The sequence below is a fragment of the Desulfomicrobium norvegicum genome (assembly GCF_900114595.1).
GTDB classification, from domain to species: domain Bacteria; phylum Desulfobacterota; class Desulfovibrionia; order Desulfovibrionales; family Desulfomicrobiaceae; genus Desulfomicrobium; species Desulfomicrobium macestii.
In genome coordinates this window covers 230,687-340,440 of the sequence record NZ_FOTO01000004.1, presented here as the reverse complement: position 1 = coordinate 340,440, position 109,754 = coordinate 230,687, and the positions used below count along the sequence as shown (strand labels likewise).

Annotated in this window: 103 protein-coding genes, 3 tRNA genes and 2 pseudogenes (1 of these 108 cut by a window edge); 56 read left to right on the top strand and 52 right to left on the bottom strand. The window is 60.2% G+C overall.

Features of this window, described 5'->3' with window-relative positions; genetic code table 11:
• Positions 1-663, bottom strand: a 663-nt coding sequence (locus tag BMZ24_RS09040; protein ID WP_143077864.1) for a filamentous hemagglutinin N-terminal domain-containing protein, incomplete at its 3' end; no start/stop codon positions are given.
• Between the two features lie 693 nt (positions 664-1,356).
• Entirely contained in the window at positions 1,357-1,722 is a 366-nt protein-coding gene (locus tag BMZ24_RS09035; protein ID WP_092191421.1) for a CGGC domain-containing protein, read from the bottom strand.
• A 333-nt stretch (positions 1,723-2,055) separates the two neighbouring features.
• Here BMZ24_RS09035 and BMZ24_RS09030 point away from each other — a divergent pair, with 333 nt between their 5' ends.
• Positions 2,056-2,571, top strand: a complete 516-nt coding sequence (locus tag BMZ24_RS09030; RefSeq protein ID WP_092191419.1) for a universal stress protein — start codon at positions 2,056-2,058, stop codon at positions 2,569-2,571.
• A 267-nt stretch (positions 2,572-2,838) separates the two neighbouring features.
• Here the strand turns inward: BMZ24_RS09030 and BMZ24_RS09025 are convergent, their stop codons facing one another.
• From BMZ24_RS09025 to BMZ24_RS08985, 9 genes are all read right to left on the bottom strand, one after another.
• Entirely contained in the window at positions 2,839-3,303 is a 465-nt protein-coding gene (locus BMZ24_RS09025) for a carboxypeptidase-like regulatory domain-containing protein (RefSeq protein ID WP_092191417.1), read from the bottom strand.
• Between the two features lie 207 nt (positions 3,304-3,510).
• Complete coding sequence (locus BMZ24_RS09020) at positions 3,511-4,338, bottom strand: protoheme IX farnesyltransferase (RefSeq protein WP_092191415.1); 828 nt, start codon at positions 4,336-4,338, stop codon at positions 3,511-3,513.
• Positions 4,331-5,530, bottom strand: a complete 1,200-nt coding sequence (coxB, locus tag BMZ24_RS09015) for a cytochrome c oxidase subunit II (RefSeq protein WP_092191413.1) — start codon at positions 5,528-5,530, stop codon at positions 4,331-4,333. The genes BMZ24_RS09020 and coxB overlap by 8 nt, the downstream gene beginning before the upstream one ends.
• Entirely contained in the window at positions 5,527-5,823 is a 297-nt protein-coding gene (locus BMZ24_RS09010; protein WP_092191411.1) for a cytochrome C oxidase subunit IV family protein, read from the bottom strand. Before BMZ24_RS09010 ends, coxB begins: the two co-directional genes overlap by 4 nt.
• Position 5,824: 1 nt before the next feature.
• Positions 5,825-6,424, bottom strand: coding sequence for a cytochrome c oxidase subunit 3 family protein (locus BMZ24_RS09005; protein WP_092191409.1), 600 nt, complete (start codon positions 6,422-6,424; stop codon positions 5,825-5,827).
• Positions 6,417-8,036 carry a cytochrome c oxidase subunit I gene (gene ctaD / locus BMZ24_RS09000; RefSeq protein ID WP_092191407.1) on the bottom strand — a complete coding sequence of 540 codons (1,620 nt, stop codon included), beginning with the start codon at positions 8,034-8,036 and terminating at the stop codon, positions 6,417-6,419. The genes BMZ24_RS09005 and ctaD overlap by 8 nt, the downstream gene beginning before the upstream one ends.
• A 23-nt stretch (positions 8,037-8,059) precedes the next feature.
• Positions 8,060-9,127, bottom strand: a complete 1,068-nt coding sequence (locus tag BMZ24_RS08995) for an SCO family protein (protein WP_092191405.1) — start codon at positions 9,125-9,127, stop codon at positions 8,060-8,062.
• Positions 9,128-9,269: 142 nt separating this feature from the next.
• Positions 9,270-9,572 carry a c-type cytochrome gene (locus BMZ24_RS08990; protein ID WP_092191403.1) on the bottom strand — a complete coding sequence of 101 codons (303 nt, stop codon included), beginning with the start codon at positions 9,570-9,572 and terminating at the stop codon, positions 9,270-9,272.
• A 25-nt stretch (positions 9,573-9,597) separates the two neighbouring features.
• On the bottom strand, positions 9,598-9,930 hold the full coding sequence (locus BMZ24_RS08985; protein WP_143077863.1) for a hypothetical protein: 333 nt from the start codon (positions 9,928-9,930) through the stop codon (positions 9,598-9,600).
• Between the two features lie 332 nt (positions 9,931-10,262).
• Here BMZ24_RS08985 and BMZ24_RS08980 point away from each other — a divergent pair, with 332 nt between their 5' ends.
• Together BMZ24_RS08980 and BMZ24_RS08975 are read left to right on the top strand one after the other, a co-directional pair.
• Complete coding sequence (locus tag BMZ24_RS08980; RefSeq protein ID WP_161949095.1) at positions 10,263-11,699, top strand: sigma-54-dependent transcriptional regulator; 1,437 nt, start codon at positions 10,263-10,265, stop codon at positions 11,697-11,699.
• Positions 11,700-11,821: 122 nt separating this feature from the next.
• Entirely contained in the window at positions 11,822-12,832 is a 1,011-nt protein-coding gene (locus BMZ24_RS08975; RefSeq protein ID WP_092191397.1) for a hypothetical protein, read from the top strand.
• Between the two features lie 181 nt (positions 12,833-13,013).
• Here the strand turns inward: BMZ24_RS08975 and murA are convergent, their stop codons facing one another.
• From murA to BMZ24_RS08955, 4 genes are all read right to left on the bottom strand, one after another.
• The gene (murA, locus tag BMZ24_RS08970; protein WP_092191395.1) at positions 13,014-14,264 is read right to left on the bottom strand and encodes a UDP-N-acetylglucosamine 1-carboxyvinyltransferase; all 1,251 of its coding nucleotides are present in this window, start codon (positions 14,262-14,264) and stop codon (positions 13,014-13,016) included.
• Between the two features lie 33 nt (positions 14,265-14,297).
• Positions 14,298-14,882: a VOC family protein gene (locus tag BMZ24_RS08965; RefSeq protein WP_092191393.1), complete on the bottom strand. Its 585-nt coding sequence runs from the start codon at positions 14,880-14,882 to the stop codon at positions 14,298-14,300.
• Positions 14,883-14,941: 59 nt separating this feature from the next.
• Positions 14,942-15,017, bottom strand: a tRNA-His gene (locus BMZ24_RS08960).
• Between the two features lie 51 nt (positions 15,018-15,068).
• Positions 15,069-15,144 (bottom strand) — tRNA-His (locus BMZ24_RS08955).
• A 135-nt stretch (positions 15,145-15,279) separates the two neighbouring features.
• Here BMZ24_RS08955 and htpG point away from each other — a divergent pair.
• The 3 genes from htpG to BMZ24_RS08940 all read left to right on the top strand — a co-directional run bounded on the left by htpG (position 15,280) and on the right by BMZ24_RS08940 (position 18,249).
• On the top strand, positions 15,280-17,172 hold the full coding sequence (htpG, locus tag BMZ24_RS08950; protein ID WP_092191391.1) for a molecular chaperone HtpG: 1,893 nt from the start codon (positions 15,280-15,282) through the stop codon (positions 17,170-17,172).
• A gap of 338 nt (positions 17,173-17,510) precedes the next feature.
• A complete protein-coding gene (locus BMZ24_RS20480) occupies positions 17,511-17,894 on the top strand; it encodes a type II toxin-antitoxin system RelE/ParE family toxin (protein WP_092191389.1) in 384 nt (127 codons plus the stop codon).
• Positions 17,800-18,249, top strand: coding sequence for an XRE family transcriptional regulator (locus BMZ24_RS08940; protein WP_244150316.1), 450 nt, complete (start codon positions 17,800-17,802; stop codon positions 18,247-18,249). The genes BMZ24_RS20480 and BMZ24_RS08940 overlap by 95 nt, the downstream gene beginning before the upstream one ends.
• 338 nt (positions 18,250-18,587) lie before the next feature.
• On the opposite strand, the gene BMZ24_RS08935 is transcribed toward BMZ24_RS08940, so the two are convergent.
• Complete coding sequence (locus BMZ24_RS08935; RefSeq protein WP_092191385.1) at positions 18,588-20,357, bottom strand: ABC transporter ATP-binding protein; 1,770 nt, start codon at positions 20,355-20,357, stop codon at positions 18,588-18,590.
• A gap of 241 nt (positions 20,358-20,598) precedes the next feature.
• On the opposite strand from BMZ24_RS08935, the gene BMZ24_RS08930 reads away from it, so the two are divergent.
• The 9 genes from BMZ24_RS08930 to BMZ24_RS08895 all read left to right on the top strand — a co-directional run bounded on the left by BMZ24_RS08930 (position 20,599) and on the right by BMZ24_RS08895 (position 31,099).
• Positions 20,599-22,554 carry a TonB-dependent receptor plug domain-containing protein gene (locus BMZ24_RS08930; protein WP_092191383.1) on the top strand — a complete coding sequence of 652 codons (1,956 nt, stop codon included), beginning with the start codon at positions 20,599-20,601 and terminating at the stop codon, positions 22,552-22,554.
• On the top strand, positions 22,554-23,888 hold the full coding sequence (locus BMZ24_RS08925) for an ATP-binding cassette domain-containing protein (RefSeq protein ID WP_092191381.1): 1,335 nt from the start codon (positions 22,554-22,556) through the stop codon (positions 23,886-23,888). Before BMZ24_RS08930 ends, BMZ24_RS08925 begins: the two co-directional genes overlap by 1 nt.
• Positions 23,882-24,562 carry an energy-coupling factor transporter transmembrane component T family protein gene (locus BMZ24_RS19800; protein ID WP_092191378.1) on the top strand — a complete coding sequence of 227 codons (681 nt, stop codon included), beginning with the start codon at positions 23,882-23,884 and terminating at the stop codon, positions 24,560-24,562. The genes BMZ24_RS08925 and BMZ24_RS19800 overlap by 7 nt, the downstream gene beginning before the upstream one ends.
• On the top strand, positions 24,555-25,124 hold the full coding sequence (locus BMZ24_RS08915) for an ECF transporter S component (RefSeq protein WP_161949094.1): 570 nt from the start codon (positions 24,555-24,557) through the stop codon (positions 25,122-25,124). The genes BMZ24_RS19800 and BMZ24_RS08915 overlap by 8 nt, the downstream gene beginning before the upstream one ends.
• 5 nt (positions 25,125-25,129) lie before the next feature.
• Entirely contained in the window at positions 25,130-25,852 is a 723-nt protein-coding gene (locus BMZ24_RS08910) for a hypothetical protein (protein ID WP_244150323.1), read from the top strand.
• A gap of 210 nt (positions 25,853-26,062) precedes the next feature.
• Positions 26,063-26,200 (top strand): hypothetical protein, encoded by a 138-nt coding sequence (locus BMZ24_RS19685; protein WP_153304609.1) that lies wholly within the window; start codon positions 26,063-26,065, stop codon positions 26,198-26,200.
• Positions 26,197-28,161 carry a PP2C family protein-serine/threonine phosphatase gene (locus BMZ24_RS08905; protein ID WP_092191372.1) on the top strand — a complete coding sequence of 655 codons (1,965 nt, stop codon included), beginning with the start codon at positions 26,197-26,199 and terminating at the stop codon, positions 28,159-28,161. Before BMZ24_RS19685 ends, BMZ24_RS08905 begins: the two co-directional genes overlap by 4 nt.
• 408 nt (positions 28,162-28,569) lie before the next feature.
• Positions 28,570-29,613, top strand: coding sequence for a PDDEXK nuclease domain-containing protein (locus tag BMZ24_RS08900; protein ID WP_092191370.1), 1,044 nt, complete (start codon positions 28,570-28,572; stop codon positions 29,611-29,613).
• Positions 29,614-29,896: 283 nt separating this feature from the next.
• Positions 29,897-31,099 carry an OmpP1/FadL family transporter gene (locus BMZ24_RS08895; protein ID WP_092191368.1) on the top strand — a complete coding sequence of 401 codons (1,203 nt, stop codon included), beginning with the start codon at positions 29,897-29,899 and terminating at the stop codon, positions 31,097-31,099.
• Between the two features lie 149 nt (positions 31,100-31,248).
• On the opposite strand, the gene BMZ24_RS08890 is transcribed toward BMZ24_RS08895, so the two are convergent.
• From BMZ24_RS08890 to BMZ24_RS08840, 11 genes are all read right to left on the bottom strand, one after another.
• Complete coding sequence (locus BMZ24_RS08890) at positions 31,249-31,845, bottom strand: histidine phosphatase family protein (protein WP_161949093.1); 597 nt, start codon at positions 31,843-31,845, stop codon at positions 31,249-31,251.
• Positions 31,842-32,954 carry a DVU_1551 family NTP transferase gene (locus tag BMZ24_RS08885; protein WP_244150315.1) on the bottom strand — a complete coding sequence of 371 codons (1,113 nt, stop codon included), beginning with the start codon at positions 32,952-32,954 and terminating at the stop codon, positions 31,842-31,844. Before BMZ24_RS08885 ends, BMZ24_RS08890 begins: the two co-directional genes overlap by 4 nt.
• Complete coding sequence (locus tag BMZ24_RS08880; RefSeq protein WP_092191363.1) at positions 32,951-33,976, bottom strand: XdhC family aldehyde oxidoreductase maturation factor; 1,026 nt, start codon at positions 33,974-33,976, stop codon at positions 32,951-32,953. Before BMZ24_RS08880 ends, BMZ24_RS08885 begins: the two co-directional genes overlap by 4 nt.
• Complete coding sequence (locus tag BMZ24_RS08875; protein ID WP_092191361.1) at positions 33,973-35,280, bottom strand: DVU_1553 family AMP-dependent CoA ligase; 1,308 nt, start codon at positions 35,278-35,280, stop codon at positions 33,973-33,975. The genes BMZ24_RS08880 and BMZ24_RS08875 overlap by 4 nt, the downstream gene beginning before the upstream one ends.
• Entirely contained in the window at positions 35,277-36,632 is a 1,356-nt protein-coding gene (trsS, locus tag BMZ24_RS08870) for a radical SAM (seleno)protein TrsS (RefSeq protein ID WP_092191359.1), read from the bottom strand. The genes BMZ24_RS08875 and trsS overlap by 4 nt, the downstream gene beginning before the upstream one ends.
• Positions 36,625-37,071, bottom strand: coding sequence for a DVU_1555 family C-GCAxxG-C-C protein (locus BMZ24_RS08865; RefSeq protein WP_092191357.1), 447 nt, complete (start codon positions 37,069-37,071; stop codon positions 36,625-36,627). The genes trsS and BMZ24_RS08865 overlap by 8 nt, the downstream gene beginning before the upstream one ends.
• 73 nt (positions 37,072-37,144) lie before the next feature.
• On the bottom strand, positions 37,145-37,849 hold the full coding sequence (gene trsM / locus BMZ24_RS08860; RefSeq protein ID WP_161949092.1) for a DVU_1556 family methyltransferase: 705 nt from the start codon (positions 37,847-37,849) through the stop codon (positions 37,145-37,147).
• Complete coding sequence (locus BMZ24_RS08855) at positions 37,836-38,048, bottom strand: DVU_1557 family redox protein (RefSeq protein WP_092191465.1); 213 nt, start codon at positions 38,046-38,048, stop codon at positions 37,836-37,838. Before BMZ24_RS08855 ends, trsM begins: the two co-directional genes overlap by 14 nt.
• A complete protein-coding gene (locus BMZ24_RS08850; protein WP_092191353.1) occupies positions 38,045-40,321 on the bottom strand; it encodes a pyridine nucleotide-disulfide oxidoreductase/dicluster-binding protein in 2,277 nt (758 codons plus the stop codon). Before BMZ24_RS08850 ends, BMZ24_RS08855 begins: the two co-directional genes overlap by 4 nt.
• A gap of 68 nt (positions 40,322-40,389) precedes the next feature.
• On the bottom strand, positions 40,390-43,107 hold the full coding sequence (locus BMZ24_RS08845; protein WP_092191351.1) for a molybdopterin-dependent aldehyde oxidoreductase: 2,718 nt from the start codon (positions 43,105-43,107) through the stop codon (positions 40,390-40,392).
• A gap of 54 nt (positions 43,108-43,161) precedes the next feature.
• Positions 43,162-44,184, bottom strand: coding sequence for a molybdopterin-binding protein (locus BMZ24_RS08840; RefSeq protein ID WP_092191349.1), 1,023 nt, complete (start codon positions 44,182-44,184; stop codon positions 43,162-43,164).
• Between the two features lie 528 nt (positions 44,185-44,712).
• Between BMZ24_RS08840 and BMZ24_RS08835 the strand changes: the two genes are divergently transcribed.
• Positions 44,713-45,117, top strand: a complete 405-nt coding sequence (locus BMZ24_RS08835; protein WP_092191347.1) for a NifB/NifX family molybdenum-iron cluster-binding protein — start codon at positions 44,713-44,715, stop codon at positions 45,115-45,117.
• 96 nt (positions 45,118-45,213) lie between these two features.
• Here the strand turns inward: BMZ24_RS08835 and BMZ24_RS08830 are convergent.
• The 3 genes and pseudogenes from BMZ24_RS08830 to BMZ24_RS08820 all read right to left on the bottom strand — a co-directional run.
• Positions 45,214-45,468 (bottom strand): annotated as a pseudogene (locus BMZ24_RS08830) (hypothetical protein); the annotation flags it as partial.
• A gap of 290 nt (positions 45,469-45,758) precedes the next feature.
• Positions 45,759-46,913, bottom strand: coding sequence for a Fic family protein (locus BMZ24_RS08825; protein WP_244150314.1), 1,155 nt, complete (start codon positions 46,911-46,913; stop codon positions 45,759-45,761).
• A gap of 152 nt (positions 46,914-47,065) precedes the next feature.
• Positions 47,066-47,386, bottom strand: a complete 321-nt coding sequence (locus BMZ24_RS08820) for a putative quinol monooxygenase (protein WP_092191345.1) — start codon at positions 47,384-47,386, stop codon at positions 47,066-47,068.
• A 405-nt stretch (positions 47,387-47,791) separates the two neighbouring features.
• On the opposite strand from BMZ24_RS08820, the gene modB reads away from it, so the two are divergent.
• The 7 genes from modB to BMZ24_RS08785 all read left to right on the top strand — a co-directional run bounded on the left by modB (position 47,792) and on the right by BMZ24_RS08785 (position 53,311).
• Positions 47,792-48,463 carry a molybdate ABC transporter permease subunit gene (modB, locus tag BMZ24_RS08815; RefSeq protein ID WP_192623993.1) on the top strand — a complete coding sequence of 224 codons (672 nt, stop codon included), beginning with the start codon at positions 47,792-47,794 and terminating at the stop codon, positions 48,461-48,463.
• A gap of 47 nt (positions 48,464-48,510) precedes the next feature.
• Positions 48,511-49,293 carry an ABC transporter ATP-binding protein gene (locus tag BMZ24_RS08810; protein ID WP_092191461.1) on the top strand — a complete coding sequence of 261 codons (783 nt, stop codon included), beginning with the start codon at positions 48,511-48,513 and terminating at the stop codon, positions 49,291-49,293.
• Between the two features lie 124 nt (positions 49,294-49,417).
• Positions 49,418-50,113, top strand: a complete 696-nt coding sequence (locus BMZ24_RS08805) for an ATP-binding cassette domain-containing protein (RefSeq protein WP_092191342.1) — start codon at positions 49,418-49,420, stop codon at positions 50,111-50,113.
• An 8-nt stretch (positions 50,114-50,121) separates the two neighbouring features.
• Positions 50,122-50,835, top strand: a complete 714-nt coding sequence (modA, locus tag BMZ24_RS08800) for a molybdate ABC transporter substrate-binding protein (protein ID WP_092191341.1) — start codon at positions 50,122-50,124, stop codon at positions 50,833-50,835.
• 3 nt (positions 50,836-50,838) lie between these two features.
• Complete coding sequence (locus tag BMZ24_RS08795; RefSeq protein ID WP_092191339.1) at positions 50,839-51,501, top strand: molybdate ABC transporter permease subunit; 663 nt, start codon at positions 50,839-50,841, stop codon at positions 51,499-51,501.
• Between the two features lie 19 nt (positions 51,502-51,520).
• Complete coding sequence (locus tag BMZ24_RS08790) at positions 51,521-52,243, top strand: Rossmann-like domain-containing protein (RefSeq protein ID WP_341864726.1); 723 nt, start codon at positions 51,521-51,523, stop codon at positions 52,241-52,243.
• Positions 52,244-52,360: 117 nt separating this feature from the next.
• Positions 52,361-53,311, top strand: coding sequence for a transporter (locus BMZ24_RS08785; RefSeq protein WP_092191335.1), 951 nt, complete (start codon positions 52,361-52,363; stop codon positions 53,309-53,311).
• Between the two features lie 59 nt (positions 53,312-53,370).
• Here BMZ24_RS08785 and BMZ24_RS08780 read toward each other — a convergent pair whose 3' ends face one another.
• Positions 53,371-54,507, bottom strand: coding sequence for a TOBE domain-containing protein (locus tag BMZ24_RS08780; protein ID WP_092191333.1), 1,137 nt, complete (start codon positions 54,505-54,507; stop codon positions 53,371-53,373).
• Positions 54,508-54,678: 171 nt separating this feature from the next.
• On the opposite strand from BMZ24_RS08780, the gene modA (BMZ24_RS08775) reads away from it, so the two are divergent.
• Positions 54,679-55,428: a molybdate ABC transporter substrate-binding protein gene (gene modA / locus BMZ24_RS08775; RefSeq protein ID WP_092191331.1), complete on the top strand. Its 750-nt coding sequence runs from the start codon at positions 54,679-54,681 to the stop codon at positions 55,426-55,428.
• A gap of 159 nt (positions 55,429-55,587) precedes the next feature.
• Complete coding sequence (locus BMZ24_RS08770) at positions 55,588-56,739, top strand: iron-containing alcohol dehydrogenase (RefSeq protein WP_092191329.1); 1,152 nt, start codon at positions 55,588-55,590, stop codon at positions 56,737-56,739.
• A gap of 130 nt (positions 56,740-56,869) precedes the next feature.
• On the opposite strand, the gene BMZ24_RS08765 is transcribed toward BMZ24_RS08770, so the two are convergent.
• The 3 genes from BMZ24_RS08765 to hpsG form a co-directional block, all read right to left on the bottom strand.
• Positions 56,870-58,258: a sigma-54 interaction domain-containing protein gene (locus tag BMZ24_RS08765; RefSeq protein WP_092191327.1), complete on the bottom strand. Its 1,389-nt coding sequence runs from the start codon at positions 58,256-58,258 to the stop codon at positions 56,870-56,872.
• 163 nt (positions 58,259-58,421) lie between these two features.
• Positions 58,422-59,366 carry a (2S)-3-sulfopropanediol dehydratase activating enzyme gene (gene hpsH / locus BMZ24_RS08760; RefSeq protein WP_092191325.1) on the bottom strand — a complete coding sequence of 315 codons (945 nt, stop codon included), beginning with the start codon at positions 59,364-59,366 and terminating at the stop codon, positions 58,422-58,424.
• 101 nt (positions 59,367-59,467) lie between these two features.
• Positions 59,468-61,960: a (2S)-3-sulfopropanediol dehydratase gene (gene hpsG / locus BMZ24_RS08755; protein ID WP_092191323.1), complete on the bottom strand. Its 2,493-nt coding sequence runs from the start codon at positions 61,958-61,960 to the stop codon at positions 59,468-59,470.
• Between the two features lie 694 nt (positions 61,961-62,654).
• On the opposite strand from hpsG, the pseudogene BMZ24_RS08750 reads away from it, so the two are divergent.
• The 7 genes and pseudogenes from BMZ24_RS08750 (at position 62,655) to BMZ24_RS08720 (ending at position 71,428) form a co-directional block, all read left to right on the top strand.
• Positions 62,655-63,629: pseudogene (locus BMZ24_RS08750) on the top strand (TRAP transporter substrate-binding protein).
• A 151-nt stretch (positions 63,630-63,780) separates the two neighbouring features.
• A complete protein-coding gene (locus BMZ24_RS08745; protein ID WP_092191321.1) occupies positions 63,781-65,679 on the top strand; it encodes a TRAP transporter large permease in 1,899 nt (632 codons plus the stop codon).
• Positions 65,680-65,770: 91 nt separating this feature from the next.
• Complete coding sequence (locus BMZ24_RS08740) at positions 65,771-66,610, top strand: amidohydrolase family protein (protein ID WP_092191319.1); 840 nt, start codon at positions 65,771-65,773, stop codon at positions 66,608-66,610.
• A 323-nt stretch (positions 66,611-66,933) separates the two neighbouring features.
• Positions 66,934-68,508 (top strand): methyl-accepting chemotaxis protein, encoded by a 1,575-nt coding sequence (locus BMZ24_RS08735; protein ID WP_092191317.1) that lies wholly within the window; start codon positions 66,934-66,936, stop codon positions 68,506-68,508.
• 95 nt (positions 68,509-68,603) lie between these two features.
• Positions 68,604-69,320 (top strand): substrate-binding periplasmic protein, encoded by a 717-nt coding sequence (locus BMZ24_RS08730; protein ID WP_092191315.1) that lies wholly within the window; start codon positions 68,604-68,606, stop codon positions 69,318-69,320.
• A gap of 234 nt (positions 69,321-69,554) precedes the next feature.
• Entirely contained in the window at positions 69,555-70,301 is a 747-nt protein-coding gene (locus BMZ24_RS08725) for a sulfite exporter TauE/SafE family protein (protein WP_244150312.1), read from the top strand.
• A 107-nt stretch (positions 70,302-70,408) separates the two neighbouring features.
• The gene (locus tag BMZ24_RS08720) at positions 70,409-71,428 is read left to right on the top strand and encodes a nucleoside phosphorylase (protein WP_092191457.1); all 1,020 of its coding nucleotides are present in this window, start codon (positions 70,409-70,411) and stop codon (positions 71,426-71,428) included.
• A gap of 258 nt (positions 71,429-71,686) precedes the next feature.
• Here the strand turns inward: BMZ24_RS08720 and BMZ24_RS08715 are convergent, their stop codons facing one another.
• The 6 genes from BMZ24_RS08715 to BMZ24_RS08695 form a co-directional block, all read right to left on the bottom strand.
• Positions 71,687-72,061 carry an iron-sulfur cluster assembly scaffold protein gene (locus tag BMZ24_RS08715; protein ID WP_092191313.1) on the bottom strand — a complete coding sequence of 125 codons (375 nt, stop codon included), beginning with the start codon at positions 72,059-72,061 and terminating at the stop codon, positions 71,687-71,689.
• Positions 72,058-72,210, bottom strand: a complete 153-nt coding sequence (locus BMZ24_RS19680) for a hypothetical protein (RefSeq protein WP_153304608.1) — start codon at positions 72,208-72,210, stop codon at positions 72,058-72,060. Before BMZ24_RS19680 ends, BMZ24_RS08715 begins: the two co-directional genes overlap by 4 nt.
• 66 nt (positions 72,211-72,276) lie before the next feature.
• Positions 72,277-72,888, bottom strand: coding sequence for a response regulator transcription factor (locus tag BMZ24_RS08710; protein WP_092191311.1), 612 nt, complete (start codon positions 72,886-72,888; stop codon positions 72,277-72,279).
• Complete coding sequence (locus tag BMZ24_RS08705; RefSeq protein ID WP_143077861.1) at positions 72,873-74,126, bottom strand: PAS domain-containing sensor histidine kinase; 1,254 nt, start codon at positions 74,124-74,126, stop codon at positions 72,873-72,875. Before BMZ24_RS08705 ends, BMZ24_RS08710 begins: the two co-directional genes overlap by 16 nt.
• A 5-nt stretch (positions 74,127-74,131) precedes the next feature.
• Positions 74,132-74,554 (bottom strand): nucleoside diphosphate kinase regulator, encoded by a 423-nt coding sequence (rnk, locus tag BMZ24_RS08700; protein ID WP_092191306.1) that lies wholly within the window; start codon positions 74,552-74,554, stop codon positions 74,132-74,134.
• A gap of 16 nt (positions 74,555-74,570) precedes the next feature.
• Entirely contained in the window at positions 74,571-75,089 is a 519-nt protein-coding gene (locus BMZ24_RS08695; RefSeq protein WP_092191304.1) for a hypothetical protein, read from the bottom strand.
• 116 nt (positions 75,090-75,205) lie between these two features.
• Between BMZ24_RS08695 and BMZ24_RS08690 the strand changes: the two genes are divergently transcribed.
• The gene (locus BMZ24_RS08690) at positions 75,206-76,279 is read left to right on the top strand and encodes a lipid II:glycine glycyltransferase FemX (RefSeq protein ID WP_092191302.1); all 1,074 of its coding nucleotides are present in this window, start codon (positions 75,206-75,208) and stop codon (positions 76,277-76,279) included.
• Between the two features lie 187 nt (positions 76,280-76,466).
• Here BMZ24_RS08690 and BMZ24_RS08685 read toward each other — a convergent pair whose 3' ends face one another.
• Both BMZ24_RS08685 and BMZ24_RS08675 read right to left on the bottom strand, forming a co-directional pair.
• A complete protein-coding gene (locus tag BMZ24_RS08685) occupies positions 76,467-76,802 on the bottom strand; it encodes a helix-turn-helix domain-containing protein (protein WP_092191300.1) in 336 nt (111 codons plus the stop codon).
• Positions 76,803-77,093: 291 nt separating this feature from the next.
• Positions 77,094-77,579 carry a FlxA-like family protein gene (locus BMZ24_RS08675; RefSeq protein ID WP_092191298.1) on the bottom strand — a complete coding sequence of 162 codons (486 nt, stop codon included), beginning with the start codon at positions 77,577-77,579 and terminating at the stop codon, positions 77,094-77,096.
• Between the two features lie 308 nt (positions 77,580-77,887).
• Here BMZ24_RS08675 and BMZ24_RS08670 point away from each other — a divergent pair, with 308 nt between their 5' ends.
• Complete coding sequence (locus BMZ24_RS08670) at positions 77,888-79,966, top strand: methyl-accepting chemotaxis protein (RefSeq protein WP_092191296.1); 2,079 nt, start codon at positions 77,888-77,890, stop codon at positions 79,964-79,966.
• A 196-nt stretch (positions 79,967-80,162) separates the two neighbouring features.
• On the opposite strand, the gene BMZ24_RS08665 is transcribed toward BMZ24_RS08670, so the two are convergent.
• Together BMZ24_RS08665 and BMZ24_RS08660 are read right to left on the bottom strand one after the other, a co-directional pair.
• Positions 80,163-80,921 (bottom strand): slipin family protein, encoded by a 759-nt coding sequence (locus BMZ24_RS08665; RefSeq protein ID WP_092191294.1) that lies wholly within the window; start codon positions 80,919-80,921, stop codon positions 80,163-80,165.
• Between the two features lie 13 nt (positions 80,922-80,934).
• Positions 80,935-82,392 (bottom strand): NfeD family protein, encoded by a 1,458-nt coding sequence (locus BMZ24_RS08660; protein WP_092191292.1) that lies wholly within the window; start codon positions 82,390-82,392, stop codon positions 80,935-80,937.
• A gap of 146 nt (positions 82,393-82,538) precedes the next feature.
• Here BMZ24_RS08660 and BMZ24_RS08655 point away from each other — a divergent pair, with 146 nt between their 5' ends.
• On the top strand, positions 82,539-83,201 hold the full coding sequence (locus BMZ24_RS08655) for a class I SAM-dependent methyltransferase (RefSeq protein ID WP_092191290.1): 663 nt from the start codon (positions 82,539-82,541) through the stop codon (positions 83,199-83,201).
• Positions 83,202-83,362: 161 nt separating this feature from the next.
• Here BMZ24_RS08655 and BMZ24_RS08650 read toward each other — a convergent pair.
• Positions 83,363-83,448: transfer RNA gene (locus BMZ24_RS08650), tRNA-Leu, on the bottom strand.
• 139 nt (positions 83,449-83,587) lie between these two features.
• Between BMZ24_RS08650 and BMZ24_RS08645 the strand changes: the two genes are divergently transcribed.
• Positions 83,588-83,797, top strand: coding sequence for a hypothetical protein (locus tag BMZ24_RS08645; RefSeq protein ID WP_092191288.1), 210 nt, complete (start codon positions 83,588-83,590; stop codon positions 83,795-83,797).
• Here the strand turns inward: BMZ24_RS08645 and rsmG are convergent.
• Positions 83,768-84,412 carry a 16S rRNA (guanine(527)-N(7))-methyltransferase RsmG gene (gene rsmG, locus BMZ24_RS08640; protein ID WP_092191286.1) on the bottom strand — a complete coding sequence of 215 codons (645 nt, stop codon included), beginning with the start codon at positions 84,410-84,412 and terminating at the stop codon, positions 83,768-83,770. The two genes, BMZ24_RS08645 and rsmG, sit on opposite strands and share 30 nt — an antisense overlap.
• A 161-nt stretch (positions 84,413-84,573) precedes the next feature.
• Between rsmG and BMZ24_RS08635 the strand changes: the two genes are divergently transcribed.
• From BMZ24_RS08635 to htpX, 7 genes are all read left to right on the top strand, one after another.
• Positions 84,574-85,497: an ACP S-malonyltransferase gene (locus BMZ24_RS08635; protein ID WP_092191284.1), complete on the top strand. Its 924-nt coding sequence runs from the start codon at positions 84,574-84,576 to the stop codon at positions 85,495-85,497.
• Between the two features lie 12 nt (positions 85,498-85,509).
• The gene (gene argS, locus BMZ24_RS08630) at positions 85,510-87,165 is read left to right on the top strand and encodes an arginine--tRNA ligase (RefSeq protein ID WP_092191282.1); all 1,656 of its coding nucleotides are present in this window, start codon (positions 85,510-85,512) and stop codon (positions 87,163-87,165) included.
• Positions 87,166-87,186: 21 nt separating this feature from the next.
• A complete protein-coding gene (locus BMZ24_RS08625) occupies positions 87,187-87,891 on the top strand; it encodes an SPOR domain-containing protein (protein ID WP_092191280.1) in 705 nt (234 codons plus the stop codon).
• A gap of 54 nt (positions 87,892-87,945) precedes the next feature.
• Positions 87,946-88,821, top strand: a complete 876-nt coding sequence (speB, locus tag BMZ24_RS08620) for an agmatinase (protein ID WP_092191278.1) — start codon at positions 87,946-87,948, stop codon at positions 88,819-88,821.
• Between the two features lie 2 nt (positions 88,822-88,823).
• Positions 88,824-89,993 carry a class I SAM-dependent RNA methyltransferase gene (locus tag BMZ24_RS08615; RefSeq protein ID WP_092191276.1) on the top strand — a complete coding sequence of 390 codons (1,170 nt, stop codon included), beginning with the start codon at positions 88,824-88,826 and terminating at the stop codon, positions 89,991-89,993.
• A 91-nt stretch (positions 89,994-90,084) separates the two neighbouring features.
• On the top strand, positions 90,085-91,839 hold the full coding sequence (locus BMZ24_RS08610; RefSeq protein ID WP_092191274.1) for a long-chain-fatty-acid--CoA ligase: 1,755 nt from the start codon (positions 90,085-90,087) through the stop codon (positions 91,837-91,839).
• Between the two features lie 264 nt (positions 91,840-92,103).
• Positions 92,104-92,946, top strand: coding sequence for a zinc metalloprotease HtpX (gene htpX / locus BMZ24_RS08605; protein WP_092191272.1), 843 nt, complete (start codon positions 92,104-92,106; stop codon positions 92,944-92,946).
• A 77-nt stretch (positions 92,947-93,023) separates the two neighbouring features.
• On the opposite strand, the gene BMZ24_RS20420 is transcribed toward htpX, so the two are convergent.
• Both BMZ24_RS20420 and BMZ24_RS20415 read right to left on the bottom strand, forming a co-directional pair.
• Complete coding sequence (locus BMZ24_RS20420) at positions 93,024-93,251, bottom strand: DUF3047 domain-containing protein (protein ID WP_341864725.1); 228 nt, start codon at positions 93,249-93,251, stop codon at positions 93,024-93,026.
• 35 nt (positions 93,252-93,286) lie between these two features.
• Positions 93,287-93,637 carry a DUF3047 domain-containing protein gene (locus BMZ24_RS20415; protein WP_208599819.1) on the bottom strand — a complete coding sequence of 117 codons (351 nt, stop codon included), beginning with the start codon at positions 93,635-93,637 and terminating at the stop codon, positions 93,287-93,289.
• Positions 93,638-93,731: 94 nt separating this feature from the next.
• Between BMZ24_RS20415 and BMZ24_RS08595 the strand changes: the two genes are divergently transcribed.
• The gene (locus tag BMZ24_RS08595) at positions 93,732-95,273 is read left to right on the top strand and encodes a flagellar hook protein FlgE (protein ID WP_092191270.1); all 1,542 of its coding nucleotides are present in this window, start codon (positions 93,732-93,734) and stop codon (positions 95,271-95,273) included.
• Here the strand turns inward: BMZ24_RS08595 and BMZ24_RS08590 are convergent, their stop codons facing one another.
• Positions 95,274-96,089 (bottom strand): histidine racemase CntK family protein, encoded by an 816-nt coding sequence (locus BMZ24_RS08590; RefSeq protein ID WP_244150311.1) that lies wholly within the window; start codon positions 96,087-96,089, stop codon positions 95,274-95,276.
• Positions 96,090-96,246: 157 nt separating this feature from the next.
• On the opposite strand from BMZ24_RS08590, the gene BMZ24_RS08585 reads away from it, so the two are divergent.
• From BMZ24_RS08585 to BMZ24_RS08575, 3 genes are read left to right on the top strand one after another with little or no spacing between them, the layout of a single operon-like run.
• Positions 96,247-97,038, top strand: a complete 792-nt coding sequence (locus BMZ24_RS08585) for an undecaprenyl-diphosphate phosphatase (RefSeq protein WP_092191266.1) — start codon at positions 96,247-96,249, stop codon at positions 97,036-97,038.
• 5 nt (positions 97,039-97,043) lie between these two features.
• The gene (locus BMZ24_RS08580; protein ID WP_143077860.1) at positions 97,044-97,664 is read left to right on the top strand and encodes a class IV adenylate cyclase; all 621 of its coding nucleotides are present in this window, start codon (positions 97,044-97,046) and stop codon (positions 97,662-97,664) included.
• Complete coding sequence (locus tag BMZ24_RS08575; RefSeq protein ID WP_092191261.1) at positions 97,654-98,865, top strand: aminopeptidase; 1,212 nt, start codon at positions 97,654-97,656, stop codon at positions 98,863-98,865. Before BMZ24_RS08580 ends, BMZ24_RS08575 begins: the two co-directional genes overlap by 11 nt.
• Before the next feature lie 21 nt (positions 98,866-98,886).
• On the opposite strand, the gene BMZ24_RS08570 is transcribed toward BMZ24_RS08575, so the two are convergent.
• Positions 98,887-99,237 (bottom strand): Hpt domain-containing protein, encoded by a 351-nt coding sequence (locus tag BMZ24_RS08570; protein ID WP_161949091.1) that lies wholly within the window; start codon positions 99,235-99,237, stop codon positions 98,887-98,889.
• Positions 99,238-99,409: 172 nt separating this feature from the next.
• On the opposite strand from BMZ24_RS08570, the gene BMZ24_RS08565 reads away from it, so the two are divergent.
• The 9 genes from BMZ24_RS08565 (at position 99,410) to BMZ24_RS08525 (ending at position 108,764) form a co-directional block, all read left to right on the top strand.
• The gene (locus tag BMZ24_RS08565; protein WP_092191257.1) at positions 99,410-99,940 is read left to right on the top strand and encodes a metal-dependent transcriptional regulator; all 531 of its coding nucleotides are present in this window, start codon (positions 99,410-99,412) and stop codon (positions 99,938-99,940) included.
• A gap of 188 nt (positions 99,941-100,128) precedes the next feature.
• Complete coding sequence (locus tag BMZ24_RS08560; RefSeq protein ID WP_092191255.1) at positions 100,129-100,380, top strand: FeoA family protein; 252 nt, start codon at positions 100,129-100,131, stop codon at positions 100,378-100,380.
• Positions 100,373-102,541 carry a ferrous iron transport protein B gene (feoB, locus tag BMZ24_RS08555; protein ID WP_092191253.1) on the top strand — a complete coding sequence of 723 codons (2,169 nt, stop codon included), beginning with the start codon at positions 100,373-100,375 and terminating at the stop codon, positions 102,539-102,541. Before BMZ24_RS08560 ends, feoB begins: the two co-directional genes overlap by 8 nt.
• Positions 102,541-102,795: a FeoA family protein gene (locus BMZ24_RS08550; RefSeq protein ID WP_092191251.1), complete on the top strand. Its 255-nt coding sequence runs from the start codon at positions 102,541-102,543 to the stop codon at positions 102,793-102,795. Before feoB ends, BMZ24_RS08550 begins: the two co-directional genes overlap by 1 nt.
• Complete coding sequence (locus tag BMZ24_RS08545) at positions 102,792-103,493, top strand: TIGR04283 family arsenosugar biosynthesis glycosyltransferase (RefSeq protein ID WP_092191249.1); 702 nt, start codon at positions 102,792-102,794, stop codon at positions 103,491-103,493. Before BMZ24_RS08550 ends, BMZ24_RS08545 begins: the two co-directional genes overlap by 4 nt.
• A gap of 3 nt (positions 103,494-103,496) precedes the next feature.
• Positions 103,497-104,159 (top strand): TIGR04282 family arsenosugar biosynthesis glycosyltransferase, encoded by a 663-nt coding sequence (locus BMZ24_RS08540; RefSeq protein ID WP_092191247.1) that lies wholly within the window; start codon positions 103,497-103,499, stop codon positions 104,157-104,159.
• Positions 104,147-105,103 (top strand): phosphotransferase family protein, encoded by a 957-nt coding sequence (locus BMZ24_RS08535; RefSeq protein WP_092191245.1) that lies wholly within the window; start codon positions 104,147-104,149, stop codon positions 105,101-105,103. The genes BMZ24_RS08540 and BMZ24_RS08535 overlap by 13 nt, the downstream gene beginning before the upstream one ends.
• A gap of 125 nt (positions 105,104-105,228) precedes the next feature.
• A complete protein-coding gene (locus BMZ24_RS08530) occupies positions 105,229-105,570 on the top strand; it encodes a translation initiation factor (RefSeq protein ID WP_092191243.1) in 342 nt (113 codons plus the stop codon).
• A complete protein-coding gene (locus BMZ24_RS08525; RefSeq protein WP_092191241.1) occupies positions 105,570-108,764 on the top strand; it encodes a PAS domain S-box protein in 3,195 nt (1,064 codons plus the stop codon). Before BMZ24_RS08530 ends, BMZ24_RS08525 begins: the two co-directional genes overlap by 1 nt.
• 75 nt (positions 108,765-108,839) lie before the next feature.
• On the opposite strand, the gene greA is transcribed toward BMZ24_RS08525, so the two are convergent.
• Both greA and ilvN read right to left on the bottom strand, forming a co-directional pair.
• Complete coding sequence (gene greA / locus BMZ24_RS08520; protein ID WP_092191239.1) at positions 108,840-109,328, bottom strand: transcription elongation factor GreA; 489 nt, start codon at positions 109,326-109,328, stop codon at positions 108,840-108,842.
• Between the two features lie 203 nt (positions 109,329-109,531).
• A protein-coding gene (gene ilvN, locus BMZ24_RS08515; RefSeq protein WP_092191237.1) for an acetolactate synthase small subunit crosses the window boundary here: on the bottom strand, positions 109,532-109,754 show its 3' portion. 68 nt of this gene lie beyond the right edge of the window; the window shows 223 of its 291 coding nt (coding positions 69-291); its start codon lies off the right edge, out of view; it ends in the stop codon at positions 109,532-109,534.

Here is a 109,754-nt window from a genome sequence, read left to right as displayed (position 1 = left end):
GCCGTATCCGGTGCTGATGCCCAGCTTCACGGCGTGCACGTCGGCGTTGATCCTGGCCGTGCGGCTGATGATGTCGAATGCGTCGAGATTGGAGACATTGAGGCCCAGGCCGTCGACAAGCACATCGCCCTGACGCACATCCAGGGCCCTCAGACCTCCGTACTCGTCAAACCGGGGCTTGCCCGTGGTCAACGTGGCCCGGGGCGTGTTTATGAACCCGCCGCCGTTGACCGTTATGCCGTTCGGATTGGCCAGGATGTAGTCGGCCGGATAACCGAATATTTCAGTGTAGCCCTCAAGGCGGGATCGGCTGCTGCCCGTGACCTCGTTCAGGATGACCCGGGCTTCGGGGCCCTTGCCGAGCTTCGGGTTGTTGGCCACCACCCCGCCCAGTTGCGTGCGCCCGGCCTTCTTGCTGTTGTTCAGGATTACGCCGGGCCCGCCCACGTTGAACTGGTCGAACTTGTTGTGGGAGAGGCCTCCAGAGTTCGGTCTTGCGATGTCGACCAGGGGCACACCGTTGGGCGCGGCGCTTACGGCCGGCTGATTGGCGGCCGGGGCCTTGGGATCGACCACGATGCCATCCGCAGCAGCCGCCACGGGATTGAATACCAGCAGAAATGCCAGCGTCAGACATATAAACCGTTGCAGCGCATGCTTCATGAACCGTCCCCGTATCTGGCTCTCAGAAATTGGAACTCAGCGACCAATTTCTGGCTACATTTTTTTAAAGTTGGCGTATTTTATGGAAGCCGGCATGTTCACATAAGACAATCGAAATAATTTTTCATAATACTATCAATAAGATGAATACAATGCGATTATTTCATAATAAATATTTTCACAAATAATTATCTGTAATTATACAAACCTGAAACTATATACATATCCATATGTAGATAGTTGCTATTTTAACCAATAATGAAATAGAAAATAATTCAACATTACATTGACCAAAATCATTAATGAATAAAGATGCGACCGGCACAGATCATTTTCCTTTTTGATCATCAGCAGCAAAATTTTTCCGTAAAAAAAGCCTCCGCTCACAAGTTGAACGGAGGCGCATTCATTTCGACAAAGAGACTGTCGATGCGGGTTATTTACTTCAAGCAAAGGTTGAAAAATGCGTGTGGACAAAAAAAGTATGTCCGCCACGCTGAAGCGGGGTCATACGCGAATTGCCTTCAAGGCTGCCCGGTCAGGTCGCGAAGCCATCCGGTGAGATATAAATTGACCGTTTATAAGGATGAGCGGCGCGACATATCCGTAACCACCTGTATTCAAGATCAATACAGATCAGTGATCCGGAAGGGCCAAGGGCGCACCATGCGCCTCATCGGCTCTTTTGCGATATCAGGCGAAGATGTCCTTGGGAACGTAGGGATGTGTTCCTTCGATGACACGGATGCCTGCCTTGGCCGTGATTTTCTTGATGATCTCTTCCTTGTGCGGACACTGCTCGGCTATGCAGGGCGCGATGTGGATCACCGTGGGCTTTTCGTTCATGGGCGCGTTCCAGAGCTTGACCTGCATGAGCCTGGTCACGATGGCCGGTGCCGGGCAGCCGCCGCAGCCAACCATGCCAACGATCTCGGCGTCGGTGTCCTCGTAGATTTCAAAGATACCCTGTCTTCTGTTGAAAGCCACCAGGCAACGTGAACAGCCAATGCAAACATCGTCCATGGTGTTCTTGCACCCCACGATCAGAATCTTCTCCACGATAGACCTCCAAGAATGAAATATCGGTTGATTGTAAAACGTTCCTTTTTTAGGCCCATCGCGTGCCAATGGCAAGCGCACTTGAAGCAATTTGCGCCATGTTCGGCATATCCGAAAAAAAATCGTCACACTTGAAACTTTTGAATTCCCAACAAACGCCCTACCCGTTTCTAAAGCGCTACCCAAGTTGTCATAAACTCATTGCGACTCTTCAACCATCCGCGCTTGCTGGAATTTTTCAATCCGCATGAAAATTTTCTTGACGCTCCCTTGTGAACCATGGCACAAATTGGTTGATTAACCAATTCAATCTTTCCTCGGGAGGAACTTCATATGAAATTGCCTGGTTTCAAAACTTTTCTGGTTCCGGTGAACAACAGCGAAGCCGGCCGTCGTGCCAAACGCTATGCCATCGCGCTGGCCAAACAGTGCGGGGCGAAAGTTGTCCTTTTCCACGCCCACGGCCTGATCAGCGGACGCATCAGCCCCGATGGACGCGAGCAAATCATCCGCAGGAATCTGGAAGAAATGGGCAAGATTTTCGCCATCTTCGTGGATGGTTGCAGAGAAGCCGGGGTCGAGTTTGAAATCGTGGTCGAACAGGGCGCGACAGCCGACGCCATCATCAAGGCTGCAAGCGAGCACGACTGCGACATGATCATCATGGGCACCAAGGGCAATGCCTCGGCGCGCAAGATTCTCGGATCCCTGACGGACACGGTCAGCAAGCAAAGCTCCGTGCCAGTGGTCGTGGTCGGCGAGGAATGCGAATGCTCCAACTCCTGCGGCAGTTCGTGCCTGCACAAATGGCGTTTCGCCCCCGCCGCCAATCTGCAGCACGCCTGCTGATTACCGGACTCAAACGCGAGAGAAGCCACGCAGGGAAAACCTGCGTGGCTTTTCTCGTTTCAGACCTGCCAGGGACGGCGCATCGATCATGACCGGAGTACTCATGTCCGAACCGAGCGACACGAACGGGATTCTTGAGGTCTTGCGCTGCCGCGAAATCAAATATCCCGGGCAGCGCAACATGCCCAAAGCTAAAATCAAATCCACCTGATTCCCGTCCCGGCCGCGAATGTCAAAAAACACATCACCTGTTGCCGGGACACAGCTTCATTTCTTCAAAAGATTCACGTGCCGGCCAGTGGCTCCAACCTGATTGTCAACCGAGATGGTCCCCTTGAAAGTGCCCGGAACCTTCATCGAATAGGTGGCAGGCACGTAGCCTTTTTTCCACAGAATAACGGAATAGGTGCCTGCGGGAATCTTCGCGGAAAAAACACCGGCATTGTTGGTCGTGACTTCAGCCACGATTCCTTTGGCATTGGAAACAACGTCGGTGCTTCCTTGAGCCTTGAGGGAAAGATTTGTTCCAATCAGAACGGTTGCAAGTGAAAGCGGGACTTCCTTGCCTTTGATCCATTGAGTAACAGTACCCACGGCTTCAAGCGCACCTGGGTTTGATGAAGAGGTCGCAACGACAGTGGTATTCACGTCAAAGGGACTCGCCAGGGCCACAGAGAACACGCCTACAAAACAAAAAATCTGTAACAATGCACACAACTTTTTCATGATCATACCCCGTCTTTTCAAAATTAAGGAAAAATCGCCGTCAGGCCATATTTATACAAGATCCAACATGCTGCCGCATGCGTGCGGGCATGAAGACAGGAATAAAAAGATCCTCCTTGGCTGAAAAATGCGATCAATGAAGACGTCACTGCGAGAAGTCGCCATCCTCTTGAAGATCGTACAGCTGAACAAGTCCACGTCCTGCATGCGTTATCACGTGGTCAGCCGTTCCGCCACAATCATGAGCACCACCCCCGCCAGAAAACCATCCGATGCCAAGCGCAGCACCCGGGCCCGAGCGAAAATCGCCAGAAGGGCGTAGGCAGGACAGACCGTGGCCAGTGCATAGGCCTGACCAGGACCTGTCGCGAGGCCAAAAAGCGGAGCCATGCCGCCGATCATGGCCAGGGCCAGAGCCCATATTCTGGGGATGGCCTGACGGGAGAAACCGGAAAAACTGTTGGCCGGGACCGGAAATCCGGCGGCCGCGTAGTCATCGGCATTGGCTTCGGCCAGCATCCAGAAATGAGGCATCTGCCAAACGAAATAAAAAACGAAGAAATAGGCCGGTTCGATAGAGGACAGGCCGCCCCCCCCGGCCACCCAGCCGATCCAGAAAGGCAGCGCGCCGCAGGCCGCACCGGGGATCATGGCCCAGCCCGTGACGGGCTTCATCAGGGTGTAGAGGCCATTGTACAGGCCAAGAACCACCAGCAGGACAGGTAGGGCACGCCAGGAAAGAAGCGACCAAAGCAGCGTGGCCGACAGCGCAAGCAGTAATGCAAATATCAGGCAACCCTGCACTACGCTCATTCTTCCGCTTGCCAGCGGACGGTTCCTGGTCCGTTCCATGCGTGCATCGCGGCCTCGCTCCTGGATCTGATTCAGAACCGAAACCGCCGCGCTCAGGGCGAACGTCCCGGCAAAAAGCGCCCCGCCGCCGGACAGCGCGCCGGCGGCCATGACATATCCGGCCAGGGCCGACAGCCCGACAGCCAGGGAGATGCCGGGCCGTGTCAGCGAGGGAATGTCCCTAATCATTGTTCTCGCTCAAGGCGTGCATGTAGTCGACCATGGCCTGCAGCTCGTCTTCGGTCAGGTGTTCGTAGGACGGCATGATGGGATCGTACCCGACGACAATGAATTTCTCCGGATCAATGATGGCTTCGATCAGATACTCATCATCGGCCGCCGTCCGCGAACCGTCTGCCAATTCGACCTCGCGCCCGACGATGTTCTTGAGCGTCGGCCCGGCTATCTCCGAACCGTCCGTGGAATGGCAGCTGAGGCACCCTTCGGCCTCCATCAGCTGTCTTCCTCGATCAAGATCGCGCTTCGCTCCGCCCGTCAGATATTTAATGATGGCATCCAGATCCTGGTCCGGCATCTCCTCCTTGTAGGAAGGCATTCCCTCGAAGCCCTCCACCAGCTCCGCGTCCGGCTCGATGATGGCGCGGCGCAGGTAGGCCTCGTCCACGAAGGCCTCCCGCGTGCCGTTTGCGTCGATGACCCGCCGCTGCGCCCCGTAGATGTTCAGAAGCGTCGGCCCCATTTCCTCCGACCCGTCCAGGGAGTGGCAGGCAGTGCAGCCGTACGACTCCAGAAGCCCGATGGCGGCCTCGTCCCCTGCGGCCGTACTTTCGTACCAGGTCCTGAAATCGTCAGGGTCCATGACCTCGACGGTGGAAAGCATATTGGCGTGCCTGAGACCGCAGTATTCGGCGCACAGGATGTCGTAGCTGCCCCCGCGCTGGGCCTGGAACCAGGCATGGGTCTGCATGCCGGGTACGGTGTCCATCTTGATGCGAAAAGCGGGCACGAAGAAGCTGTGGATGACGTCCACGGAGGTCATGTCCAGGCGCACGGCCCGGTCCAGGGGCACATAGAGGGTGCTGGCGCGCTTGCCGTTCTCGTACTCGAACACCCAGGACCACATGCGCGCCGTGACCTGCACGCGCATGGCGTCGGCGGGAACGGAACGCAGCGCCTTGAAACTGGCCCAGCCGTAGTAGAACATGCCCATGACCAGAATGCTCGGGATGACCGTCCAGATGACCTCCGCCAGGAGGTTGCCGCGAATGTCCGCCGCCTTGGGATGACGGGTGTGGTGGTAGCGGATGACGAACCAGACCATGAGCGCCGTGATGGCAATCAATATGACGGTCGATACTCCGAAAATAAGCAGGAAGACCTGATCGACCTGGGCCGCGACCTTGGTGATGGGCGGGATCATGAGCCTGCCTCCGGCCGCATCGCCACGTCGAAGAAGGTGAAGCCGATGAAGATGGCCAGAATGACGAAGACCAGCAGCAAGAAGGCCCCGAGCGTGCGGTTCTCGTATTTGAGATGCATGAAGAAAAAGATCACCAGGAGGGCTTTCGTCGAGGCCACGGTCATGGCCGCCAGCACGTTCAGATATCCGAAATCGAAGCTCGCGACGCCCACCGTGACCCCGGTCAGGGCCATGAGGGCCAGCCAGATCCTGGTCAGCAGGGCAAAGGGCAGAATGTGTTTTTGTGTAGTCATGTCAGCTGATCAGGTAAAAAAGTGGAAAAAGGAAAATCCAGACCAGGTCGACCAGATGCCAGTACAGGCCGCCGTTCTCAAGCAGCCCGAAATTGTCGGCCGTGACCCTGCCCTGCCATATGCGCAGCATACAGAAGCCGAGGATAGCGGCACCGATGACCACATGCAGGCCATGGGCTCCGGTCATGAGGTAGTAAAGGCCGAAGAAGATGTTCGCCCCGCCGGAACCGGCCGCCATCTCCGGCGAGCCGGGATAGATGCCATGTCCGATCTTGGCCGACCATTCGAAGAACTTGTTGACCATGAAGACCCCGGCCAGGGCGATGGTCGCGCTCAGGAGCCACAGGCAGAGCGCCTTCCTGCCCTGCTGCAGGGCGGAAATGGCCAGAGCCACGGTCAGGCTGGAGGTGATGAGCACGACCGTGTTGAGGGTGCCGAACACGCGGCTCAGTTGCAGCCCGCCTTCATGAAACTCCACCGGATAACGGTGCAGGTAGACCGAATAGAGCAGAAAGAAGCCGCCGAAGAGCAGGATCTCGGTGAACAGGAACAGCCACATCCCGAACTTGTCGCCGGCGTAATCCTTGTGTGCCTCACTCATCGCGATTCACCCCCTCGTAGGAATAGGGGCCGCGCGGCACGTCCGGCGGATCAAGGAAGGTCAGGTGCGGCGGCGGGCTCGGCAGGGTCCATTCCAGGGTCGCCGCCCCCCAGGGATTGTTGCCCACGGTGCGCGGCCCGTAAAAACACTTGGAAAGACTGTAAAACAGGACGATGAGCCCCGCGACAAGCACCCAGGATCCGATGGTCGAGACCATCTGTCCGGTCTGGTACATGGGCAGATAGTCGTAATAACGACGCGGCATGCCCTGCAGGCCGATCACGAACATTGGAAAATAGAGCATGTTGAATCCGCCGATGAGCAGGTACCAGCTCACGTTGGCCATGCGGCGATCGTACATGCGCCCGAAGAACTTCGGAAACCAGAAGAGCATGGCCGCGAAGAGCCCGAATCCCGTGCCTCCGAAGATGACATAATGAAAATGGGCAACCACGAAATAGGTATCGTGGACATGGATGTCCGTGCCCGCCGAACCAAGCACCAGCCCGGTCAATCCTCCGGCCGAGAAGAGGAAGATGAAGCCGAGCGCGAACATGAGCGGCGGCTCCAGATAGATGGAGCCCTTGTACAGGGTGGCCACCCAGTTGAAGACCTTGATGGCCGAGGGGATGGCCACCACGAAGGTCAGGAAGGAAAAGACCATGACCGCTGTGTCGCTCATGCCGCTGGTGAACATGTGATGCGCCCAGACCAGCGAACCGGCGAAGGCGATGGCCAGACTCGATATGGCGATGGCCTTGTACCCGAAGATGGACTTGCGCGCGAAGGCGGGAATGATCTCGGAGACCACGCCCATGGCCGGAACGATCATGATGTACACGGCCGGATGCGAATAGATCCAGAACAGATGCTGATACAGGAGCGGGTCCCCGCCCTTGGAGGGATCGAAGAGCCCGATGCCGAGCCACCTCTCGATGAAGACCAGGGCCACGGTGATGCCCAGCACCGGCGTGGCCAGCAGCTGAATCCAGGCCGTGGCGTAGAGCGACCAGGTGAAAAGCGGGAGCTTGCCCCAACTCATCTGGGGAGCGCGCAGACGGTGGATGGTGGTGATGAAGTTGAGCCCGGTCAGGATGGACGAAAAGCCGAGAATGAAGACCGCGACCACGGCCAGGGAGACGTTGGTCGTGGTCCGCTCGCTGAAGGGCACGTAAAAGGTCCAGCCCGTGTCCGGAGGGCCGCCGCCGGTGAAGAGGCTGGTCACGGCCAGACAGGCTCCGGTCAGGTACAGCCACCACGAAAAGATGTTCAGGCGCGGAAAGGACACGTCCTCGGCCCCGATCTGCAAAGGGAGCAGAATGTTGCCGAAAGCGGCCGGAATGCCGGGGATGACGAAGAGAAAGATCATGACCACGCCGTGCAGGGTGAACATGGCGTTGTAGGTCTGGGCGTCCATGATGTCCCGCCCCGGCGCGATGAGTTCCAGGCGCATGAGCACGCCAAGCACCACTCCGACCGCGAACATGGTCAGTATGCACCACAGATAGAGCATGCCTATGCGCTTGTGATCCGTGGAGAAGATCCAGGACAGGATGCCGCTTCGGCCCGGATAGGGGTCCAGAAAGGGCACGGTTTCACCGGGAGAATGCATGCGTGAAAACCTCTTTTACGTGCTTAATTTCGGGGAGTGCGCTTCTTGCGGCCTGCAAGCATGAGCGAGACGAGCAATACGACCAGGATCAAAAGGATGCCCGTGCCTGTTATCTTCATGAAATTGAACGCGTAGCGCTTGCCTTCGGGGTCATAGGAAAAGCAGTAGGCCAGCACGCGCTTGACGGACAGGCCGATCTGCTCCCTGCCCGCCTCGGTGGCGGCCATGGTCAGATCGAAGGCCAGGGGCTTCGTGCCGTAGAGATAGCGCACGATCTTGCCCTTGGGCGAGACGGCCATGATGACCACCGGATGCAGAAAATCCTTGCCCTCGCGCCTGAAGCCGAACCCCAGGGAATCCATGAGCATGCGGATGTCGGTCTCTTTGCCGGTCAGAAACCGCCAGCCGTTTTCCGGATACTTGAAGTCCATGGCCGCCATGTAGTTGCGCTTCTGGCGGGTGGCCAGTTCCGGCGTGTCCGTGTCGTCGAAGCTGACGCTGACCACCTGAAAATCGACGCCGGGCTCAAGCTTCACGTCCGGCAGTACCGCCGTCAGGGAACTCTGGATGATGGCGCAGACATTGGGGCAGGAAAAATAGATGGGCACGACGATGGTCGGCTTGTCCACGATCTCGCCCATGGTCACGGCCTTGCCGTCTTCGTCGAAGAATCGGGTCTCGGCGGCAATGAATTCTCCGAGCTTCTCCGTCACGCCGATCGAGGCTTCGGCCACGGGTGCGGGATGGACGTGCTCGGGTTCGGGTGCGGACGCGGGAGTAACGTTCCCGACCGGAGGGGCCATGGTCCCGTGCCCGGAATGATCGGCAGGCATTGCCTCGGGCTGCGCGTGGCCCGAATGCGTGGACTGCGCGGGACCATCGTCCGTGGCGGGGTCCTGGGCCAAAGGCTCCATTGGCATGGGCGCGGCATCACCGTGACCGGCATGCAGCGCCTCTTGGGCCTGCTCCGTCGTGGAGCGGTCATGGGCTGTGACTGCGGCCGCTGCATCATGCGCCTGGTGCAGGGCGCTCTGCGAAATCGCCTGCGTCGGCCAGACCAACAAAAGAAAAAGAAGAAGAGCTGATCGCATCCGGGCCTCATGAGAGAGCCCTCCCAGACAGGAAGGGCTCGTTGGTTTCTGGGTTCAGGATTGCTTGAATGCTCGCCGTAAAAAGGCACCGGCCACCGTTTCGCGAGAAAAGGACTTAAGGCCGGTTGATCCGGTCCAACCCTTAAAAAGTGCCGATATGTGTGGCCAGCACCTCGATATCCTCATCGGTGAGGGATTTGACCACGCGTTCCATCATGCCTTTCTTCTTTCCACCATAGGTCTGCTCTTTGTAGCCGATCAGGGCCGCCTTCACTTCCTCGGCCGGCAACCCCTTGAGGGCGCGACTCATGGCCGCATTAGACCCATCGGCCCCATGACAGCTCTTGCACATCTTCGCATAGCGTTCGGCACCCAAATCACCGGAAGCCACGGCCACCGAAGCGAAAAGAAGACCGGCCAAAAGACATCCCAATACGTATTTCATAGCATCCTCCAGGTTTTCAAAAGTTTCAGTTCGAAGAACAGAGCGTTGACCGCTTCCGTTCATCGGCCAGGAAAAGAGCGACCTTGTCGGTCTCGACGTCGTTCAGCAGATCGCTCTTGTATTCAACCATGCGCAGCACCGTTTCCTTCCACCATTCTGGATCGTTCACGGTGACTTCGCAATTTTTCTCCATACCATGACAGCCCAGACAGCGCTGGGTGATCAAAGTCTGGTCATCGGCGGCCTGAACAAGGCAAACAGCAAAGAGCACCGCCGCTACGCAAAAAAAAGCCGCAAGCATCCTGTATGGTCTGCGTTCCTTGCCTGCCGGGATCACTCTCCTCGCATCACTATCCACATGGCGCTCCTGCGTGGGGTTTGTGTTGAAAAAACATGCGTTCCACCTGCAACCTTCCAATGTCGTTTCGCATGTTGACATAAAAAAGCCCCGACAACAATCCGCCCTGACCTTTTCGCTTCCAGTAAATTCCAGCCGGAATGCACGTCAGGCGGCACCTGCATGGACAATTCCTCCGGGAGCGAAATTATTTTTTAATCCCTAAACATGGAAAAGGCCAGCCCGCTCGTTGTTTTCATGTTCACGGGCATGAAGATTCACGGCGCACAAGAATCTTGCTTTTCCAGACATATTCCGACAAAAGCGGATTGAACTTTTGTCTGGAGCTACAAATGGCCAACATTCTCATAATCGACGACGATCAGGATTTTTCCCGTTCCTTTCAGCGGATCATTGAACGCATTGGCCATCCTTGCCAGATCGCTCACACCATCAAGGATGCTTTCGACCAGCTGCAAAGCATGGACTGCGATCTCATCTTTCTCGACGTCAATCTGCCCGACGGCAACGGGCTTGCACACATCAAGCAGTTTCAGTCCTTTTCTTCCCTGCCCGAGGTTGTCATTCTGACCGGAGACGGCGATTCCGACGGCGCGACCCTGGCCATCGCCAACGGAGCCTGGGATTACGTAGGCAAACCCATCTCCCTGAACAACATCATGCTCATCCTGCAGCGCACCATTGCCTACAGGGCCTCCAAGGAGCAGAACCGTGGTCCGCGCAAGGTCAAGCGCAGCGCCATCATCGGCGAAAGCCCGGCCATCATGAACTGCCTTGAAGTCATGGGCAAGGCGGCGGGAAGCAAGGCCAACGTCATCATCACCGGCGAAACGGGCACGGGCAAGGAACTTTTCGCCAGAGGCATCCACGAAAACGGGGCAACGCCAGGCAAGCTGGTGGTCATCGACTGCACGAACCTGTCCACACATCTGGCCGAAAGCACTCTTTTCGGCCACACCAAGGGGTCCTTCACCAGCGCTCACGAGGCCCGGGACGGCCTCTTCAAACTGGCCAACAACGGTACGGTTTTTCTGGATGAGATCGGCGAACTGAGCCTTGAATTGCAAAAATCCCTGCTGCGCGTGCTGCAGGAGCACAAATTCCGTCCCATCGGATCAGAGAAGGAAGTCAGCAGCAATTTCCGGGTCATCGCAGCCACCAACCGCAACCTGCGGCTCATGGTCGAGCAGGGGCTTTTCCGCAGCGATCTCTACTACCGCCTGAATGGCCACCAGATCGAAATCCCACCGCTGCGCTCCCGCAGGGAAGACATCCTCCTGCTGGCCGAATACTACACGGAAAAAAACTGCCGCGAAAGCGGCATCACACCCAAGACGCTCACGCCGGAATTTCTCAACGCCCTGCATGCCTATCACTGGCCGGGCAATGTACGCGAATTCGTCAACACCATGGCCGTGGCCATCGACAACTGCCAGGACGAGCCATCCCTTTACAGCCACCACCTGCCGGTGGACGTGCGCATCAGCATCGCCAGGAACTCCTTTCGCCACAATCCGGACAAGGAGCAGCCCACCCTGCTCGAACCCGGCCGCATCCACGGCGCCATACCCCTGCCCTTTTCACCGGGCGACGAACTGCCGCCACTGCGCGAAGTGCGAGAAATTGTGGTCGGCCAGCTCGAAAACACCTACATGCGCCAGCTGCTCGAACTCTGCGCCAATGATGTGCCGACGGCCTGCGAGTGCTCCGGCCTGTCCCGGGCCCGACTGTACGAACTGCTCAAGAAGCATTCCATACGTTTGAAATGACTGCAGCCTGACACCGCCAAAACGGCTCAAGAAGTGCGTTTGCCCCCGACGTAAGCATTTCCGGCTTGACGCGACGCACACCTTGGATACACAAACACCCATCATCCAACAGGGAGTTTGTCATGATCCGCTTCTCTCGCTATTCTCTGCTGACCTTTCTTTTCCTGGCCGCGTCCTTCCTCTCGGCAGAGGTCTGGATGCAGGCCGTCCGCCATACATCGTTCTGCACCACCTCCGCTTGCGACGTCGTCGGAGAATATGTCCGCTTCGGCGAAGGCAACCTCATCAAGATGGGAGCGGCCTTTTTCTGGTTTCTGTGGGGGCTGGTCTTCTTTGGCGGCCGCTACGACAAGAAATGGATCTGGGGTCTGGCCAGTCTGCTGCTCTTCGGAGCCCTGGCCTTTGACGGAGCCATCCTTGGCTTTCAGTTCATGGGCCTCAAAGAAAAATGCCTGCTCTGCGTCATCGTGGGCGTGACCCTTTTTGTGGGACTCTGTCTTTTTGCGTGGGTGCGCAGGTCGCTCCTGACGGTCTTTCTGGGCGTGGCCGTGTGGTGCGGCGGCTTCACCGCCAACGCGGTGCTGGACCTGAACGTCGTTCCACCCGCCATCGTGGACACGGCCTTCAGCACCTGGGAGACGGCTCCGGACAACGCGCCGCAGCACGTCCTCTTTTTCAGCCTGCACTGCGACCACTGCTCGAAAATCCTGGCCAACCTGTCCATCAACGCCCACACCCTGCCCGGCAAATGGCATCTGGCCAGCACCGACAACAAGGAAGACGACCTGTACCGTCTGGCCACTGTGCAAAACGCCGACGCAAGCAAGGAAAACCTGTTCCTTGAAGTGTTGCGCGTGGAAAGCCTGGACACCATCGACCCAGTGCCGGTGTCCGAAGACCTGCGCCAGACGGTGCGCACGGCCCGGGCCTATTTCAAGATGAAGGGCTACACGGGCATCCCGGTCCTGGTGGTCATGGAGCGGCCGGGTTGGGAGATGGTCCTGCGCGGGGAAGGAAACATCACCGAGTACCTGCGTGTGCGAGGTTTTCTGAAGCGCGAATTGCAGTTCCCGAACCATGCGCCCAGGCCCGCAGAAAACGCGACGGCCGGGAAAATCCCCGGGCAGGAGTGAAGGCAAGGAAATGATGGCGGGCCGTACAGGCCCCGCTTCAGTCACGAGAATTCATACGCTGCGGACCGCCTGTACCTCTCTCCCGACAGGCAGGGCTCCGGCAACAGCCCCAAAAAAAACCTCGCTGAGACTTTCAGCGAGGTTTTTTCATTCCGGCCTTCGGCGGCCTTGCGGCCACACCCTATTCCTTTTCGCGCCTGATCCTGGCGCCGACGGAAGCCAGCTTCACTTCCATCTGTTCGTAGCCCCGGTCGAGGTGATAGATGCGGCGCACGTCGGTGCGTCCCGTTGCCGCCAGGCCGGCCAGGACCAGGCAGGCGCTGGCGCGCAGGTCCGAGGCCATGACCGTGGCGCCTTTCAGTGAATCCACCCCGCGCACCATGGCGCTCTGTCCCGAGAGGGTGATGTGCGCGCCAAGGCGGGCCAGCTCCTGCACGTGCATGAAGCGGTTCTCGAAGATGCCTTCGGTGATCACGCCCGCGCCACGGCTGACGCACATGAGCGCCATGATCTGAGCCTGCATGTCCGTGGGGAAGCCGGGATAGGGCCTGGTCGAAAGATCGACGCAATTCAGGGGGCCGTCGACGCTGGCCGTCAGCAGATCGCGGTCGCCCTCGATGATCATGCCCATTTCGCGCAATTTCGAGATGACGGCGTCAAGCGCATCCACCGGGCAGTCCCGCAGGGTCAGGTCGCCCTTTGTCATCCCGGCGGCCACCAGATAGGTGCCGGCCTCGATGCGATCGGGCATGACGGGATAGGAGCAGCCGTGCAGGGACTCGACGCCTTCGATATGCACGACGCTGGTGCCGTGGCCGGTGATGCGCGCCCCGCAGGTGTTCAGAAATTCCGCCAGATCCTGAATCTCCGGTTCGCGAGCCGCGTTCTCGAGCACGGTCTCGCCTTCAGCCAGCACAGCGGCCATGATCAGGTGCTCTGTGCCGCCCACGGTAGGGAAATCAAGGTGGATATGGGCCCCCTTGAGGCGGTCGCAGGTGCCGATGATGTCGCCGCTCTCGAGTTCAAAGACGGCACCCATCTGCTCCAACCCCTTGAGGTGCAGATCCACGGGCCGCGCACCGATGGCGCAGCCGCCGGGCATGGCCACCCGCGCCCGGCCGAGCCTCGCCAGAAGCGGGCCAAGGCACAGCACGGAGGCGCGCATGGTGCGCACCAGGTCATAGGGAGCTTCGGGCTTCAAGTCGCACGAATGCAGCAGCACGTCGCCGTCATTGAATTCGGCGCGGCAGCCGAGCAGTTCGAGCAGTTTCAGCGTGGTGGCGATATCGCGCAGATTCGGGACATTGGTGAGACGCACCTCGCCTTCGACCAGAATCGAAGCGAGCAGAATGGGCAGGGCCGCGTTCTTGGAACCACTGATGCGGACCTCGCCCTTGAGCGGGACGCCACCTTCTATGACAAGCTTATCCATATTTTCCTCAAATACCCCGGTATGTCCCGGGATTTATGTTTTCTTGGTGAATGCGGCGCGCACGGCTTCGGCTTCGCCGGGATAGATACCGCGATCCGAATCCGAAGGAACGGCGTCGCGCCATCTTTCCGGACGCGGCTTACTGCCTTCCAGTGCGGCCGGAGTCGGATGGGAGTCGATCATGATCGGATGGGAGTGAACGTCGTATTCGGGCACGGCATAACTGAATTCAATGGGGATGTTGTTGGGATCAAAGGAGTACAGGGAAATAATGAACCCGTGATCGATGAATTCCGAAGCCCAGAAATCATTGGCTTCCAGCAGGTCCTTGAGACGCCCCAGCTCTTCAAGGCTCTCCACTCCAAAGGACAGGTGGTCGAAAGCCGCGGGCCCGCGCACCGGGGCGCCATGATCTTTTTCGGCAATGGGCTCCACTTTGGGCCATTCGAAAAAGGCGATCATGTCCTTGTCTGTGATTTCGAAAAAATAATGCCTGTACCCGGGATGCCCAAGCCCAACGACAAGACGCATGCCGAGCAGATCCCGCCAGAAGTGTACCGTTCGGTCCATGTCCGCCGTGACCATGGCCAGGTGGTTGATGCCCGTGAATGCAGCCATGCGACCTCCCCAAAAAAAAAGCAGAACCAGTTCTTATCCGGTTCTGCTTGGGTGTCAAATGGGGTGAGTGACGCGGCTTGAACGCGCGACATCCTGGGCCACAACCAGGTGCTCTGCCTACTGAGCTACACCCACCACAAAAAGCGAGAAAAAAAAGGGACAGACGAACTGTCCCGTATTGTCTAATGGGGTGAGTGACGCGGCTTGAACGCGCGACATCCTGGGCCACAACCAGGTGCTCTGCCTACTGAGCTACACCCACCATCCGACAGGGGAAACTCTCTACCCAAGCCCCCTGACCCGGTCAAGTAAAAATCTTGTTTCTTCGCAACCCTTGACAATGAGAGCAGGCCTTTTATTTGGTGCAAACAAAATTTCCAAACCAGAAGGAGCATTTATGTCTCAGGCACAACAGTTCGAGTTTAAGACAGAAATCAAGCAATTACTCGATATCATTACTCATTCCATCTACACAAGCCGGGAAATATTTCTGCGAGAGCTGGTCTCCAACGCCTCGGATGCCCTCGACAAGCTGCGCTTCGAGCAGGCCCGCTCGGCCGAGATCGCAAACCCCGATCTTGAACTGCAGATCTCCATCACCGCGGACGAGGAAAACCACACCCTCACCATCGCGGACACCGGCGTCGGCATGACCATGGATGAACTGGTCCGCAATATCGGCACCATCGCCCATTCCGGGTCCGCCGAATTCATCCGCCAGGCCATGGCCGACCAGGCCAACTCCTCCAATATCATCGGCCGCTTCGGCGTGGGCTTCTATTCGGTCTTCATGGTCGCCGACAAGGTCACCATCCGCACCCGTTCCTTCGACCCGGCTGCCAAGGCCGTGGAATGGTCCTCCGACGGGCTCGGCACCTACACCGTAGCCGAACTGGAAGAGGATCTGCCGCGCGGCACGACCCTGACCCTTCAGCTCAAGGAAGACGGCAAGGAGTTCGCGGAAAAGAACCGCATCACGTCCATCATCAAGAAGCACTCCAATTTCATATCCTTCCCCATCCTGGTCCAGGGCGAGAAGGCCAACACCGTGCAGGCACTGTGGCGCGAAAACAAGTTCTCCATCACCCCCGAACAGTACACGGAGTTCTACAAGTTCCTGACCTACGACCAGGAGGAACCCCTGGACACCCTGCACATGAGCGTGGACGCCCCGGTGCAGTTCTCGGCCCTGGCCTTCGTGCCCCCGCGCAGCCAGGACACCTTCGGCTTCGATCGCGAGAACTACGGACTGGACCTTTACGTGCGCCGCGTGCTGATCCAGAGCAAGAACAAGGACCTCATCCCGGAATATCTCGGCTTCATGCGCGGCGTGGTCGACACCGAGGACCTGCCGCTGAACATCTCGCGCGAGACCCTGCAGGAAAACCTGCTCATCCGCAAAATCGCCACCACCCTGACCAAGCAGATCCTTTCGCACCTGAAAAAACTCGGGCAGGACAAGGACCGCTACGTCAAGTTCTGGAACGAGCACGCCAAACGCTTCAAGCTCGGATATGCAGACTTCGCCAACCAGGAGGCCTTCGGCGAACTGCTCCGCTTCAACTCCTCGCGCCATGAGGACAAGGACGGGCTCATTTCCCTGGAAGAATACATCGAGGCGGCCAAGGAAGGTCAGAAGGAAATCTACTACATCTCCGGCCCCAGCCGCGAAGCCATCGAACAGAATCCGCACCTGGAGATCTTCCGCGCCAAGGGCCTGGAAGTACTCTACCTGTACGAGCCCGTGGACGAGTTCGTCATGGACAGCCTGCGCAAATTCAAGGAGTTCGAGCTCAAGGCGACCGAAAACGCCGACATCACGAATATCGAAAAATACGCCGACAGCGCCGAGAAAAAGGACAAGCCCGAGGAACTCTCCAAAGAGGAATCCCAGGACATGGACCGCTTCCTCAAACGCGTGCAGGAAATCCTGGGCGACCGCATCACCGAGGCCCGCATCTCCAAGCGCCTGAGCCAGAGCCCTTCCTGCCTGGTCAGTCCGGACGGCTCCACATCCCAGATGCACAAGATCATGCAGCTGGTGACCAAGGACACCTCCATTCCCAAGAAGGTCTTCGAGATCAACCAGGATCACAAACTGGTGCGCAACCTGCTCTCGGTCTTCGCCAAGGACGAGAAGGACGAATTCGTGGCCACCGTGATCGAACAGCTCTACGAATCCGCCCTGCTCATGGACGGCTACCTGGCCGACCCGCACAAGATGGTCAACCGTCTGAACAAACTGATGGAAGACTCCAGCGCCTGGTACAAGGAGCGCGAAGAAAAATAGGAATGCCTCCGGCGGGCAGGGGACGCGTCCCCTGCACCCCATTCATGAATACGCTTCCTTGACCAGGCTTCATGCGCTTTGCCGATACCGGAAGCACTTGAGGCCACGACTCGCTTGAAAAAGAAATCCCCGGAAAGCCATCTTTTCCGGGGATTTCTTTTTCCTTTGTTCATCTTCCACCCATTTATCCCATCAAGATATACTCTTCCAACCCAATGTGCGGCCATCGTGGGGCTGCTACCAACAAATACCAGCCACGGTTCCGTCCGACCGTGCTGTTATGCGCAGACGTTTTCTTCAAATGAACAGAAATTATTCCATTGACGGAATACACACCCATGATTAAAGAAACACCAACACATTGGGAAGTCGAATTCACCGACGAGTTTGAGGCTTGGTGGCACACGTTGACCGAGGAAGCACAGATCTCGCTTGATGCATCCGTGAGGCTTCTTGAATTTCCCGGACCTTCCCTGGGTTTTCCCCATTCATCGGGAGTGTTCCGATCAAGGCACGGACATATGCGCGAATTGCGGACACAGAGCGGAGGCAGACCCTTGCGAACACTTTACGCATTCGACCCACGCAGGACCGCCATACTTCTCATCGGAGGCGACAAGACCGGAAATGACCGCTGGTATGATGAATTCGTCTCGCGGGCCGATTCCCTTTACGACGAACATCTTCGCCAAATCACGAAGGAGGGATTGCGCGATGACTAGAAAATTCTCGGCACTCAGGGACGAATTGTCGCCGGACGCCCGAAAAAAATCAGCGGCCTTGACGCGCAAGATGCTCAGGGAAATGCCATTGCATGAACTGCGACATGTGCGTGGGCTCTCGCAGCAAGAACTTGCACGGCTGCTGAACGTTCAGCAACCCGCCATCGCCAAGCAGGAACGCCGAACGGACATGTATCTTTCCACACTGCGCAATCACATCGAAGCGATGGGAGGAGAACTGGAAATTCTGGCCAGATTCCCGGATGGCGACGTGCGCATCACCAACTTTTCTTCCATTGGAGAAGCAGATTCCCAAAACGAGGAGTCCCCTTCAGGCCCGCCCAAGCATCTTTGACTCGGTCCAGGAAAGCGAATTTTCCGTTGCATGGCGCACCGACCATCTGACTGAGCCAGGCATCGCGGCTCCAACCATTGCTGTCTCCTCTCCCAATCACGCCAACCTGACATCCCCCGCACCTTCGCAAGGCGCGCCTGGATGGCTCGGGAGGCGGGCCGACTGTCTGACTGAGCCTGGCATCGTTTGTTGAACCATTGCCGGCCAGCCTGCCCGAGACTACCGCGCCGCACGCAATGGTTCAACTCTACGAGGCCCGCGAAGGAGTTTTGGCCCGCCTCCCGAGCCATCCAGGCGCGCCGCTCTAACGCCGACCTTCTGCCTTCTCATGCCCTGTGCTACTCCCCGCTCTGCACCTGCCACAACCCCGCATAAACGCCGCCCGCCGCCACCAGTTCCCCGTGCGTTCCACGCTCGACGATGATTCCGTCCACGACCACGACGATCTCGTCGCAGTGCCGCACCGTGGACAAACGGTGCGCGATGGCCAGGGTGATACGTTCGGCGCGCAGGTTTTTGAGATTGTTCTGAATGACCTCCTCCGTGCGCGTGTCCACGCTGGAGGTGGCTTCGTCCAGAATCAGAAACTCCGGATCGCGCAGGATGGCCCGCGCCAGGGAGATGCGCTGCCGCTGTCCGCCGGAAAGCTTCATGCCCCGGTCCCCGACCATGGTTTCGTATCCTTGCGGCAATGCGGCGATGAATTCACCGGCTCCGGCCATGTCCGCCGCCCGCACAACATCGTCATCCGAGGCCAGCGGCGACCCGAGACGGATATTCTCGGACACCGTGCCGTGAAACAGATAGGCCTCCTGCGAAACATAGCCGATACGCCCCCGCCATGAGTCCAGAGTCACGGAAGACAGCTCGCGACCGTTGGCCAGAATTTGCCCATCCAACGGATCGTAGTAGCGCAGCATGAGCTTGGCGAGGGAGCTCTTGCCCGCCCCGGTGGGACCGACCACGCCCAGCACCCGGCCGCGCTCAAGACACAGATTTATTCCGCACAGAACCTTCTCGCGCTCCGGATAGGCAAAGCAGACATCGCGAACCTCGACCCGGCGAAGTTCCCCGTCAAGAGGGTGGGCCTTGGCCTGATCGCGCACCGTGGGCGTCGTGTCGAAAATTTCGTTGATGCGCAGGGCCGAAGCTTCGGACTGCTGGATCTGATTGATGAGCATGCCGAAGACGAAAAGGGGCAGGATGAGGCGCATGGCCAGGAGCACGAAAGTCGTGAAATCGCCCACGCTGGGGCCGATGCCCGCGAATGTCATCCACCCGCCTCCGCCGATCAGGAGCGCGTATCCAATCCCCGCCACCCCGTAGAGCAGGGGCACGAATCGCGCCCGCTCGCGGGCGGCGCGGATGGCAGCGTCGCGATATTCCTCGGATCGAAGACGGATGCGGCCGGTCTGGTGGTCCTGCGCGGAATATGCCTGGATGACGTTCATGCCCTGGAGGTTGTTTTCCAGGATGGCGTTGATGTCGCCGACGGCCTTTCTCGCCTTGCGGTACTGCGGGGCGACGCGGGTGGCGAAGAAGCGCACGGCCCAGATGGCGATGGGCATGGGCGCAAGGAGCAGCAGCGCAAGGTGGTAGTCCATCCAGAAGAGGATGCCGTAGATTCCGGTGAAGGTTATAAGCAGACGCACGATGCTCGTGGACGTGTCGGAGAAGAAGCGCTCCAGATTGTCCACATCCCCGGCCAGCACGGCCATGATGTCGCCGGTCTGGCGGGATTCGAAGTAGGACACGTCCAGCTTCTGCACATGGGTGTAGAGATCCACGCGCAGGTCGTGGCGAATCCGCTGCGCCGCCGAGTCCAGGGTGTAGTCGCTGACGCTCTGAAACACGGCCAGCCCGGCAAAAGTACCCAGCACCAGAAGGCCTGCCCAAGCAAAATCGGCGCCAGCCAGGACCTGCCCTTCACGCAGAGCCCCGGCCACGGTATCCACCACGCGCCCGACCACGATCATGGGCAGAAGGTCGAAAAATCGTGCCCCCGCATTGGCGGCAAGCCCGAGGCCTATGCGCCGCGCATGCGGGCGGGCAAAACGCACCAGCCGCCACAGAGAACGACCCAAAGCACTGTTGTCTTTATCTTTCATGCGAAATCCTTATTTGCTTGCAGCATTAAACACGAGTGTGCCTCCCATACGTCGTCACGAATTCCCTGTCCAACAATCCAGAGTCGCCTTGCATGGCGAGGCATGGGCCAACAAACTTATTATGCCTCATCTGACATATTCGACATTATTGACTAAAATTTTTTCAAACTATACCGAATCAGACATAATTACATGCTGTTGATGCCAACCTACCACCAACCCTTTACTTCCGAGGATTACCATGCCCCGATTCCAACTGGCCCTCCTGCTGTTCCTCGCCCTGGTCGCAGCCCAACCCGCCCTTGCCCAAGAGCCTGAATATGCTCTGGGCGAAATTGTCGTGACTTCCGACAAACCGGGCGTGGACGACGTGACCAACATCACCGAGGTCACGGCCAAGGACATTGAAACCCGTGGCGCGACGACCCTGAACGAGGCCATCCAGATGCTCCCCGGCGTGTACATCCGCACGGCCGCCGATGGAACTCCGCGCATCGACATCAGAGGCTTCCGAACCAGGCACATCAAGCTTCTGATCAACGGCGTGCCCTTCCAGTCCACCTATGACGGCCAGTTCGATCCTGCATCCATCCCTGCCGAGAACATTTCCCGCATCATCCTGACCAAGGGCGCGAGTTCGGTGTTGTACGGTTCCGGCGGCACGGCAGCCGTCATCAACATCATCACCAAGGGCGGCAACCAGGGCATGCACGGCTCCGTGGGCCTTCGTGCCGGGCAGGAAGATTCCTACCTAGGCAAGGCATCCCTCTCCGGCGGCAACGAAAAGGGATTTTTCTTCGGCAGCGTGAGCCGGCTCAATTCCAACGGCTACCTGATTTCCGACGATTTCGACAAAAACGAGGCCCAGGACTCCGACCGCCGCGAGAACAGCGACCGTGAGCGCAACAGCTTCTTCTTCAACGGCGCCTACAACATCGACGCAAGCACCCAGCTTGGCGCCGTCTTCTCGTACACCGGCGGAAGCTACGGGAAGCCGCCGTCCGTCATCACCGACAGCACCGACCCCTTTGGCAAGACGGCCAAGTACGAGCGCCTGGAAGACTACAGCGACCTGGCTGCCCAGTTCAACCTGCGCCACGAGTTCGATTTTCCGCTGACCATCGCCACGGCCGTCTATGCGAACCAGCGCAACGAACTGACCAAGGGCTACGACGACGATTCTTACAGCACGACCGACCTGAGCGGCTCTTCCAAGAGCGACTCCACCAGCACCATCGCCGGCACGAACATGCGTGCCAGCTACGACTTCGACGCATACGGCGTCCTGACCGCGGCCCTGAGCGGCGAGAACCAGAGCTGGGAAGAAACCGGGTTCACCAAGAAGAAGAAAGGCGAGACCATCATCGATACGGATAAGGACCTGCAGGAATACTCTGCGGCCATGGAATACACCATCACTCCCATCGAACAGGTGACCCTGGTGGCCGGCGGCGGCTACGTGGCCCAGACCGGCCCCGAGTCCGAAACCGCGACGGACTGGACCTACCTCCTCGGCGCCAGCTACCGGCCCTTCGAAGGCACGACCATCTCCGCCAACCACGCCCGCAAGGTGCGCTTCGCCTCCATCCGCAACCTCTTCGACGCCACCTCCGGCAACCCGGACCTGGAACCGGAGGTGGCCCGCCACTTCGAGATCGGCCTGGACCAGGAACTGCCCTTCAAGACCGTGTTCACCGGCTCCGTGTACCGTACGTATGCCGAGAACCTCATCGAGAAGGACGACACGACCGATATCTACGAGAACTATGAGGAATACCTCCTCGAAGGCTTCGAAGTGGGTCTGGAAAACAGGTTCTTCGACTCCTTCTGGGCCCGGGCGAGCTACGGCTACCTGCATTCCGAAGACAAGTCCGACAACTCCGAACGCGACGAACTGCAGTACCGTCCGCGCGACACCGTGGCCCTGGAGGCCCAGTACACCTGCCCCTTCGGCACCGCTCTGAATGCCGGAGTCCGGTACGTGGCCAACCAGTACACCTACAACGACGACGCGACCGAGAAGAAACGCATGGACGACTTCACGGTGGTCGATCTGAAGATCAGCCAGTCCTTCCTGGACAAGGCATTGAGCGTCTATGCAGGGGTGAACAACCTCTTCGACGAGGACTACGAGGAGAGCTACGGCTTCCCCCGTCCCGGACGGACCCTCTACTGCGGCATCGACTACGCCTTCTGATGGCGCTCACGCTGGAAAATGTCGGCGCGGCCGGCCTGACCGGCCCGCTCTACTCCGGGGTCGACCTTGAGGTCGGCCCCGGGGAATGCGTCTGCATCACCGGCCCCACGGGATGCGGAAAATCAACCTTGCTGCGGACCATGGCCGGCCTGCACGAGCCGGGACCTGGCCGGGTCCTGCTAGACGGCCAGCCAGTTTCCCAGGCCCTTCCGGGGCGCATTGGGCTCATCCTTCAGAACCCCGACACACAGCTTCTTTGCGCCGATGTAGGGTCCGAACTGGCCTTTGGGCTGGAGAACCTGCGCGTGCCGCCCGAGAAGATTACCTCGCGCATGCTCGGGGCCATGTCCCGCGTGGGACTCGACCACGACACCCTGCCCCTGGACCGCCCGGTGGGGACCCTGTCCGTCGGTCAAAAATACAAACTCCTCCTGGCGGCCATGCTGACCATGGAGCCCCATATCCTGCTGCTGGACGAGCCCTGCGCCCAGCTCGACCAGGGCGGCATCGACGCCCTGAACTCTATCCTCGAAAATTTCCTGGCCGCAGGCGGGAGCGTGGTTCTGTGTGAACACGACCCCGCTCCATTGCGCGCCATCGGCCGCATCCTGGGCATCGCGAACAGGACTCTGCGGCCCGCCGTCGACACTCCCCCCGTTGCCCTGCCCGCCCCTCCCTCCGTACCCGGAAAAACCGCCGTGGTGACCATGGAGAACGCACGACTTGAACTGGGTGACAAACGCATCTGGGAACGGCTCGATTTCACGCTGCACCAAGGCGAAATCGCCATCATCAAGGGTGGTAACGGCTCGGGTAAGACCTCGCTGCTGCGCTGCCTGACGGGCTTTGAGCCCCTGAGCGACGGCAGCGCCTCCGTCTTCGGCCTGACGCCGACTCCGAAAGGACTGCGCGGCAGGGTCGGACTGCTGATCCAGAACCCCGCCCGCCAACTCACGGCGGATACGGTCCTGGACGAGGTCTCCTTTCCCCTGACGTACCGCGGCCTGCCCAAGGCGCGTTGCCGTGAACTGGCCATGGACATCCTTGAAAAACTGGATCTGGTCGCACTGGCCGAGCGCCCGCCATTCCTGCTCAGCCACGGCGAGCAACATCTCGTGGCCCTGGCCTCGGTCCTGGCCGTGGAGCCGGAACTGCTCCTGCTGGACGACCCCTTCGTGGGTCTGGACCCGGCCTCGACCACCCGCGTCTGGAGCATATTGCACCAGGCGTGCCTTGACGGCAGGTCCGTCATCTGCACCCTGCACCGCAGTCCCGCCGTGCATGGTGCGCACAGCGTCCACGAACTTCGGGCCATGGGGCTCATCCCATGCTGAACGGGTCATCACGACACACCACGCGAGTCAGGCAGACCCGGCTGATCCTTCGCATCACTGCGGCGATGGCACTCGCCATGGGCGCCCTGTTCTGGCACGGCCCCTGGAGCCTGACGGCCCTGACCCTGGGCACGGCGGCCCTGGCCGTAGCCACGGGAGCCCATCGCCATCCCTGGAGACGCCTCGTCCTTGTCTTCATTTGGCAGGTCGTGCTGGTCATGGCCCTCTATTTGCTTCGATACGGCGTGCAGAGCCTGCCGGACGGGGCCCTGGTCGCCTGTCGGCTCGTGCTGCTCGTCTTGCCGGGAGTGCTGCTCATGAAGACCACGCATCACGGGGAGATGGCCAGACTCCTGGTCCGCTTTCTGCCCGCCAAGGTAGGTTTCGTGCTCTCCACCTGTGTATTCTTCTTCCCAACGCTGTGGGGCGTCTCGGTGCAAACATATGAAAGTCAGGTGTTGCGCGGGGCCCGCATCCTTCCTCGCGAGCTCGTCAACCCCGCCAACTGGGGCACGCTGGTGCGCGTCATCTGCCTGCCCGCCATCGTCTCCAGCCTGGTCCTTGCCAAGGACGTGGCCCTGGCCGCCCACTGCCGCTGGTACGGCCTGCACCCGGACCGCACAGTGTGGCCCGGCCCCAATCCATCAAATACAACCGGAGAGCCCCGTGCGTAACCACATGTTCGGCTTCACCCTGCAGGAATCCCTTTTCCTGGGTTTCTGCTCCCTGCTGATTCTGTCCACCAAGCTCATGTTGCGCCTGCACCTCAAGGTGCCTGGCCACTCCATGTTTTTTCTGATCCTTTTTCTGATGCTCGCCGCCCTGTGCGTGCGCAAGCGCTGGAGCGCCACCCTGGCTGCGGGAATGGCCGGGTTGCTAGGCATGTTCACGGGCAGCGGCAAGCTCGGCCCCCTGGGCATCGTCAGCTACATGCTGCCCGCCCTGGTCATCGATTTCTGCGTGCCGTTCCTGGAAAGCCATCGCAAGAACCTCGCCTTCTTCGCCGTCGCGGGCCTGCTGGCGGGCGCGGCCCGCGCCCCGATCTCACTCTTTTCGGAGTGGATGGTCGGCATGGACGTGCAGGTGCTGTTCATGAGCACCGCCATCAAGACCGGCGGCGGAATGATTTTTGGAGCACTGGGCGCGCTGCCCGTTCCGGCCCTTTTGACCAAACTTGAAGCCCGTGGACTTCTTTCCGCAAATCCCAAACCCGAAAATTCAGGAGCGAACCCGTGAAACTCATGATCTGCATGGACGACACCGACAATCTGGAAAGCAAGGGCACAGGGTGGCTGGTCGAGGCCGCGTGTCGCGAGATGACCGCCATGGGCTGGGGCTCATATTCCATGATCTCCCGCCATCAGCTCTTCGTGCACCCGGACATCCCCTACACCTCGCACAACAGTTCCATGGTCTTTACGGCCAAGACCGACGTCGCGCCGGAAAAATACGCAGAATTCCTGAGCGCCTACCTTGAAACGCACAGCGCGCCAGGCTCAGATCCGGGACTGTGCATCGTCCCCGAACCCGAGACTGAAACCTGCAAGGCCCTGATCTCATTCGGTCTGCGCGCCAAGAAGGAGGTACTGACCAAAAGCCAGGCGTATACCCTGGCCGAAAAGCTCGGCATACACCTGTCCGAGCACGGCGGCACCGGCGGCGGCATCATCGGTGCCCTGGCTGGAATCGGCCTGCGCTTGCAGGGCAACGACGGTCGCTTCCGGGGCTGGTATCATCTGGGGCAAGCCGGATCGGTCATGACGGCGGGAGAACTCAGGAGCTACGAGTCCATCGAGGACATCCGCACCCCGGACAACGCGCCCATCGAGGACGCAAGACGCATTCGCATCTCGGACCAGCTCAAGACCATCTGCATGAACGGCAGATCGACGCTTCTTGTCCATCCGGCGGACAGCGACGGAATTCACGCGGTCCTGGCCAAGGAAGAGCTCAAGCGTTTCTAAAAAGCCCTTCCTCCTGCGCCAGGCCGTGATCTGCATGACAAACGCCGTACCGGACAACCGGGACGGCGTTTTCACTTTCCAGGCGCTACGTCCGGCCTGCTGCGTCATCATGACGGCAGTCTCGTCGCCGCGTCCGGGGCACTTCCCCCCTGACCGGGGTTGGTATACACTGACCAACACCCCAGCGCATCGCCTTTCCGTGGAGGACCCATGGGCATTCGAAACAAACTGCTCGTACTGCTGCTCTTCATTTCCCTCGCGCCGTTGCTCGTGGTCGGCTTCCAATTCCGGGACAACCTGGCCGCCCTCGGCGACGGACTCGTGGACCGGAGTTTCAACGCCTCATGAACACCGCCCGAACGACCCTGAAACGGATCGTCGAGGACCATGCCCGCATCCTGCGGCGTGAACAGCAGCTCCTGGAATCCAACGCGCAGTTTCTCGCCTCCAGGATCGAAGGCATCCTGTACGGACACGAGCACGCCGCGACCGAACCCCGCTTTCTGCCGTCAGCGGCGCAGGTCTTCACCGCCCGGGACGACTATTATTTTCTCCACAGAAGCGGACGGCAGAATCTGGAGGTCGACTTTGATTCCATGGAGATCGAAAACGATCGGCGGAGCATCCCCGATCCCTCGGCCTCATCCCTGCACGACCTGCTCCTTCCCGTCCTGAAAAATCTGAAGTTCAGGTACAGCGATCTCGTCCTCTGGATCGACATCGAGCTTTCCGACGCGACACGGATCACCTACCCGAAATCCACCTCGCGCATGTTCCTTCGCGAACCGCTATACCGCGACGCCGACACGCAACACGTCCGGGAGCTTGCGTGGTCGGACCCACAGATCGACCCGCGCACCCGTCTGCTCGTCTTCAACATCACCTCCGCCATCAAGGACGAAACCGGTACGGTCCAGGGCCACGTGACCCTTGCCGTTCCGGTGAGCGCACTTCTCCACAAGAACCCGCATCTTGGCATCTTTTCGGACAACGCGGCCACGTTTCTGGCCAGCCCGGAAACCGCCCCCGGCTCGCTGGAAAGGCAGCTGCGGATCGTCGCCCGGGAGCAGTCCCAGGAAACCCAGCGCGGTCATTGGGGCCGGCCGGGCACGGACACATGGCTCCTTTCCGACGATGTACAGTCCTACGCCGCCATGCTGCAGGACCTGACGGCGACGACCTCGGGTATCGCCGACATGCGTTCCAAGGGAGAGGACACGCTGTGGGCCTATGCACCCATCGAACCAGGCGGAGCGGCCCTCATGGTTCTCGTGCCCAAGGCCGATGTCGTCAGGGAAACCCTGACCGCACGGGAGTTCATCCTCGCCCAAATCCGCAGCCACATCCGGAGCATGGGCGTCATCGTCCTGATCGTGGGCGGGGTTGTCTGCGCCGTGGCCTTCATCCTGTCCAAGCTCTTCACGCGCAACATCTCCATGCTCGCCACCGCTGTGGCCAGGATCGCCCGTGGCGACTTCGCGGCGCGAGCCGACGTGCGGGGCAAGGACGAAATAGGACAGCTCGGAAAGGCCTTCAACCGCATGGTCCCTGAACTCGAAGACCGGATTCACATCAAGAACGCCCTGGAAGTGGCGCAGCAGATCCAGCAGAACCTCCTGCCAACGGAAAGTCCACGGTTCGGCGGGCACGACATCGCCGCCGTCAGCGAGTACTGCCACGAGACCGGAGGCGATTACTACGGCTTCATCCCCAGACAAGGCGCGGATGGGAAGAGTCTCGTCATCGCCGTCGGCGATGTCAGCGGACACGGCATCCCGGCCGCCCTGATGATGGCTTCGGCCAGGGCCTACATCCGGAGCCAGGCAGCCTGCGGCAAGGGTCTGGACGATATCGTCGGGCGCGTGAACGAGCTTGTGGCCGAGGACACGGACCGCACGGGGCGGTTCATGACCCTGTTCCTGCTGGAACTGACTGAAAGCGGGGCCATCCGCTGGGTCCGGGCGGGGCACGATCCGGCCCTGGTCTATTCCCCGGTCGAAGACAGATTCGAGGAGCTCCGTGGGGAAGGCCTGCCCCTCGGCGTCATCAGGCAAACCGACTTCGAGCTGCACGAGCGCCCCGGCCTGCCCGAGGGCCGGATCATCTTCATCGGCACGGACGGCATCTGGGAGACGATGTCACCGGACGGGGAGATGTTCGGCAAGCAGCGCCTCAAGGACACCATCCGCACCCACCATGATCTCCCGGCCGCCGGGATCATCCGGGAGATCATCGAAACCGTGAACGCCTTTCGGGGAACAAAGAAAAAGGCCGACGACATGACCCTCGCCGTGATCAGGACAGGCTGAGGCGAGGGTCTTTGTCGCATTACGGACCCGTGATTGTATTTATGGAGACGACTTTAACTGCAATCGAAAGAGCGTTGCGCTTAGACACAGGCACTCTCCGGGCAGATTCCGAACCGACAAACGATAAGGCTTTTGTCCTTCTGAAGCTGCTCCCCGCTTGTAGTAACCCGCATCGCAGCCTCGCCCTTCCATGATCTGATCATGATCAGAACTACCTAGATTCCTTCCCTGATTTTCATAAAATTCCCGATGTATCTCCCCGCTTTCCGGTCTATGTCACTATGCGCCCCCCGTTTCCGCCAGGAAAAGGAAACGGTCTGTTGACCGCGAGGCAAGCCAAAACCGGCAACGCCGTCACGGCTCTTCACCCGGACCGGGAACATTCAAGATCCTCAGGAGAGAAAAGGGATGAAATCATTCGAGAGACACACGCCGGATTCCTTCGGCACGCCTGAAGACTATGTCCACCTCCTTGCGGAGGTCAAAACACGTATCCGGAACGCCCAATACGAAGCCCTCAAGGCGGTCAACAGAGAACTGGTCTACCTTTACTGGGATATTGGGCGCATGATCGTGGATCGGCAGACAGATGCGCGGCATGGTTCCGCCATTGCGGAACGATTGGCAGGGGACCTGCGCTCGGAATTTCCGGGCATCTCCGGATTCTCAAGACGAAACATATTTTACATGCGTGAATTTTATATTCTTTATCACAACGATGACCGAGTGCAACCATTGGTTGCACAAATAGGCTGGTCCCATAATCTGGCCATCCTCCAGCGCTGCAAGGACGCACTTGAAAGAGAATTCTATATCCGCATGACCCGCAAATTCGGCTGGTCGAAAAACGTGCTCATTCACCACATCGACAACCATAGCTACGAGAAATCACTTCTCGGGCAGCACAATTTCGAACAGGCACTGACGCCGGAACTCCGCAACCAGGCCAAGCTGGCCGTGAGGGACGGCTATACATTCGATTTCTTGGAACTCGGCGAAAAGCACAGCGAACGAGAACTGGAAAAACGGCTCATCGGACGTATTGAAGACTTCCTGCGCTCCATGGGCGGCATGTTCGCCTACATGGGCAGTCAGTTCCGGCTTGAGGTCGGGGGCGATGAATTTTTCATCGATCTGCTGCTCTTTCACCGACGGCTCAAGGCGCTGGTGGCCATCGAACTCAAGATCGGAAAATTCATACCCGAATTCGTCGGAAAGATGCAATTCTATCTTGCGGCGCTTGACAACCATGTCCGCCACGAGGACGAAAATCCATCCATAGGCATTATTCTCTGCAGGGATAAAAACCGGACCGTGGTCGAATACGCCCTGCGCGATTCACGAAAACCCATTGGCGTGGCAACCTACGAAACGACCAGAAGCGTGCCCAGCGCGCTGAAAGGGCACCTTCCGTCACCGGAAGAGATTGGCGTGCTGCTCGACGACGTATGATAAATCCCTTTCGCACGCGAACGTCTTCGCAAGCGATCGGCCGATGTTCTCGTTGTCTCATCACGAGAAGTGATACCACGACAATTCCCTTGCGGGAGACACTCAACGACTGAACTCACCGCTACTGCTGGATTCCCTCCCGTCATTGCCGCAATCAATTAGCCGCAACTGAGCGATCACTTTGCCCTTTCTCCTTGAGATGACAGAAAAAAATCCGTATGCGCCGGAGCTTGTCGCGCGCCCGGACGGGTGCGCATGAACCTGTGCTGAACGAGGAGGAGCGATGGGGAGAATTGTTGCCGCTGTCATGTTGGCGCTGTTGCTGACGGGACAGCAGGTGTCGGCGGCCGGCTTTGCCGTTTACGAGTGGAGCGCACGGGGCAATGCCCTCGGCGGCACGACCATGGCCAGAAAGGCCGATGCCTCGGTGGTGGCGTCCAACCCCGCCGCCATGACCGGGCTGAACGGCACGCAGGTCATGACCGGATTGGTGGCCGTGGCCCCCATGGCCACCGTGTCCATTGACGGACGGCAGAGCGCCGACGGCAAGGACAATGTCTGGCTGTTGCCCCATGCCTACGCGGTGCACCAGCTCGGCGAGCGCTACTGGCTGGGGATCGGCGTCTACAACCGCTTCGGGCTCGGCACGGAATTCGACGAGGACTGGGCCGGAAGCAGCAGCGTCTATTATGCGGGCATCAAGAGCGTTTCCGTTACGCCAGTGCTCGGCATGAAGCTTACGGACACCTGGTCCATCGGCCTTGGCGTCGAGGCCAATTATTTCGATTTCGAGCAGAAGAAGACAGTGGCCGGAGCCTACGACCTGAAGGTCCGGGGCGACGACGTCGGACTGGGTGTCAGCGTTTCCACCCTGTATGCACCGACGGACTGGCTGTCCTTCGGGCTCATGTACCGCAGCGCCATCGACGTGCATCCGCGCGGCGAGGCCGAAAGCAACATGCCCGGAGCCATGGGCGACATGCTCAACGGTGACGCCGACGGCGAAATCACCCTGCCGGACTCCTGGTCCCTCGGCATGTGCCTGACCCCCGTCGACAGGCTGAGCATCGAAGTGGACGTGACCCGCACTGGCTGGTCCTCATACGAGGAACTGGACATCCGTATCAATGGCGTCAACCCCTCCGGCCCCGTCTTCAAGGACTGGAAGGATACCTGGAGACTGGCGATCGGGGCCGAATACGCCCTGACTCCGGCCTGGGATCTGCGAGCCGGCTACGTCTACGACGAAACGCCCGTCCGCACCGAACGCGCCGACTACATGGTCCCGGCCAACGACCGTCAGCTCTTCTCCGCCGGCCTTGGCTGGCACGGAGACGCCTGGAGCGTGGATCTTGGCTATACCTATCTGCTGATCATCGACCGCAAGGGCGCGGAAATCCATGTCAGCGGCGGGAACGTCGAAACCGCCGACTTCGAGGACGGCGACGCCCATCTGATCGGCATGAGCGTGGCCTACCGCTTCTGACCTTCCGAGTCCGGCTTCGCAACACAAAGGACCGCCGCGATAATCACGCGGCGGTCCTTTTTATTTCCTTACCGACCGGATGCATGTCCCGGTTCCATGATCTCCGGAACCGGATCTCCGGAACCGGATTTCCGGAGCAGCCCGTCCGTTCACTCCGCCCAATGGTTCATCGTCGCCACGCGGAACTCACCGTCGTCCTCCCGCAGAATATTGACACAGGCATAGTGCTGCTCCAGGCGGAACAGGTTTTCGAGCGGCATGCCCAGGATGCGGCACAGGAGCACACGGTTGACTCCTCCGTGAGCCACCATGGCCAGAGGTTCATCCAGATCGACGGCGGCCGTCTCGAAGGCCGGCCAGGCTCGGCGCTGCACGTCGGCGAAGCTCTCCCCGTCCGGCGGACGGAATCCTGCCAGGTTTCGGCCCCGCGCCTCGTAGCGGCCCGGGAAACGCTCGCGCACCTCGTCCACGGTCAGGCCCTCCCAGGCGCCAAGCGCGATCTCGCGCAGGTCCGGGACGATTTCGGGCGCAATCCCCAGAACCGCGCCGATGATGCCCGCGCTCTCCACGCAGCGCGAAATCGGGCTGCACAGCAGCCGCCCCACGCCCCTGCCGGTAAGAAATAGCGCCACCCTTTCAATCTGCTCCCGCCCCCTGTCCGTCAGAGGCAGATCCGTCTGCCCCACAAAGCGACGCGGCGAGGACTGGGTGATCTCGCCGTGGCGGATGAGATAGATTTCGCTCACGCCGCTTCCCCCACAAGAATCTCCTCGATACCCCGACCGCAGGCCGCCTCGACCAGGGCCACCAGGGCCAGGGCGTTGTCCATGCGGCCTCGGATGGCCGCGCAGGCCTCCTCGTCGCAGCGGTACAGGGCCAGCTTCTCGCCGAAACGATCCCGCACGGCCACACGCCTGTCGCAGCGCACCAGCTTGTCGGCCAGACAGACCACCTCCTTCTCCGTCAGCACGCCCGAAGCCGGGGGCGGGACGTCGCGATGGGCGGCCACTATGGAGGACAGGCCGGACAGCCCGAAACGCGCCAGCAGCTCGCCGCCGGCGGCCTCATGCCCGGGACAGCCCTTGGCCACGTCATGCAGCAGCGCGGCGTTGTGGATCAGGTCCGGATCAAGATTCCCTCCATGCCGGTTCAGCTCTCCGCCCAGGCGCAAGGCCACGGCGGCCACTGCCAGACCGTGTGCGAGGCCCCGCTCGGGCATGGACTGCGCGGCCAGGGCCAGGGCCTCGCCGCGATCGCCGATATGGAGACGGGCGGCGCGCCTCTCAAGAAGCGCAAAATCCGTCATGGTGTCGGCATCAAGAAGGATGCCTCTGTCCCAGACCGGAACATCAAGGGCACGGTACCCTTCCAGCAGCGTCTTCAGACCGCCCCGGCCGTCATGTTCCAGGATGGCGGGGATCAGGGCGGCGGGAATGAGGGGCGGATGTCCGCGTTCTCCCTCGAAGACGGGAAAGGCGATGCGGCCGTCATACTCGTCGAGCAGGGCCGTGACCGTGGAAGGACGGACCAGCGGGATGTCCACGGGCAGGAGAAAGAAGGCGTCGTGCCCGGACATGGCGGACACGGCCGTGCGCACGGAGGAAAACATGCCCTTCTCGTACCCCTCGTTGTAAATCGTGGGTACGCCAAGCCGCCCGGCCTCGGCCCGCACCTCGGGGGCGCGATGCCCGGTGACTACCAGGACCCGCTCGACGCCTGCGTCGCGAAACATGCGCACGCAGCGCTCCAGCACCGCCATGCCGCCGAGGTCCATGAGGGGTTTGAAATCGCCCATGCGCGAGGAAAACCCGGCCGCAAGGATGACGGCCCCGAAGCGTGTGCCTCCTTCCGTCACGCCGGGACCCCGGCCCGCACCCGGATCATCTCGCCGACGATGCTGACGGCGATTTCCTCGGGCGTGTCCGCGCCGATGGTCAGACCGATAGGACAAAAGACGCGGTCCAGGTCTGCCTGGGTATAGCCGGACTCCAGAAGCGAACGGTACACCGCGTCGCGCTTGCTGCGACTGCCGATCATGCCGATGTACCCGGCCCCGGTTTTGAGCGCCTGGGCCAGGACGTCGCGGTCGTGCAGATGCCCACGCGTGACGATGACCACATAGTCGTCAGCGCCAAGATCGGCGAGGCAGGCATCGAAATTTTCCAGCACGCGCACCTCGCGCGCCTCTGGATAACGCCCGGGATCGGCAAATTCGGAGCGATCGTCCATGACCACCACCTCGAATCCGGCAAAAGCCGCGACCTTGGCCGTGGCCAGGGCCACATGCCCCGCGCCGACCAGGTGCAGCACCGTCGGCGTGACGACGGGCTCCGCAAAGACGCTAACGCCGCTTTCTTCGAGACCAAAGGACTGACGCGTCTTGGCGGCCTTGCGCGCCAGCTCTCCGGCGAGGGTTTCAGGCAGTGCGGCTCCCGCCAGTCCGTCGCGCGCCGTCCAGACGGCCAGCACGGGATCCTGCTTCGGCTGCATGACGGTGACCAGCACCGGCCTCTCCCCTTCTCGCTGCAAACGCACGATGTTTTCGAAAAATGGCAGATGCTCCGCGGAAACCCGCTGCAGCAGCACCTTGACCGCTCCACCGCAGACCATGCCCGCATCGGCGGCTTTGACGGAATTCAGGTCAAAGGACAGAAAGTGATGCGTCTTTGTCCCTTGCAGAAGTTTTGCGGCCTTGGCCTGGCAGGCTCCCTCGACGGGGCCACCGCCCACCGAGCCATGGATGGACCCGTCGGACAGCACCAGCATGCGCGCCCCGGAAGTGCGTGGGGCAGAGCCGGAACTCTCGACGATGCCGCAGAAAACAGCGTCTTCCCCCTTCAGAAGAACTTCCACAACAGACTGAAATATATCATTCATGAACAACTCCCACGGTTATCAAGGATGGTGCGTTTCAAGGTGTGCGACGGAGAAAAGGACTCCACCCGCAGCGCGGGCCCGGCCTCGAAGGTCAGGCTTTGCATGGCCATGTTCAGGGCAGGCACCGATTTCAAGGCCCGATGAATCTCCCGCTCCAGGCGCTCATGCCCCGGCCTGGCCAGAAATTCAACGCTGATTGCATCCCTTCCGGCCGAACGTGTCAAGGAGGCGCGATAATCGAGCAGGCCATCCAGCGCAAAGAGGGCATCATCGAGGTCCTGGCTGGCCACGGAGTAGCCTCCCGCGATCGGACAGGCCTTGCGCCGACCCCGGATGTCGCACAAGCGGGCTGAGACCCCGCCGCACAGGCAGGGCGACGTGTCGAGGCTGGCCAGGTCTCCGGTGCGGTAACGCAGCAACGGCATGGCCTGACGGTTCAGGGTGGTGACGACCACCTCCCCCACCTCGCCTTCGGGCACGGGTGCTCCTGTGCGCAGGTCGACGATCTCGATCAGGAGGTCTGACTCGCGCATGTGACAGCCGCCGTGCGCCTGACATTCCACGCCGCCGCCAAGTCCCGTCTCGGTGGTGCCGTAGTGCAGAAAGGTCTCGCTGCCGCAGGCTTCCTCGATTCGGGCGCGCAGGGATTGCGGGGCGTAATCCGAGCACAGGAGCATGTTGCGCACCAGGCCGTGCGGAAGTTCATAGGCCAGAGCCAGGAGGTGCTGGGGCAGGCCGACGATGCTGGTAAAATTCTCGTCCCGGATGCGCAGGGCCAAAGCCCTCCAGTCTGTCGGCGGCCACACGCCCTCGCAGTGCACGCCCCCTTTTGCCAGGGCACGGATGAGCAGATCACCGGTGCTGTCCGGCAGGGAAAAAGGGAGCAGGGCGAGCACTTTGTCGTGGGATGAAATGAGCGAAAACATGCCTTGCTGAAAAAAATCGACAGTCGAATCCAGGTCCTCGCGCGTGAAATGCAGCCTTTTGGGCGCGCCGGTGCTGCCGGAGGTCTGCAAAGTGATAATACGTGCCACCTCGCTCTGGGAGACGCAGAGCAGCTCTCGGCCGTGGGCCGCCAAGTCCGCGCCGTTCAGAAAGGGAAGACGCGCAAGATCGACGCTGGAGCGCAGACAATCCGGGTCCAGACCCGCCAGTCGCTCACGGTACCAGGAGCTCTTTTGCCGTGCGTGGGCCACGGTGCTTCTGAGCGCTTCCATGCGCGCGGTCTCGATCCGCTCCCGGTCCGGAGGCCAGGCAAGGCCGAGGCGCCTGGCCGACAAGGCGTCCACGCTGCTTGGCTTCATACGGTACCGCGATACAGGCTGCGGCCATCCCTGGACGTCAGATTGAAGGCACAAAAGGGGATGAGCCGCCCGTCGGGCTGGGCCACGTGAATGCAGCAGCCCTGCAAGCGGTCCAGATTGAGGGTCCAGGCGTCCTGAAAGGCCATGCCCGAAATGGTGAAGGAATGCGTCCGGGCGCGGGCCAGAAAACGATCCAGGTCGTCGCCGGGCGAGGTGTCCGGGGACGTGCGGGAACAATCTGAAGACTGAGCCTCCGGGACCACCGGAGCGGACCATTGACGGGCCGTGACGCCAATGGACTTCAGCGCTCCGGCCTCGGCGGGCCTTGGGGTGCAGTCGCAAGTCCCGCTGCCCATACGCAAGAGCACTCCGTCCTCGCGCGTCATGAACTTGCCCGAGAAGGAACACAGGGCGTGCTCGCAGCCCGGAGGCAAAAAATCCCCCGCCTTGATCTCGCCGCCGCTCTGCTCGCACAGGCCGGTCATGACCTCGGGCAAGGTGACGTGCTCCGGCGAAAAATCAGCGGGAAAGCGACCGAAATAACTCATGGGCTGAAAATGCACTCCGCGCACGTGCGGCTGACGCTCAAGCCCGAACCGAACGATATCCCACAACTGGTCGACGTTCACGCCGCGCGCCACGGTCGGCACGAGCACGATGCCGAGCCCCGCTCCGGCCGCGTGGTCCATGGCCCTTTTCTTTGTCTCCAGCAGATCCCGGCCGCGCAAGGTGCGAAAGACCTCGTCGCGCACGCCGTCAAACTGCAAGAAAATCGACGACAGCCCGGCTTCGGCGAGCTTTCCGGCCAAGGCCGGATCTTCGGCCAGACGCAGCCCGTTGGTATTGAGCTGCACAAACCCGAACCCGGCACGCTTGGCCAGACGCACGATGTCCGGCAGATCATCGCGCACGGTCGGCTCCCCGCCGGAAAGTTGCAGGTTGCAGCCGCCGGTGCGGGCCATGGTCTGCTCGAACATGCGCCGCAGGATGTCATGATCCGGATCTTTTTCTGCCCCGCCGCTGTCGGCGAAGCATACCGGACAGTGCAGGTTGCAGCGCGAGGTGATCTCGACCAATGCCGTGCAGGTGCGCTGGGCATGGCGCGCGCACAGGCCGCAGTCATAGGGGCAGCCATTGCCGACCGATTCGCGCACACCACCGCCAAAAGGAATCTTGGGCCGCACCCAGCTTGAAAATGCCGGATCCCCACGCCAGACGACTGTCGTATACTCTCCATGCTCGGGACATCTCTTGACCATGCGCACGACATCCCCGGTCTGCACCAACTCCCCGGTCACCCTGCCCAGACATTCCGGGCACACGCTCCGGATCGAACCCAACACCTTACTCATGAATATCGCTCGAAGGATCAAATCCGTTTTCAACCAGGATGGTCATGGCCCTGCCGAAACACTCGGAAACAAGACCGCCGCATATGGACGCATCCGGCTTGCCGTCGGGCACGATGGCCGAGCAGGCCATGCCTCCGAAGCGTTCCGTGGCGTATTCCTCGAACCAATCCGCGAGTTCGGTCAGCATGAGGGGCAATCTGTCGTGCACTTGTTCATCGGCCGTACCCTTTCCCGCATAATAGGCAATGAGACAGGCTGCTCCGGTCAAGGCTCCACACGCGCCCCGAGCGGACGAAAAACCCACGCACAGTCCAGACATGGCCCGGATGAGACCCGGATTTTCAGCACCTTGCATCTCCAGAGCCATCTGCACGACGATCTGCGCGCAGCAAAAACCCTGGGTGTGCAGGCGCAGGATGTCGAGATCGTATTCGTTCATGTCGGCCTCGGTATTTGTTTAAATAAAACAAAGTGCTCTATAGGTCCCATAGGTCTTATAGGTCCTATAGGACTTATGTAACTTCCCTGGCATGCCCAATCAGCAGAAACAAACCCGGCTTCGATGCCCGCGAGGCGTCGCAAGCCATCTGCGCCAGCACCGGGTCGCCGGTCACGGCCTGCCAGAAGCCGTGCAGGGAGCCGTGCCGGAACACGAAATCGGCAGCGGTCTTCTTGAGCAATTCCGTGTGCTCCTCGATCACGTCGATCTCAAATCCGGCTCCGGCAACCTGCTCCATCACCGTCTGCAGATCCGTGGCCTGCGCGAAACAGCAGCGCACGGGCCAATCTCCGGTGCGGCACCCGCGCGCGTAAATGTCGGCCAGTGCGAGCGTTCCTCCCGGCCTGAGGACCCGGCGAAATTCCGCCAGCACGCGCTCCTTGTCGGTCAGGTTCCAGACGCATTCACACAGAACGAGGTCCAGGCATGCGTCCGGCAACGGCAGATCGGCCAAATCAGCCTGTGCGACGCGCGCATCCACGTCTCCGGCTTCGCGCAGCAAAGCCGCATTCAAGTCCAAACCCACGGCCCTGGCCCCATGTTCCCTGAGCAGCGCCAGGGTCGCCCCGCAACCGCATCCGGCGTCCAGAGCCAGCGCGCCGTGCAGCGGGCCTGCCAGCGCGAGCATGAGCCTGGTCAGCCTCTCGCCGCCCGGACGCAGCACTGGGCCGAGAAACTTGCGCACCGGAGGCGAGGCATAAAGTTCATTTGTCCTCAAGCAACTGCTCCACTTCGAAGATCCGCCCCATGGCCAGCTCTTCGTAGATGTACACCGCTCCGCACCTGGCACAGACCGGCAACTCCACATGAAAGGAGTTGCCCAGATACGTGAGTTCCACGCGGCCAAGCTCCAGGGCCTGGCCGCAGGGCTCGCAGACCCAGTTCATGTCCTTGGGCTCGAACGTAAGACTGCTCATATCCGCCCTCCCGCGATGCGCATGCGATGAGACCAGGCCCGCAGGACCTCGAAACCATCCTTTACGTGCCTGAATTCCACCCAGTAGGTGACCTCACCCAGTTCGGCCGCGACAATCCTGCGGCCGTCTTCGCCATGGACCAGACATTTCCCGCCGTTTCGGACCTTGTGCAGGACCTGACGCAGGTCGTCTTCGAGAATGCGCCGGGTCTCCAAGAGTTCGGCCACTTCCGTGGAATAAACCAGGGACACGTCCTCAAAGGGCTGACGCGGCATGCCCTCGCGGCCGTGCCGACCCTGGAGAGCGTCCTTGAGCCTGCGCCGGTTCACGCGCCGGACCGAGATGCCGGCGGGCGGTTCGGTAGCACCGTGGGCCAGATCAGGAAAAAGTAGGTCAAGGATGTGCAGGACGGGCTTGCCGGTCTTGGCCAGCTGATCGCGGCACATGGCGCAGTAGGTCAGAAAAGAGGCCTCGGACTGGGCCACCCGCGCCTGGGCGACCTTGCGGGCCAGGGCAGGGTTGGCGTTGTCCATCAGGCCGCCAAAGCCGCAACATTCCGTCAGCTCGCCGGACATGGCCAACGGCGCCAGGGGCTGCCCGAGCTTCTCCAGCACGGCGTGCACGGCCCCGCGCGTGGCGGCGTCGTGCCGCGATGTGCAGGGATCGGACAGGGCCAGAGGCTCACGGGGCTCGCCGGGTATCAGGGCTTCGCCCGCCAGCAGGGTCCAGACCGATTCGGCCCCGAATACCGGCAGGTGTTCGCGAAACATCTTGAGACAGGTCGAACAGGCCGTGACGACCCTGGGGCTGCCCATGGCTTTCCAGGCTTCTTTCAGCTTGCCCAGCATGCCCGCGAACTCGTCCTCGCGCCCTGCCCAGTGGGCGGGAGCGCCGCAGCAGTCGAGCCAGATGCCCGTGCGCGGCTCCATCTCCAGCAGGCGGTCGTAAAGGCGCAGGGTCTGGTCTGGACGGATGCCGGAGAGCTGGCAACCCGGAAAGAAGAGCATTGCGCTGTCCGGTGCTCCGGGCGCATGCCTGATAAAGGCGGCCTGTTCGCTCGCTGCCGAGCGCATCTCCTCCAGGGCGAACCAGTGGGCCGACGGCGGCATGCGGTTGTCGCGCACCATCAGTCGCCTTGCGTCCAGGCACATGTCGGCCATGGAAAAGTCGTTGGGACACAGCGTTTCGCACTGCCCACACAGGGAGCAGGAATTGATGAACGTGTTGGCCTGATGCACGCCCCCGCCCTTCACGATGGCCGAATTGTTGAAGACACGGCGTGCGTAACTCTTGGGATACCCTCCGTACTCGGACAGATACACGCAGTGCCGCACGCACTCCAGGCACTGGCAGTCGATGCAGCGCGCCGCTTCGAGCAAGCCCTCCTCTGTGGTGAATGCGACGCCGTCGGCCGGGACAACCCTCTGGACAGGGGCAATGTCCGTGGTCCGGGTAAAAAGCGATGTCTGGCCCCTGCGCAGAAAAACGCGGCTTGAGGTCAGGGAGGCGTTCTGCAGGTAGCGGTCGATGGAAACGGCTGCTTCGCGGCCATGGGAAACAGCGCTGATGAACCGGTGCGACCGCCCTTCCAGCGCGCCCGTGAACCAGCCCGGACGCTCCAGCGCAAAGGTGTCGGGATCAGGAGAACCGAGCAAGGCCAGGAGTTCCGGAGCAAGTGCGTCATCCTGACCCACATACACCGCGTCGGCGGGATGCGCTTCGACCAGGGGCAAATCCATGACGGGGACGGACACGTAGGTCACATGCAGGGAGGCGAGCCTGGACAGCTCCTCGTCGAGCACCCGCGTCGGCAGGTCGGCCTCGGGAAGATCGCGAAGCCACCCGCCGGGAGCCTCGCCGACATGGTACACGGTCACGGGGTAACCTTTCTTGCCCAGATCAAAGGCCACGGCCAGGCCGCTCGGCCCTGCCCCGAACACCGCCACCTTCCTGGGACGGGCGGGAAGACGCAGAAGCTTGCCTTTGGGCCGGGTCTCCCGGATGCACAGGCGCTCAAGCCCTCCAAGGGCCACGGCTCCTCCAAGATCCCCCCGCACGCAGAACTCCTCGCAGGGCGCCTCGCACAATCGGGCCGTAATCGCCGCAAGAGGCATGCTCTTTTCGAGCACGGTCCTCGCAGCGCCAAGATCGCCCTTGGCCATTGCCTGGGCGAAAGCTCTGGCATCAACTCCCAGGGGACACCCGGCCTTGCATTTGGGGGGCTCCTCCTGGATGCATTTCGCTTCCCATTTCCTGAGTTCCTTCTGGTCCATGACCACTCCTTAGAAATAAAAAAAGCCCTCCGGGCGCAAAAGCGCCCGGAGGGAGGTTGACCAGGTCATTATTTCTTCATTGCAGCCAGGATTTTCTCCGGCAGCGCGGGAATCTCGCGCACACGAGCGCCGCAGGCGTTGTACACGGCGTTCAGGACCGCTGCGTGAGGAGCGGTCAGAGGCATTTCACCGACACCGGAGGCGCCGAAGGGGCCGGCGGGACGCGGGGTCTCCACATAGGTGATGTCCATGGAGTCCGGGATGTCCTTGATGTAGGGGATACCGGCGCCGCGCATGGTGGCATGCTTCTTCAGGTCCTCGTAATCCTCGGTCAGCGCCAGGCCGATGCCCTGGGCCACGCCGCCGTAGATCTGGCCGTCGACCAGGGAGTAGTTGTTGACCTTGCCGATGTCGCCGACAATGGCCATCTTTTCGACCGTGGTCTTGCCGGTGGCGACTTCAACAGCGACCTCGGACAGGAACAGGCCGTACATGTAACAGCAGAAGGGGCTGCCCTGGCCGTTGGCGTCGCAATCCTTGGCAGGAGCGGTCCATTTGCCGTTATACTTTGTGGGCAGCTTTTCGGCGACCATCTCATCGTAGGTGCGGAATCCGCCGGAAGGCTTCTTCATGGCCTTGAGCAGCTGTTCGCAGGCGTTGATGATGGCCTGTCCGCCCATGACCTGGGAGCGGCTGCCGCCGGCAGGGCCGGTGTTGGGAGCCACGCGGGTGTCGTTCATGACCAGGCGGATCTTGTCGGGCGTGATGCCCAGCGGCTTCAAGGCTTCGTGAGCCGTACCCAGGGTGCCCATGTCGGCGCCCTGGCCATGATCCTGCCAGCAGTCGTAGATGGTGACGGTGCCGTCGGCCATCAGTTCGGCATCGGCGGCGGCGGAGTCGGCGCCATCAAGGCCTGCGCCGTAAACGCCCAGGGCGATGCCCACGCCGCGCTTGACTTCGGCGGTAGAGGCAGCGGCGGCGCGCTTCTTGGCTTCCTCGTACTTGGGCCGCATGATGTCGAACATCTCGGGCAGGCTGTACACTTCAGGATCCTGACCCGTGGGGGTGGTGGAACCCTTGCGGTAGATGTTCTTGTAGCGCAGCTCGAAAGGATCCATGCCCAGCTTTTCAGCCAGTTCGTCCATCAGGGTCTCGGACGGGAACTCGGATTCGGGAGCGCCGTAACCACGGAACGCAGCGCCCCAGCAGTGGTTGGTGCAGACGGTGCGGCCTTCGCCGCGAATGTTCGCGATATCGTAGCCGGCGCCGATGTACTGGGCTCCGCGCAGGGTCAGCAGGTCACCGAACTCGGAGTACGGGCCATGGTCGACGGTCCAGTCGGTTTCCATGCCCAGAAGCTTGCCGTCCTTGGTGGAGGCCAGACGCACGTTGGTCCAGAACGGGGAGCGCTTGCCGGTGTAGGCCTGCTGCTGACGATAGTCGTATACCAGATTCACGGGACGACCGGTGGCCAGGGCGGCGGCGCCGACAAGGGCTTCCAGGGTCGGGCTGAACTTGTAGCCGAAGGTGCCGCCGGCAGGATTCTGAACCAGGTGCAGCTGATCGGGTTCCAGACCGAGGCCGGGAGCGATCATGTACAGATGCAGGTGCAGGCCGATGGACTTGGAGTGAATGATCAGCTTTCCTTCGTCATCGATGTACGCAAAGCCGCAGTCGGGCTCGATGGGCAGATGGGGCTGGCGGGAGGTGTAGTAGCTGCCTTCCACGACCACGTCGGCCTTGTCGAAGATGGGAGCGGTCTCGGCGCCCTTGGCGATCTTCTGGATGTAGTAGACGTTGGGCGTGCCGGGATGGATCTCGATGGCGTCCTCGGCCATGGCCGCCGGAGCGCTCATGTATTCGGGCAGCTGCTCGATCTCGACCTTGACGGCCTTGGCAGCGGCCTTGGCCTGCTCTTCGGTGTCGGCGCAGACGATGGCGATGGCGTCACCGTACTGGAAGATCTTCTCGTCGCACAGGATCGGACGATCCCAACCGTCACCCTTGTTGGTGGGGAAGGTGATCAGACCGGTGATGCGGTTCTTGCCCTTCACATCCTTGTGGGTAACGACCTTGAACACGCCGGGCATCTTCTCGGCTTCGGTGGTGTCGATGGACAGGATCTTGGCGTGGGACACTTCGGCCTGCACCATGGCGCACTGCAGGGTGCCGGCGGGCATCTTCAGGCCCAGATCAGCGCCGAAATCCAGGGTTCCCGTGACCTTGCTCAAGGCCGAGGGACGGGGGTAACGGGTGCCCCACACACTGCCGTCGGCAGGCATCTTGAATTCGAGGTCGGCCGCGCTCTTTTCGCCGCGCAGCACCTTGGCCGCGTCCATGACGGCGTCCACCAGCGGCTTGTAGCCGGTGCAACGGCAGGCGTTGCGATGCTTCTGAAACCAGTCGCGGACGTCGTCGCGGGTCGGGCTGGGGTTGGTGTCCAGCAAGCCCTTGGCCGAGACGATGAAGCCCGGGGAACAGAATCCGCACTGGGCAGCGCCGTGGAGCATCCAGGCGAGCTGCAGCGGGTGCGGATTGGCCGGGGTGCCGATGCCTTCGATGGTGGTGATCTCGGCGCCATCGTTGACGCGTTTCATCTTGGTCGCACAGGAACGCACTACCTTGCCGTCCATGATGACGCTGCACGCCCCGCACTGGCCTTCGTTGCAGCCGACCTTGGTGCCGGTCAGGCCGATGCTCTTCCTGATCACGTTGACCAGGGTTTCTTCCGCGTCGACCACCAGGTTCCTGGGGATGCCATTGACCACAATTTGCTTCTTAATCATTCCGGTTCCTCCAAATAACAATGTGAATGTTCGAACAGAATCTGCGTGGGGACGCTAGAGTTTGCCGAAGCCGCAGGCCGGGTAGTGGCAACTGGGACAGCTTTCGCACAGGCCTCCGTGACCGAACGCAACAATATCCTTCCGCTCCAAACGCTCCCCGGTCAGCAGACGGGGCACGATCAGATCGAAAATACTGGCTTTGTAGTACATGACGCATCCCGGCAGTCCGACCACGGGCACGTCATCCAGATAGGCGAGCATGAACATGGCGCCGGGATAGGTGGGCGCGCCGTAGGAAACGACCCGGGCACCGCTCGCCCTGATGGCAGCCGGGGTCTGGTCGTCGGGATCGACGCTCATGCCGCCGGTGACGGCGATGAAATCCGCACCCCGCTCCTTGAGGTCCATGATGGCCTCGACTGTCATCTCGACCTGGTCCGAGACGAAAACCTGATCCAGAACGGTTGATCCAAGACCTTCGAATTTCTTCCTGAGCACCGGCCCGAAGCCGTCCTTGATGCGGCCGGTGTAGACCTCGCTGCCCGTGGTCACCACGCCGATGCGCGCGGGCTTCAAGGGGCGGACCTCGATGAGCGGGGCATGCTCGCGACAGACGCCCTCGGCCTCCTGCAGCAACTCTTCCGGCACGGCCAGCGGGATGACCCGCGTGCCGCCGAGCACTCTGCCCGACTTCACGAACTGGCCGGTGTGGATGGTGCCAAAAGTCACGTCGGTGATGGAATTGAGGCGGAAAAGTCCTTCCACGTCGATGGACAGGACACCGTCGTGGGCGGCGGTGAGCGTCGACTTGCCCTCGCTTGGCGAACTGATGGAGATGCCCTGTCCGGCCGCTGCCCGGGCCAGGCGCAGGGCGCATTCATCCTCGTGGACGTATCCGTCTCTGGGATCGAAAACATAAAGATGGGCCTTGCCGATATCGAGCAAGGTGGAAATGTCATGCGGACCGACAATGTGCCCGCGCCGAAAGGCGGGTCCCTTGGCCTCGCCGGGAACGATGCGCGTGATGTCATGACAAAGAACGGTGCCGACAGCTTCTTCAACGGGGATGGATTTCATCGCATGTCCAAAATATATCTCGATTGGCATTTTAATGTTAAAACATGTCATTTTTGACATATTTTAAGGCCTGAGCAACCTTAACCACCTATTATCATATGCAAAACATTCTTTCTGAAGAGACCTCGCCACATCGAAATGTTGGAGGCTGCCAAGCCGAACGAAATCACTATGTCACAAGTGGCATATCGACGCATAAAGGCAAAAACAAGGCCAACGTGCTTAAATTATTACCCTAAAATATAATAAACTGTCGAATTAATTGAAAATATAACTTTTCAACGTAAAAGCTCAGTCACTCTTTGAAGTTGATTCGTGTTCGCACTTGGCCGAATTGTCCCAAATGGAACCACCCAAAAAAGGAAAAATGAGACAAAATGATACACCTGCCATGAAAAACTTCAGCCTGGAATCCCGAACCGCCCTCTCAGGCAAGACTCTCGGTTCCCAAGCGATTCCATCTCGACATATGTCGAAAAAGGCACAATAAATGCTTGGCTCTGCCATCAAAACATCAAAGGAGAACTCATGAATATTGCAGTAAGCGCCGCAGGAGCATCCCTGGCCAGTCCGGTTTTCGAAGAATTCTCGAAAACTCCGTTTCTGCTGATCGTGAATGTAGAGACGATGGAATGCACAAGCATTCCGCATGACAAGTCCGGGAAAAACTCGGAGATCGCCTTGGCCGAAATGATCCTGAAACACCGCTGTGAAGCGTTGATCACCGGCAAGCTCGAAGAGGATGTTTTCAAGATTCTGGCGGACGACCACGTGACCCGATTTTTCGGGCCTGGCCTGTCGGCGGAAGAGGCCCTCATGGCCATGGAGAGGCGGGAACTAAAGCTGATCCGCAACCCTGAGGGGACGGACGAATGCAACGAAAATCATCACGAACTTGAAGAATTGCAGGTGTGCAGCGGCCACCAGCATTGAGAGTGGGCCAGGCGAATCATCGAAACAGGCTCAATGCCTGTTTCGATGGTCCGCCGGAACTTCAATATGCCCGGACGCGTGCGGCCTGATCTTCTTTTCGGAAAAGCTTTGCACGCCTTGGGCAAAAATGACCCGGGCCTGATGATCGATGTGCAAACCTCCCAGCGCGCGGCACATCTGGTGCGTGAGGGCGCATTCCTCATTGTCCATCTGAGAGGTTCCCAGCTGGAAATACGATTCCCAACGGTTCACGTCCTGACCCTTGTCGTTCTTGAGGATGAAGTCATTGTCGCGCGTGTTCTTGATCTTGTGCACGATGCGGTCCAGCATCCAGTCCCAATCCTTCTCTTCCCTGGTGATTCTGTAGACTAACTTGATTGACCGTATAAAAGTTAATTGATTTAAACTTTTTGTGGCTCAGAAAATTAAAATTGGGGGCCAATCCTGGTGTTTGTGCCTCAGATGTGAGGTACAAACGAAAATTGCGACTCACAATCTCGCTTTTGTGAGTCGCCATACGGTGATACCGACTGGAAAAATGAGGAAACAGAGGCCCTGAAGACACCCATTTTTTCCGACTCAAATATGCATGACAAATTCATTTGCGACTCATTTTTTTAACAAAATGAGTCGCAAAATCATTAAACCGACCCTCTTTCTTCCATGCCTTCCGTAATGACGAGCAGCGCCTCGTATCCCAAAACTGCCGGCTTACTCCCTACCTGTTCCTCCAAAATCATGAAGAAATCATTGTCACGCAGAACCTTCAGGATACGTATGGCCGTGGCTTTGGGGATGCCAGACTCGTTGTTGAAGGATGAGGAGGAGAAAATCGGTCGTGAAAAAATGAAGTCCATAGCTTTCTTGGCGTGCTGGGATCTGATGAGTTCCAGGGCACGATCCAAAGACTGCTCATACAGAACCAGAATCGCCTTGGCCTTGCGCAGGTTCTCCTCGGCCTGGGACTGCAAGGCCTCCAGGAAGAACTGGCACCAACCGGTCCAGTCTCCGACCCGAGAGACTGCCAGGAGTCGTTCGTAGTACTCGTCCCGCCGGGCCTCCAGGTAGGCGCTGATGTAAAACATGGGCCGCTGCAACAGATTGATGCTGCAAAGGTACAACGGCACGAACATCCGACCCAATCGCCCGTTGCCGTCCAGAAAAGGATGTAGAGCTTCGAACTCGGCATGCAATATGGCCAACTGCACCAGACGGTCCTGATAGTCCGCGTGGATGAACTGCTCCCACCGTCCCATGGCTTCAGGCAGCTTGTCCGCGGAAATAGGCACGTATTTGGCCTCTTCAATGGAACATCCATACGAACCAATCCAGTTTGGCACCTTGCGGTACTCACCCGGTGACTTGCTCTTCCCCCGCACCCCTTTCATGAGCACGGAATGGGCCTCCTTGAGCACCCGCTGGCAGAGAGGCAGATCGTCCATCAATTCCACAGCCCGGTGCATGGCCTTGCGGTAATTGAGCACTTCTTGAATGTCCGCCGTCCGCTCCGCCACTCGATCTTTGGGCTTGATCCCCGCCTCAAATTCCAGCACCTCCCCCATTGTCGCCTGCGTTCCCTCGATCCGCGAAGTCAGCACCGCCTCTTGGGTCATCATAGGGGAAAGCAAAACCGTCGCATTGGGAATGGCATTTAAGATCCCATCATACCGGGCCAAGGCTGCACTGGTGGACCCAAGTAGTGGAATCAGGCGATCCCACTCAAGACGTTTAGGAGGAAACTCCCCGGAATGGTAATGGACAGGTGAACTTGATTTCATATTCTGTTCGTAATCCATCAACTCCGATTACTCAACTCATGACAGCCATTGGAGATTTTCATGGGTGGCCGTGGAAATGAAAGATGTCCCTAGGTTGTTTCGCGGCGTCCACTTGAATAAATCCACTGTTACACCGCCGTATCGCGACAAAATTTGTGCAGGTGCGGCCCTCAGGCCTGCTTTTTCCAGACGGCGTCAGCGGGAAACAGATGGACACCCGTTGCAATCTCCAGAGGGCTGGCGAACCAATTTTTGGTGGTCTCCACCCAGCGAATGAAATGCGAGGTCTCCTTATGCTCTTCGAAGGCCCCGGCGCTGGCATAGACTTCGTAGAGATGCAGGCAGTTCTCGTTCTCGCTGTCCTGAACGACATTGAACAACAGACACGCGCGCTCGTTTTGCACTGACCCGCGTGCGTCGTCGAGCATGGCTTCCACGAAATCCTTCCTGTATTCCGGCTTGATGTGAACATTGACCATTACAGCGAACATGCCATTCTCCTAATGTTGTCGAGTTGCCTTGCGCCCTCTGCAAAACTCGGGACCGCATGCATTGAGCTACAGGCAAAGAGGCGGAGAGCGCAAGCAAAGTTGGGAATCAGCCGTCAGGGTCAAAATCTACACTCGGACAAACTTTACGTTTATGTCGCATAATGCAAATATGTAGCAATCCACATCGTAGCCCGTCCAAAAAGGAGCGGATATCATCGCATATCCCGGTCACGCTTTTCCGTGCTACCGTGACCGCCTTGTGGCCAACGGGCCGGAAAGCTAATGGATCTTATCGTCTGATCAAGCGGCGCCGGGGACAACTCACCTATCGGCCCGGTTGTTGCTTCAGAGCCGGCAAGCACCCACGGCGGAACACCGCCCAACCCTCGCCAACGGAACATGCGAATGGACATGACCTTTCTCTTCCCGGTGCAGCTCAGCCTGCGCGTGGCGGCTCTGGCCACCCTCACATCCCTGGTCTTCGGGGTGCTCTTGGGCTGGGTCTTCCACCGCTACCGTTTTCCGGGCAAGGAACTGCTCGATTCCATCCTGAGCCTGCCCATGGTGCTGCCGCCCACGGTGCTCGGCTATTACCTCATCGTGCTACTCGGCCGGAACGGTTTCGTCGGGCGCTGGCTGGAATCGACTTTCGGCGTGACGCTGATCTTCACCTGGCAGGGCGCGGTGATCGCCGCCGCCGTGGTTTCCTTTCCGCTCATCTTCAAATCTTCCCGAGCCGCCCTTGGCGGCGTGGAACGCAAGTACGAGGACGCGGCCCGGACCATGGGATACCCTGAATGGCGCGTTTTCCTGCGCGTTTGCCTGCCGCTGGCCGCGCGCGGCATTCTGGCCGGGACCATGCTCGCCTTCGCCCGGGCCATGGGCGAGTTCGGAGCCACTCTCATGATCGCGGGCAACCTGCCCGGCCGCACCCAGACCCTGTCCCTGGCCGTGTACAGCGCCACCCAGGCAGGTCACGACGACCTGGCCGCGCAGCTCGTGCTGCTCATTTCCGTGCTCTGCACCCTCATCCTCTGGGTTTCGGGGCGGCTCCTGACACCACGATGGCAGGCCTGACCATGTTCGTGATCAGCCGCACCGCAAGCTCCCATCCCGAGGCATCCATGCACCCACGGACCGCACCGCAAGCAACGGCCCGGACCATCTCCTGCGACATCGACACGCGCGTGACCGCTCCCGGCGCCGAGTTTCGCCTGCGGGCCCGCTTCGAGGCGCCCGGACGACGCATCGCCCTCTTCGGCCCCTCGGGTTCCGGCAAGAGCCTGACCCTCATGGCCCTGGCCGGACTGCTGCGGCCCCAGCGCGGCCGCATCGAGGTCTGCGGCCGCACCTTCCTCGACACCGCCTCCGGCGTGAACGTCCCGGCCCGCAAGCGCAACATCAGCATGCTCTTTCAGGATTACGCCCTCTTCCCGCACCTGACCGTGCGCGACAACGTGTCCTTTGGCCTCAAGCCCATTTTCGGCCCCCTGAAGGCGGCGCACCGCGAGCGCGTGGACGAACTGCTGGAACTGTGCGGCCTGACGGCACTGGAAGGCCGACGCCCCGCCCAGATCTCCGGCGGCCAGCGCCAGCGCACGGCCCTGGCCCGGGCCCTGGCTCCAAGCCCCGACCTGCTCCTGCTGGACGAACCCTTCACCGCGCTCGACCAACCCCTGCGCGAACGGATGCGCGCCGAACTCTTCGACATCCTGGAGCGATTCGACATCCCCATGGTCATGGTCAGCCACGACCTCGAAGACGTGAACCATTTCGCCCAGACCCTGGTCGCCTTCGGCCACGGCCGGGTGCTCTCCGTCATCGACTACGAATCCCGACGCAAATCGGAGTCCCCCCGCCAGATCCTCGACCCCCTTTTCCTGGCCGCCCAGACGCAGGCCGGCTGAGCGGTCACGTTTCCCTCCCCGTGCGTGACCTCGTTGCCGCGCGATCCCTTCTTGCCCTAAAGCACAGACAAACACGGTCCGCTTCCCTTTTCCGTCCTTCGGACCGCAAGCGCTGGAGCAATGCATGGGACTTCACATCAGTCTTCGCAAACGCCTGCCCCATTTCGACCTGCGCCTTGACCTGGGCTGCGCCCGGGGGGAGCTGACGGCCATCGTCGGCCCGTCCGGAGCGGGCAAGAGCACGCTCATCCGACTCGTCGCCGGACTGGAGACGCCGGACTGGGGCCGCATGGAGCTTGGCGCAAGGACCTTCTTCGACAAGGCGGCCGGAATCGACGTGCCCACCCGCGAGCGGCAAGTCGGCATGGTCTTTCAGGACTATCCCCTCTTCTCCCACCTCAGCCTGGCCAAAAACGTGGCCTTTTCCTGTGCGGACCAGGGCAAGGTGTACGCCCTGCTCGCACGCTTCGGCATCCGGCACCTGGCCCAACGCAAACCAGGCACCGTCTCCGGCGGGGAGCGTCAGCGTGCGGCCATGTGCCAGGCCCTGGCTCGAGACCCGGCCATCCTGCTGCTGGACGAACCGTTCTCGGCCCTGGACGCGCCCACGCGCTCCGATCTGCGCGGTGAGCTTCGGCAACTGACCAGGCAGATGGGCATCCCCGTACTGCTCGTCACCCACGATCTGCACGAAGCCGCCGAGCTTGGCGACGCCATCTTCCCCATGACCGACGGCCGTCACGATCCGCAGTGGCTCAGCGATACCCTCTCGGGGGCGCGGCGCGCTTCCCAAAATCTTGCAACCCGCGTCTGCGCATAGGACCGACCATGAAAAAAACGCTGTTCACTCTTCTTCTCGTCTTCCTTGCCCTCCCCGCCCTGGCCGGAAACACCCTGCTCATCGCCTCGGGGGCGGGCTACAAAACCGTCGTCGAAGCCCTGTCCGAGGCGTACGCCAGGCAATCTGGCACCACGGTAGAGCGCATCTACGGCAACATGGGCCAGATCATCGGCCAGGCGCAAACCAGCGGGAAGGTCGACATGCTCATCGGCGAGGAGGGATTCCTGCGTTCTTCGGCCCTGCCCCTGGCCGAAAGCGCCCCTCTGGGCACGGGCAGGCTGGTCATGGCCTGGCCCAGCGGCAAGGAAGAACCGGCGGACCTGAAGTCCGCGACGGTCACGCGCATCGCCGTGCCGGACCCCAAACGGGCCATCTACGGCAAGGCCGCCAGGGAATATCTTGAAAACAGTGGGCAGGCAGACGCCCTGAAGGACAAACTCGTGGTCGTTGGCACCGTGCCGCAGGTCTTCACCTATCTGACGACGAACGAGGTGGACGCGGGGTTCATAAACCTCACCCAGGCCGTGGCGGTAAAGGACAGGATCGGCGGCTTCAGGGAGGTGGACCAAAGCCTCTACAATCCCATCGCGATCAGCTGCATCCGGCTTGAAACCTCCCCATCGCCCGACGTGGCCCGGGATTTCGCCAAATTTCTCGAAACCGGGACGGCCCGGAGCATCATCGCCGCCCATGGCCTGTAGGTCATGACGGAACTGTTGACCGATCCCAGGACCCTCGGCCCGCTCATTCTGTCCCTGAAGGTCCTGGCACTGTCCGGCGGCATCCTGCTCCCTCTGGGGGTGCTGCTGGCGTATTTCCTGTGCGGCAGACCGTGCGCCGCGCGTTCGGCGGTCGATTTTCTGGTGACCGTGCCGCTGGTCTTCCCGCCCATCGCCACGGGCTTCATCCTGCTCATGCTGCTGGGACGAAACGGGCCTTTGGGGCGCGTGCTGCCCATCGACGTGGTCTTCTCCTTCCCCGGCCTGGTGCTGGCCTCGGTCATCGCCGGACTGCCCCTCATGGTCAAACCCGTGGAGGCCGCCTTGCGCAGCCAGGGCAAACGCCTCTCGGAAGTGGCGGCTGTTCTTGGAAAAACGCAATGGCAGACATTCGTCCTGGTCCTGCTCCCGGCCATACGCAGGCCCGTGCTGAGCAGCTGGCTCCTGGCCCTGTGCCGTTCCATGGGAGAGGTCGGCATCACGCTCATGCTTGGCGGCAACATCATCGGCAAGACCAACACCCTGTCACTGGAAATCTACAATTGCGTCTTTACCGGAGAGCTGGATCGGGCCATGGTGCTGTGCGCCATCATCGCCACGCTGTCCGGCACGATGCTCTTCACCCTCAAACGCATGTCCGCAATCTGAACATGCCACGGAGAAAATGATGACTATTCTGGAACAGGTCCGCGCACGGGCAATCATTATATGGGACGCGGCCGGGCTCATGGATGAAAGCGTCGAGGTCACGGCCGCGCCGCTGACCGTCGAGCAGGCCATCGGCAAGCCGGAAGGACAGGACTTTCCGATCCAGAAAGGCAAGGAAAAGCTCATGGAAGCATCCTTCAAGGGCGCAAAGGGACAGGCCTTCACCGACACCTACGGCGATTACCGGGGAAGTCTGCGCGACATCGCCAGTCTCGACCTTGCAAAGCCCATGTCCCAGGCGATTTTCGTGGCCACCCTGAACGCGGTCATGCGCTGCGTGGGGCAAACCGAGTGCACCATCCACTGCAAGGACGCAGGCCCCGCCGAGTGTTCAAAGCTCATCGCCGGACACATTCGCGCCGCGCACGGCCAGCCGAAAATCGGGATGGTCGGATACCAGCCCGCCATGATCAAGGCCTTGAGCACCGAGTTTGAAATGCGCGTGCTCGACCTTGACCCGGACAACATCGGGCAGGTCAAACACGGGGCACTGGTCGAAGGCGGATGGGCCACCGAGGAAGTCATGCGCTGGGCGGACCTGCTGCTGGTCACGGGCACGACCCTGGCCAACGGATCCATCGACATGTTCCTGAATTCGAAACCGGTCATCTTTTACGGAACGACGATCGCCGGAGCGGCCAGCATCATGGGATGGGAACGTTACTGCCCGAAAAGCATGTAACGAAAACTGATGTGCATTTAAAAAACAGAATCACTCTTTCTCTTCAATTCGTGACGCAGTGGACTAAATCGACCTGAATGACGCATGTGTATCTCAACACTATAAAATGAGATACACATGCGCATTTTTTTCCTGACACTGCTTTCATCTCTTCTCTTTTGCGGAACGAGCGCTCACGCCGCCAACGCAACATCGCCAAAGCCTCTTGCTCCGATCACACTTCAGGACGGCATCGTCTTCGCGCCCATGAAGTTCGCCGTTATCGGCAAATACAACTATTATGATCAGCATCGAATCTACACAGGCGCATCCCAGGACGATCCCGGTTTCGGAAAGCGCAGGCGTACGGCTCACGCCGGGCAACTGACCTTCCGCGCAGGACTTTTCGAGGGTTTCGAGGCGCTCCTGACGGCGACCGCCTTCAACAAGGAACTCAAACGCGAGAACGCCAAGGGGATGACCGACACGAGCGACGTCCAGGGTCTGGGCGACATCCAGATCATGGGGCGCTGGCAGGCCCTGTCGCAAAAGAAAGGCGATCCTCTGTCCCTGGCCCTGGGGCTGGGGCTTGAAATTCCCACCGGCGACAGCGACCACCGGAATTCATTCGGTCCCCAGCCGTACATGGGCCCTTTCCTGCAACTGAGCACTGGGTCATGGAACCCCAAGGCCACCGTGTCCGTGACGCGCGTCTTCGGCCGCTCCCGCGTTGACGGACAGATCATGTACACCCTCAACACGGAGGGAATGCACGATCTGGAGAAGGGGGACCTGTTTCAATACAGTCTTGGCTACGGCTTCGCCCTGAACAGATACTTTACAGCCGGACTGGCCATGAACGGCGTACATCAGGAGAAAAACACACAGCAGGTTTCGCCCGGGGTGGTCAAGAAGGACTACAATTCAGGCTGTGACATGATTTTTCTTGGCCCGGAACTCAGCTGCAGGATCGAACCGCTGAACATGGTGCTGGGCCTGGCCGCGCCCATCCCCGTCTATGCCGACATGGGCGGAAGCCAGCCGGTGGAGGACTACCGCATCGTTGCCAAGCTGGCGGTGCAATTCTGAAAAAAAAGGGCCTGACGCCGCAAGACGTCAGGCCCACTCACCAAAAGGCGGCAGAGGTGTCATTCAAGAGTCAGGATCACCGAGAAGGCCTTGACCATGGCGCAGATATCGTCGCCGACCTTGAGATCGAGGTTGCTCACGGACTCGTCGGTGATGAGCGAAGTGATCTTGGTGCCGTCGGCAAGGTCCACCACCACCTCGGCCGCGATCTGCCCCGTGTTGACGGCCGAGATCCTGCCGCAGAACTTGTTGCGGGCGCTGGTCCTCAGCATGGAGTCCTCCTTGACCAGCACCACCCAGGGGGCCTTGACCGTCGCGATGACGGTCATGCCCATGGCCAGCCCCAGATTCTCGTAACTTTCCTTGGTGATGACGGACACGACCCTCAGACCCGAGGCGGTGGTCACCTCGACCTCGCTCAGAATCATTCCTTCGCGCACGGCGCTGATCTGACCCACGAACATGTTTCTGGCTGAAGTCTTCATCTTTTTTTCTTCCAAAATATAATGGTTCATGATGCGCCGGGTGTCGGCATCGGAAAAGCTGACGTACTGGGAGGACGGACTCTGGTGGCCGAGCATGGCGTCCACCACGACCAGCGGCACTCCGCCGCGCAGCAGCTCCACGGCCCTGGAATGACGGAGCACGCGAGGGTTCAAAAGCTCCCGGGGGATGCCAGTGCCAAGGCCGCGTTCGGAGAACTTGCGACGCACGTACCCCTGGTCCATGCGAAAAATCTGCCCCCGCAGCTCCATGCTCATGGGATGCTCGAAAAAGAGGACCAGGGCGTCCACGACCTCGATCGGCAGGGGGATTTCGCGGGGCGCGTCGCCCCGGACCATGACCACGCCCCGGGCGAGGTCAAAGTCGACGCAATCATCGAGGTCGAGGACCTCGCCAAGGCGCATGCCCGTGTAGCGCAAAAGAAGGAAAAGGAGCCAGATGCGAGTGCGCGCCTGACGGGTCCGCGCGTCGCGGGCCGCACGCAGCCATTCGCGAAAAGAGCGCGTCAGGGTTTCAAGCTGGCCGGGTTCGAGATACTTGACCGACTCGGGTACCTGAAAAATTCGGGCCGCCTTGGGAGCACGTTTTACCATACCCCCCGATTCGTCCAATCCCCGGCGTCTCATTTCATCCTGCGCCAGAAAGGACAGCTGAATCAATGTATTCGGATCAAGTTGGTCCAATTTGTGCATTTCTTCTCCCGCCAACATATTTTTGCAAATCACAAAATATTACACATCGAGCGATGCACGAAACGCAGCGCCCTGATCAATACAGTCACGCTTTATCATGCTTGCGTGACCATATTGCCAAACAGGGGATCTTCAGGCCAGTAAAAATGCAATCAAAAAAAGGAGAGCCCCATGAATTTTAAATCGTTGCATACAATTTTGTCGCTTTGCATTGTCCTCATGTCCACTCCCGCCATGGCAGGGGATCTGCTGGTCTCGGCAGCCGCCAGCCTGACCAACGCCTTCACGGAAATGAAGGAACCCTTCGAAAAGGCTCATCCGGGAACCTCCCTGGTCCTGAATTTCGCCTCTTCCGGGGCGCTGCTCAAGCAGATGCAGCAGGGCGCGCCAGTGGATGTCTTCGCCTCGGCCGACCAGGCGACAATGGACAGGGCCGAAAAGCTCATCGACCCGGGCACCCGCGTCAATTTCGCGGGCAACGCCCTGGTCCTGATCGTGCCCGCCGAAGGTGGCCTGCCCCTGAACGACGCGGCCGAACTCAAGGGAAAAGAGGTCAAGCTCGTGGCCATCGGCAACCCCGACTCCGTTCCGGCCGGGCGTTATGCCAAGGGCGCTCTGGAACATGCGGGCCTGTATGAGGCGCTGACCCCCAAATTCGTCCTGGCCGAGAGCGTGCGCCAGGCCCTCGACTACGTGGCACGAGGAGAGGTCCAGGCCGGATTCGTTTACGCCACGGACGCAGCCCTGCGCGCCGACAAGGTCAAGGTTACGGCCGAGGTCGCCGGCCACAAGCCCATCACCTACCCCGTCGCCCTGCTTGGAACGTCCGGGGAAAAGGAAATGGGCCAGGCATTCATTGACTTCGTGAAGTCGGAGGAAGGCCAGGGCATCCTGAAGAAATTCGGGTTTAAAAGACCCTGAATTTCAGGATGAGCATACCCCCGCGCCAATGATCCGTTGCACCGGATCATTGGCGCGTCGTTTTTTTACGCGGCTCAATTCCTGAAAAATCTCAAATCCCCTGCGGCAGGCCTGAATCTTGCTTTGTCCTGAATCGATAAAAAACATTCTGGAGCAAGCATGATTCACACATTTCAAACGGTCGGCAAAATCATTCACGGCAGAGGTTCCTCGGCAAGAATCGGCGATGAGGTCATGCGCCAAGGAGCGTCACGCGTTTTCATCATAGCGGGCGGGAGCAGCATCCGAAACGACTGCCACAAACCGCTCGTCGAATCCCTGGCACGACACGACATCCCGGTAGAAATATTTTCTGGGGTCTCCAGCGAACCGACCCCGTCGCTGGTTGAAGAGTGCGCGGCCAGTCTCAGAAAGTTCGGCGCGGACGCCGTCATCGGACTGGGAGGGGGAAGCGTCCTCGACACCGCCAAGGCAGCCTCTTTGCTGGCCATAAACGGAGGGCCCCTTGAAAAATACTTCGGGGTCGATCTGATCCCCGCGCCGTGTCTGCCAACCTTCCTCGTTCCCACCACGGCCGGGACCGGGAGCGAAATGACCTCCATCAGCGTCGTGGCGGATGTCGCGTCGAATTCGAAAAAAGCCATCGTCAGCGACCATCTCTTCGCCAGGGCGGTGGTGCTCGATCCGGAGCTGACCGTCTCCATGCCGCCACGCATTACAGCCGCCACCGGCCTCGACGCCCTCGTCCACGCCATGGAGTCCTACGTCAATCTCAGCGCCAGCCCGTTCACGGACTGCCACAACGTGCAGGCCATGGGCATGATCGCGGCCAGCATCCGGGAAGCCTACTCAAACGGCGGCAACATCGAAGCCAGGGAAAGCATGCTCTACGCTTCGGCCCTGGCCGGGATGGGCTTTTCCAACACGCAGAACGGAGTCATCCACGCCATCGCCATGGCCGTCCCGGCGACGCATCACATCCCCCACGGCGTTCTCGTCGGCGCGTTGGCCCCCATGGGCATCGCCTTCAACTGCCTGGCCAGCCCCGAGAAATACGCCCGGATCGCCGAAACACTCGGCTGCGATGCCGCTGGAAAAAATCTGGACGAGCGCGCACAAAGCGCCGCCGACGGTTTCAAGAGGCTGCTCTTTGATCTTGGCGTCAAGCCTGGCCTTGAAGCCCATGGGGTGAAGCGTGAGGATATTCGGGGCATCGCGGAACGCGCGGCCGCGACGCGGCGACTGATGGGCAACAATCCCCGAAAGGGAACCGCCGATGAACTGGAGAAGCTTATCGAAAGGCATTTCTAGGCAGAAGCGCACTCCGCGCCGACCTTACGCGGCATCATCCGAATAACACGGACAAGGCAACAAGCCTGCCAACGGCGTGCGCCATGTCAGACAATATCTGCGTCCGGATGCCGGGGCAACCGCCCCGGCGTCACTTTTTCTGGACCTTCCTGAAAATCGTGCTGCGATCGACCTGGAAAAGATCGGCGACTTTCTGCACCGAACCGTGAACTTCAAGGGCCTGCTGCAGAAAATCCCGCTCGATGTCGGCCATGATGTTCTTCAGCGAGCGCCCGCCGGTCAGGATGTCGTCGGTGTAGCACCGCTCGCGCGCCAGCCCCTCGGAGATGGCGGCGGGGAGGTCGCGCGGGGACACGAGGGTTCCCTTGTGGGTTATGACCAGGCCATGGATCATGTTCTGCAGTTCCCGCACGTTTCCGGGCCATTGGTAGCGTGACAGGATGCCCATGGCGACCTCCATGACGGCCATGCTCTTGCCGTATTTGGAGGCATAATAGCGCAGAAAATGCTCGACCAGGGGCCGCACGTCGTCGGGCCGCTCGCGCAGCGCGGGGATGGTGACCGTGGCCACATTCAGGCGGTAGAAAAGATCGCGGCGAAAGGTCCCCGTCTCCACGCACTCGGCCAGATTCTTGTTGGTGGCGGCGATGATCCGGACGTCCACCTTGCTCGGACGGCTCCCGCCGACGCGCATGATCTCTCCGTCCTGCAAGACTCGCAACAGCCGGGTCTGCATGGACAGCGGCAGCTCGCCTATCTCGTCCAGAAAAACCGTGCCTCCGTCGGCCAGCTCGAAATAGCCGGCCTTGCCCTTGCTCGACGCGCCGGTGAAGGCGCCCGGCATGTAACCGAACATCTCGGACTCGGTCAGGGTTTCGGAGATGCCGCCACAGTCCACCTTGAGAAAGATCTTGTCCTTGCGCGAACTGTGGGCGTGCGTGAGGCGCGCGAAGACATCCTTGCCCACGCCGGTCTCGCCGAGCAACAGCACGGAGGCATCGGTGGGGGCGACGGTCTGAAGCATGTTCACCACGCCCTGCATCGCCTCGCTCTCAAAAATCGGGGTCAGCGTCTTGCTGCGCTCCTGGGTGATATAGGCCATCTGCTCATGAAACTGCTCGATCAGATGGCGCTGTTCCTCCATCTGATCGTTGAGGCGCGTGATCATGGTGATATCGCGCACGAAGGTGACCACCAGACGCAAGGCCCCGGAATCATCGAATACGGGAAATCCCGACAGGACCAGCTTCTTCCCGTTCTGCAACTGCTGCACATGGGTGGCGGGCTTGCCGGTGCGAACTATTTCAGGATTCAGGATCTTGTCGAAGACTCCGTTCTCGACAAGGGTGCGCACCTGTTTGCCCTGCACCTGCTCCTGCTTGAGCCCGGTGAGCTGCTCGTACATGCGGTTGACACGCAGGGTCACGCCCGAAACGTCCGAGATGAACACTCCATCGGGAAGAGCATCAAGTATGTATTCAAAGTTCTTTGAAAGAAAATCCATGGAACGGTTTGGCATGCAAAAAATCTCTCACGGCTTAAAAAAAAAGGCAACCCTGACGAGCTGCCTTTTCATACAATACTATGTAAAATCAGAATATGACATCAAAATACCAACATAAATATCAATTTATGACGAAATGAATGATGCATAAATTCAAATCATAAATATTGCATCAATATTACTTAGTCACCTCAACCCTGTCTCCAAGAACGCTCCTGGCAGCATCAATCAGTCTCGGCATGACGGATTTATCCAGAGTGACTTCATCCATGGGCGGAACACGATCGAGAAAATGATATTTCTGTGTCCCAAGACGATGATAGGGAAGCATTTCATAGCGCACATTCGGGAATGGCTCCAGGAACCGCGCAATGGCGAGGATTGCTTCCTCCGAATCATTGAATCCGGGAATCACCGGAGTGCGGGCCAGAATCGTCTTGTTCGGGTCAAGCAGGGCGAGCTTCCTGAAATTGTCGAGAATCCGCTCGTTGGAACATCCGGTCTGCGCTTCATGAATCCCGCTGTCCATATGCTTGATATCATACAAGACGTAATTCAGATATTCGGACGCGGCCTCCAGCGTCTTCCATGGAACCATGCCGCACGTCTCCACCGCCGTCTTGATCCTGCGACGACGCGCATCGCGCAGCAAAGCCAGGGCAAACTCGCCCTGCATGAGCGGCTCCCCTCCGGACAAGGTCAATCCGCCGCTGGATCTGGTGTAGAACGCCGCATCCTGCTCGACAACCCTCAGCACGTCATCGACGCTCCGCTCCTGCCCGTAGACGATAAGCCCCTGCGACGGACACGCTTCGGCGCAATTTTTCGGACATCCGTCACAAAGCGTGCGGTCTATGCGCAGCGTGTCGTCGGCCTCCCGTATGATCGCTCCGCGCAGGCAGGCCTGCAGACAGCGCGTGCATTTGGAGAACGTGAGGCAACGACCGGCATTGAAGGCCAACTCGGGTTCGCTTTTTTGCGACTCGGGATTGCTGCACCAGTTGCAGGACAGGGGACACCCCTTCAGAAACACGATGGTCCGAATCCCGGGGCCGTCGTGCACGGAATATTTCTGGATGTTGAACACCAGACCTTTCTTCTTTTTGTCTTCTAGCGCGCTCATGAGACTCCTCGATGGTTTACGCGATGGGGAGGACCGGCGGGCGGTCCCGGCGCCAATTCCTGGGGCGGAAAAAGGTCAGGGGGCCGAAGCCCCCTGTTTTTTTAGATGTCTCCATGCTCCGTACGGGCGATGAGGTCGTCCTGAAGGTCGGGGGAGAGATCCACGAAGTAGGCGCTGTAACCTGCGATGCGCACGATCAGGTTGCGGTACTTCTGCGGGTCCTTCTTGGCCGCGATGAGGGTGTCGCGGTTGATGACGTTGAACTGCACGTGCCATATCTTCAGGTCGCAGAAGGTGCGGATGAAGGATACGAGCTTTTCCGTGCCCTGCTCGCCCTCGATGCACTTGGGAGTGAACTTGATGTTGAGCATGCGGGCCGCGCGGTCGCGCATGCCGTAGTTCTTGGTGTTGTAGTTCGAGAGCAGGATGGCGGTGGGCCCGTTCACATCCGCGCCGTGGGAGGCAGAGGAGCCGTCGGACAGCGGAGTGTACTGCTTGCGTCCGTTGGGAGTCGCGCTGACGACCTTGCCGAAGGGCACGTGGGAGGTGAAGGGCACGTAGCGCACGTCGTTGTGCATACCCAGATCCTTGCTGTACTTGCCGCCGTATTCAACGGAAATCCTGTCGATTTCACGACCGATGCTGTCGGCATAGGGATCGTTGTTGCCGTAGCAGGGAGCGCTGCGCAGCAGGGCCTCGATATCCTCGTGCCCTTCGAAGTTGGCGTCGATGGCGTCGATGATCTGCTGCATGGTCAGCTTCTTGTCCTCGAAGACCAGCTTCTTGATGGCCGCAAGGGAGTCCACGACAGTGCCGAGTCCCATGTATTCGAAGTAGCCGAGATTGATACCCTCGGGGATCTGCTCCTGATGCAGGTCGATGCAATGCTTCATGCACAGGTCGTGCATGGCCGAGCCCATGGGCTGGGCGAAGCAGGTCGCGCGGATCTTGTTGATCTTGTACTGCTGCACGAAGGCGGCGCGCAGGAAAAGCAGGTGCTGCTGCACGTATGCGTTCCAGAACTCCTCCCAGGTGGCGAACGTGGTCGGATCGCCGGTCTTCAGGCCAAGCTCGGCATCGCCGTATTTCTTCATGCGGCCGTTGCGCAGCACCATTTCCACGGCGGCGGCGAAGTTGATGTACGCGCCGCCCGATGTGTAGGTGTCGCGGTTGGGCATGCGCGCCTCGGTGCAGCCGGATACTGCGTAGTCATAGGCCTCGGCGAAGGTCGCGCCCTTGGAGACGTACAGCGGCACAATCTCCTCATCGTTGATCAGCTTGGGGAAGCCCGAGCCGTCCTTGATGGTCTCGGCCACGTCCCACAGGTAGCTCTCAGGGGAGCGGCTGTGGATGCGGGCGGCAAGGTCAGGGTAATGCAGCGGGAATTCGCGCTTGGACTTCAGGATCAGGTGCGTCAGGTCGTTGGTGGCGTCACGTCCGTCCGGGGTCTGGCCGCCGACGGTGACCGCTTCCCAGTGCGCGTAGCCTTCATTGAAGGCGCCGCCCGTGGGAGAGATGTACATATCGATGAATTCGGCCATGCCGACCCACATGCACTCCAGAAGCTCCATGGCCTGCTCTTCGGTCAGCTTGCCCGCCTCGACATCCTGGGCGTAGTAGGGGTAAAAATACTGGTCCATGCGACCGTTGGAGATGGTCGTGCCGGTCTTCTGCTCGATGCGGGAGAACATCTGCGTGAACCACTGGCTCTGGCAGGCTTCCCAGAAATCACGGGCGGGCTCGCCGGGAACACGCTCGGCATTTTCGGCCATGCGGATCAGCTCCGCCTTGCGGGCCGGGTTGGTTTCCTTCTCCGCCACTTCACGGGCCAGCACGGCATGGCGCTTGGCCCAATGCACGATGGCATCGCAGACGATGACGATGGCTTCGAGGAAAGGCCTCTTCTCGCAGTTGTCCTTGGGGCTGAGCGGATCGAGGGCGTCCAGCTTCTCTTCGGCTTCGCGCTTGATGTCGTTGAAGCCGCGCTTCAGAATCTTCTCGAAGTCATGCACCCACTGGATGGAGGAACGGAACGAGGCGGTCTCGTTGACGATGAAGCGGGACATGAGCCCTTCCGGATCGTCGTAGGTCAGCTTGTGAACTTCCTCGGGCAGGGCGGCGTTGAGCTTCTCGTGGAAGGTCTTGCCCTTCCAGAAGGGAGCGATCTGCTCGACGACAATCTTTGCGTCCTCGGGAGTGATGGTCGCGGGAGACTGCTTACGAGTGGGCAGGTCGCGCACTGCGATATCCAGAAAGTCACCATCGAGTTCAGGATAGAGAATGCCGTAGCGGCCGTCGAAACCGGCGCGGCCCAGCAGAAGCTGATCTTCCTGAACGTAAACAGTCATGTTTTCGGCGATATGCTTCAGAGCCTTTGCCCAGCGCAGAACAAGAGGCTGTCCTTCAGTCTCTTGCATCGACTGCGTGAAATACAAGGCACGCTCGATATCGATGCGGGGTTTCTGTCCGTCAAATTTTTCCAGGAGCTTGAAGACACGACTGTGGGTCTTTCTGAATTTATCTTCCTTACCTTCAATCTGATTATAAAGGCGTTCTTCCTGAGGCGACATGCATCCACAAGTAAAGCGAGTCATGTTCTTACTCCTGATCTAAGTTTATTGATTGAATCTTATGAGAACTTAAATCCCGAAAAGTAGTCATCAGACTATTCGTAGCATCGTACTCAATTCTTCTTTTCACAGATATGCTTCGGGATTATTGAACTGTCTGCTCCTGAGCATTCTTTGTGCCAAACCTCATAACTAGATGAAAAGACACACTTTCCGGGATTATGGCGCCTTCCCGGTCTTTTGAGAAAAAAATAACGAAACGCACCTGTCGCAAATTTGCAACAATGCATGGAAAAACTTCTTTTGAGGTAAAAAAAGGGTTGCAAATTTGCGACGAGATGCTCAAAATTTACTACCAAAACGGTCGCAAAAACCCGAAGCCAACTTGAAGAGCTTACGAATGACACCGCTTTGTGATTTAATTCTCAAAAGCAGCGCATCTGACAAGAACCCTTCCCAGTAGTTGCAAATTTGCAACAACACCTCCCCAGCCCTGCCGCATTTATGCACTGCACAAACCCAAACACTTGAATTTAAATGACTTTAATGTGTCGCACTTTTATTTAACGGCTTTTTTCTTGGCATGCATTCTGCTTTTGGGTGTCCAATACCCGTGACCAGAGGGCGACAGCCGGAAACATTGCCAGGCAGTGCTGGTCAAAACTCAACACTTTCGGAGGAATACATGAAGAAGATCGTTTTAGCCGCGTTGGGCCTCATGGCCGCAGTAGCTTTGACCGGCCCCATCGACACGGCCCATGCCGGCAAACCCCTTACCTTGCGCATTGGCCATCCCATGGCCCCTGGCAACAATGTCACCCTGGGTCTCGAGAAGTTCAAGGAACTGGTAGAAGCCAAGAGCGACAAGAAGATAAAGATTCAGATCTTCGGCAGCGCCCAGCTCGGCAGCGACCGCGTGACCACGGAAGCAGCCCAGGCCGGTACTCTGGACATGTCCTCCTGCTCGTCCCCGAACATGGCCAGCTTCGGCAAGGCCTACATGGCTCTGGACCTGCCCTACATCACCTCTCCCAAATATCAGCAGAACCTCTACAAGGCGCTCGATGAAGGCGAACTCGGCCAGGAACTGGAAAGAATTTCCAACGAAATCGGCCTGACCACCATAATGTACAGCTAGTACGGCTACCGCAACTTCGTCAGCACGAAAAAGCCCCTGAGAACCGTGGCCGACCTCGCCGGTCTCAAGGTCCGCACCACTGACTCTCCTGTCGAGGTCGAGGTGGCCAAGGCACTGGGCATGAACCCAGCTCCCGTGGCCTGGGGCGAAGTCTACACTGCCTTGCAGCAGGGCACCGTTGACGCGGAAGGCAACACCTTCTCCCTGCTCAATGACGCCAAGCACACCGAAGTGCTGAAGTACGCCATGGACTCCAACCACAACTACAGCATGCATATCCTGCTCATGAACAAGAAAAAGTACGACAGCATGACGCCGGAACAGCAGAAGATCATCCGCGAAGCCGCCCACGAAGCCCTCGTATGGCAGCGCGGCATCACCGACGAGCTCGAAAAGAAAGCCTGGGACGCCTTCAAGGAAAAGGGCATCGAAGTGACCATCCTGAGCGACGAGGAACGTGCCAAGCTGAAAGAACTGACCGCCCCCGTGCGCGACGAGTTCGCCAAGCAGGTGCCCGCAAACCTGCTGCAGTTGATCATGGACACCCAGAAGTAATTGAACCGTTCACCTGCCGCCGGACAACTCTCACTCTCCGGCGGCAGGCGGTTCCTGAATTTTTCAAAAGGAAAGAAGCATGCCTGTTCACCGCCTAGCCCAAGACTGGCCGATCGGTGCAGCCCGCTGCGGCAAGGCATAGGGAGATGACATGGAACAGAATATCAACTGCGGCACACTTCCGCTGAGCGTAGTGGACTCCGCCCCCGAAACCAAAAACATCTGGAACTGGATCGACGAGAATTTCGAAAAGATCTTTCTCGTAACCGGCCTGCTGGCGATCATACTTTTCATCACGTTCCAGACGACATACAGATACATTATCGTCCACTTTGCCAGCTCTGCGGGCGCTGCGGTATGGACCGAGGAACTGTCCAGGTTTGTCTTCATCTGGATCACCTACCTTGCCCTGGCCGTCGCCATCAGAAAACGCAGCTCCATCCGCATCGACATCATCTATGATCGGCTCCCGGTTCGACTGCAGAATGCGAGCTGGATCGTCGTAGAGGTCTTCTTCCTGATCCTCACCCTGACCATCTGCTGGTTCGGCTGGACTCAGATCGAACGACTCAGGGAATTCCCGCAGGTCACCACCGCGCTGCGAATTCCTTACATCATTCCCTACATGATCCTGCCGCTGGGCTTCGGGCTCATGGCCCTGCGCCTGTTGCAGAACCTGGCCGCACAGGTGAAGATATGTGGTCCCCTGGACACTTTCCTCGCCCTGGTTTCCGCCGCCGCCGTCATCGCTCCCGCCGTGCTGGCCGAATACATCGAGCCCCTGCCGGCCCTGTTCGGCTACTTTGCAGTCCTTTGCTGCATAGGGGTTCCCATTGCCATCTCACTGGGCCTGTCCACCCTGGCCACGGTCATCTGCGCCGATACCCTGCCCATCGAATACCTGGCCCAGACGGCCTTTGCTTCCATCGACAGTTTTCCCATCATGGCCATCCCGTTCTTCATCGCCGCTGGCGTATTCATGGGTGCGGGCGGCTTGTCGCAACGGCTGCTCGCCCTGGCCGACGAAATGCTCGGAGGACTCTACGGCGGCATGGCCCTGGTCACCGTCGCCACCTGCATGTTTTTCGGAGCCATCAGCGGCTCCGGCCCAGCAACCGTCGCCGCCATCGGCGCGCTGACCATCCCGGCCATGGTCGAACGCGGTTACGACAAGTTCTTTGCCGGCGCCATCGTCGCGGCGTCGGGAGCCATCGGCGTGCTCATCCCCCCGAGCAACCCCTTTGTCGTCTACGGCATCTCCGCCCAGGTCTCCATCGGCGACCTCTTCATCGCAGGCATCGTGCCCGGCATACTGACGGGCCTGGTACTCATGGGGTATTCCTACTTCTACGCCAGGGCCCGCAACTGGCGCGGAGAAGCGCGCAAAAGAACCATGGCCTCCCTCTGGGCCGCCGTCTGGGACGCCAAGTGGGCGCTCATGGTTCCGGTCATCGTCCTGGGCGGCATCTACGGCGGCATCATGACCCCCACCGAAGCCGCCGCAGTAGCCGCATTCTACGGACTCATCGTCGGAGTCTTCGTCTACAGGGAAATCAACGTCCGCAGACTGGTGAACTGCTGCGTCGAAGCCTGCGAAACATCGGCGACCATCATCGTGCTCATGGCCATGGCCACGCTCTTCGGCAACATCATGACCCTGGAGGACGTGCCCGGCACCATCGCCCGAGCCATCCTCAGCTTCACCGAAAGCAAGATCGTCGTGCTGCTGCTCATCAACGTGCTGCTGCTCATTGTCGGCACCTTCATGGAGGCCCTGGCGGCCATCGTCATCCTCACGCCGATCCTGCTGCCCGTGGTCACGGGCGTGGGCGTCTCGCCCCTGCACTTCGGCGTCATCATCGTCGTCAACCTGGCCATCGGCTTCATCACCCCGCCCGTGGGCGTGAACCTCTTCGTGGCCAGCGGCATCTCCAAGGCCAAGCTGGAGTATCTGTCGCGAGCCGTCATGCCCATGCTGCTGCTCATGATCCTTGTGCTCCTCGTGGTGACCTACATCCCCGAAGTGCCGCTCTTCTTCATCTCGAAATAACGCACCCGCAACAAATGCCGCCGGACATTCCGGCGGCACTTTTCAAACCCGGCTGACGCACCTGTCAGGCCCGGATAAGGAGACTTTGTCCATGAAAATCATTGATTTCCGTTTCCGACCCAACACTCCTGAAATAATCAACGGCATTAAAAACAGCGCCATGTTCAAGGCAGCCTGCAAGGCCATCGGGTTCGACGCCCGCCAGGCCCAGCCCCTGGACGAGATCGTGGCCGATCTTGACCGGCGCGGTGTCGAGCGCGCGGTCATCACCGGCCGCGACTGCGAAACGACCTACGGCTCCCCGGCCAACAACGGGAGCGTGCTGGAGTTCTGCAAGGCCTATCCCGAAAAATTCATCGGTTTCTGGGGCATCGATCCACACAAGAAAATGGCCGCCGTGCACGAAATTGTCAGGGCCGTCGAAGAGCTCGGCATGAAGGGCATCGCCATCGACCCCTACCTGGCCCACATCCCGGCCTGCGAGGCCCGGTACTATCCGCTGTACACCAAGTGCGCGGAACTGAACCTGCCTGTGTTCGTGACCATGGCCCCGCCGCCGCAGGTTCCCGGCGCCATCATGGACTACGCCGATCCCCGCCACGTGGACCAGGTCGCCCGCGACTTCCCCGAACTGACCATCATCATGAGCCATGGCGGCTATCCGTACGTCAACGAAAGCGTCTACGCCTGCCTGCGCAACGCCAACGTGTACATGGATTTCTCGGAATACGAGCGCGCGCCCATGGCCGACGTTTTCGTGCAGGCCATGAGCACCATCATCCAGGACAAGGTCGTCTTCGCCAGCGCCCATCCGTTCATCGAACTTGAAGACGCGCTTGACGCCTACGCATCCTTCCCCCTGAGCGACGAAGTACGCCGCAAGGTCATGTACGAAAACGCAAGCCGCATCCTGGGCCTTCACCGCAACTAGCCCCTCCTTGAGACCCCTGGGGATGACGCCACGGCGCTCCCCGGGGGCTCAAAGAGCGAACTTTCGGCCCGGCCACGATCCTTTTGAGACCATCCAAGCCTTTTTGAAGTGGCCTTGAGCGAGGCGCTGTACTTCACGACGACATTTACCAGACGAAATGATTTAGACCGGACCCAATTATATAGAATATAAAAAGTACTTTAATAAAATTAAAAAACTTAAATGATAATAATTTCGAATTTTATTTATTAAAAATAAGTAATGACAATAAATTCATCATTTTTTTGAAATACATAAACTTTATCAATATTTAAGGAAGTTCGATGAAAAAAAGACGCAGCTTGCAAATTCTTATGGTAGGCTTCATTGCAGCTATCGTTACTCTTGTTTTGAGCGGACTTGGTGCCATGGACTACATCCGGGAACGGTCAGAACTGACCTCATCACTGGATCAGGACATGCAGATCATCTCCGGAAGATTGGCTATAAACCTGATTGCGCCGCTCTGGGACATGAATGCGGATGGAGCCAAGGGCGTCCTGGAAAGTGAAATGACCAATCGGAATCTTTACGCCGCAGAGATCATGCACAAGGACAAGCTCATTACCGGCGTGGTGCGGGATGAAGCCTGGAATTCCGCCACTCTGGAAAGTCCCGTGGAACCAGGGAACTATGAAACAATCACGATTCCTCTGGTTTACGAGAAAAACGGCAAAAAGACCGACCTGGGCGAACTCACACTGTTCATGAGCAAAAAGTTCCTGAACGAGACGCTTCGCGAAACGCTGCTGGCCACGATACTCCGCGTCATCGTGGTGGACGTCATACTGGTCCTTGGCATCGTGTTTTTCGTTCGGCGCACGATTACGCGCTCACTGCAGGGAATGATCGCCATGCTCAAGGATATCGCGGAGGGCGAAGGCGATCTGACCAGGCGCCTTGAGGACAAATCCGGAACTGAAATCCAGGAACTTGCGGACTGGTTCAACATATTCATCGATAAAATCCGCGCCATCATTGCCGAAGTGGTGGACAACGCCCAGCGCCTTGAAAAATCCGCCCAAAATCTTCTGCAACTCTCCTCCACCCTTTCAACATCCGCCGAGGCAATGACCGGACAATCGAATAGCGCCTCCACATCATTGAACTCCATGAGCGGCAACATGAATTCCGTGGCTTCCGCGATGGAAGAGTTCGCAGTCAATATCGGCACGGTGGCCGCTTCTTCCGAGGAAATGAGTTCAACCATCCATGAAATTTCGCAAAACACCGCCAAGGCCAAGGACATCACGGGAAATGCGGTGCTCAAATCCACCGAGGCTTCAGCCAGAGTCAACGAACTCGGCAACGCCGCGCAAGAGATCAGCAAGGTCACCGAAACCATCACGGCCATATCCTCCCAGACAAATCTCCTGGCTCTGAACGCAACCATCGAAGCCGCCCGGGCCGGAGAGGCAGGGCGTGGCTTTGCTGTTGTGGCAAATGAAATCAAGGAATTGGCCATGCAAACCGCTCGGGCCACCGAAGAAATCCGGGAGAAAATCCAGGGCATTCAGAGCGCCACCGGAACCACAGTCGGCGAAATACATCATATCAGCCAGATCGTCGGCGACGTCGACCAGATCGTGGCCACCATTGCAGCGGCTGTCGAAGAACAATCCGTGACGACCCGCGATATCGCGGACAACGTTGGGCAAGCGTCCCAGGGCGTCAAGGAGGTGAACGAAAATGTTGCCCACGCGGACACGGTAACTCGCCAAATTGCACGCAGCGTTGACGATGTCAGCGGCACTTCAGGGGACATATCCAGCATGGCCGGGACAGTGCAGGAAAATTCCGAAGCATTGAGCGCTCTGGCGAAAAGCCTGAACTCTCTTGTCGGCAAGTTCAAAATCTGATGGCCAAGGAGATCTCTGTACCAAGAGGCATCCCAGGCATGACGATAAATCCAGTTTATCCATTCAACACGTCAACGTAACAACATGGAGGAAGAATGAAAAAGATCGCATTATTTTTTCTTGCGGTATGCATGCTCATCCCGGCAATAGGCATGGCAGCTCCGGAGTACACATTTGTCCGCATCGAAAACCTTCCAGAACAGGAGATCGGCGAACGCCTTCTCAAGGAAGTCTACAAACGCGCCGGAATTGAGATCGAAGTCGAAGCCATGTCCGGGGTCCGCGCCCTGGAAGCTGCGAGCTCCGGGGAAAAAGACGGTGAGGCGCTGCGCATCTGGAGCGTCGGCGAAAAATATCCTTCGCTGATTCGCGTTCCAACGCCGCTGTCCGCGCTTACGACCCAGGCATTTGTCAGGAAAGACAGCAACATCACGCTCTCAAGCCCTGACGAGCTAAAAAAATTCTCCATTGCCATCACGCGTGGAGTAGCCCACACCAAGGACATCACAGCCGGCCTGGAAAACGTGCACGAAGTGCCAAGCGAAGATTTGCTGATGCCTTTCGTCGAGGCGGGTCGCGCCGAAGTGGCTCTCACCAGCCTTGAAAACGGCATGGTCATCCTCAAAAATGCGGGGATCAATGACGTGGTTCCTGTGGAAAAACCTCTCAAGGTTCATCCGCTCTACCATTATGTCAATGAAAAGAACAAGAATCTGGTGGAGAAGATCGATGCAGTCATCAAGGAGATGACGGCTTCCGGCGAACTTGAAAAACTTCAGAAACAGTACGCCGCAGACATTCTCAAAAATTAGAAAGCGAAAAAGGGAGGCACCATGGCGAATATGCCTGATGCCTCTCTTTTTTTACATCCGAAAATCAACCAAACCTCATGTTTAATAATTTAAATACATTATAAGACTGCACTTCCATATCTGGTAAATATCAGATAGCCCCGAGGCGCGACCAGGAACAGCGCCGTCCCGTTCCCGGTTGAGATATTGCACAGGCCGTGACACCCGACATCCGAACCGCGCAGAGCTTCTCACATGAATATCGACTTTTCACACGCCTTTCTCACCACCATGTTCGGCTGGCTCCTTGGCGGCTTCGTCAACGGCATCGTCGGCTTCGGCGCGGCCCTGGTGGCCATGCCCATCGTGGCCTCGGGACTCGACATGCCGCTGGCCGTCTCCACCTGCGGGCTGGTGGTCCTCTCGCTCAATGTCCAGATGGCCTGGAATTACCGGCAACACCTTGACTCCTGCGGCATCCGCGCCCTGTTTCTGGGCGGACTGCCCGGCGCCGTCAGCGGCGTGCTGATACTGAAAAACGTCCCGGAATCCGGATTGAAACTCGGGCTTGGCGCCCTGCTCGTGGCCTATTCGATCTGGGGCCTGAGCGGCACGCAAGTGAACAAGCGGAAGCTGGCCGCGCCTTGGGGCATGCTGGCCGGATTCCTCTCCACGGGCCTCGGCACGGCCTTCGGGTTCAACGGCCCGCCCCTGGCCGTGTATCTTTCCCTGCGCGGCGGCACGCAGCAGCAGATCAAGGCGGCCCTTGGCGCGTTCTTCATCGTCAGCGGCCTCTTCATCGTCGCGGCCCACGCCTTGGCGGGGCTGTACAGCGCGCACTCATTGACGCTCCTCGCGGTGGCCCTGCCTTCGGTATCCATCGGCGCGTGGGCGGGGATGCGCGTTTCCGGACGGATGCGGGATCTTATTTTTCAGCGGATACTTTTCCTGATGATCCTCATCATGGGTTTGAACATGGCCGTGAAGGCGCTTGGCGCATAATTCACGCCTGCGTGACCTGCCGTGCCCATGGCCTGCCGTGTCCTTGCCCTTCCGTTTCAATGGACGCGACACTGGCCAGCCGAAAAAAACTTGGATAGATGCCGGCCATGAACACGAAACCTGATCTCTTCCCCGCCCCGCCCTGCTCCGCCGCCGATCTGCCCATCGATGCCGAAGGGCGCATCTATCATCTTCAGATCACGCCCGAACAGCTCGCGCCAGATATCCTGCTGGTCGGCGACCCTGGTCGGGCCGAATTCATCGCCCGGACCTTCCTGCACGACCTGGAGGTCGAGCGGGAGCACCGGGGCCTGGTCACGGCCACGGGCACATCCTGCGCCACCGGGGGCCGGGCCACGATCATTTCACCCGTGCGAGCCACCGTGGCGACTTCGGGCATGGGCACCCCTTCCCTTGAAATCGTGCTCAACGAACTGGTGGCGCTCTGCGAGATCGACTTCGCCACGCGCACGCCCAAGCCGCTCTTCCCCAGGCTGCACATCATCCGGGTAGGAACTTCCGGGGGCCTGCAGGCGTCGACGCGGCTCGGCACATCCATCATCACCGCCTACGCGTTAGGCATGGACAACACGGGCCTCTTCTACGATACGCCCTGCCCGGACCAGACCTGCGCGCGCCTGGAACAGGAACTGGCGCACGTGATCGAGAAGGCGGCCAGGCCGGACTCGCGGTTCCGGGGAAAAATCCACCCCTACGTCTCCCGCGCCGAACCGGCTGTGGTCCGAGCGCTGACACAAGCCGCACAGGGACTTGGAGTTGCCGCCAGAACAGGCCTCACGGTCTCGAACAGCGGTTTTTTCGCGCCTCAAGGCCGCGACATCTCACGGCTGCGCCCAAGCACGCCGGAGCTGGACAGGATTTTCAGCGAATTCGATCCCGGTCTGGACGGAATGCGGGTCGAGAACATGGAAATGGAAGCGAGCTTTCTGCTGCACTTTCTCGGCGGGCTGGGGCACTGGGGAGGGGCAATCTGTCCGGTCATCGCAAACAGGCGCCACAACACCTTCGATCACGATTACCTGACCGCCATCGAGGGCGCGACAAAGACGGCGCTATTGGCCCTGGCCGCGCTTTCAACGAGCCGGGATTCAGCATTGCGGGACTGAAATGACGGAATGGCTCCCCGCCTGCGCGGGGATGACTTGCGGGCAGGCGGGGAGCGCGAATCAAGAGCGGTCCATGTCTGAATTTGGCTCAAAACGAACCAAAACATTACGAACAGCCTGTCAGGGTACACCGCAAACAAAAGTCGTCATCCCCTTGAAGAAGGGGATCCATGAATTTTTAAGTATCTGAAAATAAAGAATTATCCTGATGGATAAATGATGTCTGCGGGGCTCTTGCGACTTTTGAAGTGGCCTCGGCTACGGCTCGGGCGAACAGGCCGTGATCGACCTCACGCCCGCGTCGACGCAGATTCTGAGAATGTCCTGCAAGGCGGCATCCTCCCGCTTGGGGGAGGGAAAAAGGGCCAGGATGTCCTGCTCCCGCAGAGCCTGGGCTTCCTCCACGGTTTTTTGCAGCACCTCGTCGCAATAGGCCGATGCGCAGACAAGGCCGTCGCCGGGGATGTTGGTCAGAAAACCCACATCAATGATCCTGCCGTCGCGCACGGCCACGAAGATCTCCACGAACCGGCCGCAATCCTCCCAGCGCCCGGCCTGACAGGCCCAGCCGGGCATTCCCAGATGCGGGGGATCGAAGGCGCGCAGTTCAAGATCTTCAAGGCTCAAGCTCATCGTCGATTCTCGGAGTTTTTGCGGTTTATGAAGTCAAAATTGTCCGGCAGCGATCGGCTCGGGCTGCGCTTCCTTCCGCCCAGCATGAACAGCGACAACACCAATCCCAGAAAGCCTGCCAGTAAAAACAGTGTGCCAATCTCTTCCATGATTATCCCTGATTTGTAGCCTGTCCGGCGGACCTTACGCAACCTTGTCGGATTTCTCCGACATGATCACATGCCTGCCAGACCATGTTCGAGCATGAAGCGAATGAGCCCGGAGGTGGTGCCAATGCCAAGTTTGCGCATGGCCCGGGTGCGATAGGTGCTGGCGGTCTTGACGCTGACGCCCATGGCCTGGGCGATGGCGGTCATGGTTTCGCCTTGTGCGAGCCTGCGCGCCACGTCGCGTTCCTGACGGGACAGGGTGTCCATGACCGTGGACGGTCTGCGCGAGTCGAGCAGCGAGGGGTTGACGTAGATGCCCCCGTCCAGGATGGCGGTCATGGCCTCTTCGAGCTCTTCGGGGGCGGAATTCTTGCTCAGATATCCGCGCGCGCCCATGCTCAGGCACCTTTGGGCGTATTCGATCTCATGGTGCATGCTGAGCATGATCACGGGCAATCTGGGATCATGCTCCCGTGCGAACTCCAAAAAATCGAGACCGCTTCCGTCGGGCAGTGAAATGTCCAGAATGACGAGATCAAAACGCGTGTCCCCGAGGACCAGACGCGCCTCATGCAGGGTGCCGGCTTCCGAGAATTCACAGTCCGGAAAACGGTCGATGATGATGTTCATGGTGCCGCGCCGCACCACCGCATGGTCGTCCACTATGAGCAGTCGCATGAGCCACTCTCCCCGGTCAGGGGCACCCTGACCAAAATTTCCGTTCCACCCTTGGGCAGCCGCGCGATGGCAAGACTGCCGCCCGCCAGCCGGACCCGCTCGCGCATCCCCAGCAGCCCCAACGACCCGGACGACTCGGCCTGGTCCGAAGTTATGCCCCGGCCATTGTCAGCCACGCGCATCACGAACTCGCCATCCCCGGCCTGCACGCTCACATGCAGGCGGCTGCAACCCGAGTGCCGCGCGGCATTGGTCAGGCACTCCTGCAGCACCCGGTACATGGCGGTGGCCAGATCGCCTGGCAGGTCGGGGAGATGGCCGAGCTGCTGGTCAACGCGAAGCCCGGAGGCCTGCGCGAAGGTCCGGATCTGCCAGGCCACGGCTTCGACGAAACCCAGCTCGTCGAGCATGGGCGGACGCAGCTCCCGCGAAATGCGGCGCACCGTTTCAAGGGTCCCGGCCACCAGGGCGCGCAACTCCGCGAGCTGGGCGAGCCGCCCGTCGTCCGGGTCATGAAAGGAGCGTTCGAGGCGATGCAGGCCCATGTTCATGGCGGTCAGATCCTGCCCCAGAATATCGTGGATCTCGCGCGAGATGTGCGCACGCTCCTTCTCGATGCGGTCCTGCAGGTATCCGGAGAGGGCGCGGTATCTCTCGCGGGAAAGTTCCAGCTCGGCCGTGCGCTCGCGGACCCGCTCCGCAAGGTTCTGCCTGGCCTGGTCCAGGCAGATGCGGGTCTGCACCCGTTCCGTCACGTCCCGCAAGGACAGGCGCCAGCCCTGAAAACGACCGCGCGGATCAAAGACCCGGGTCGTTTCCTGGGACAGCCAGATACGGGTTCCATCCCGGCGGCAAATGCGAAAATCCATGGCCGGGATATCCTGTGCATGGCCGGTATCCATGGCCTGTCGCCATTTCACAAAATCATCGGCGTCGATGATCCGCGCGAAAAAATCCGCATCGCGCAGCGCTTCCCCGGCCGGATAACCCGTCACCCGCAGACAGGACGGAGAGACATAGCGCAGCGGGCCGCCAGCCTCCATCCAGATCTCCAGATCATAGGTGAAATCTGCCACCGTGCGATACATGTGCAGCAGCGTTCGTTGGCGGGACCTGAGGCGCGGAATCAAAAGGCGGGATTTCATGGGTACCGTATGGATCAGAAGCGGCCGGGAAGCAAGCCCGGCCGCTTCCAAATCGCGGCGGCAAAAGCGCACCGGGCCTTGGCGATCGGTCACGGTGCTCAAAGATCGAATTCCCCGGCTCGTTCGGGCTGATAGACAATCTCCTCGATCCGCACCCGCAGCATTCCTCCGCCGGGTCTTGGCCACTGGATTTCATCGCCGATGGACAGCCCGAGCAGTGCGCTGCCCACCGGGGCCAGGATCGAAATCGTCGAGCCCGGCGCGTCGGCGGGACCGCTGGAACCGGGATAGACGAGCGTAAGACAGAACTCCTCTCCGGCGGGCATGAGCTTGAATTTGACGGTGGAGTTCATGGTCACCACGGTGGGCGGCACATTTTTCGGGTCGACGATGATGGCGCGGTCCAGCTCGTCCTCAAGATCGGCTTTGCCCGCAAATCCCCCCTTCGGCAGGGAGTCGAGAAGTATTTCAAGACGCTCGGCGTCAAGAGAGGTTATGGTGATACTTGGTTTTCTGTTCATGATTGTCCTTATGCACTCATTCTTTTTTTTGGCGCGTAGCGCATGCAGTCAACACAGATAAATCCGTGTTCATGCGACAGGCAGCGCGCGAAAGAAGACATTCGTCCGGAAAGATGAAAATCGTCAAGCTTGACAGAATATTCTTACAAATCGATTTCATTTTCTTGAAAAAAAAGCACTCGAATAAAAAATATGACGCACATATAATTTCATGTTGAAATAATTTTTCCGACAAATAATTCATCTCATTTTTTTTACTTTGCAATAAAACACGCATTTCTTTGAGAAAGGTTCTTGAAAACTGATTTTTGATAAAAAACGTCCAAGACAAAACAACCAGACTTGCATGAATGTAAAAATGCGTATAGTAGATCGCCATCTTTTGAATCCGGCATTCCCTGGGGGAGGCTTCCGCGCGGAAGCCTCCCCTTCGCTTTGCCCCTAACGGCTTGCCCGACGCCGAATCCCTGCCGAGGAGGAAACCATGGCCTTTCGAATCACAAACAGCCCCACTGCCAAAACCCGGCAGTTTCATCAGCGCATCTGAATCTGAATACCCTTGCAGCAATTGCCTTGGGGGGGGATGCGTCGATGGCGCATCCCCCTTTTTGTTGCCCGAAAATCAACTAAAAACATCGACAGGAGCCTGAAATGCTGGATCTTTCCGTAAAAAAACCGGAGGCGCTTCTGCCTACCGACATCTTCTTCCAGACCCCCTACTGGGCGCAGGTCAAATCCCGGCAGGGATTCAAGCCCCTGGCATTCGACCTGGAATCCAGGAAATGCGGAGATGTCCTGGTGCTCTTGCAGCCCTTGGGCGACAAGAAGGTCGCCGTGGTCCCCCAGGGGCCGGAGTACGCTCCCGATGAGGAAAACTACGGCCCGTTTCTCGAGGATTTCTCCCTGGCTCTGGGCAAGGAACTGGGGCCTGAGGTGGCCTTCATCCGCTACGACCTGCCATGGAAGTCTCTCTATGCCGACGAGATGAGAAAGCGGGAATGGACCGCGTTTCCGGAGCCCAGAATCAGGGAGATGCGCATGAACATGGGCACCCGGCACTGGAATATCCGCAAAGCGTTCACGGATCTGACCGTGGCCAGCTCACTGGTGGTGGATCTCGACGGAAACGACGATGCGCTCCTTGCGCGCATGAAGGCCAAGACCCGCTACAACATAGGCCTGGCACAGCGCAAAGGCGTAACGGCACGCACGGTCAGCGCGGAGAACCTTCCGGAATTTCACGCCCTGTACTGCCAAACCGCGCAACGCAACGGGTTTGCGCCGTGCAGCTTCAAGAACTTCGCGGCCCTTTTCAAATGCCGACTGGCCGCAAGGGGCAATTCGGAGCTTGTCTTTCTGCTGGCCGGCCACGGGAAGGACAATCTGGCCGGGGCCATCATTGGCATCTCGGGCAAGGCGGCCAATTTTCTCTACGGAGCGTCTTCAAACCAGAAACGCGGCCTCATGGCTCCCTATCTCATGCACTGGACAGCCATGACCCTGGCCCGCGATCGCGGTTGCCTGACCTATGAGATGGGCGCGGTCTCCCCCGGCCTTGACCCCGCACACCCGTTTCACGGCATGTACCGCTTCAAGACCGGATTCGGCGGCAGGATCGAACTCAGAAGCGGCTCCTGGGACTTCCCCCTGGACCAGGATGCATACCGCAGCTTCTGCAACGCCGAGGGCCTGACCCGCTACCGGTCCACGCAACGCGCGTCCTGACACGGGCCGGGGCTTCAGGCACCTTGTTTTTGGATTTGTGTGGGGATGCGGATAAAATGGATCGCTGCGGAAGCAGGAATTGCTCAGGCTTTCATGACAACTGAAGGATTTGGCGGGAGCGATTCCGGGCGCGTTACCGACAGGCTCACAAGGGGCGCCGGAGAGAAATCCGGCCCCCTGTCTTTCGTCAGTCCAGAAACACTTTCCAGTTCATGTCCAGAGCTTCACCCAGTTTTTTGGCCATGCCCTTGCCTATGGGACGGGCGCCGCGCTCCATTCCGGAGATATGCGACTTGTGCACACCGATGACGGCGGCCAGGGCAGCCTGGGTCATCCCGCGCAAACCTCGGGCCCCGGCCAGCACCCTGCCCGCAGTGGACTCGGGGAACACCTCGTCGGCCGGAACATTGGCCTCTGCCGCGTCCACGATGGCCCTGGCCACGGCATCGACGCGATCAGCGGAGATGGCGGCACTGATGACCACCAAACCGTCAGTACGGAGCGTTTTCGTGAGTTCCAACATACATGATCTCCACAAGGACAGCTACTTTGTTGCGCACCTGCCACACAACCACATAAGAAGGGTTTGATTCGATTTTTCTTCTGGAATTATTGATGAGGCCCGGGAATATACCAAAAACGGATAATAATCTGTAAGAAACAGGCGTGTTATGGAAAAACCAATAGAATTATGTATCCGTTGCAACACCATGCGTACGGACTCACAGGCCAGCGATTTCATCCGTCACGCCCTGTCACCGAGAAGGGACGCCATCCCCTCCTCGGTGGCGAAACGCCGTTATTGGGCAGGCGGCTAGGCGTCCTGCAACTGCTCCGTCATGAGCTGCTGCAGCTGTTGCTGCAACTCCTGGATCTGCTGCAAATACGGGGCGGCCGCGCTTTGCTTCTGTTCGGGAGGCAGGTCGCTGTCCATGATGTGCTTGACCTTGTCCATGAGGGCCTTGATGCGCTTTTCGATATCCTCGACCTGGCTGCCCGACCCCGAATTGCTCGCTGCTCCGGAGCTTTCGCCGGCGTCGACGCCCTTGACCGACGTACTGGTCGTGCCATCAGATCCCTTGCCCACAGGCGCCGTTGCCGCGACGGAGGACGTCCCTTGCGAGTCATCCCGGTCCATGGCGCTGACCTGCTTGCTTCGGAAATACTCAAGCAGGCGCTTGGCCTCCGATGAAAGACTGACCGTATCCCCCTGACTTGCCTGTTTGTTTCCGGTTACGCGCTCCCGAGCCGGATAGCCTGTGCGCATGGTCATGACTGATTCCGTGCCGCCGATCTCCATGTTCCCTCCTTGCCGGCAGGAATATACTGCCGCATTGCGAACCAAATTGTCAGTTGAAGCAAAAATCGTGCATGAAGGCACAGGCCAGCAGCCTCGGTCGCGGCAATTTACCGGCGACTGCTCCGAAATCGCGGTTTGAGTTACAAGCGTATCTAAATATGGATTTTTTTATGACTACGTGTTTTATGTAGAACGCGCCGGACGCATCCATCGGCATCCCGCGTTCCGAAGACCCCGGCCATCAGGCCTGAAAACACCCGCCGCTCGTGGCTACCCAATTATCATCATGCTGAAACAAGGAGAAACGCATGCTGAACCGATTCAAACTGCGCTACAAAATTCTTATTCCCGTGGGCGTGGTTTCCGTCATGATTTTCGGTCTGATCATGTTTCTGGTGCAAATGCAGATCAAGGAAAAGGCCGTCCAGGACATCCGCAATCTTTCACTGGAGATCAGTCAGCGTTACGCGAACATGGTCAAGGGGGAACTCGACGCCGCCATCGGGGCCGCCAAGGCCATGGCGGCGGCGGTTGCCAACGAGCGCAGCCAGAACATCCCCGAGCGGCCGGTGGTGACGGGATTGCTGCGCAAAACCCTGGAGGCCTTCCCCGGAATTTTCGGGACATGGACGGCCTGGGACCCCAACGCGTTTGACGGCCGGGATCATGCGCACGTGAGTGCCGACGCCCTGCACGAGGAGTCGGGACGATTTCTCCCCTATTTCATCCGGGGACAAAAGGGGATCGAAGAGACCCACACCACCGCGTCCGCCTCTTCGAGTCGCGACGACGCCGACAAATGGTACTGGTATCCCTTGCAGAACGGAAAAATGCTCGTGACCGAACCTACGGTATATGAAGTCGCGGGCATGGACCGCATGATGATAAGCGTATGCGTGCCCCTGACCGAAGAGGGAACGGGCGTGGTCGGCCTGGACTTGAGCCTTGAGAACCTGCAGGACGTCGCCTCCCGCATCAAGGTTTTCGATGACGGATACGGCCTGCTGCTGTCGGACACGGGAATGATCGTGGCCCACCCGGACAAGGCCAGGATCGGCCAAAACTTCTCCGAATTTCTGGTCGGCGCCAACAAGGAAAGCGTCGCCAAGGCCCTCAAGGAAGGCTCCCAGGCCTTCTTTTCCCAGAAGTCCGAATCCTCCGGCCTGGACATGCTCTACTGCATGACTCCCGTGGCCCTGGAAGGAGCCGAGGGAGCCTGGAGTTTCGTGGTCGGCATTCCCGAGGACAAGATGTTCGAAAACGCCCGCAACGTGCAGCTTCTGCTATTGGGGCTGAGCCTGGGCGGCCTGGCCCTGCTGATCGGCGCCGTTTTCGTCATCACCAGGCAGATAGTCCTGCCGATTGGCCGCATGGTGACCATGCTCAAGGATATTTCCGAAGGCGAAGGTGACCTGACCAAACGACTGGAGGCCGACAGCAAGGACGAAATCGGCGAAATGGCCCGTTATTTCAACGCATTCGTCAGCAAGCTTCAAGGCATCATCGGTTCAATCAGCGATAATGCCGGAACCTTGACCTCGTCAGCCGCGGGCTTGTCGAACATCAGCGAAAAATCCTCCCGGGGCGTCCAGGACCTGGCATCCCGCACCACCACCGTGGCGGCAGCAGCCGAGGAATTGAGCGCCAACACCATCTCCGTGTCCTCCAACATGGAAGAGACCTCGACAAACCTGAGTTCCGTGGCTTCGGCCACCGAAGAGATGAGCACGACCATCAACGAGATTGCCGACAACACGGAACGCGCGCGCTCGACTACGGACACAGCTTCCAAGAAGATCGACACCTTCTCCGGAATGCTCCAGGATCTGGGCACTTCCGCCAACGAAATCGGCAAGGTCACCGAAGCCATCAACGACATCTCGGCCCAGACCAACCTGCTGGCCCTGAACGCCACCATAGAGGCGGCCAGAGCTGGTGAAGCGGGTCGGGGTTTTGCCGTTGTCGCCAATGAAATCAAGGAGCTGGCGCAGAAAACAGCTGCCGCCACCGACGACATCAGATCAAAGATCAGCGGCATCCAGACGGCAACGGGCACCGCCGTCAACGATATCCAGAGCATCGTGCAGGTCATTCAGGACGTGAACGACATCGTGACCACAATCGCCGCCGCCATCGAGGAGCAGGCCATGGCAACTCGCGAAGTGGCCACCAACATCGCCCAGGCCACGACCGGCGTTCAGGACGCCAATTCGCTCATCGCCCAGATGTCCACCGCATCGTCCGACATCGCGCAGGACATCACCAATGTGGATAATGTCACCAGCGAACTGCGCCAGGGCGGAGAACTCGTCCAGGAAAGAGCGCTGGAGCTGGCCCAATTGTCGGAGCAGCTCAAGATGCTGGTGGGGCAATTCAAGGTGCGCTGAGGCAATGACCCTGGCGGTGCCGGGATTTCCCGGCCCGCCCCTGCTTGAAGCGGACCAGGAGCCTGCCGTCAGAAAGAGGCCGGAACAAAAAGCCCTGCGACGATCAGTTCCGGATCATCGCAGGGCCTTTTTCATGTTCGATCGCGAGCCGTCTCTGCCTCGCGTCCTCGGGACGGCTGTTCTGACCGGAGAGGAGCTAGGACTTTCCGCCAAACAGGGACTTGAGCGTGTCGATGGGGACCGGGAAGACGATGGTCGAGTTCTTCTCTCCGGCTATTTCCCCAAGAGTCTGGAGGTACCTGAGCTGGATCGCGCTTGGGCTCTCGGAGAGCTTTTCCGCCGCCTCCACCAGCTTCTGCGCGGCCTGCTGCTCGCCTTCGGCGTGGATGACCTTGGCGCGCCGCTGCCGTTCCGCCTCGGCCTGCTTGGCGATGGCCCGGATCATGGATTCATCGAGATCGACATGCTTGATCTCCACGTTGGAGACCTTGATTCCCCAGCCATCGGTCTGGCGGTCGAGAATCTTCTGGATGTCCTCATTGAGCTTGTCGCGCTCGGCCAGAATCTCATCGAGTTCATGTTTTCCGAGCACCGAACGCAAGGTTGTCTGGGCCAGCTGGCTGGTGGCGTCCATGAAGTGCTCGACCGCGATGATGGCCTTTTCCGGATCGATGACCCGGTAATAGACCACGGCGTTGACCCGCACGGAGACGTTGTCGTGGGAGATGACGTCCTGGGTCGGGACATCCATGACCACGGTGCGCAGATCCACCCTGACCATCTGCTGCACGAAGGGGATGAGGATGATCATGCCCGGCCCCTTGACCTTGTCGAACCGGCCCAGGGTGAACACGACTCCGCGCTCGTACTCGCGCAGAATCTTGATGGTATAATAAAGCAGGACGACCAGCAGGATGACGCTGAAGGTCACGAATTGCAGAAAGTAGGGATTCATGCGGTTCTCCTTGTCATTGGTTGCCGTTGCCGGTTGGCGCCGGGGTGACGGAAAGGACGAGCCCCTCGTCCTCCATGGCCACGATGCGCACCTTGTCGCCCTGGCGGATCGGATGCCCTGACCGGGCCGACCAGTTCTCGCCCTGCAGATGCACCCGTCCGAATCCGTCGATGAAATCCTGGATGGCTTCAGCCTCAAGGCCCACCATGGCCTCGCGGCTGCTCAGTCGCGGCTTGCGCAAGGTGCGCGCCGCGACCCAGACGATACCGCCGAAGACCAGGGCCGAACCGGCGCCCATGCCGGCGATGACGCCCGTGTTGATGCGGAATTCGGGAATATCGCCCTCGAACAGGATGACCGACCCGAACACCACGGCAACAATGCCGCCAATGCCCAGAATCCCGAAGGCCGGGATGAAAAGCTCCACCCCGATCAGCGCGAGCCCCAGCAGAATGAGGGCCAGCCCGGCATAGTTCACGGGCAGAATCTGGAACGCATACAGGGCCAGCAGCAGGCAGATGCCGCCGATGACGCCGGGCACCATGGCGCCCGGATTGTAGCCTTCGAGGATGAGGCCGTAGATGCCGATCATCAGCAGCATGTAGGCCAGGGTTGGGTTGGTGATGATGGCCAGCAGCTCGGTGCGCCAGTCCGTCTCGATCTCGACCACCGTCAGGCCAGCCGTATCGAGGGTGCGCGTGCCGTCTGCCATGCGCACCTCGCGCCCATTCATGGCTTCAAGAAGTTCGGGCAGGTCCGCGGCTATCAAATCGATGACGTCCTGCTCCAGCGCCTCGGACGAGGTCAGGCTGACGGCCTCGCGCACCGCGCGCTCGCCCCATTCGGCATTGCGTCCATGCCGCTCGGCCAACCCCTTGATGTAGGCCACGGCGTCGTTGACGACCTTGCGGCCCATGGCGTCGTCGGGCAAGTTTTCGGGTTCCTCCGTGGCGTTCGAGCCCTCTGTGCCGTTCTTGTCCGCGCTCTTTCTCAAGGCATCCCTTGCACGCTCCCAGGCCGATGGCGACTTGTCGGTATCACCGCCTCCTATCTGCACCGGCGTGGCCGAACCGAGGTTGGTGGCCGGGGCCATGGCCGCGATGTGACTGGCGTACATGATGTATGTTCCCGCGCTGGCCGCACGGGACCCTGCAGGAGCTACCCAGGTCGCCACCGGCACCTCGGAGGCCAGGATCTTGCGGATGATGTCTCGCATGGAAGCGTCGAGCCCGCCGGGAGTGTTGAGACGCACCACGATCACCTCCGCGCCGTCCCGCTCCGCACGGGTTATGTTGCGCACAATGTGATCGCGGGTGGCGGGTCCGATGGCGTCGTCGATGGTGAGGACATAGGCTTTCCTTTGCCCCGTATCCGCCCACGGCGACATGACAGACCCTGCCAGCGCAAGAAAAATGATCCCCGCCAGCAAGGCGCCTGATCGCAAGAGATATGGGTGTATATAATTGCGCATGATTTACTGATAAGGCTATTTCGACTTGGATTCAAGGCTGAAGGTATTTTTTCGGACGTCTGCGAAGCCCGTCACGCGGCGCTTTGAGATTCAGGCGTTTTGTACTAGCGAATTCAGGGCACACGACAATCATAATGAGGAACAGCATGGGCAACCCGAAAACCGAGACAATCCGCCTGGCCGAAACCTACGCCGCCAAGGGCGACCCCGATGGCTGGTTCGAGGAATTCTATGACCGGGCAGGTGGAGACATCAACCGAGTGTACTGGGCAGATCTGGAACCCAACCCCCTGCTCCTCGACTGGATCGACGCGCATCCCGCTCCGGCAGGCAGGCGGGCCGTGGTGGTCGGGTGCGGGCTGGGCGACGACGCGGAAGCACTGCGGGAGCGCGGCTACTCGGTCGTGGGCTTCGACATCTCCCCTTCGGCCATCGACATGTGCCGCAGGCGCTACCCAGGCAGTTCCGTGGAGTACGTCACGGCCGACCTGTTCGACTATCCGGCTTCGTGGCGGCGCGGCTTCGACCTTGTCTACGAATGCAACACCATCCAGATCCTCACGGGGCCCAACCGGCTCAGGGCGCTCAGCGCCATCGCCGAACTGGTCGCACCCGGCGGCGAGGTCGTCGTCTCATGCCGCAGTCGCGCGAGCGATGACCACTCGCAAACCTTCCCCATCGCCCTGGACCGCCACGAAATCGACGGCTTCGTGCGCGCAGGCCTGACCGAGACGCATTTTCTGGCCTACGACGACCACCAGGACCCACCCGTCCCGCATTTTTTCGCGGTTTACAGGCGTTTGGTCTGAGTGTTGGTTCAAAGACGCCGAGGCAATACGATGAACGATCGTTCCTCGGACTATGGCAACTGGTTAGGATCCCATATCCATTCCAAGTGGGAGAAATGACTGGGAATTGAGCGTAAAAAAAGGGTCCGCGATCTTATTGATCGCGAACCCTTGTTTTTGCGTGGTACCGGAGGCGAGACTCGAACTCGCAAGGGGTTGCCCCCGGAGGATTTTGAGTCCTCTGCGTCTACCATTCCACCACTCCGGCGTGAGGAGTCGTTCTTATTGAAGCCGATGTTCAAAGTCAACCGGATTCTTGATAAAAATCCATGGCCGCCAGCTTTGACCATGCGGGGCTCTTGTGGCAGGTAAGGCCGGTTGAACCTCGCAAGCCCAAGGATGCCCCAATGCTAAGTGAAAAATTCCTGAACGAATTCGAAGAATACCTGACCTCCGGCCAACTGGAGGAGGATTACGGCTATTCCGCCGAGGATCGCAAGATCGAGATTCTTGAATATCTCGAACGCTTCATGGACCTGGCCGAGGAGGTCGACAAGGTTGCGACGCGCCTGCTCATGCCCCATCTCTCAGAAGTCATGCCCCCCAAGGGCGAATAGCCGGAAATATCGTTTTTTCCCGGCCACCGGATACTCCCGAACCAGCTCCAGGCTGTAGCCATCCACCGTATCGGTGGACGACTCGTTGCTCATGACCAGCACCCGGCCCTGCGGGGCGAGGCAGCTTCTGACCTCGGCGAGAAGTTTCCGCCATGGCATGAAGGCGCGGCTGACAATGAGATCCGCCTCGCGCCGCGCCGGGGGCAGGGCCTCCATGCGGGCGCAGATGACCTTGGTCAGCGGCAATTTCATGTGCGCCACGGCCTGCTCCATGAAGATGGCGCGTTTTTGCCGTGGCTCCACCAGACAATATTCACCCGACTGCCAGAAGACGCGCAGCGGGATGCCCGGCAGGCCTGCTCCCGCGCCCAGATCCAGGGTCTGGGCGGGCTGGGTCCGCAAGGTGTGCAGCAGGTCGGCCAGATGCCAGGAGTCCTGGATCAGGGTGTCCAGGATCTCTGTCCAGGTCGAGGGGCCGACCAGGTTCATGCGGACGTTCCACTTGACGAGCAGGCCAAGATAGACGCTCAAAAGACGAGCCTGGTCATCGGTCAGGACCCGTCCCAGACCCTGGGCCCGGAGGGCGACTTCACGGGCTTCCGGATGAGAATTCATATGCATTCCTTACTTTCACGGCAGGATCGGGTTGCACTGGGCGTCACTTCTTGGGGCTTCTCCCTGGGACAAAGCCCGGAAGGCGCGGCCCCGGGGGATTTTCCCTTTACCTGCGTGGGGGCTGCGGATACAAGCAGCTCAGTTTTTTGATTGGAGGAACAATGAGTACACAGAGCATCATTTTTCCGGGCCAGGGTTCGCAAGAGCCCGGAATGGGCCGGGATCTGGCGGAACACTGGTCCGAGGCCATGGACTTGTGGAAAAAAGCCGAACGCCTGAGCGGCCTGCCGCTGCGCGAAATATATTGGGACGGCGACGAAAACGCCATGGCGGTGACGCGGAATCTGCAACCCGCCCTGACAGTTGTCAACATGAACCTGTGGTGTTTTCTGGCCGAAAAGCTGAGGCCCGCCGGAGTCGCCGGACACAGCCTGGGTGAGTTCGCGGCCTTGTTCGCGGCCCGGGTCCTGTCCGTCGACGAAATTCTGGAGCTGGTCTGCCTGCGCGGCAAGCTCATGGACGAGGCCACGAACCAGGACGGACGCATGGCCGCCATCCTGAAGCTCAAGCAGGCCGTGGTCGAGGAACTGGTCGCGGCAGCCGCCAGCCTGACCGGACAGGAGATCCGCATCGCCAACTACAACACCCCGGGCCAGTTCGTGATCAGCGGACACGCCCAGGCCGTGGACCATGTCTGCGCGAACGCCAAGCCCCACAAGGGCCGGGCCCTGGTACTGCCGGTCAGCAACGCCTTCCATTCCCCGTACATGAGCGAAGCCGGAGACGAACTGGCCAAATTCATGGACCGGCTGGACTGGCACGACCCGAAGATCCCGGTCTATCTGAATGTCACGGCCAGACCCGAAGCTGACGCACGGGCCCTGAAAGAGACCGTGAAGCGCCAGATGACCTCTTCCGTCCACTGGACCCAGACCATCGAAAACCAGTATGCCGACGGCATGCGCTCCTTTGTGGAGCTGGGTCCCAAGGGGGCCCTGTCGCGCATGGTTTCGCAGATACTTAAAGACCGGGACGGGGTCGAAACCCTGTCCGTCAGCACTCTTGAACAAGCCGCTAGCCTTTGAGGAGACTCTGGCATGAAAGCCAAAAACTATATTCTTGAAAAATTGACCGCGCTCATGGCCACCAAGGGCGCAGCCCTGCCTGCCAAGACCACCATCGAGGCCCCCAAAAGCGAACAGCACGGCGACATGGCCACCAACATCGCCATGGTCATGCCCCGGGAGAAGGGACAGAATCCCCGCGCCGTGGCCGAGGAGCTCAAAGCCGAGCTGCTGGCCATGTGCCCCGAGATCGAGGACATCGAGATCGCCGGGCCGGGCTTCATCAATTTCACCTTCAAGCCCGTCTTCTGGCAGGAAGTGGCGCTGGCGGCGCTGGAAGGCAACGGAAATTTCGGACGGATCAATGTCGGCCAGGGCCGCAAGGTGCAGGTCGAATACGTGTCCGCCAACCCCACCGGCCCGCTGCATATCGGACACGGACGCGGCGCGGCCGTGGGCGACAGCCTGACCCGCATCCTGCGCTTCACCGGACATGAGGTCGAGACCGAGTACTATCTCAATGATGCCGGTCGCCAGATGCGCCTTCTGGGTCTGGCCGTGTGGGTGCGCTACCAGCAGGCCTGCGGTATCGAGATCCCCTTCCCCGAGGACTGCTACCGGGGCGATTACATAAGGGACATCTCGAACGCGTTGCTGGCCGAACGCGGCAAGGCGCTTCTCGACCTGCCCGAGGAAGAAGCCCTGGACCTTTGCTATGAGCGCGGCATGACGGACATCCTGAACGGCATCAAGCAGGACCTCATCGATTTTCGTGTCGAACATCAGCACTGGTTCTCGGAAAAGAGCCTGGTCGACGGCGGTCAGGTCGAGGCATCGCTGAATCGTCTATTGGCCGAGGGCCGGGCCTATGAAAAGGACGGTGCCCTGTGGTTCAGATCCACCGACCACGGCGACGACAAGGACCGCGTCCTCAGAAAGTCCGACGGCCTCTTGACCTATTTCGCCTCCGACATCGCCTACCACGACAACAAGATCGCGCGCGGCTTCGACATGATGGTAGACATCTGGGGCGCGGACCATCACGGCTACGTGCCGCGCATGAAGGCGGCCATCGAGGCCCTCGGCAAGGACCGCGAATCCCTGCAGGTCATCCTGGTGCAGCTTGTGAACCTGATCCAGGGCGGCGAGCAGATCGCCATGTCCACCCGCGCCGGCAAGTTCGAGACCCTGGCCGACGTCTGCGCCGAGGTGGGCGTGGATGCGGCGCGCTTCATCTTCCTGTCGCGCAAGAGCGATTCGCATCTGGACTTCGACCTGGACGTGGTCAAGCAGCAGTCCATGGACAACCCAGTCTACTATGTCCAGTACGCCCATGCCCGCATCAGCTCGCTCATGCGCAAGGCCGAGGAACAGGGCGTGGCCCTGCCCGAGCCGTCCGGCGCGCTCATGGCCCTCTTGACCACACCCGAGGACAAGGCGCTTTTCAAGGCCCTCGACGCCTTCGAGGACACCCTCGAACTTGCGGCCCGGACCCTCTCGCCGCATCATGTCAGCTATTATCTGATGGAACTTGCAGGGCTGCTGCACCGCTATTATACTGTGCATCACATTCTGTCCGGCGACGACCAGGCTCTGCTGCAGGCCCGCATCCTTCTCTTCCAGGCCGTGGCCGGAGTGCTCAAGGCCGGACTTGACCTGCTGGGAGTAAGCGCCCCCGAGCGCATGTAGCCCGATCGGACTCACGGAACCATGATCACACGCAAATCAAGCACCACCAAGAAAAAGGACAAGAACAAGCTCAGCTTCCAGCTGGGCCTGTCGGGTTTCCTGTCCCTGGCCGTGCTCGTGGTTATCGGCATGGCCTGGTCGTTCATTCTCGGCGTCATCGTGGGGCGTGGCTACCAGCCCGAAAAGATGGCCATGGAGATGGCCCAGAAGGTGCTCCCCGAAGACTTCCCCCTGCTGACCGAAAAGAACGAGGAAGTCCTGAAGGGAGAGGAGCTCGAATTCTTCGACAAACTGAAGCAGGGGCCCACTTCCGTGGCCCCGGCTCCGGCTCCGCAGGCCAAGGCTCCGACGCCTCCGCAACCCAAGCCTCAGGCCGCCGCCGCGTCCAAGCCGGAACAGTCGCCCATCGACGCGGCCCTGCAATCCGCGGCCGCGGTAGCCGGTCAGAGCCCCGCAACGGCGGCAAAGCCAGCCAAGGAAGAGGTCTTTGTCTTCAACTATCAGGTCGCGGCCCTGGCTTCTATGGAGCAGGCCCAGACCTTCCTGAAAAAACTCGACCCGGCGAAATTCAAGACGTCCGTGGTCACGGCCACCCACGAAGGCAAGACCTGGTACCGGGTCTATGTGCATCATCAGGGCACCGTGGATTCGGCCCTGGCCCTGAAGGAACAGCTCAAGGGCAGCGGCATTGGCGGCGTTCTGCTGCGCTCCCGCACTCCGCTCTGATCCCTCGCTTTTCCACGGCCTTACGGCACACCATCCTCTTTGACGGAGACAACCATGCATCACGAATTCTTTGACCTCGGCCCCCGGCAGGGACGAAACATCCACGTGCTGCCCGTCCCTTACGAAGGCACGGTCAGCTACGGCACGGGCACGCGCCTTGGCCCCGAGGCCCTGTTCCGGGCCAGCGTGCAGATAGAATCCTACGATGCTGAATTGGACCTCGATCTGACCGATCTGGCCCACTTCACCCCGCTGCCCGTGGTCCATCCCCCGGCCACCGGCCCCGAAGGGCTGCACCAGGCCATGCGCGAACAGCTCGCGGAACTCGACGCATCCAAGGATTTCGTCCTGACGCTGGGCGGCGAGCACTCGGTGCCCCTGCCCCTTTTCGAATTCTACCACGCGGCCCATCCCGATCTGGTCCTGCTGCACATCGACGCCCACGCCGACCTGCGCGCAAGCTACGAGGACAGCCCGTATTCCCACGCCTGCATCATGGCCCGGGCCCGGCAAATGGGCATCCCCCTGGCCCAGGTCGGCATCCGCTCCCTGTGCCGGGAGCAGAGGGACTACATGCGCACGCAGAGCCCGGCGGAGCTCATGACCCTCTTCGCCTGGGACCTTCCCGCTCCCGGCGAGGCGGCCGAACGCATCCGGGCCTTTGTCGGGAACAGGCCCATGTACATCTCATTCGACGTTGACGGCATGGACCCCAGCGTCATTCCCGGCACCGGCACGCCCGAACCCGGCGGCATCCCCTACGCCTGGATGAACCGCTTCTGGAAGGAGCTGTGGCTCGACGGCCTGGGCCCGAAGCTGGTCGGCATGGACATGTGCGAACTCGCGCCCATCCACGGCTCCCAGGCTTCGGAAACGGCCGCTGTCAAACTCATCCAGCGCATCCTGACCGCCTGGCTCGGACTCGCCTAGACATGAACAGCATGGGCGATGTGCTGACCCTCACGATCGAAAAAATCCTCTGGCGCGGACGTGGTCTGGCCCGCCTGGACTCCGGACAGGTGGTCATGATCGAACCCGGCGTGCTCCCGGAAGAGGTCGTGAGCGTGCGCGTGACCAAGGCCGCAAAGGACTTCCTGCAGGCCGAGGCCGTGAGAATCCTGACCCCTTCGCCGCTGCGCGGAGTTCATCCCTGTCCTCACGCAGCGGATTGCGGGGGGTCGCGCTTCGGCATGGTCGCCCCGGAAACGGGCACACAGCTTAAAGCGGACATCCTGCGCGACGCCCTGCCCCGCGCCCTTGGCCGGGATCATGGCCTGCACATCCCCGAGCTTCGCGTCGTGCCCAGTCCGAAAGGCTGGCGCTACCGCCTGCGCGGCCAGATCCATGTCCGCTCGGGCCGTCCCCACGCCATGGGCCACGCCAGCAACGACCTCGTACCCCTGACCGACTGCCTGCTCCTGTGCGAGCCGCTGGCCAAGGCCATGCCCGACCTTGCGAAAACCCTGCCTGACGGCCGCTTCACCATCGCGGCCAGCCCGGACACAGGACAGACCGCAACGGAACAGGGCGACGTGCTGCTGCCCTTCTCCTTTCCCGAGTTCGGCCTGACCCTGCAACTGCCGCCCGGCACGTTCTTCCAGGCAAACTGGGCGCTGAACCAGCACCTGGTGCGCAGCACCGTGGACGCTCTGAACGGCTTCGAACGCATCGCCGACCTCTTCTGCGGAGCGGGAAACTTCGCCCTGCCACTGGCCAGTCGAGGCAAGACCGTGCTGGCCGTGGAAGGCTCCCTCCCGGCCGTCACCACCGGCACGCGCAACGCCAAGCGCCTGAACCTTGACTCGGTCACCTTCCGGGAAGCGAACCTGGCGCGGCCCGCCGCCTGGAAGATGGTCGGCGACTTCGCCCCCCGCGCCGCCATCCTGGACCCGCCCCGCACCGGAGCCAAGGGCATCGGCAGCACCCTCCTCGGCATGCCGAGCCTTGAACGCCTGGCCTGGGTCTCCTGCGACGTGGTCAACACCATCCGCGACGCAAAACCGCTGCTTGCGGCCGGATGGCGCATATCCTCCCTGACCCTCTTCGACATGTTCCCCGGCACCTGGCACATGGAAGTGCTCATGATCCTGGAGCGCCCCTGAAATCCTCGCGCCGTCCACGGCCTGCGAGACTTGCGCCAATACGCGGAGAACTGTAGGACATCCCTCACACTTCACAGCCGACGGGGGGCACATGATTGAAGAGGGGATAAACAGGCTCTGGCTCAAACACTACGATCAGGAAGTCAGTCCGAACCTGGACTATGAAACCGTTCCGCTTTTTGAAATCCTGGAGCATGCGGCGGCCAGCTACCCGGACCGCCAAGCCATCGTTTTCAACAACTGGAGCGTGAGCTACAAAAAGCTCAAGCGCCTCGTGGATCTTGCCGCCGCCAACCTGAAGAAGGCCGGGGTCAAGCCCGGTGAACGGGTGGCCATCATGCTGCCCAACTGCCCGCAGACGGTCATCAGCTACTGGGCCTGCCTCAAGATCGGGGCCGTGGTGGTCATGACCAACCCGCTCTACATGGAAAAGGAGCTGCTCCACCACTTCAACGATTCCGAAGCCAAGACACTCATCACCCTGAACCTGCTCTGGAAACGCGTGGACGCCCTGCGCTCAAGGCTGCATCTGCGACGCATCTTCGTGACTTCCATCGCCGACTGCCTGAATTTTCCACTGAACACGCTCTACACCTTCAAGTCCAAACGCGAATACAAGCTCGGACCCATCCCCTACGACAATTCGCACGTGCTGCCCTGGAAAGGCCTGCTGAAAAGGGCCACCATCGAAGCGCCGCATCCGGTCGATCCGGTCACGGACCTGGCCGCGCTGCAGTACACGGGCGGCACCACGGGCGTGTCCAAGGGCGTCATGCTGACCCACGCCAACCTTGGCTACAACGCCCAGCAGGCCAGGGCCATCCTGCATAGCATCAAGGACTCGGGCGAAGTCATGCTCGGCCTTTTGCCCTTTTTCCACATCTACGGACTGACCGTCTGCGTCAATTTCGGCACCCTCATTGGCGCGACGCTGGTACCCATGGCCAAGTTCGTGCCTCTGGACGTGCTCAAGACCATCCATAAAAAAAGGCCGACCATCTTTCCCTGCGCGCCCTCGATCTTCATCGCGCTACTCCAGCAGAAGAACCTGCACAAATACGACCTGTCCTCGGTGCGCTATTGTATCTCCGGCTCCGCGCCCATGCCCGTGCCGGTCATGGAGAAATTCAACACCCTGAGCAACGGGGCCAACATCATCGAGGGCTTCGGTCTGACCGAAGCCTCGCCCATCACGCATCTGAACCCCCTGCGCGGCAACAGCAAGAACGGCTCCATCGGCCTGCCCTTTCCCGACACCGACGCCGCCATCGTGGACATGGAAGTGGGCTCCCTGCCCCTGCCCGTGGGCAAGATCGGCGAGCTCGTCATACGCGGCCCGCAGGTCATGCAGGGCTACTGGAAACGCCCCGACGAGACGGCCAGCGTGCTGCGCAACGGCTGGCTCTATACCGGCGACATCGCCTACATGGACGAGGAAGGCTATTTCTTCATCGTCGACCGCAAGAAGGATCTGATCATCACCGGCGGATACAACGTCTATCCGCGCGAGATCGACGAAGTCCTGCACGAGCACCCGGCCATCAAGGAGGCGGTCAGCGTCGGCATCACGCACAAGACCCGTGGCGAGATCATCAAGGCCTACATCGTGCTGCACGAAGGCCAGACCCTGACCAAGGCCGAAGTTGTCGCCTTCTGCAAGGAAAAACTGGCCAACTTCAAGGTCCCGAAACAGGTCGAATTCCGGGACGAGCTGCCCAAGAGCATTGTCGGCAAGGTTCTGCGCCGGGTCATCCGAGAAGAGGAGGACCGCAAGGCCCACGACCACTGCGAGTGCAACGGGGACAACGACGACATCGAAACAAACGGGGATGAAAAGAATCAATAGCGCCTCGGTCATGACTTTCTCGCGCCCTGTAAAGCATCGCCCTGCGGCTCTTGACACCCTTTGGCCCGGTACTTAATTTACGCTCTTCAAAGGGGAGTAGCTAGCGGTTCCCAGGCCATCCCGGCAGCCGCCCCGTGGTTCGTCAGTACGGCTTCAAGGCCCGGACCCGGGAATCCGACACAGTTCGAGATCAGCCAGACCTTTATCCACATGAACACGGGTAAAGGTCTTTTTCTTTACCCCGGATTTAAACGGAGAAAAAAAATGAACCTGCTCAAGACCACGTTTCTCTTGACCCTGCTGACGTTGCTGCTTGTCGCCATGGGCGGTGCCATCGGCGGCAAGTCCGGGATGATGATCGCCTTTCTCATTGCCGGCGGCATGAACTTCTTTGCCTACTGGAATTCGGACAAGATCGTCCTCAAGATGTACAAGGCCCGCGAAGTGACCCGTGCCGACAGCCCGGATTTCTACGGCATCGTGGAAAACCTGGCACGCAAGGCTGGCATGCCCATGCCCAAGGTCTACGTCATCCCCTCGGACAGCCCCAACGCCTTCGCTACCGGGCGCAATCCGCAAAATGCCGCCGTGGCCGCCACCACGGGCATCATGCGCATCCTCTCGCGCGAGGAGCTTGAAGGGGTCATGGCCCATGAACTGACTCACGTCATGAACCGCGACACCCTCATCGCGACCATCGCTGCGACCATCGCCGGAGCCATCTCCATGCTCGGCAGCATGCTCCAGTGGGCGGCCATCTTCGGCATGGGCCGTAGCGACGACGAGGAAGGCGGCGGCAGCGTGCTCGGCAGCCTGGCCATGGCCATCATCGCCCCCATCGCGGCCATGCTCATCCAGATGGCCGTGTCACGCTCGCGTGAATTCATGGCCGACGAGGGCGGCGCGAAAATGTGCGGCAACCCCAAGGCCCTGGCCCGAGCGCTCGTGAAGCTGCAGCAGGCCGCATCCGGCGCGCCCATGCAGGAAGCCACCCAGGCCACCTCGCACATGTTCATCGTCAATCCGCTCAGCGCGTCAAAGATGGCCAGCCTCTTTTCCACCCACCCCGCGACCGAGGACCGGGTGGCGCGCCTCATGGCCATGTAGGCCCGCGTTCATATCTCAAACAAAAAGAGCCCTCTCCACGGCATGCGGAGAGGGCTCTTTTTTTGGTGCGTCCGGAACTAGCGGGCCGAAAACCGGGGCTGCCCGTACCAGGCACGGGCCCACTGCCCGGAATTGTCCGTATCGGTCATGATGGCCACGGCGTCGATTTCTTCGATATCCTCGCCGAAAGCCAGTTTCCAATCGTCGCGGATGTTGCGTTTCTCGGTCATCATCCCGCCTAGAGCGCTTTCGCCGCTCTGCACCGCGATCATGTGCGCGTTCGAGGTGAAGGCATTGGGCCACATGCTGCCCCTGGGCTCGGTGCTGGCCCAGACGTAGGTCAGCGCCCTTGTCTTCCAGAAGGCCAGGCCCCCTTGGCCACCACATAGATTCTGGCCGGATAGTCATCCCCGGCTTTTTCGCGCTCGTTGATGCCCGAGAGCACATTCTCCACCTTCCAGGACCAGTTGAGCCAGGGCGTGTCGCGAAGATCGACGGAATGCTCGAAAAAAAGCCCCGAGGCCGTGCCGTTGCTTTCGGCCAGCAGCAGCTTCTCCTTTTGCAGCGGCGTGTAGACGGTGCGCCCCGCGAATTCCTTCTCCTTCCAGCCCGGATGTCCCGGCGCATACAGGGCGGGCAGGTCGCCCGCAAAGGCCACGCAAGCCCAGGCAAGGATCATTGCCCCGAGCAAGAGCCGCGTCCATGGAACTATTCCTGCACTCTGCAAGGCAGGCGGGAAAAATCTGCCTGATCGGTCACGCATTCTTTCAGTCCCGGAGGCATTCATGGGTATCTCCTCTTCCCTTTATATCGGCACCACGGGGATCATGGCCCAGCAGAAGAACATGGCTGTCATTTCCGACAACATAGCCAACGTGAACACGGTTGGTTTCAAATCTTCGCACATGATCTTCAACACCCTCATGAGCCAGCAGATGGGCTCGGCCAGCGTCGGCAATCAGGTCGGCCAAGGCGTCGGAGTCAGCTCGATTCTGTACGACATGTCCCTGGGGTCGCTGGAGCCGACCAACACGGCCACGGACATCTCCATCAGCGGCAGGGGATTTTTCATCGTCTCGGCCGACGGAAGCAGCGATCAGCGATACACAAGGGCCGGCAACTTCCGCTTCGACGCTGAAGGCTACCTGCGCGACCCGCAGGGAAACATCCTGCAGGGCTACCGGATGCCTGCCGAATCGATCCTGGACACCGCCCCGGTCATCCCGCCCGCGACAGGCGCTCCCATCACGGACATCCGCCTGGACATGCAGGACGGCGGAGGCCCCGTCTCGGAACCCGAGGCGACCACGGAAATGCGCATGATGATCAACCTGGATTCTTCCTCGCTGGAGCGAAGCGCCAGTTCCACCAGCCCGTTCACGGCCCTGTTCGACAGCTGGGATGCCACGCAGCTTGAGCCTCTGGACTCGGGGGCCTACTCGTACGAGTCAGCCATGAAGGTCTTCGATTCCGACGGCAACGCGCATGTGGTCAGGGCCTTCTTCGACCCCGTCGAGGACGGCACGAGCGTCGCCAACGGCAACCGCATGTGGGAATTTCTGGTCACCGTCCCACCCGCCGAGGACGCCTCCGGTCTGGACACCAAGAAAGGCGTGCTCATGGCCGGAACCCTGACCTTCACTGCATCGGGCGAGCTTTTGAACATGAGCGCCTTCGAGGGCTCCTCCGACGACAAGAGCAGCTGGGTCCCCGTAGGCCTTTCCGAAGACGGCTACCCTGTCCTGAACGCAAGCCTGGTGGGGGCGGAGCCCATCTCGAGCGCTTTCGACATGGGGCTGCGCTCGAATTCAGGCTGGAATCTTCCGGCCGGAGTGAGCACCATGGCCGATCTGGGCACGGCGACCTCGGACTTGCCGTCACTGCTGAACGCGGACAGACAGATCCTCGCCACCACCAATTTCAACTCCGGTTCGAGTACTCTTTATCAATCCCAGAACGGGTACGAACGCGGATTCCTGCAGTCGGTCAGCGTGGACACCGAAGGGGTGCTCGTCGGCTATTTCTCCAATGGCCAGAATCAGAGCCTCTACAAGATCCCCATGGCCGATTTCATCAATCCGCAGGGGCTCTTTCGCGAAGGCGGAAACCTTTTTTCCGCCACCAAGGACTCCGGAGCCGTCTCTCTTGGCTGGGCCGGTGAAGGCAGGCTCGGCAGCGTCATCACCAGCAGTCTGGAAAGTTCCAACGTCGATCTGGGAACCGAATTTGTGAACATGATCATCACCCAGAAAGGCTTCGACGCCAACAGCAAGGTCATCACCACGGGTGATCAGGTCGTGCAGACGGCCATCCAGATGAAGAGATAGCTAGAGGAAGGCCTCGCCCCTGGCGACCAGGGCCACGGGGCCGAAAATCCAGGCACCGGGGCCGTCAACGCCCACACGTACTCCGATCTCGCCGCCGCTGGGCTGCGTGACCCGCAGGTCGGTGGGAAAATTTTGCCCACGCCCCAGCCACAGGGCAAGGGCCAGGCTTCCGGAACCGCAACCCGTCTCGTAATGCGTGGATGCGGTGGACCGCACCCAGACCACGGGCTTGATGGCGCACACCGGACAGGTCCGGTACCAGATGCAGCCCACGGCTTCCGCATCCAGACCGTAGCGCGCCCGCAGGGCAGCGCAGGCATACTCGAAATTCTCGGCAAACGGATGCAGCTCCTCGTCAAGACACAGATGCGTTATGCCCGGCAGACGCACCAGCCCGATGCCCGGCTCCAGCTCCGAAACCCCGCCCTTGCCGTCTTCGGCACATATTTCCGGCAGCGGCATCTCGACCCAACACTCGCCCCCGTCAGCAGCGACCCGCAGCGCCACAGGCCGGTCAACGCCCGACACCATGAGCTCCCCACACAAATCATCCTTGCTCCGGGTCAGCCCCACCTGTTCACGGGCCATGACCGCAGCGGCCGCCCGACAGGCGTTGCCGCAGAATTCGCCGCCCATCATGTCGAGGCGCACCGGATCGGCCGCAAGATCCAGAAATCCGACCTGTTCGGCCTGTATGTGCCCGGCGCCCATGAGGGTGCGGGCCACCGAAGCACGTTCCAGCGGGTCCACGGAATCAAGGATCAGGATGGTCGGGTTGCCGCCCGGAACGGCCTTGTAGAATCGCAGTGCGCGCACGTCTGTCTCCATTGCGGTCGAAAAATTGACCAGGGCGGGAATAGCCCCGGCAGCAAGGCAAAAAGGATAGCCGATGGATTCCCTCCGGGCAAGGCGGTATTGACCCCTCTGTCGCCCGTGAGTAGGACTGCCTTTTCACTTTCATCCCCGAAATCACATGACATCATACCTGAACGCCATCATCCTGGGCATCGTCGAAGGCCTGACCGAATTTCTGCCCGTCTCCTCCACCGGCCATCTGATCATCGCGGGCCACCTGCTCGATTTCACCGGCCCCAAGGCCGAGACCTTCAGCATCGTCATCCAGCTTGGCGCGATACTGGCCGTGGTCGCCCTCTACTGGCCGACCTTCTGGGGCCTTGTGCGCCCCAACGAGCGTCCTTTCAGCGGCATGCGCGGCCTGGTCCTGCTTTTTCTGACCTCGCTGCCGGCGGCCCTGTTCGGGCTCTTCGCCCACTCGGCCATCAAGGAGCATCTTTTTTCCCCGGTCACCGTGGCCTTTGCCCTGGCGGTCGGGGCTGTGGCCATTCTCTTGGTTGAAAGAATGCCCGCCAAAAACCAGGTCAAAGGACTCGACGCGATAACCCCGACCCTGGCCCTGGGCATCGGCTGCTTTCAGTGCCTGGCCCTGTGGCCCGGTTTTTCGCGTTCCGCCGCGACGATCATGGGCGGCATGATCCTGGGCGCCGAGCGCCGCACCGCCGCCGAGTACTCCTTTGTCGCCGCCGTGCCCATCATGTTCGCGGCCACGGGCTACGACATGCTCAAAAGCTGGCGTCTGTTCAGCCCTGACGATTTTCTGATCCTGGGCGTCGGCTTTGCCGTGTCCTTCGTCTCGGCCTGGCTCGCGGTCAAGGTCTTCATCGCGCTGCTGGGACGCCTGACCCTGCGTTCCTTCGCCTGGTATCGCCTGGCCCTGGCTCCGGTCGTGCTCTGGATCTTCTGGTGAACGGCGTGAGCATCGAGCACGAGGCCAAATTCAGGCTCGGCGACTGCCGGGACATGGAGCCCCGCCTGCGGGAGCTTGGCCGCCTGCGCACGCCATGGCATTTCGAGTCCAACACCGTTTACGACCGAGGCGGCGAACTGGCCGCATCCGGACGCCTGCTGCGCCTGCGCCGCGCCCTGACCTCGACCCTGACCTTCAAGGAGCCCGCCCCCGGCCCCAAGACAAACGGAATCAAAAGCCGCATCGAGCGCGAGAGCTTAGTCCAGGACCCGCTTGCCATGGACTCCATACTGCGCGGGCTTGGCTATGCGCCACGCCTGCGCTACGAAAAATTCCGCTCCGTGTGGGAACTCCCGCAGGGTCTTGTCTTTCTGGACATCCTGCCCTTCGGCCATTTTCTTGAAATCGAGGCGCATCCCGAGTCCATCGGAACCATCGCGCAGGAGATGGGCCTCGATCCCGGCCACGCCATCGACAAGAGCTATCACAGCCTGCACCAGTCCTGGCGCAGACAGCAAGGCCTTCCACCCATGGACGATTTCGTCTTCGACGAAACCGAACACCACCGACTGACCACCAGCCTGGGCTGCATCGCCCGGCCTCAAGGAGAATACCATGCTGAATGATATCCAGCTCGAAAAATACGCGAAAGTCCTTTTCTGGGGCATGCAGAAAGCCCGTGTCACACCATTTGCCCCGGGAGACATAGTTCTTGTGCGTACGGACCTTGCGGCCCTGCCCCTGGCTGAAAAGATGCAGGCCCTGATCCTTGCGCAGGGGCTCAATCCCGTACTGCGCATGAGCCCCCCGAGCGCTCTGGAGAAAGGCTATTTCAGCCTCGCCGAACAGGAGCAGCTCTCCTTTGTCGTCCCAGGAGACCGCGAACTCTATGAACGCCTCGGCGGCCTGGTTTCCCTGCTTGCCCCGGACTCCATCACGCACCTCCGGGACATCCCGCCGACCAAGATCGCCACCTTCTCCCTGGCCCGCAAATATCTGCGCGACATCCTGGACAAACGCGAGGCCACCCGCCAGTTCGGCTGGACGCTCTGCCTCATGCCCACCCCGGCCCTGGCCGAAAACGCAGGGCTCACCCCGGAGGATTACGCGGCCCAGATCATCCGCGCCTCCTACCTGGACGAGGCCGATCCCGTGGCCACCTGGGAGGGGATTTTCCGTCAGGCCCACGGCGTCAAGGCGTGGCTGAACGGCATGGACGTGGACCACTACCACGTGCAGTCCGCATCCACGGACCTCAAGGTCCATCCCGGCGAGTCCCGCTGCTGGATCGGCATCTCGGGGCACAACATCCCAAGCTTCGAACTGTTCATCTCCCCGGACTGCCGCCTGACCGAAGGCACCTACCACGCCGACCAGCCCTCCTACCGCAGCGGCAACCTGGTCAGCGGCGTGACCCTGGAATTTTCCCAGGGCATGGCCCGGGTGATCAAGGCGGATCAAGGTGAAGAGTTCGTTCGCTCGCAGCTGGAAATGGACCCCGGCGCGTGCAGGCTTGGGGAATTTTCACTGACCGACAAACGCTTTTCACCCATCAACGCCTTCATGGCGCACACGCTTTTTGATGAAAATTTCGGCGGAGAGCACGGCAACTGCCATGTCGCGGTGGGAGCATCCTATGCCGACACCTACGCCGGAGATCCGGCGGAACTGACGGATGAACGCAAGAAAGAACTAGGCTTCAACGATTCGGCCCTGCATTGGGATCTGGTCAACACCGAACCCAAAAAAGTGACCGCTTTCCTGCGGGATGGCAAGAAAACGGTCATTTATGAAGACGGCATGTTCACCATGCCCGACTTGGCCTGAGGTCAGGCGGCTAGATCCGGATCAGGCTCCGGCGCAGAACTCGCGCATGGATTCAAGGGTCTGGTCGCAGGCCAGGCCCAGCTCTGAACGCAAAAGATCCATACTCGCCTGCGATCCGGCCTTGGCGGCCTGCTCCAGTTCGGCGGCGAGCTGACAGAGCCGGGCCGCCCCCACGGTGGCCGAAGCGCCCTTCAGGGAATGCGCGGTGCGCTCCACCTGATAGAAGTCGCCTTGACTTGCGTACTCGTCCAGGCTGTGGAGTTTTCGGGGGGCGTCATCCATGTAGAGCTGAAAAAGACTGGTCAGAAGGTCCCGATCCCCGGACATGCGCTCCAGCGTCTCTTCAATGGAAAGCAGCGGTGTATTTGACAAATTTCTCTCCTGGATGTTCAAGCCGTATCGATCCATGCAGGTTACTTTTTTTTTGATTATCTGAAAAGAGCTTTGGTTCCACGTCTTTTTCCGACCCATCTTCTCCTTGCCTCTTGCGCGCGAAATTTGTAGTCTTATCTAACATTTTTCGCAACAGCAAAAGGACTACACCATGGACCACATGTCCTCCAATCTGGAAGACTATCTCGAAGTCATATTTTCCCTGGAATCCCTCAATTCCGAGGCCCGTGCCAAGGATATCGCGGACGCCATGGGTGTGCAGAGGGCTTCCGTCACCAACGCGCTGCAAAAACTTTCCCAGCGCGGGCTGATCAATTACCAGCCGTATAGTTCGGTAACCCTTACTCCTGAAGGATTCCGCACCGCCACACGCATCGTGCACCGCCACAAGGTACTCTACGACTTCCTGCACACCTTCCTGCAGATCCGTCCCGAAGTGGCGGAGGACACGGCCTGCAAGCTCGAACACCACATCGACGACGAGAGCCTGGAGACCCTGACCAAGTTCGCCCGCTTCATCATGACCTGCCCGCGCACGGGCAAGGACTGGCTGGAGGCATTCACCCGATCCTGCAACGAACGCGGGACATGCACCAACTGCTCCGAGTGCATCAAGTCCTGTCTTGAACGACTGGACGACAAATGTCTGGACAGTTCCGAGCCGCGTTCGAAAACATCCTGAAATCCTCATGCATGCGATGCAAAGTCCCATGGAACACACGACCGGACTTCCAAAATCCCTCGCGATTACCGGCTGTTGAACTCATTTCACGGCTAAGGGACGCCCTGCAACGCTTGACAAATTAGACGTACTAAATATTGTCTCTCGGTCTCGAACACGAGCCCGAAAGACCGCATCAAGGAGAGCCTGTGCCTACCATTGTCAATTTGCGTGAAATGCGCGTGGATCAACACGGCATCATAAGGACCATCGGCGCGCAAGGAGAGCTTGGCCGCCGTATCCGCGACATGGGCCTTGTACCCGGCACGGAAATCACCGTCATCGGCCGGGCTCCGCTCAAAGATCCCGTGGCCCTGCGGCTCAAGGGCTTCACCCTGACCCTGCGCAACAGCGAAGCCGATTTCATCACCGTCGAACTCCCGGATGCCGAACTTGTCTGAACCCGTCATTGCAACCATCGCCCTGGCCGGCAACCCCAATGCAGGCAAGACCACCCTTTTCAACGCCCTGACCGGCTCGCGGCAACATGTCGGCAATTATCCGGGCATCACCGTGGAAAAGAAGGAAGGGTACGTCGACACCCCGCACGGCCTTACCCGCGTGGTGGACCTGCCCGGCACCTACTCCCTGACCGCCTATTCCCAGGAAGAGCTTGTGGCCCGGGATTTTCTCATTCACGAGCGGCCCCAGGGCGTCATCAACGTCCTCGACGCCACCAGCCTGGAGCGCAACCTGTACCTGACCGTGCAGTTCCTGGAGATCGGCATCCCCGTGACCGTGGCCCTGAACATGGTCGACGCCCTGGAAGCCAAGGGCATGCGCATCGACTCGGACCGTCTGGCCAGCCTCATGAACGTGCCTGTCGTGCGCACCGTGGCGCGCTCCGACAAGGGTGTCCGCGAAGCCCTGGACGCGGCCATGAACCACCCGCAAAAAGCCTGGCAACCGCTGCACATCTCCTACGGACCGGACCTCGATCCCGTGCTCAAGGAAATGACGGATCTGATCGAAGCCCGGGATTTTCTGACCAAGACCTATCCCCCACGCTGGCTGGCTCTCAAGTTTCTGGAAAACGACCTGGTCGTGCGCCAGCTTTTCGAGGCCGATTTCGAGTTGCACCGCGACATGCGCGACATGGCCGATAATGTCGCCCGGCACTGCGAGAAGACGCTCAAGACCCAGCCCGAATTCATCGTCGCCGACTACCGCTACGGCTATATTTCATCCATCCTGCGCCAGGGCGTGCTGACCATCCAGCCCGACCTGCAGGGCCGCGCCGACCTGTCGGACAAGATCGACAGCGTGCTAACCCATCAACTGGCGGGGCCGATCATCATGCTCGGCATCCTTTACGGCCTCTTCAGCCTGACCTTCGCCATCGGCCAGGTTCCCATGGGCTGGGTCGAATCCTTTTTCGAGTGGCTCTCCGCCCTGGCCATGCAGATGCCCCCGGGTCTGACCAGATCGCTGGTCGTGGACGGAATCATTGCCGGCGTCGGCGGCGTGCTGGGTTTTGTCCCGCTCATCCTGATCATGTTCCTTGGCATCACTTTTCTTGAGGATTCCGGATACATGGCGCGCATGGCCTACATGCTGGACCGGGTCTTTCGCATCTTCGGACTGCACGGCAGCTCGGTGGTGCCCTTCATCATCTCCGGGGGCATCCCCGGAGGCTGCGCCGTGCCCGGCGTCATGGCCGCGCGCACCCTCAGGAGCCCCAAGGAGAAATTGGCCACGCTCCTGACCGCCCCCTTCATGGTCTGCGGCGCCAAGGTGCCCGTCTTCATCCTGCTCGCGGCGGCCTTCTTTCCGGGTCACGGAGCCAGGGTCATGTTCCTGATCACCCTGGTCGGCTGGGCAGCGGCCCTCGTGGTGGCCAAGATGCTGCGCTCGTCCGTCATTCGCGGACCGTCCACGCCCTTTGTCATGGAGCTTCCGCCCTACCGCATGCCCACGACCATGGGCATGGTCCTGCACACCTGGGAGCGCGGCTGGCAGTACATCAAAAAGGCCGGCACGGTGATTCTGGCCATATCGGTCCTGATCTGGGCCATGATGACCTTTCCGGCCCTCTCCCCTGAAGCGGCCGCACCCATCGAGTCCCAGATCCAGACCCTGGAGCGGCGTCTGGCTACGGAACCGATTGAGGAAATCCGTCTGGCACTGCAAAACGACATCTCGGAAATGAACCTGCATCTCAAGGAAGAGACCCTGGCCAACTCCCTGGCCGGACGACTGGGACGCGCCATCGAGCCCGTCACGGCCTGGGCCGGGTTCGACTGGCGGACCAATATCGCCCTCGTGGGAGGGATCGCGGCCAAGGAGGTCATCGTCTCCACCCTGGCCACGGCCCATGCCCTGAGCGACGACGAGGCGCAGGCCTTCTCCGCGCGCATCGCCTCGGCTCCAGGCTGGAACACCAGCGTGGCGGTGAGCCTCATGATCTTCGTGCTGCTGTATTCCCCCTGCTTCGTGACCGTTGTAGCCATCGCCCGCGAGGCTTCGTGGGGCTGGGCAGTTTTCAGCGTGGTTTTCAACACGGGCTTTGCATTTGTCCTGGCTGTGGCCGCGTATCAGCTCGGCATGAGGATGGGGTGGTAATGTTTTTCTGCAAACTCAAAGACACGGCAAACGGGGTGCGCACCCTCTGCGACCTCAAGGACGGCGAAAAGGCGGTGGTCCGCTGCCTGGTCAAGTCGCAGGGCTGTCACCTCAGCAAGCTCGCGGCCATGGGCATCACTCCGGGCACGCAGATCGAGATGATCTCCAACGCCAGCGGCCCTCTCATGGTGCTGGTCCGCTCATCGCGCCTGTGCCTGTGCCGCAGCCTGGGCAAATCCATCGTGGTGGAATGAAGATCTCCGTCGTCATCCCGGTCTACCGTGAGCAGGGCATCGTGGCCCTGCTGGAAGACCTCCTGCGACGGATCCAGATCGAACGGGCAAGCGGTGAAGTCGAAATAACGGTCGTCGACGGAGCGCCCGAAGCCGACACCCTGGCCCGCATCGGCGACATGGCCGTATCACGGCTGTCCTCCCCGCCCGGCAGGGGGGTGCAGCTCAACCTCGGGGCTTTAGCCTCCGGAGGCGAGGTCCTGCTTTTTCTGCACGCCGACACCATCCTGCCCGATAACGCCTTCAGCCTCATCCGCCAGACCCTGCACGACAAGTCCGTCTCCGGCGGAGCCTTCAGCCTGAGCTACGAACCCCGCACGCCTGGACTGTCCTTCATCACCGCGCTGGCCAACCTGCGCTCACGGCACACCCGCGTGCCCTACGGGGATCAGGCCATCTTCGTGCGCCGCGACGTCTTCGAAGAGCTGGGCGGATTCCAGCCCGTGCCGATCATGGAAGACCTCGAATTCATGACCCGTCTGCACAGACACGGACACAAGATCCGCATCCTGGCCATGCCGGTGCGCACCTCGGCCCGGCGTCAGCTGCATGAAGGCATCCTGCGCTGCACCCTGCGCAACCTCTGCCTGCGCCTGCTCTACCACTGCGGAGTTCCGCCACGAATCCTCGCCGGCCTGTACCGCAGACACGGAGGCTGAGCCTTGCGCGTACTCGTCTTCACCAAATATCCGCAGCCAGGCCTGGTCAAGACCAGACTGGGCCGGACAGTGGGCCCAAGGCTTGCCGCGAGCCTGCAGGAAGCGTTCATCCGTGATGAACTGCACATGCTGGCCGAGCTTGGCGCAAGCGTGACCCTTTGCTGCGACCCCTTTCGCCCCCTTGCCGACTACGAGCGCCTGTTCGGCGCGGATTTGCGCTACACGGCGCAGCAGGGCGCGGATCTTGGGGAACGCATGCTCCACGCCCTGCACGAGGCGTTGCAGGAAGGCGGCAGCGCGGTGCTCATCGGCAGCGACCTGCCGGACCTGCCGGGGTCCTGCCTGTCGGAGGCCTTTACGGCCCTTGAGACCGCCCAGGTCTGCCTGGGCCCGGCCACCGACGGGGGGTTCTACCTTCTCGGCCTGAGCGAACCTCTGTCCAAGGACATTTTTAACGGGGTGGCCTGGGGCGGTGAGCTGGTCCTGAAGCGCACCCTCGGCAACTGCCGCGCCCACGGACTTGTCCACTATCTCCTGCCGCCATGGCCGGACGTGGACACAGCCCACGATCTGGCCGCCTATGCCGCCCGCAATCGGGACAAAGATACCCGCTCCATGGACCTCATCCGCGGCCTTGGATTACTGGAGGACGCATGGAAGACCTGATCCACTCCTTTCTTGTCGAACGCAACTGGGTGCAGGGCGCGCCGAAAATCAGTTTCCTCGCCGCCGGTGAGTACAATCAGAATTTTCTGGTGCAAAGCGGGGACACGCGTCTCGTCTTTCGCATCAATCATGGCAGCCAGCTCGGCCTTGCCGATCAGATTGGATATGAATTCAAGGTATTGCAATGCGTCGAACCCTCCAAGGTGACGCCGCGCCCCCTGCGCGTGCACACTGATCCCCGGCCTTTCGGAGGCGGCGTCATGCTCATGCAGCATCTGCCCGGGGAAGCGCTGGTTTATGAACGCGACCTCGCGCGCGCGGCGGACATCTTCGCCCGCATCCACGCCCTGCCGCCCTGCCCGGAGTTGCTGGTCCAGAAGGATCCCATCGCGGCCATCGCCTCGGAGAGCCTGACGCTCATAAACCGCTATCCCGATCACGCCCTGACGCGGCAGCGCGGCAGACTGCTGGACTATCACCAGCACATCGTGCGTCTGGGCCAGGACAACCGCGCCCTCTTCGCGGCCGATCGCCTCTGCGTGGTCAACACGGAAGTCAACTCCGGAAATTTCCTGATCACCCCGGGGAGCGCGTATCTGGTGGACTGGGAAAAGGCCGTGGTCTCCAGCCGCCATCAGGATCTGGGCCATTTTCTGTCGCCCACGACCACCCTGTGGAGAACCGAGACGATCCTCGCCCAGGAACAAAAAGACGAGTTCCTGAAAGCCTATCACCGCCGCCTGCCTGATCCTCCGGCACTCAAGGAACTCATGCGCCTGAGCCGGATCATGGAGCAGGTCATCATCCTGCGCGGCCTGTCCTGGTGCTTCATGGCGCACCACGAATACACCCATGCCGCCAAGCCGCTGACCGATCCTCTCACCCGAAAAAAAATCGAGCTCTACATGCGCGACCTCGATCGAATCATCGCTTCCGCTCCTTGAGCCGATCCTTGCAGCCCGGCCGCCGTATGACGAACATCTTGTCATCAGACCGACTTTGACGCATTGTCCTACGTCGGCGTCAAAGCCGCCTCGATTTTCTCCATGAACATGCAAAGGATGCCTTCATGTCCCGCGATTCCTTCAAAACCGTCTACTCCACGGAAAAACCGACATGCCGCAAGTGCGGACGTGTGGACTGCATCTGCGGCCAAACCCGCCCCCCGGCCCGGGGTCCGGTACGGGTCGGCAGGGAAACAAAGGGCCGCAAGGGCGCGGGAGTCACGGTCGTGACCGGACTGGCCCTGCCTGAAACAGAGCTCAAGGCGCTGCTGACGGACTGCAAGAAACGCCTGGGCTGCGGCGGCACCCTGCGGGACGGGGTCCTGGAATTCCAGGGAGAGCACCGCGACACCCTGCTGACCTTTTTGAAAGACCGTGGCATCACCGCCAAGAAGTCGGGGAGCTGATGACGGCAAGCATCTCCCTGCAACGACAACTCGACCACCTGAACCGCGCCCAGCGTCACGCGGGCATCGGCTCCTTCGAGCACGACATGGACACCGGCGCGACCTTCTGGTCCGACGAACAATACTGCCTGCTCGGATTCGAGCCGGGCACGGTGACCCCATCCCTGGACAAGTTTCTTAACCTCCTCGAATCCGGCAGCCGGGCACGCTTCCTGCGCAGGGTTAGCGTCTGTTTCGCCACAAGACGCGAACTGCGCACCGAACTGCGCTACACCCCTGAAAACGGCTCCCCGCGCGTAGCCCAGATCCGTGCCGAATTCGAACCCGACGAAAGCGGTCATCTGCGCATCATCCGGGGCACCTTCCAGGACGTGACCGAGCGCAGGGCCGTGCAGTCCGCGCTGCGCCAGAGCGAGTCGCGCTACCGGTCCATTTTTGAAAACGCCCTTGAAGGAATTTATCAGACCACTCCCGAAGGCGTATTCCTGAGCGCGAACGCCTCCATGGCCAAAATCCTGCGCTACGACGACCCCGCCGACATGATGGCAGGCATACGGGACATCGGCCGCGATCTCTACGCCGACCCCGCCGACCGCAAGCGCTACATGGAACTTCTGGAAGAGCACGTCCGGGTCATGGGCTTCGAGACGCAGGTGCGGCGCAAGGACGGCAGCCTGATCTGGGTGACCCTCAACTCCACCTTGATCCAGGATGCGGGCACCGGCCGACCCTGCCTGATCGGAACCATGGAAGACATCAGTACACGCAAACGCTACGAACTGTCGCTGATCGAATCGGACCAGCGCTTTCGGAACCTGCTGCAGCAGATAAGCTGCATCGCCGTGTCCCTCGACAATCAAAACCGGATCATCTTCTCCAATCCCTTTCTGCAACAGCTGACCGGGTGGAACGCGACGGAACTTGGCGGCCGCGACTGGTTCGAGGTCTGCATCCCCCCGGACCAGCGCGAAGCCATGACCAGGGTCCTCGCGGACACGCAAGAACCGGAAGGCACGGACACCGAAATCCTGACCCGACTGGGGGCGCGGCGCCTCATCCGCTGGAACACCGTGCCCGACATCAATGTGCAGGGCGAAACCACGGGCGTGACCTGCATGGGCGTGGACATCACCGCGATCAAAATGGCCCGGGACACCTTGAGCAAAAGCGCGCTGCTTCAGTCCATGCGGCTGCGCATCGACGACGCGGCCCATTCGACCTCGAATTTTGCCAGCCTCATGCGGACCGTGCATCAAATCCTGGGCGAAACCATCGACGCCAAGAACCTGATCACCGCCCTCATCAACACGGACAAGAACTCGCTTGAATTTCCCTATTGGGTAGATGAAATGACCGATGTCAGCGAAGCGGCCCCGCGCATCGACGATCTGAACGATCCGGAAAACCGGCGCCTGACCCTGGAGCTTCTGCGCGGCAACGTCCCCAACATCCTGAGCGCCACCGACATGGCCGCCCTGGCAAAGACCGGAAAAATCCGGCTGGTGGGCGTGATCCCCCAAAGCTGGATGGGCGTCCCGCTCAAAGTGCGCGGCAAGGGCATCGGCGCCCTCATCGTACAAAACTACGCAACACCCGTGCAATACACCCGGGACGACCTGGACATCCTGCTCGAAGTCTCGGAGCAGATAGCCTTGGCCATCGAACGCCAGCGTCATGACGAACTCTCCCAGACCGCCGAGGAGATTTTCCACGACATCCCCTCTGGGCTTTTCATCTACAAATGCCTCGAACCCGGCCAGTTGGTCCTCGAAACCGCCAACCCGGCCGCCCTGCGTCTCATCCACAAGCGCCTCGAAGAGGCCCGGGGCATGCTCTTCACGGACATATGGCCGCGCGCCACCTTGCTTCAGAGCTATCTCCACTGCCTGCACACGAAAGAGCATTTCGACAAGGAAGCGCACCTCTACGAAGACGACCGCATCCGGGGCTATTTTCGCATCCACGCCTTTGCCCTGCCCGGAGAAAAGCTGGCCGTGGCCTTCGAGGACGTCACCGAACGCGAGCTTGTCCAGCAGGCCCTCATCCGGGCCAAGGAGGCCGCCGAATCGGCTAACAGGGCCAAGAGCGAGTTCCTGGCCAACATCAGCCACGAAGTGCGCACGCCCCTGAACGGAATCATGGGCATGCTGCAACTGGCCATGCAGTCCGAGGCGTCGCCGGAGCTTGCCGAATACATGCGCACGGCCCTGTCATCGTCCCGCAATCTTTTGCGGGTCCTGAACGACGTGCTCGACTTCACCAAGGTGGATGCGGGAAAAATGGAACTACTGGAGCGGGAATTCGATCTGGATGAACTGCTGAGCCAGGCCGTGAACTTTTTCAAGGCCCTGGCCATGGACAAGAAAATCAGCCTCGCGCTTTCGGTCCCGTCCAAGCTGGGAAGATTTGTCGGTGATGAAGGACGCCTGCGCCAGATCCTCTTCAACCTGATGGGCAACGCCCTCAAGTTCACCGACACGGGCAGCGTGACCCTTGAAGCCTGGCCCGTGGGCGAACAGGCCGGCAAGACGCGCATCCTGTTCACCGTGCAGGACAAGGGAATCGGCATCCCGATAAACAAGCTGGATTATGTCTTCGAATCCTTCACCCAGGTCGACGGAACCTATTCAAGGCGCTATCAGGGAACGGGACTCGGCCTGCCCATCGTCAAGCGCCTGGTGACGCTCATGGGCGGCAACATCTCGGTGGAGAGCATGGAAGGCGAGGGCACGACCATCTTCTTCGTCCTCCCCCTGCGAGCGGCACCGCCGCTGAAGGCACATGTACCGGCGCGGCCAAAACCCGTCAGCACCGATGTCGGCCCGCTTGGCATTCTGCTGGTGGAAGACGACATGGTGAACATGACCATGGCCAAACGCATGCTCGAAAAACTGGGACACAGCGTCATCTGCGCCCGCAACGGCCTGGAAGCCCTGGAATGCCTGCATGTCCCTGGCGTGGACGTAGTGCTCATGGACATCCAGATGCCGGAAATGGACGGAATCGAGGCCACGGAAATCATCCGCAGCGATCCACGTTTCGTCCACTGCGCCCAGATTCCCATCATCGCCCTGACCGCCCACGCCATGGCCGGCGACGAGGACAAATTCCTGTCGCGTGGCATGAACGCCTATCTCTCCAAACCTTTCGACCACGTCCGCCTGCAGGAACTGCTGCATCGCTTTTTCGGCTGATCAATGGCGCGAGCCGAAAAAAAACCTCCGCAGGAAATCCTGCGGAGGCCGTGCATCGGTATGTCCTTGAAAAGGCTATTTCAGTCCGGCCGTGCCGTTGAAGCTGACGGAGATGACCTCGTAATCCACGCGCCCTTTCGGGACCTGGACGGAGATTTCATCGCCTTCCTGTCTGCCAAGCAAGGCCCGTCCCACCGGCGACTCGATGGAGATGGTGCCCTTGGTGTGATCGGCCTCATCGGGTCCGAGCAGGGTGTAGGTCTTGCGCTCTTCGGTCTCCAGGTCCTCGACGGTCACCGTGGCTCCGAATACCGCTCGGTCGCTCTGCAACGTATTGATGTCGATGACTTCAAAACGAATCATGCGCGATTCGATGTGGCTGATCCGGGCCTCCAGCATGCCCTGGCGTTCACGCGCAGCGTCGTATCCCGCGTTCTCGCGCAGGTCGCCCTCTTCCCGGGCTTCCTTGATGGCCTGAATAATGGCCGGGCGCTCTTTCTTGAGGTCTTCCAGTTCCTTTTCCAAACGCTTGAAGCCTTCGACTGAAATGGGAATCCTGTTCATCATCATCCTTTGTGTGCAAAAATAGCATTGAGCCAATAAAAAAAAGATGCTTTGCCCACCAATTGGCTTGTGGCGGGCAAAGCGAAAGCGACATTTTCAAAAGCAAACCAAGAACCTGACTAGTGCATCCACGGTTGCGGGTCAAGGGGCTTGGCAAACCATTCCGACATCGCGACCCGGCAAGGGGCCGGGGGGACGGATTTTCATTCCCTCATGACCTGCCCGAGCTGGGCAAAGGTCTCCTCGGCGGCGGGCCGCAGCCGCACATCGTGCACGTCCTGCAACTTGCGCATCTGCCGGATCATCTGCTCCAGCCGCTCATCCTCGTTGACCAGAAGCCAGATGCGGCTCTCCTCGCCGCCGTCCGTGGGCAGGCAGAGAATGGCTTCGACGTTGAACGCGCGGCGGGAAAAAAGGCCGCAGACA

Bases quoted from the DNA above. Each gene is read 5' to 3' on its own strand.
- BMZ24_RS08975 (WP_092191397.1), top strand. From the start codon at position 11,822: ATGATCCGCTTCTCTCGCTATTCTCTGCTGACCTTTCTTTTCCTGGCC.
- BMZ24_RS08805 (WP_092191342.1), top strand. From the start codon at position 49,418: ATGGGACTTCACATCAGTCTTCGCAAACGCCTGCCCCATTTCGACCTG.
- greA (WP_092191239.1), bottom strand. From the start codon at position 109,328: ATGAACAGGATTCCCATTTCAGTCGAAGGCTTCAAGCGTTTGGAAAAG.
- BMZ24_RS08715 (WP_092191313.1), bottom strand. From the start codon at position 72,061: ATGAGCTTGAGCCTTGAAGATCTTGAACTGCGCGCCTTCGATCCCCCG.
- BMZ24_RS08545 (WP_092191249.1), top strand. From the start codon at position 102,792: ATGAAGATCTCCGTCGTCATCCCGGTCTACCGTGAGCAGGGCATCGTG.
- BMZ24_RS08615 (WP_092191276.1), top strand. From the start codon at position 88,824: ATGAACAGCATGGGCGATGTGCTGACCCTCACGATCGAAAAAATCCTC.
- BMZ24_RS08675 (WP_092191298.1), bottom strand. From the start codon at position 77,579: ATGGAGATCGGCGGCACGGAATCAGTCATGACCATGCGCACAGGCTAT.
- BMZ24_RS08925 (WP_092191381.1), top strand. From the start codon at position 22,554: ATGGCGCTCACGCTGGAAAATGTCGGCGCGGCCGGCCTGACCGGCCCG.
- rnk (WP_092191306.1), bottom strand. From the start codon at position 74,554: ATGAACAGAAAACCAAGTATCACCATAACCTCTCTTGACGCCGAGCGT.
- BMZ24_RS08575 (WP_092191261.1), top strand. From the start codon at position 97,654: ATGCTGAATGATATCCAGCTCGAAAAATACGCGAAAGTCCTTTTCTGG.
- BMZ24_RS08980 (WP_161949095.1), top strand. From the start codon at position 10,263: ATGGCCAACATTCTCATAATCGACGACGATCAGGATTTTTCCCGTTCC.
- hpsH (WP_092191325.1), bottom strand. From the start codon at position 59,366: ATGAGCGCGCTAGAAGACAAAAAGAAGAAAGGTCTGGTGTTCAACATC.
- BMZ24_RS08940 (WP_244150316.1), top strand. From the start codon at position 17,800: ATGACCGCTGGTATGATGAATTCGTCTCGCGGGCCGATTCCCTTTACG.
- BMZ24_RS09030 (WP_092191419.1), top strand. From the start codon at position 2,056: ATGAAATTGCCTGGTTTCAAAACTTTTCTGGTTCCGGTGAACAACAGC.
- BMZ24_RS08645 (WP_092191288.1), top strand. From the start codon at position 83,588: ATGCTAAGTGAAAAATTCCTGAACGAATTCGAAGAATACCTGACCTCC.
- BMZ24_RS08565 (WP_092191257.1), top strand. From the start codon at position 99,410: ATGGACCACATGTCCTCCAATCTGGAAGACTATCTCGAAGTCATATTT.
- murA (WP_092191395.1), bottom strand. From the start codon at position 14,264: ATGGATAAGCTTGTCATAGAAGGTGGCGTCCCGCTCAAGGGCGAGGTC.
- BMZ24_RS08770 (WP_092191329.1), top strand. From the start codon at position 55,588: ATGATTCACACATTTCAAACGGTCGGCAAAATCATTCACGGCAGAGGT.
- BMZ24_RS08550 (WP_092191251.1), top strand. From the start codon at position 102,541: ATGTTTTTCTGCAAACTCAAAGACACGGCAAACGGGGTGCGCACCCTC.
- BMZ24_RS19685 (WP_153304609.1), top strand. From the start codon at position 26,063: ATGGGCATTCGAAACAAACTGCTCGTACTGCTGCTCTTCATTTCCCTC.
- BMZ24_RS08635 (WP_092191284.1), top strand. From the start codon at position 84,574: ATGAGTACACAGAGCATCATTTTTCCGGGCCAGGGTTCGCAAGAGCCC.
- BMZ24_RS08535 (WP_092191245.1), top strand. From the start codon at position 104,147: ATGGAAGACCTGATCCACTCCTTTCTTGTCGAACGCAACTGGGTGCAG.
- BMZ24_RS08690 (WP_092191302.1), top strand. From the start codon at position 75,206: ATGCTGGATCTTTCCGTAAAAAAACCGGAGGCGCTTCTGCCTACCGAC.
- BMZ24_RS08745 (WP_092191321.1), top strand. From the start codon at position 63,781: ATGGAACAGAATATCAACTGCGGCACACTTCCGCTGAGCGTAGTGGAC.
- BMZ24_RS19680 (WP_153304608.1), bottom strand. From the start codon at position 72,210: ATGGAAGAGATTGGCACACTGTTTTTACTGGCAGGCTTTCTGGGATTG.
- BMZ24_RS09020 (WP_092191415.1), bottom strand. From the start codon at position 4,338: ATGATTAGGGACATTCCCTCGCTGACACGGCCCGGCATCTCCCTGGCT.
- BMZ24_RS08845 (WP_092191351.1), bottom strand. From the start codon at position 43,107: ATGATTAAGAAGCAAATTGTGGTCAATGGCATCCCCAGGAACCTGGTG.
- BMZ24_RS08670 (WP_092191296.1), top strand. From the start codon at position 77,888: ATGCTGAACCGATTCAAACTGCGCTACAAAATTCTTATTCCCGTGGGC.
- BMZ24_RS08835 (WP_092191347.1), top strand. From the start codon at position 44,713: ATGAATATTGCAGTAAGCGCCGCAGGAGCATCCCTGGCCAGTCCGGTT.
- BMZ24_RS19800 (WP_092191378.1), top strand. From the start codon at position 23,882: ATGCTGAACGGGTCATCACGACACACCACGCGAGTCAGGCAGACCCGG.
- BMZ24_RS08785 (WP_092191335.1), top strand. From the start codon at position 52,361: ATGCGCATTTTTTTCCTGACACTGCTTTCATCTCTTCTCTTTTGCGGA.
- BMZ24_RS08965 (WP_092191393.1), bottom strand. From the start codon at position 14,882: ATGGCTGCATTCACGGGCATCAACCACCTGGCCATGGTCACGGCGGAC.
- BMZ24_RS20480 (WP_092191389.1), top strand. From the start codon at position 17,511: ATGATTAAAGAAACACCAACACATTGGGAAGTCGAATTCACCGACGAG.
- BMZ24_RS08725 (WP_244150312.1), top strand. From the start codon at position 69,555: ATGAATATCGACTTTTCACACGCCTTTCTCACCACCATGTTCGGCTGG.
- BMZ24_RS08990 (WP_092191403.1), bottom strand. From the start codon at position 9,572: ATGAAATACGTATTGGGATGTCTTTTGGCCGGTCTTCTTTTCGCTTCG.
- BMZ24_RS08695 (WP_092191304.1), bottom strand. From the start codon at position 75,089: ATGAAACTGCCGGGTTTTGGCAGTGGGGCTGTTTGTGATTCGAAAGGC.
- BMZ24_RS08625 (WP_092191280.1), top strand. From the start codon at position 87,187: ATGATCACACGCAAATCAAGCACCACCAAGAAAAAGGACAAGAACAAG.
- modA (WP_092191341.1), top strand. From the start codon at position 50,122: ATGAAAAAAACGCTGTTCACTCTTCTTCTCGTCTTCCTTGCCCTCCCC.
- BMZ24_RS08795 (WP_092191339.1), top strand. From the start codon at position 50,839: ATGACGGAACTGTTGACCGATCCCAGGACCCTCGGCCCGCTCATTCTG.
- BMZ24_RS08855 (WP_092191465.1), bottom strand. From the start codon at position 38,048: ATGAGCAGTCTTACGTTCGAGCCCAAGGACATGAACTGGGTCTGCGAG.
- BMZ24_RS08585 (WP_092191266.1), top strand. From the start codon at position 96,247: ATGACATCATACCTGAACGCCATCATCCTGGGCATCGTCGAAGGCCTG.
- coxB (WP_092191413.1), bottom strand. From the start codon at position 5,530: ATGATCCCGCCCATCACCAAGGTCGCGGCCCAGGTCGATCAGGTCTTC.
- BMZ24_RS08880 (WP_092191363.1), bottom strand. From the start codon at position 33,976: ATGAATGATATATTTCAGTCTGTTGTGGAAGTTCTTCTGAAGGGGGAA.
- BMZ24_RS08840 (WP_092191349.1), bottom strand. From the start codon at position 44,184: ATGAAATCCATCCCCGTTGAAGAAGCTGTCGGCACCGTTCTTTGTCAT.
- BMZ24_RS20420 (WP_341864725.1), bottom strand. From the start codon at position 93,251: ATGTGGCCCAATGCCTTCACCTCGAACGCGCACATGATCGCGGTGCAG.
- BMZ24_RS08825 (WP_244150314.1), bottom strand. From the start codon at position 46,913: ATGGATTACGAACAGAATATGAAATCAAGTTCACCTGTCCATTACCAT.
- BMZ24_RS08895 (WP_092191368.1), top strand. From the start codon at position 29,897: ATGGGGAGAATTGTTGCCGCTGTCATGTTGGCGCTGTTGCTGACGGGA.
- BMZ24_RS08655 (WP_092191290.1), top strand. From the start codon at position 82,539: ATGGGCAACCCGAAAACCGAGACAATCCGCCTGGCCGAAACCTACGCC.
- htpG (WP_092191391.1), top strand. From the start codon at position 15,280: ATGTCTCAGGCACAACAGTTCGAGTTTAAGACAGAAATCAAGCAATTA.
- ctaD (WP_092191407.1), bottom strand. From the start codon at position 8,036: ATGCATTCTCCCGGTGAAACCGTGCCCTTTCTGGACCCCTATCCGGGC.
- BMZ24_RS08530 (WP_092191243.1), top strand. From the start codon at position 105,229: ATGTCCCGCGATTCCTTCAAAACCGTCTACTCCACGGAAAAACCGACA.
- BMZ24_RS08525 (WP_092191241.1), top strand. From the start codon at position 105,570: ATGACGGCAAGCATCTCCCTGCAACGACAACTCGACCACCTGAACCGC.
- BMZ24_RS09025 (WP_092191417.1), bottom strand. From the start codon at position 3,303: ATGATCATGAAAAAGTTGTGTGCATTGTTACAGATTTTTTGTTTTGTA.
- BMZ24_RS08935 (WP_092191385.1), bottom strand. From the start codon at position 20,357: ATGAAAGATAAAGACAACAGTGCTTTGGGTCGTTCTCTGTGGCGGCTG.
- hpsG (WP_092191323.1), bottom strand. From the start codon at position 61,960: ATGACTCGCTTTACTTGTGGATGCATGTCGCCTCAGGAAGAACGCCTT.
- speB (WP_092191278.1), top strand. From the start codon at position 87,946: ATGCATCACGAATTCTTTGACCTCGGCCCCCGGCAGGGACGAAACATC.
- BMZ24_RS08995 (WP_092191405.1), bottom strand. From the start codon at position 9,127: ATGCGATCAGCTCTTCTTCTTTTTCTTTTGTTGGTCTGGCCGACGCAG.
- BMZ24_RS08610 (WP_092191274.1), top strand. From the start codon at position 90,085: ATGATTGAAGAGGGGATAAACAGGCTCTGGCTCAAACACTACGATCAG.
- BMZ24_RS08765 (WP_092191327.1), bottom strand. From the start codon at position 58,258: ATGCCAAACCGTTCCATGGATTTTCTTTCAAAGAACTTTGAATACATA.
- BMZ24_RS08685 (WP_092191300.1), bottom strand. From the start codon at position 76,802: ATGTTGGAACTCACGAAAACGCTCCGTACTGACGGTTTGGTGGTCATC.
- BMZ24_RS08820 (WP_092191345.1), bottom strand. From the start codon at position 47,386: ATGTTCGCTGTAATGGTCAATGTTCACATCAAGCCGGAATACAGGAAG.
- modB (WP_192623993.1), top strand. From the start codon at position 47,792: ATGGACATGACCTTTCTCTTCCCGGTGCAGCTCAGCCTGCGCGTGGCG.
- BMZ24_RS08930 (WP_092191383.1), top strand. From the start codon at position 20,599: ATGCCCCGATTCCAACTGGCCCTCCTGCTGTTCCTCGCCCTGGTCGCA.
- BMZ24_RS08790 (WP_341864726.1), top strand. From the start codon at position 51,521: ATGACTATTCTGGAACAGGTCCGCGCACGGGCAATCATTATATGGGAC.
- argS (WP_092191282.1), top strand. From the start codon at position 85,510: ATGAAAGCCAAAAACTATATTCTTGAAAAATTGACCGCGCTCATGGCC.
- BMZ24_RS08865 (WP_092191357.1), bottom strand. From the start codon at position 37,071: ATGAACGAATACGATCTCGACATCCTGCGCCTGCACACCCAGGGTTTT.
- BMZ24_RS08720 (WP_092191457.1), top strand. From the start codon at position 70,409: ATGAACACGAAACCTGATCTCTTCCCCGCCCCGCCCTGCTCCGCCGCC.
- BMZ24_RS08740 (WP_092191319.1), top strand. From the start codon at position 65,771: ATGAAAATCATTGATTTCCGTTTCCGACCCAACACTCCTGAAATAATC.
- BMZ24_RS08910 (WP_244150323.1), top strand. From the start codon at position 25,130: ATGATCTGCATGGACGACACCGACAATCTGGAAAGCAAGGGCACAGGG.
- trsS (WP_092191359.1), bottom strand. From the start codon at position 36,632: ATGAGTAAGGTGTTGGGTTCGATCCGGAGCGTGTGCCCGGAATGTCTG.
- BMZ24_RS08730 (WP_092191315.1), top strand. From the start codon at position 68,604: ATGAAAAAGATCGCATTATTTTTTCTTGCGGTATGCATGCTCATCCCG.
- BMZ24_RS09005 (WP_092191409.1), bottom strand. From the start codon at position 6,424: ATGAGTGAGGCACACAAGGATTACGCCGGCGACAAGTTCGGGATGTGG.
- rsmG (WP_092191286.1), bottom strand. From the start codon at position 84,412: ATGAATTCTCATCCGGAAGCCCGTGAAGTCGCCCTCCGGGCCCAGGGT.
- BMZ24_RS08735 (WP_092191317.1), top strand. From the start codon at position 66,934: ATGAAAAAAAGACGCAGCTTGCAAATTCTTATGGTAGGCTTCATTGCA.
- BMZ24_RS08595 (WP_092191270.1), top strand. From the start codon at position 93,732: ATGGGTATCTCCTCTTCCCTTTATATCGGCACCACGGGGATCATGGCC.
- BMZ24_RS08875 (WP_092191361.1), bottom strand. From the start codon at position 35,280: ATGAAGCCAAGCAGCGTGGACGCCTTGTCGGCCAGGCGCCTCGGCCTT.
- BMZ24_RS08780 (WP_092191333.1), bottom strand. From the start codon at position 54,507: ATGCACAAATTGGACCAACTTGATCCGAATACATTGATTCAGCTGTCC.
- BMZ24_RS08900 (WP_092191370.1), top strand. From the start codon at position 28,570: ATGAAATCATTCGAGAGACACACGCCGGATTCCTTCGGCACGCCTGAA.
- BMZ24_RS08710 (WP_092191311.1), bottom strand. From the start codon at position 72,888: ATGCGACTGCTCATAGTGGACGACCATGCGGTGGTGCGGCGCGGCACC.
- htpX (WP_092191272.1), top strand. From the start codon at position 92,104: ATGAACCTGCTCAAGACCACGTTTCTCTTGACCCTGCTGACGTTGCTG.
- BMZ24_RS08850 (WP_092191353.1), bottom strand. From the start codon at position 40,321: ATGGACCAGAAGGAACTCAGGAAATGGGAAGCGAAATGCATCCAGGAG.
- BMZ24_RS08905 (WP_092191372.1), top strand. From the start codon at position 26,197: ATGAACACCGCCCGAACGACCCTGAAACGGATCGTCGAGGACCATGCC.
- BMZ24_RS09010 (WP_092191411.1), bottom strand. From the start codon at position 5,823: ATGACTACACAAAAACACATTCTGCCCTTTGCCCTGCTGACCAGGATC.
- modA (WP_092191331.1), top strand. From the start codon at position 54,679: ATGAATTTTAAATCGTTGCATACAATTTTGTCGCTTTGCATTGTCCTC.
- BMZ24_RS08665 (WP_092191294.1), bottom strand. From the start codon at position 80,921: ATGAATCCCTACTTTCTGCAATTCGTGACCTTCAGCGTCATCCTGCTG.
- BMZ24_RS08660 (WP_092191292.1), bottom strand. From the start codon at position 82,392: ATGCGCAATTATATACACCCATATCTCTTGCGATCAGGCGCCTTGCTG.
- BMZ24_RS08810 (WP_092191461.1), top strand. From the start codon at position 48,511: ATGCACCCACGGACCGCACCGCAAGCAACGGCCCGGACCATCTCCTGC.